Annotated in this window: 100 protein-coding genes, 2 tRNA genes and 1 pseudogene (2 of these 103 cut by a window edge); 36 read left to right on the top strand and 67 right to left on the bottom strand. The window is 53.8% G+C overall.

Annotated elements, in window-relative coordinates; all coding sequences use genetic code 11:
- Positions 1-576, top strand: the 3' portion of a protein-coding gene (locus AWR26_RS04970) for a LysR family transcriptional regulator (RefSeq protein ID WP_064568957.1). It extends 303 nt beyond the left edge of the window; only the last 576 of its 879 coding nucleotides appear in the window; the start codon falls outside the window, past its left edge; it ends in the stop codon at positions 574-576.
- Between the two features lie 354 nt (positions 577-930).
- Here the strand turns inward: AWR26_RS04970 and AWR26_RS04965 are convergent, their stop codons facing one another.
- From AWR26_RS04965 to AWR26_RS04955, 3 genes are all read right to left on the bottom strand, one after another.
- On the bottom strand, positions 931-1380 hold the full coding sequence (locus AWR26_RS04965; RefSeq protein WP_064564027.1) for a carboxymuconolactone decarboxylase family protein: 450 nt from the start codon (positions 1378-1380) through the stop codon (positions 931-933).
- 358 nt (positions 1381-1738) lie between these two features.
- Complete coding sequence (gene hemB / locus AWR26_RS04960) at positions 1739-2761, bottom strand: porphobilinogen synthase (RefSeq protein ID WP_064564025.1); 1023 nt, start codon at positions 2759-2761, stop codon at positions 1739-1741.
- Between the two features lie 425 nt (positions 2762-3186).
- Positions 3187-4230 (bottom strand): DUF4238 domain-containing protein, encoded by a 1044-nt coding sequence (locus tag AWR26_RS04955; protein ID WP_064564023.1) that lies wholly within the window; start codon positions 4228-4230, stop codon positions 3187-3189.
- A 335-nt stretch (positions 4231-4565) separates the two neighbouring features.
- Here AWR26_RS04955 and AWR26_RS04950 point away from each other — a divergent pair, with 335 nt between their 5' ends.
- Entirely contained in the window at positions 4566-5168 is a 603-nt protein-coding gene (locus AWR26_RS04950; RefSeq protein ID WP_017460042.1) for a site-specific integrase, read from the top strand.
- A 136-nt stretch (positions 5169-5304) separates the two neighbouring features.
- Here the strand turns inward: AWR26_RS04950 and AWR26_RS04945 are convergent, their stop codons facing one another.
- From AWR26_RS04945 to AWR26_RS04920, 6 genes are all read right to left on the bottom strand, one after another.
- A complete protein-coding gene (locus AWR26_RS04945) occupies positions 5305-6261 on the bottom strand; it encodes an aminoimidazole riboside kinase (protein WP_017460043.1) in 957 nt (318 codons plus the stop codon).
- 120 nt (positions 6262-6381) lie between these two features.
- The gene (locus tag AWR26_RS04940) at positions 6382-7395 is read right to left on the bottom strand and encodes an OmpG porin family protein (RefSeq protein ID WP_017460044.1); all 1014 of its coding nucleotides are present in this window, start codon (positions 7393-7395) and stop codon (positions 6382-6384) included.
- A gap of 12 nt (positions 7396-7407) precedes the next feature.
- Positions 7408-8901, bottom strand: a complete 1494-nt coding sequence (locus AWR26_RS04935) for a glycoside hydrolase family 32 protein (protein ID WP_025263859.1) — start codon at positions 8899-8901, stop codon at positions 7408-7410.
- Between the two features lie 15 nt (positions 8902-8916).
- The gene (locus tag AWR26_RS04930; RefSeq protein WP_017460046.1) at positions 8917-10104 is read right to left on the bottom strand and encodes an OmpG porin family protein; all 1188 of its coding nucleotides are present in this window, start codon (positions 10102-10104) and stop codon (positions 8917-8919) included.
- A 178-nt stretch (positions 10105-10282) separates the two neighbouring features.
- Positions 10283-11719: a glycoside hydrolase family 32 protein gene (locus AWR26_RS04925; RefSeq protein ID WP_017460047.1), complete on the bottom strand. Its 1437-nt coding sequence runs from the start codon at positions 11717-11719 to the stop codon at positions 10283-10285.
- Between the two features lie 19 nt (positions 11720-11738).
- Entirely contained in the window at positions 11739-12977 is a 1239-nt protein-coding gene (locus tag AWR26_RS04920) for an MFS transporter (protein ID WP_017460048.1), read from the bottom strand.
- A 265-nt stretch (positions 12978-13242) separates the two neighbouring features.
- On the opposite strand from AWR26_RS04920, the gene AWR26_RS04915 reads away from it, so the two are divergent.
- Together AWR26_RS04915 and AWR26_RS04910 are read left to right on the top strand one after the other, a co-directional pair.
- The gene (locus AWR26_RS04915) at positions 13243-14238 is read left to right on the top strand and encodes a LacI family DNA-binding transcriptional regulator (protein WP_017460049.1); all 996 of its coding nucleotides are present in this window, start codon (positions 13243-13245) and stop codon (positions 14236-14238) included.
- Between the two features lie 518 nt (positions 14239-14756).
- The gene (locus AWR26_RS04910; RefSeq protein ID WP_035888153.1) at positions 14757-15332 is read left to right on the top strand and encodes a hypothetical protein; all 576 of its coding nucleotides are present in this window, start codon (positions 14757-14759) and stop codon (positions 15330-15332) included.
- A gap of 205 nt (positions 15333-15537) precedes the next feature.
- On the opposite strand, the gene AWR26_RS04905 is transcribed toward AWR26_RS04910, so the two are convergent.
- The gene (locus tag AWR26_RS04905; RefSeq protein ID WP_064564021.1) at positions 15538-16449 is read right to left on the bottom strand and encodes a LysR family transcriptional regulator; all 912 of its coding nucleotides are present in this window, start codon (positions 16447-16449) and stop codon (positions 15538-15540) included.
- A gap of 99 nt (positions 16450-16548) precedes the next feature.
- Between AWR26_RS04905 and AWR26_RS04900 the strand changes: the two genes are divergently transcribed.
- Both AWR26_RS04900 and AWR26_RS04895 read left to right on the top strand, forming a co-directional pair.
- Entirely contained in the window at positions 16549-17658 is a 1110-nt protein-coding gene (locus AWR26_RS04900; RefSeq protein ID WP_064564018.1) for an alkene reductase, read from the top strand.
- A gap of 87 nt (positions 17659-17745) precedes the next feature.
- Positions 17746-18285, top strand: a complete 540-nt coding sequence (locus tag AWR26_RS04895; protein WP_064564016.1) for an ester cyclase — start codon at positions 17746-17748, stop codon at positions 18283-18285.
- A gap of 140 nt (positions 18286-18425) precedes the next feature.
- On the opposite strand, the gene AWR26_RS04890 is transcribed toward AWR26_RS04895, so the two are convergent.
- Entirely contained in the window at positions 18426-19232 is an 807-nt protein-coding gene (locus tag AWR26_RS04890) for an SDR family NAD(P)-dependent oxidoreductase (protein ID WP_064564014.1), read from the bottom strand.
- A 172-nt stretch (positions 19233-19404) separates the two neighbouring features.
- On the opposite strand from AWR26_RS04890, the gene AWR26_RS04885 reads away from it, so the two are divergent.
- Positions 19405-20592, top strand: coding sequence for an MFS transporter (locus AWR26_RS04885; RefSeq protein WP_064564012.1), 1188 nt, complete (start codon positions 19405-19407; stop codon positions 20590-20592).
- Here AWR26_RS04885 and AWR26_RS04880 read toward each other — a convergent pair.
- A complete protein-coding gene (locus AWR26_RS04880) occupies positions 20569-23343 on the bottom strand; it encodes an ATP-binding protein (protein WP_064564010.1) in 2775 nt (924 codons plus the stop codon). The genes AWR26_RS04885 and AWR26_RS04880 overlap by 24 nt on opposite strands.
- A 337-nt stretch (positions 23344-23680) precedes the next feature.
- Between AWR26_RS04880 and mutS the strand changes: the two genes are divergently transcribed.
- Positions 23681-26242 (top strand): DNA mismatch repair protein MutS, encoded by a 2562-nt coding sequence (mutS, locus tag AWR26_RS04875; protein WP_064564006.1) that lies wholly within the window; start codon positions 23681-23683, stop codon positions 26240-26242.
- Between the two features lie 93 nt (positions 26243-26335).
- On the opposite strand, the gene AWR26_RS04870 is transcribed toward mutS, so the two are convergent.
- Genes AWR26_RS04870 through AWR26_RS04860 form a run of 3 tightly spaced genes read right to left on the bottom strand, consistent with a single transcriptional unit; the run spans position 26336 to position 28606 of the window.
- Positions 26336-26572, bottom strand: coding sequence for a non-oxidative hydroxyarylic acid decarboxylases subunit D (locus AWR26_RS04870; RefSeq protein WP_064564005.1), 237 nt, complete (start codon positions 26570-26572; stop codon positions 26336-26338).
- Between the two features lie 10 nt (positions 26573-26582).
- The gene (locus tag AWR26_RS04865) at positions 26583-28013 is read right to left on the bottom strand and encodes a non-oxidative hydroxyarylic acid decarboxylases subunit C (RefSeq protein ID WP_064564003.1); all 1431 of its coding nucleotides are present in this window, start codon (positions 28011-28013) and stop codon (positions 26583-26585) included.
- The gene (locus AWR26_RS04860) at positions 28013-28606 is read right to left on the bottom strand and encodes a non-oxidative hydroxyarylic acid decarboxylases subunit B (RefSeq protein ID WP_064564001.1); all 594 of its coding nucleotides are present in this window, start codon (positions 28604-28606) and stop codon (positions 28013-28015) included. The genes AWR26_RS04865 and AWR26_RS04860 overlap by 1 nt, the downstream gene beginning before the upstream one ends.
- A gap of 170 nt (positions 28607-28776) precedes the next feature.
- Here AWR26_RS04860 and AWR26_RS04855 point away from each other — a divergent pair, with 170 nt between their 5' ends.
- Entirely contained in the window at positions 28777-29187 is a 411-nt protein-coding gene (locus tag AWR26_RS04855; RefSeq protein WP_007370394.1) for a MarR family winged helix-turn-helix transcriptional regulator, read from the top strand.
- Positions 29188-29246: 59 nt separating this feature from the next.
- Here the strand turns inward: AWR26_RS04855 and rpoS are convergent, their stop codons facing one another.
- From rpoS to cysG, 13 genes are all read right to left on the bottom strand, one after another.
- On the bottom strand, positions 29247-30239 hold the full coding sequence (gene rpoS / locus AWR26_RS04850; RefSeq protein WP_007370393.1) for an RNA polymerase sigma factor RpoS: 993 nt from the start codon (positions 30237-30239) through the stop codon (positions 29247-29249).
- A 124-nt stretch (positions 30240-30363) separates the two neighbouring features.
- Entirely contained in the window at positions 30364-31425 is a 1062-nt protein-coding gene (nlpD, locus tag AWR26_RS04845; RefSeq protein WP_244256247.1) for a murein hydrolase activator NlpD, read from the bottom strand.
- 176 nt (positions 31426-31601) lie between these two features.
- Complete coding sequence (locus tag AWR26_RS04840; protein ID WP_043956771.1) at positions 31602-32228, bottom strand: protein-L-isoaspartate(D-aspartate) O-methyltransferase; 627 nt, start codon at positions 32226-32228, stop codon at positions 31602-31604.
- Complete coding sequence (surE, locus tag AWR26_RS04835; RefSeq protein ID WP_064563997.1) at positions 32222-32983, bottom strand: 5'/3'-nucleotidase SurE; 762 nt, start codon at positions 32981-32983, stop codon at positions 32222-32224. The genes AWR26_RS04840 and surE overlap by 7 nt, the downstream gene beginning before the upstream one ends.
- Positions 32964-34013 carry a tRNA pseudouridine(13) synthase TruD gene (gene truD / locus AWR26_RS04830; protein ID WP_064563995.1) on the bottom strand — a complete coding sequence of 350 codons (1050 nt, stop codon included), beginning with the start codon at positions 34011-34013 and terminating at the stop codon, positions 32964-32966. Before truD ends, surE begins: the two co-directional genes overlap by 20 nt.
- Positions 34010-34489: a 2-C-methyl-D-erythritol 2,4-cyclodiphosphate synthase gene (gene ispF, locus AWR26_RS04825; protein ID WP_043956768.1), complete on the bottom strand. Its 480-nt coding sequence runs from the start codon at positions 34487-34489 to the stop codon at positions 34010-34012. The genes truD and ispF overlap by 4 nt, the downstream gene beginning before the upstream one ends.
- Positions 34489-35199, bottom strand: a complete 711-nt coding sequence (ispD, locus tag AWR26_RS04820; RefSeq protein WP_064563994.1) for a 2-C-methyl-D-erythritol 4-phosphate cytidylyltransferase — start codon at positions 35197-35199, stop codon at positions 34489-34491. The genes ispF and ispD overlap by 1 nt, the downstream gene beginning before the upstream one ends.
- Before the next feature lie 19 nt (positions 35200-35218).
- Complete coding sequence (gene ftsB, locus AWR26_RS04815; RefSeq protein ID WP_007370386.1) at positions 35219-35557, bottom strand: cell division protein FtsB; 339 nt, start codon at positions 35555-35557, stop codon at positions 35219-35221.
- 160 nt (positions 35558-35717) lie between these two features.
- Entirely contained in the window at positions 35718-36044 is a 327-nt protein-coding gene (locus AWR26_RS04810) for a DUF3561 family protein (protein WP_064563992.1), read from the bottom strand.
- A gap of 111 nt (positions 36045-36155) precedes the next feature.
- Positions 36156-36761, bottom strand: a complete 606-nt coding sequence (cysC, locus tag AWR26_RS04805) for an adenylyl-sulfate kinase (RefSeq protein ID WP_043956764.1) — start codon at positions 36759-36761, stop codon at positions 36156-36158.
- Positions 36761-38188: a sulfate adenylyltransferase subunit CysN gene (gene cysN / locus AWR26_RS04800; protein ID WP_064563990.1), complete on the bottom strand. Its 1428-nt coding sequence runs from the start codon at positions 38186-38188 to the stop codon at positions 36761-36763. Before cysN ends, cysC begins: the two co-directional genes overlap by 1 nt.
- A 9-nt stretch (positions 38189-38197) precedes the next feature.
- On the bottom strand, positions 38198-39106 hold the full coding sequence (gene cysD / locus AWR26_RS04795; protein WP_007370382.1) for a sulfate adenylyltransferase subunit CysD: 909 nt from the start codon (positions 39104-39106) through the stop codon (positions 38198-38200).
- Positions 39107-39115: 9 nt separating this feature from the next.
- Complete coding sequence (gene cysG / locus AWR26_RS04790) at positions 39116-40522, bottom strand: siroheme synthase CysG (RefSeq protein WP_167351164.1); 1407 nt, start codon at positions 40520-40522, stop codon at positions 39116-39118.
- 242 nt (positions 40523-40764) lie between these two features.
- Here cysG and AWR26_RS04785 point away from each other — a divergent pair, with 242 nt between their 5' ends.
- The 3 genes and pseudogenes from AWR26_RS04785 to fucR all read left to right on the top strand — a co-directional run bounded on the left by AWR26_RS04785 (position 40765) and on the right by fucR (position 42725).
- A complete protein-coding gene (locus tag AWR26_RS04785) occupies positions 40765-41808 on the top strand; it encodes an aminopeptidase (RefSeq protein ID WP_064563986.1) in 1044 nt (347 codons plus the stop codon).
- Positions 41809-41876: 68 nt separating this feature from the next.
- Positions 41877-41954 (top strand): annotated as a pseudogene (locus AWR26_RS25680) (RbsD/FucU domain-containing protein); the annotation flags it as partial.
- Positions 41955-42014: 60 nt separating this feature from the next.
- A complete protein-coding gene (fucR, locus tag AWR26_RS04780) occupies positions 42015-42725 on the top strand; it encodes an L-fucose operon activator (RefSeq protein ID WP_064568956.1) in 711 nt (236 codons plus the stop codon).
- Positions 42726-42752: 27 nt separating this feature from the next.
- Here the strand turns inward: fucR and rlmM are convergent, their stop codons facing one another.
- The 4 genes from rlmM to AWR26_RS04760 form a co-directional block, all read right to left on the bottom strand.
- Positions 42753-43853 carry a 23S rRNA (cytidine(2498)-2'-O)-methyltransferase RlmM gene (rlmM, locus tag AWR26_RS04775; RefSeq protein WP_064563984.1) on the bottom strand — a complete coding sequence of 367 codons (1101 nt, stop codon included), beginning with the start codon at positions 43851-43853 and terminating at the stop codon, positions 42753-42755.
- Positions 43846-44241 carry a DUF423 domain-containing protein gene (locus AWR26_RS04770; RefSeq protein WP_007370377.1) on the bottom strand — a complete coding sequence of 132 codons (396 nt, stop codon included), beginning with the start codon at positions 44239-44241 and terminating at the stop codon, positions 43846-43848. Before AWR26_RS04770 ends, rlmM begins: the two co-directional genes overlap by 8 nt.
- A gap of 39 nt (positions 44242-44280) precedes the next feature.
- Positions 44281-45195, bottom strand: a complete 915-nt coding sequence (gcvA, locus tag AWR26_RS04765; RefSeq protein ID WP_043956760.1) for a glycine cleavage system transcriptional regulator GcvA — start codon at positions 45193-45195, stop codon at positions 44281-44283.
- A gap of 352 nt (positions 45196-45547) precedes the next feature.
- Positions 45548-45775: a YgdI/YgdR family lipoprotein gene (locus tag AWR26_RS04760; protein ID WP_043956759.1), complete on the bottom strand. Its 228-nt coding sequence runs from the start codon at positions 45773-45775 to the stop codon at positions 45548-45550.
- A gap of 192 nt (positions 45776-45967) precedes the next feature.
- Between AWR26_RS04760 and csdA the strand changes: the two genes are divergently transcribed.
- Both csdA and csdE read left to right on the top strand, forming a co-directional pair.
- Positions 45968-47173: a cysteine desulfurase CsdA gene (csdA, locus tag AWR26_RS04755; RefSeq protein WP_064563982.1), complete on the top strand. Its 1206-nt coding sequence runs from the start codon at positions 45968-45970 to the stop codon at positions 47171-47173.
- The gene (csdE, locus tag AWR26_RS04750) at positions 47173-47622 is read left to right on the top strand and encodes a cysteine desulfurase sulfur acceptor subunit CsdE (protein WP_064563980.1); all 450 of its coding nucleotides are present in this window, start codon (positions 47173-47175) and stop codon (positions 47620-47622) included. The genes csdA and csdE overlap by 1 nt, the downstream gene beginning before the upstream one ends.
- On the opposite strand, the gene tcdA is transcribed toward csdE, so the two are convergent.
- Complete coding sequence (tcdA, locus tag AWR26_RS04745) at positions 47607-48419, bottom strand: tRNA cyclic N6-threonylcarbamoyladenosine(37) synthase TcdA (protein WP_064563978.1); 813 nt, start codon at positions 48417-48419, stop codon at positions 47607-47609. The genes csdE and tcdA overlap by 16 nt on opposite strands.
- A 69-nt stretch (positions 48420-48488) precedes the next feature.
- Complete coding sequence (gene mltA / locus AWR26_RS04740) at positions 48489-49595, bottom strand: murein transglycosylase A (RefSeq protein WP_064563976.1); 1107 nt, start codon at positions 49593-49595, stop codon at positions 48489-48491.
- Between the two features lie 206 nt (positions 49596-49801).
- Here mltA and AWR26_RS04735 point away from each other — a divergent pair.
- Positions 49802-49878, top strand: a tRNA-Met gene (locus AWR26_RS04735).
- A gap of 50 nt (positions 49879-49928) precedes the next feature.
- Positions 49929-50005: transfer RNA gene (locus AWR26_RS04730), tRNA-Met, on the top strand.
- Positions 50006-50081: 76 nt separating this feature from the next.
- On the opposite strand, the gene amiC is transcribed toward AWR26_RS04730, so the two are convergent.
- A complete protein-coding gene (gene amiC, locus AWR26_RS04725) occupies positions 50082-51335 on the bottom strand; it encodes an N-acetylmuramoyl-L-alanine amidase AmiC (protein WP_043956754.1) in 1254 nt (417 codons plus the stop codon).
- A gap of 226 nt (positions 51336-51561) precedes the next feature.
- On the opposite strand from amiC, the gene argA reads away from it, so the two are divergent.
- Positions 51562-52893: an amino-acid N-acetyltransferase gene (argA, locus tag AWR26_RS04720; RefSeq protein WP_043956753.1), complete on the top strand. Its 1332-nt coding sequence runs from the start codon at positions 51562-51564 to the stop codon at positions 52891-52893.
- A 28-nt stretch (positions 52894-52921) separates the two neighbouring features.
- Here argA and recD read toward each other — a convergent pair whose 3' ends face one another.
- From recD to AWR26_RS04680, 8 genes are all read right to left on the bottom strand, one after another.
- Positions 52922-54754, bottom strand: coding sequence for an exodeoxyribonuclease V subunit alpha (gene recD, locus AWR26_RS04715; RefSeq protein ID WP_064563974.1), 1833 nt, complete (start codon positions 54752-54754; stop codon positions 52922-52924).
- Positions 54751-58311 carry an exodeoxyribonuclease V subunit beta gene (gene recB / locus AWR26_RS04710; RefSeq protein WP_064563973.1) on the bottom strand — a complete coding sequence of 1187 codons (3561 nt, stop codon included), beginning with the start codon at positions 58309-58311 and terminating at the stop codon, positions 54751-54753. The genes recD and recB overlap by 4 nt, the downstream gene beginning before the upstream one ends.
- Complete coding sequence (gene ptrA, locus AWR26_RS04705) at positions 58304-61192, bottom strand: pitrilysin (protein WP_064563971.1); 2889 nt, start codon at positions 61190-61192, stop codon at positions 58304-58306. The genes recB and ptrA overlap by 8 nt, the downstream gene beginning before the upstream one ends.
- Before the next feature lie 152 nt (positions 61193-61344).
- Positions 61345-64716, bottom strand: a complete 3372-nt coding sequence (gene recC, locus AWR26_RS04700; protein WP_064563969.1) for an exodeoxyribonuclease V subunit gamma — start codon at positions 64714-64716, stop codon at positions 61345-61347.
- A 12-nt stretch (positions 64717-64728) separates the two neighbouring features.
- Entirely contained in the window at positions 64729-65052 is a 324-nt protein-coding gene (locus AWR26_RS04695; protein ID WP_043956748.1) for a prepilin-type N-terminal cleavage/methylation domain-containing protein, read from the bottom strand.
- Positions 65037-65444, bottom strand: coding sequence for a DUF2509 family protein (locus AWR26_RS04690; RefSeq protein WP_064563967.1), 408 nt, complete (start codon positions 65442-65444; stop codon positions 65037-65039). Before AWR26_RS04690 ends, AWR26_RS04695 begins: the two co-directional genes overlap by 16 nt.
- Complete coding sequence (locus AWR26_RS04685) at positions 65441-66004, bottom strand: prepilin peptidase-dependent protein (RefSeq protein ID WP_064563965.1); 564 nt, start codon at positions 66002-66004, stop codon at positions 65441-65443. Before AWR26_RS04685 ends, AWR26_RS04690 begins: the two co-directional genes overlap by 4 nt.
- Positions 65998-66459 carry a prepilin peptidase-dependent protein gene (locus AWR26_RS04680; RefSeq protein WP_064563963.1) on the bottom strand — a complete coding sequence of 154 codons (462 nt, stop codon included), beginning with the start codon at positions 66457-66459 and terminating at the stop codon, positions 65998-66000. The genes AWR26_RS04685 and AWR26_RS04680 overlap by 7 nt, the downstream gene beginning before the upstream one ends.
- Positions 66460-66468: 9 nt before the next feature.
- On the opposite strand from AWR26_RS04680, the gene AWR26_RS04675 reads away from it, so the two are divergent.
- On the top strand, positions 66469-66666 hold the full coding sequence (locus AWR26_RS04675; protein WP_074922545.1) for a hypothetical protein: 198 nt from the start codon (positions 66469-66471) through the stop codon (positions 66664-66666).
- On the opposite strand, the gene thyA is transcribed toward AWR26_RS04675, so the two are convergent.
- From thyA to rppH, 4 genes are all read right to left on the bottom strand, one after another.
- Complete coding sequence (thyA, locus tag AWR26_RS04670; protein WP_064563961.1) at positions 66644-67438, bottom strand: thymidylate synthase; 795 nt, start codon at positions 67436-67438, stop codon at positions 66644-66646. The genes AWR26_RS04675 and thyA overlap by 23 nt on opposite strands.
- 6 nt (positions 67439-67444) lie before the next feature.
- Positions 67445-68320 (bottom strand): prolipoprotein diacylglyceryl transferase, encoded by an 876-nt coding sequence (lgt, locus tag AWR26_RS04665; RefSeq protein WP_064563959.1) that lies wholly within the window; start codon positions 68318-68320, stop codon positions 67445-67447.
- 186 nt (positions 68321-68506) lie between these two features.
- Positions 68507-70753, bottom strand: a complete 2247-nt coding sequence (gene ptsP / locus AWR26_RS04660) for a phosphoenolpyruvate--protein phosphotransferase (protein ID WP_043956742.1) — start codon at positions 70751-70753, stop codon at positions 68507-68509.
- A 12-nt stretch (positions 70754-70765) separates the two neighbouring features.
- Positions 70766-71296 carry an RNA pyrophosphohydrolase gene (gene rppH, locus AWR26_RS04655; protein ID WP_035887639.1) on the bottom strand — a complete coding sequence of 177 codons (531 nt, stop codon included), beginning with the start codon at positions 71294-71296 and terminating at the stop codon, positions 70766-70768.
- A 681-nt stretch (positions 71297-71977) separates the two neighbouring features.
- On the opposite strand from rppH, the gene mutH reads away from it, so the two are divergent.
- The 4 genes from mutH to AWR26_RS04635 all read left to right on the top strand — a co-directional run bounded on the left by mutH (position 71978) and on the right by AWR26_RS04635 (position 74983).
- Complete coding sequence (gene mutH / locus AWR26_RS04650) at positions 71978-72673, top strand: DNA mismatch repair endonuclease MutH (RefSeq protein ID WP_064563951.1); 696 nt, start codon at positions 71978-71980, stop codon at positions 72671-72673.
- A gap of 63 nt (positions 72674-72736) precedes the next feature.
- Positions 72737-73450: a TerC family protein gene (locus AWR26_RS04645; protein ID WP_064563950.1), complete on the top strand. Its 714-nt coding sequence runs from the start codon at positions 72737-72739 to the stop codon at positions 73448-73450.
- Between the two features lie 144 nt (positions 73451-73594).
- The gene (gene ygdR, locus AWR26_RS04640; protein ID WP_007370351.1) at positions 73595-73813 is read left to right on the top strand and encodes a lipoprotein YgdR; all 219 of its coding nucleotides are present in this window, start codon (positions 73595-73597) and stop codon (positions 73811-73813) included.
- Positions 73814-73942: 129 nt separating this feature from the next.
- The gene (locus AWR26_RS04635) at positions 73943-74983 is read left to right on the top strand and encodes an NADP(H)-dependent aldo-keto reductase (protein WP_064563946.1); all 1041 of its coding nucleotides are present in this window, start codon (positions 73943-73945) and stop codon (positions 74981-74983) included.
- A gap of 2 nt (positions 74984-74985) precedes the next feature.
- Here the strand turns inward: AWR26_RS04635 and lplT are convergent, their stop codons facing one another.
- The 3 genes from lplT to AWR26_RS04620 all read right to left on the bottom strand — a co-directional run bounded on the left by lplT (position 74986) and on the right by AWR26_RS04620 (position 78875).
- A complete protein-coding gene (lplT, locus tag AWR26_RS04630; RefSeq protein ID WP_064563944.1) occupies positions 74986-76176 on the bottom strand; it encodes a lysophospholipid transporter LplT in 1191 nt (396 codons plus the stop codon).
- Complete coding sequence (gene aas / locus AWR26_RS04625; RefSeq protein ID WP_064563941.1) at positions 76169-78328, bottom strand: bifunctional acyl-ACP--phospholipid O-acyltransferase/long-chain-fatty-acid--ACP ligase; 2160 nt, start codon at positions 78326-78328, stop codon at positions 76169-76171. The genes lplT and aas overlap by 8 nt, the downstream gene beginning before the upstream one ends.
- A gap of 265 nt (positions 78329-78593) precedes the next feature.
- Positions 78594-78875, bottom strand: coding sequence for a hypothetical protein (locus AWR26_RS04620; protein ID WP_064563939.1), 282 nt, complete (start codon positions 78873-78875; stop codon positions 78594-78596).
- A 56-nt stretch (positions 78876-78931) separates the two neighbouring features.
- Between AWR26_RS04620 and galR the strand changes: the two genes are divergently transcribed.
- Positions 78932-79939, top strand: coding sequence for an HTH-type transcriptional regulator GalR (gene galR / locus AWR26_RS04615; RefSeq protein WP_064563937.1), 1008 nt, complete (start codon positions 78932-78934; stop codon positions 79937-79939).
- 79 nt (positions 79940-80018) lie between these two features.
- Here galR and AWR26_RS04610 read toward each other — a convergent pair whose 3' ends face one another.
- The 4 genes from AWR26_RS04610 to AWR26_RS04595 are packed head-to-tail and all read right to left on the bottom strand — an operon-like array spanning position 80019 to position 84033.
- Positions 80019-80468: a GNAT family N-acetyltransferase gene (locus AWR26_RS04610; RefSeq protein WP_064563935.1), complete on the bottom strand. Its 450-nt coding sequence runs from the start codon at positions 80466-80468 to the stop codon at positions 80019-80021.
- Positions 80465-81238 carry a GntR family transcriptional regulator gene (locus AWR26_RS04605; RefSeq protein ID WP_007370345.1) on the bottom strand — a complete coding sequence of 258 codons (774 nt, stop codon included), beginning with the start codon at positions 81236-81238 and terminating at the stop codon, positions 80465-80467. The genes AWR26_RS04610 and AWR26_RS04605 overlap by 4 nt, the downstream gene beginning before the upstream one ends.
- Before the next feature lie 31 nt (positions 81239-81269).
- Positions 81270-82697, bottom strand: coding sequence for a glycoside hydrolase family 1 protein (locus AWR26_RS04600; RefSeq protein WP_064568955.1), 1428 nt, complete (start codon positions 82695-82697; stop codon positions 81270-81272).
- A 7-nt stretch (positions 82698-82704) separates the two neighbouring features.
- The gene (locus AWR26_RS04595) at positions 82705-84033 is read right to left on the bottom strand and encodes a PTS sugar transporter subunit IIC (RefSeq protein ID WP_043956735.1); all 1329 of its coding nucleotides are present in this window, start codon (positions 84031-84033) and stop codon (positions 82705-82707) included.
- Between the two features lie 276 nt (positions 84034-84309).
- On the opposite strand from AWR26_RS04595, the gene AWR26_RS04590 reads away from it, so the two are divergent.
- The gene (locus AWR26_RS04590; RefSeq protein ID WP_064563933.1) at positions 84310-85320 is read left to right on the top strand and encodes a LacI family DNA-binding transcriptional regulator; all 1011 of its coding nucleotides are present in this window, start codon (positions 84310-84312) and stop codon (positions 85318-85320) included.
- Here the strand turns inward: AWR26_RS04590 and lysA are convergent.
- Entirely contained in the window at positions 85317-86579 is a 1263-nt protein-coding gene (lysA, locus tag AWR26_RS04585) for a diaminopimelate decarboxylase (RefSeq protein WP_064563929.1), read from the bottom strand. The two genes, AWR26_RS04590 and lysA, sit on opposite strands and share 4 nt — an antisense overlap.
- A gap of 120 nt (positions 86580-86699) precedes the next feature.
- Between lysA and AWR26_RS04580 the strand changes: the two genes are divergently transcribed.
- The gene (locus tag AWR26_RS04580) at positions 86700-87626 is read left to right on the top strand and encodes a LysR family transcriptional regulator (RefSeq protein WP_043956732.1); all 927 of its coding nucleotides are present in this window, start codon (positions 86700-86702) and stop codon (positions 87624-87626) included.
- Here AWR26_RS04580 and AWR26_RS04575 read toward each other — a convergent pair.
- A complete protein-coding gene (locus AWR26_RS04575) occupies positions 87623-88315 on the bottom strand; it encodes an aspartate/glutamate racemase (protein WP_043956731.1) in 693 nt (230 codons plus the stop codon). The two genes, AWR26_RS04580 and AWR26_RS04575, sit on opposite strands and share 4 nt — an antisense overlap.
- 151 nt (positions 88316-88466) lie before the next feature.
- Between AWR26_RS04575 and AWR26_RS04570 the strand changes: the two genes are divergently transcribed.
- The 6 genes from AWR26_RS04570 to AWR26_RS04545 all read left to right on the top strand — a co-directional run bounded on the left by AWR26_RS04570 (position 88467) and on the right by AWR26_RS04545 (position 94824).
- Positions 88467-88790, top strand: coding sequence for a cupin domain-containing protein (locus AWR26_RS04570; protein WP_064563927.1), 324 nt, complete (start codon positions 88467-88469; stop codon positions 88788-88790).
- Positions 88791-89293: 503 nt separating this feature from the next.
- On the top strand, positions 89294-90184 hold the full coding sequence (locus AWR26_RS04565; RefSeq protein ID WP_064563925.1) for a carbohydrate ABC transporter permease: 891 nt from the start codon (positions 89294-89296) through the stop codon (positions 90182-90184).
- Positions 90177-91079 carry a carbohydrate ABC transporter permease gene (locus tag AWR26_RS04560; RefSeq protein WP_007370335.1) on the top strand — a complete coding sequence of 301 codons (903 nt, stop codon included), beginning with the start codon at positions 90177-90179 and terminating at the stop codon, positions 91077-91079. The genes AWR26_RS04565 and AWR26_RS04560 overlap by 8 nt, the downstream gene beginning before the upstream one ends.
- A 9-nt stretch (positions 91080-91088) precedes the next feature.
- Positions 91089-92216 (top strand): ABC transporter ATP-binding protein, encoded by a 1128-nt coding sequence (locus AWR26_RS04555; protein WP_064563923.1) that lies wholly within the window; start codon positions 91089-91091, stop codon positions 92214-92216.
- Positions 92217-92337: 121 nt separating this feature from the next.
- The gene (locus tag AWR26_RS04550) at positions 92338-93627 is read left to right on the top strand and encodes an ABC transporter substrate-binding protein (RefSeq protein WP_043956727.1); all 1290 of its coding nucleotides are present in this window, start codon (positions 92338-92340) and stop codon (positions 93625-93627) included.
- A 66-nt stretch (positions 93628-93693) separates the two neighbouring features.
- Positions 93694-94824, top strand: coding sequence for an oligogalacturonate lyase family protein (locus tag AWR26_RS04545; RefSeq protein ID WP_064563921.1), 1131 nt, complete (start codon positions 93694-93696; stop codon positions 94822-94824).
- Between the two features lie 64 nt (positions 94825-94888).
- Here the strand turns inward: AWR26_RS04545 and araE are convergent, their stop codons facing one another.
- The 4 genes from araE to AWR26_RS04525 all read right to left on the bottom strand — a co-directional run bounded on the left by araE (position 94889) and on the right by AWR26_RS04525 (position 98735).
- Entirely contained in the window at positions 94889-96307 is a 1419-nt protein-coding gene (araE, locus tag AWR26_RS04540; RefSeq protein ID WP_064563919.1) for an arabinose-proton symporter AraE, read from the bottom strand.
- Positions 96308-96622: 315 nt separating this feature from the next.
- Positions 96623-97384, bottom strand: coding sequence for a 2-dehydro-3-deoxy-D-gluconate 5-dehydrogenase KduD (gene kduD, locus AWR26_RS04535; protein ID WP_043956724.1), 762 nt, complete (start codon positions 97382-97384; stop codon positions 96623-96625).
- A gap of 60 nt (positions 97385-97444) precedes the next feature.
- The gene (kduI, locus tag AWR26_RS04530) at positions 97445-98281 is read right to left on the bottom strand and encodes a 5-dehydro-4-deoxy-D-glucuronate isomerase (protein WP_064568954.1); all 837 of its coding nucleotides are present in this window, start codon (positions 98279-98281) and stop codon (positions 97445-97447) included.
- 277 nt (positions 98282-98558) lie between these two features.
- Complete coding sequence (locus AWR26_RS04525) at positions 98559-98735, bottom strand: hypothetical protein (RefSeq protein ID WP_156525206.1); 177 nt, start codon at positions 98733-98735, stop codon at positions 98559-98561.
- A gap of 43 nt (positions 98736-98778) precedes the next feature.
- Here AWR26_RS04525 and AWR26_RS04520 point away from each other — a divergent pair, with 43 nt between their 5' ends.
- Positions 98779-99954: an oligogalacturonate lyase family protein gene (locus tag AWR26_RS04520; protein WP_064563913.1), complete on the top strand. Its 1176-nt coding sequence runs from the start codon at positions 98779-98781 to the stop codon at positions 99952-99954.
- A gap of 352 nt (positions 99955-100306) precedes the next feature.
- On the opposite strand, the gene AWR26_RS04515 is transcribed toward AWR26_RS04520, so the two are convergent.
- From AWR26_RS04515 to AWR26_RS04495, 5 genes are all read right to left on the bottom strand, one after another.
- Positions 100307-100987, bottom strand: coding sequence for an oligogalacturonate-specific porin KdgM family protein (locus AWR26_RS04515; protein WP_007370326.1), 681 nt, complete (start codon positions 100985-100987; stop codon positions 100307-100309).
- 475 nt (positions 100988-101462) lie between these two features.
- Positions 101463-102644: an acetyl-CoA C-acetyltransferase gene (locus AWR26_RS04510; protein ID WP_064563912.1), complete on the bottom strand. Its 1182-nt coding sequence runs from the start codon at positions 102642-102644 to the stop codon at positions 101463-101465.
- A gap of 154 nt (positions 102645-102798) precedes the next feature.
- Entirely contained in the window at positions 102799-103611 is an 813-nt protein-coding gene (locus AWR26_RS04505; protein ID WP_043956721.1) for a MetQ/NlpA family ABC transporter substrate-binding protein, read from the bottom strand.
- A gap of 18 nt (positions 103612-103629) precedes the next feature.
- Entirely contained in the window at positions 103630-104298 is a 669-nt protein-coding gene (locus AWR26_RS04500) for a methionine ABC transporter permease (protein WP_064563911.1), read from the bottom strand.
- Positions 104291-105313, bottom strand: coding sequence for a methionine ABC transporter ATP-binding protein (locus tag AWR26_RS04495; RefSeq protein ID WP_007370322.1), 1023 nt, complete (start codon positions 105311-105313; stop codon positions 104291-104293). Before AWR26_RS04495 ends, AWR26_RS04500 begins: the two co-directional genes overlap by 8 nt.
- A 394-nt stretch (positions 105314-105707) precedes the next feature.
- Here AWR26_RS04495 and AWR26_RS04490 point away from each other — a divergent pair, with 394 nt between their 5' ends.
- Both AWR26_RS04490 and AWR26_RS04485 read left to right on the top strand, forming a co-directional pair.
- The gene (locus AWR26_RS04490; protein ID WP_064563909.1) at positions 105708-107078 is read left to right on the top strand and encodes a pyridoxal-phosphate dependent enzyme; all 1371 of its coding nucleotides are present in this window, start codon (positions 105708-105710) and stop codon (positions 107076-107078) included.
- A 10-nt stretch (positions 107079-107088) separates the two neighbouring features.
- On the top strand, positions 107089-108231 hold the full coding sequence (locus AWR26_RS04485; protein WP_043956718.1) for a trans-sulfuration enzyme family protein: 1143 nt from the start codon (positions 107089-107091) through the stop codon (positions 108229-108231).
- Between the two features lie 30 nt (positions 108232-108261).
- Here AWR26_RS04485 and AWR26_RS04480 read toward each other — a convergent pair whose 3' ends face one another.
- Together AWR26_RS04480 and AWR26_RS04475 are read right to left on the bottom strand one after the other, a co-directional pair.
- Positions 108262-109581: a sensor domain-containing diguanylate cyclase gene (locus AWR26_RS04480; RefSeq protein WP_064563904.1), complete on the bottom strand. Its 1320-nt coding sequence runs from the start codon at positions 109579-109581 to the stop codon at positions 108262-108264.
- A 906-nt stretch (positions 109582-110487) separates the two neighbouring features.
- Positions 110488-112143, bottom strand: a complete 1656-nt coding sequence (locus tag AWR26_RS04475; RefSeq protein WP_064563902.1) for a sensor domain-containing protein — start codon at positions 112141-112143, stop codon at positions 110488-110490.
- Between the two features lie 562 nt (positions 112144-112705).
- Between AWR26_RS04475 and AWR26_RS04470 the strand changes: the two genes are divergently transcribed.
- Both AWR26_RS04470 and bcsA read left to right on the top strand, forming a co-directional pair.
- Complete coding sequence (locus AWR26_RS04470; RefSeq protein ID WP_064563898.1) at positions 112706-113098, top strand: hypothetical protein; 393 nt, start codon at positions 112706-112708, stop codon at positions 113096-113098.
- A gap of 182 nt (positions 113099-113280) precedes the next feature.
- Positions 113281-115343: the 5' portion of a UDP-forming cellulose synthase catalytic subunit gene (bcsA, locus tag AWR26_RS04465; RefSeq protein WP_074922547.1), read on the top strand. Its footprint extends 55 nt past the window's final position; only the first 2063 of its 2118 coding nucleotides appear in the window; its start codon is at positions 113281-113283; its stop codon lies beyond the right edge, outside the window.

Below are 115343 nucleotides of genomic sequence, written 5' to 3'. Positions count from 1 at the left end.
TCCTACAAGATCCCGCAGGTGCTGAAGAGTTTTAAGAAAAGAGCACCGAATGTGTTGCTGTCTCTGCAATCCCAGAACTGTTATACAATCCGTGACAGCTTGCTGGCCAATGAAATTGATTTGGGGATTTTCTATCGTGTGGGCAATGATGCTTCTCTCATTATGGAAAACTATGGCGAACATCCTCTCGTGCTCGTTGCCTCTCCCGAATTAGCACTGGTTGATTTCACTCGGGGAAATCAGCATATCCCCGTTAGTTTCATTATTAATGAAAAACAATGTGTATTCCGTCTGATGTTTGAATCTGTCCTCAGACAAAGAAAAATAACGATTGACTCCACCATTGAACTCATCAGCATTGAAAGCATTAAGCAGTGCGTGATGGCTAATACAGGCGTGACGTACTTACCGCGATTCACGGTGGAGAAAGAGCTGCGTGCCGGACTGTTGCAAGAACTTCCTCTGTCACCACGCGCTGAAACCCTTTCTGCAGTGTGTGCTCATCACTCAGGTAAGGTCATTACGCCAGCAATGGAGCTGTTTATTCAGTCCTTACGGGAGAGTCTGGATGCCTGATCGCTGCCCTCGTATTGCTTTGCAGGATTGCCCTGTCGGTTTTAGCAGTAGACAGGGCTGACAATGATTAACGGCCAAAGGATGTCACGTTGGGCCGGCTCCCCGGAAGTCCAGGTACGGCTGATGACACTAGGTCAATTTTGCCTTTCATTTTCAGGTATGCGCGGCGTGCTCTGACCTGCTTCCGGTTGATTATCAGATGCCAATTTTAGTCATGGATCCCGGCTGTTATGACAAATGCGAACTTCCGCTGTTCGCTCAAAGCAGACTTAGCAGCCTCGCAATCGACTATTTTGTGCCAAAAGCGGACTTTAATACGGCTCCAGAGTCTATTTTAGGAGTAGCTTACATCTGTCAGGCTTTAGCTAGCGGCTTCATTCGAAAACTAATACCCATACGATTAATGGCATTCATGGTGGCAATAACAATAGTAAGTTCAACCAAATCTTTTTCACCGAATACAGAAAGCGCTGCGGAATAGGCTTCATCAGAAGCATGCGTTTCACTTACAAGGGTAACTTCTTCCGCCCATGAGAGCGCAGCTTGCTCTATATCCGAGAATAAATAGGTAGCTTCTCGCCAGACAGGCACCAATACAATCTTCTCGACGGACATGCCACTCTTTATAAGATCGCGAGTGTGTATATCTATACAGTGTGCACAACCATTGATCTGTGAAACTCTTAAGAAAATTAAATGAATCAGATCAACTGGCAAACTTGTCCCGGTAATGGCGTAATGATGGAGCGCTCCTATAGCCTTGCCACCTTCAGCGGAAACTTGAAACCAGTTTGGACGCTTCATCCTTATATCCTCTTTTTGAGATGTTTAAGTAAGTCTTTGTTAATCATTAAGGTCTCTCACAGAACCGCTACGACTGAATTTCAATTAGTACGTCTGCTCAGACATTGTGATATTAGCCATTAACGTCGTAGATAAAAGAGGCAAAAAATGAGTAAAACGGTAGGACAATCATAGGAGGGGCTCGTCAAGTAAAAGAGGGAAACAATTTTTTGAGAGCAATCACTTTAGTGCTGAAAAACCCACGATAATGCCCGCTCCACGCTCACATCAGACATGATGGTCACGCAGCCTGTCTGCTGCGTGACAGGAGCGTACATTGTTATAATCGTGCTATTTCAGTTTATCTGAGCACGCAAGATCAGTATTCTCCATGCCCGCTATTAAGCAACGTGGCTACTCGCGCGGCAAAATACGTGAGAATGCCATCTGCTCCGGCGCGTTTGAAACACACCAGAGATTCAATAATCGTTTTTTCTTCTTCCAGCCAGCCGTTCTGAAATGCGGCCATATGCATGGCATACTCGCCAGAAACCTGATAAGCGAAGACCGGCACGGCAAAATTTCGTTTAGCTTCCCTGATGATATCCAGATAAGGTAGTCCGGGCTTCACCATCACCATATCGGCCCCTTCCTGTAAATCCTGCGCAATCTCATGGATTGCTTCCATCGCATTCGCCGGATCCATTTGATAGTTTTTCTTGTTCGCTTTACCCAGTGCAGTTGCAGATTTTGTGGCTTCACGGAAAGGACCGTAATAATTTGAAGCGTACTTCGCCGAATAAGCCATTATCTGGACGTTATGTAACGACTGTGATTCAAAAGCACATCTGATTTGACCAATGCGCCCGTCCATCATGTCACTTGGCGCAACAATATCTGCCCCCGCAAAGGCATGAGCCATTGCCTGTTTCACCAGTATTTCATTCGTCTTATCGTTAAGGACATACCCGTTTTCATCAATGATACCGTCCTGCCCATGTGTGGTGTAGGCATCAAGGGCAATATCAGTGATGACACCCAGTTCAGGAAAGGCACCTTTAAGGGCTCGAACAGCACGGGGTACCAGACCTGCTGGATCCCATGAAGCGTCTGCGTAAAGTGACTTATCGGAAGGTTCAAGGGAAGGGAATAGCGCAACCGCAGGAATGCCTGACTTCACAAGCATCTCAGCTTCAAGAAGCAGGTTATCCAGAGACAATCGGAAGACTCCCGGCATCGAAGCGATTTCCTGACGTTGATTTTTTCCCTCAACAATGAAAACAGGCAGGATCAGGTCATCCACGGTCAGATGGTTTTCCGCAACCAGTCGGCGACTGAAAGCATGGGTACGGGAACGACGTAAACGGCGGGCAGGAAATGAATCCGGGATAATTATAGACACTGAATGTACCTTTCATTTGTTGGGTGTCGGAACATAAGGCATTTAAAGAATTTGCTCATAACTTCTTCATTCTACGCCTTAAAATCATTCTACATAAAGACTCAGGCAGTTATTTCACCCTACATTAAAATTACGGACTTATCACAACAAACAGGTAGAACCTGAACAAGTGACCTTCTCCCAGTTGATTATCAGATGCCAATGTTAGTCCTCCATCCCAGTTGTTATGACAAACGCGAATTTCCGCTGTTCGCTCAAAGCAGACTTAGCAGCCTCGCAATCGACTATTTTGTGCCAAAAGCGGACACCTTTACCAGGGGCGATATAGAAACATCGGTTTAACTATACTAATCATAAAGATAATTAAAATGAGAGTCAGAAAACGTGAATTTCAGCGTCGCTCATTACCGGCCCGGACCTTGTAGTCATGATACTGTCATCCTGGGGCCGGATTTCAACTCTGGACTCTCAGTGAGGATCTTGCGTACAAGATCGAAATTATCTGTCTGACAGTATATATACTGCTCTGCCCGTCCTATCTGTAACCAGTTGAGCTGCTCAACCCGGGCAGCGTCCACATGGATCACATCCCCGTCAAGAAGCTCATTCACGCGCTCAAGCTCCTCAAAAAGATTATACCCGTTAACCCTGATGTTATTGACAATACAGTGCTGAATAATGGCGCGCTCTTGCCTGACTTTTTCTCCTAGCGACGGACAGATCATGGCCAGCGTAATCGTGGAGGATAGAGGCAGGTAAATCTCAATGCCCTCAAGAGCCAGTCCGAGATTGCCCCATCCGGGATGGGATATTCCGTTGAACAGAGACACCGGGTTATCTGAAATGTAAAAAGGGGCGTCAAGGGTGGTTTCTAGCAAGTGCCAGTCCTTCTGCATAAGCAACTCAGCTTCAGTATGCTGATCGCTGAGCATTTCCAGAAATATCCCTTTAGCTTCTGACGCGTCCCCTGCAATTATCTGAAGAACGTCTTCTAACTCAGTATCAGGTGACAGCGAAAATTCATCGACCCATTGATTAAACAGCCCCATCTCCAGAAGTTTTTTCTTGAATGAATGCGATATATGTTTGATCTGCTCATGCTGATTGTGTGTACGCATCTGCTGAATAGCGGTAAACATCGCCAAGTCATGCCTCTCTACCTGACTGAGAATACTGAGGCTTTTTTTCTGCAGGATCTTGGTAATAACTGATGCGGCGCGCCCTTCATACTCACACAGCATCGGTTCGAGGCTGAGATGTTCCGAATGATTATCAAAGTTGTAGAAGGTGTTCCGGACAGTGGCATCGTTGACGTTAGTTGCAAAAACTCGCCCGCTCTCTTTGTCGAAAGCGAACAGCTGCTTTCTGTGTTTTTTCTTTTTCCCCGATGATCCAAAGTGCTCCAGCAGAAAGCGGGGAACGGTGTGCTGCCGCACAACGTCAGTTTGCATGCTCGATGGCTCGGCCATGTACAGGGTCCTTTTTCTGGTTGGTCGAAAAGCGACAGGTTTTAGTTCGGACGCATCGTAAACAGCCACTCTCCGGATGGTTACCTTCGGCAAGGTAATATTCACAATTATTAGCATGCTAATCCAACTGTACACGTAGAACAGCTCACTTGGTCATTATTTCATGATGAAAGCAATTTTCCATCCGGACGGACCGTTGTATAAAACATCATTAAACTGACCTGCTCCCCATTTATTAACACGCGTCATCAACTATGGGATAAATTACGAACTTCCGCAGTTCGCTCATAAGGGACAACCATACTCAAATCTCCCACATTGCAGGAGATTTGAGTATGAACACGTCACCGTGGAACAAAGACTGTATCATCGGCCAAAAAAGACCACTTCAGATATCTCATATCTGGGGGATCCGAATCCGGCTTGAACTGGAAGGTAAAACGCGCGATTTAGCTCTGTTCAATATGGCCCTGGACAGTAAGCTTCGAGGCTGTGATCTGGTCAAACTCAAAGTATCGGATGTGGCATATGGTAGCTCAGTTTCAAGCAGAGCAACGGTGTTGCAACAGAAAACCGGTAGCCCTGTGCAATTCGAGATAACCAAAGGGACAAGAGAAGCTGTTGCTGCATTGATAAAGCTTGGCAATTTGCACAGTAAAGACTTCTTGTTTCGGTCTCGGGTCGGAACTAACCAGCACATTTCAACCCGGCAATACAACCGAATCTTTCATGGGTGGGTAGAAAAGCTTGGTCTCGAAGATTCGCTTTACAGCACGCATTCCATGAGAAGAACAAAACCTTACCTGATCTACAAGAAAACCAAGAATCTCCGGGTGATCCAACTTCTGTTGGGTCATAAGAAACTGGAAAGCACAGTCCGTTATCTGGGCATTGAAGTCGATGATGCGTTAGAGATCTCTGAATCGATTGAAGTCTAAGGTTGTCAGGGCTGCAACAGCAGCCCTGTGCCAGGAACGGACATAACAATCACTATGTCATTTCAAAGTATGAGGACAGGACAAACAGTCCCGGTGGCTGACACCGGAACGTTACATGCAGGGACGTGGCTGGCGCTCAATTAGACAACTCTTTTATCTCATACTCCGGCAAAGGAAATTGTCTAATAAATGTTTTCAGCGTTTGGCTATCCGGGAGCGCGGTCAAGGCACCTTTCTGGGTTGTCGCCAGTGCGCCACAGGCGCTGGCCTGCGTCATTGCGTCTTTGATTTGGTCAAGGTTCTGCGGCATACCAGTGCGTGCCACATATGCAAGCAAGCCCGTCAGAAACGCATCTCCCGCTCCCGTTGTATCGACGCTATCGACGAGGTAGCCATTGAAATGAATGACCATGTCGTCACGGAGGATCATGGCACCCTGCGCGCCATAGGTTACAACTTTCAGATGTGCTGGCAGCGTCTGAAGAAAATCCAGTGCGAGGCTAAAATCATGCGTGTCTGCCAGCCAATACCACTCTTCTTCAGATAATTTCAGGATATCAACCTGTCGCGCGAAATGGTGTACAACATCGCGCATTTTCTGCTTATCACTCCACATTTGCTCACGTAAATTCACATCAAAACTCAGCAAGCCGCCACTCTGCTTTATTTTCCTGATCGCCGTAACTAACGTATTGCGACAGGCTTCAGCGACCAGCGCCAGAGAGCAGAAATGCAATATTCCTGCACTTAAATCGGGGAGTGCTTCAGGCGTTAAAAACTGATCTGCAGAAGGATTTGTAAGAAATGTAAATCCACGTTCACCATGATTATTCAGGGAAACTAGTACACTACTGGTTCTGTGGTGGGGGTCCATCTGCATACTCTGGACAGACACTCCCGCTGAGCACAGGGTTTTCTTCAGAAAATGACCGAAATCGTCGTCACCGACCCGGCCGATAAATCCACTCTGACAGTTCAGACGAGCAGTTCCAATCGCTACATTGAAGGGGGCTCCTCCGGCACAGGCCTGATACTGCATATCTGAAAGCGGTAAGAGATCAACAACCGCATCACCAAGAGTCCAAATGTTCATGATATTACCTCAAAAGTATTTAGTTATTCTTACCCTGGAATGAACAGCGATGGGGAAACGTATATCCTGGCAAGGCTATATACGATTCCTTTACTGCACTGGAATTAAATAAAAATGATTTTAAAAATTGTAATCCAGCATGAGTTTATAGTCGGTGGTGATGGCATCACCGTTAGTTACCCAGCTTCCACTCTGATTAATTAATGAGCCAGTTATTTCTCCAGAAACAGTAAACCGGGAAGTCAGAGGGTAATTTGCCGAAACTTTAAGAAAACGGGATCTCGTATTTTGGAAGACTTCGCCATTTTCACGCCGGGCATTGTTTTTCTTATAATGTCCATATCCCCCGCTGAATGTCGTTGATAATTTCCCCCAGTTGTGCCAAATACCCATTGAGGTCGTCCAGGTTTTATCATCGATATCACCCCACTGCGCTCTGTCTAATACAGAGGAGGCAAATTTCTGACGTAACCAGATACCGGTAGTGTTATTGATAATATATTGAATCCCGGGCTCAGCCTGAAATGAACGGACGTCACGGTCATTTTGTGAACCTCCGCTACGACGATGATCAATCTGTTGGTAAAGATAATTGAAGACCGAAAAATTGTCTGTTACACGCAGATCGGTAAAGAATTTGACGCGTGCCTGCCAGCGATCCTCAATTGAGGCACTTCCTCCCATAACGTCCCAGCCATAGCGCAGACGTTTGTAGAAATATTCATGGCCGACGATGAGTTGTGTCCACTGGTTCTGGCTGAGATAGGTCTGGTTTTCCCATGTTCCATTATAATTTGTGGTTCTGCCTTCTGAAAATGCCAGATACCAGCCGGGTAAAGCGTCATTACGCATAACTCCCTGAACGAAAGTGAGAGAATCATTTCCGCTGTGGAAATGACTGTTTCGCCAGTTATTATCTTCGATTGCATATTTCATTTTAAGCTGACCATGAACGCGTCCGCCTGCAGGATTAGAGGAGCGTGTTGATGTCCACATGACGTCTTCATCCAGATAGGACCACGGATCAACGGCAATGACCTTGCCCGATAAATCCTTCATGATGCTCATGCTTGCATTTGCCAGCGTCGGGAGCATAAGTGAAAAAATAACAGCCAGGGCATGATGATTTTTCATAATAATATCCCTTTAGATCATTTCTTTAAATTGCAATTTTGCGTGGAGACTATCTTGTTGAGGCAGACTGATGCTCCAGGGTTTGTCCGGCATGGAATACATCCGGGTGCTAAATGCCGCTTTGTCGTTAATATAAAAAACGGCAATTGAGTTCTGTATAAGCACGCGGAAATTAATTTTTTCACCGAGCGGAATATCAACCCAGGATTCAGCGTTACTTTGGTTAATCGATGCCAAAGGAGAATTAAAGAAATAGACTTTACCTTTACTCCTGTTGAACACAACATTCAGCGTCGCGTCACTCACCTGGTCATCTGTCAGCCCAAAGCTCATGACCATTCCCGAAGAGGGAATATCCACCGTTGCGGACAACTCTCCACGCCTCGGTAAAGAGGGATAAATAGATGAATGTAATGGGCCAAATTGCGTTGACGTTTTGAGCGTTTTAACAGGCAGTATCGTCTGAACCTGCCCACGGTTATCTTTTATCGCTTTCTGAAGCTCTCGTGGCATAATGCTGTTGAGCTGACCTTTTGTGTCAGCAGTCAATTCATGTACGACCAGGTTTCCTGCCCAGTCGATATTCCCCCTGTCATTGTTTCCCGCTTTAGTTGGGATCCAGCCGAAAACAAATAAACGACCATCCTTAATAGCCAGTTTACCGGCATAAAAACCGGAGCCATCGACAACATAATTATCCAGCTTATGCCACGGTCCTTCCGGATTATCTGCAACGCGATACTGCGTCAGACGCAGTGGCCACTGATCGCTGAAGCTCAGATACCAGCGCCCGTTAAAGAAGACAAGTGTCGGGCATTCAAGATTTGAATTACTGGTAATGGTGTCATTGTCAAAAAATACACCACGGTCTTGCCAGTTTTTTAAATCCGTTGAGCTATAACGCGCGATAATGCCGCGACCGTTGCTGCGGGTCGTGATCAGCATCCAGTACTCTTTCTTCTCTTCAACCCAGACAACGTGAGGATCGCGAAAGTCATTACCGCGATAGTTATCGCCCGGGAGGATAGTGTCCTGTGGATGTTTCACCCAGTGAAGACGATCTTTACTGGTGGCATGCATGACGGATTCAACCGGAAAGACGTTTTCATTATGGGCGGTATACCAGGCGTGCCAGGTATCGCCCACTTTGATAATGGAGCCGGTACCCAGGAGCAGCTCTGGATTATTGACGTTATTAACGTAAGGAATGACTTCAGAATGGTTCTGATAATTATATAAGTTGGCGCTGGTGAGCAGGTGAATCGCATGGACCCCTAAATCGCTGCCGCCGCGCACGTCATTAAGGTAAAAAATATTAAATACACCTTCGTTATAAACAGGCATTGGATCACCAACAAATGACCCCTCGACACGAGGGAAAAAGCCATTAACCTGGGTGATACTTTTGTTCTGTAATGTTTCTTTAGACATCTGTGAATATACGGGTGTATTTCCACCAGAAAGTACCAGCAAAGCAACGACAGTCGCTGAAATAAAAGTTCTCATGCTATCCCCTGAGTATCAGAAGTTATAAGTAACACCAACTACGGTGAACGGATTCCAGGAGTGCCCTGTATACGTCCAGAGCCCTGCTTCTTTAGTAAATGACGCTTTGAATTCGCCATAAAGGCGAACCTCACCAAAGACGGGATAGCTGATGGTGCCGCCAATAAATTTGTAGCGGCCATCGTAAAAGAGCTCCTGGGCATTACTGGCGTTCTCAATTTTGTCCTGTCCGAAGCCGATATACATTGACGTTAACAATGGATACCAGTTTCGCCAGAACCCGGCAGTCATTTTCCACTCCTGCTCAACAATATCGCCCCAGCTTTCACGCACCTGCCGGTTATAGTAATAGTAAGGACGTAAATACAAACCGAGATCCGGATTCACTCGGTACTGGATTGCAGGTTCAGTCTCAAAAATATACTGCTCAAGGTCGCTATTACCCGGTTGATTACCCTGCGGCTGATATTCGCCATAAGCATATCCGGCAATGCTCCATTTATTGGACAAGCGTAAGTCCTGCCAGATCTTAAAACGGTTTTTCCAGCGTTTGGTTGCCGTTTCGGATCCGACCATGACTTCTGTACCAATATTCCCTCGCCATGTTTCAAAAATATGCCCGACAAAGAACTCATTAATGGTATTGGTGCCGCTATAATCCTGATTGCTGAACTGCCCTTTATAGTCATCTTCCCTGGCATTCCAGAAACCGAAATACCAGTTTGGTAATTCATCATGCCTTAAAAAGGCCTGAATGGTGGCAAGCTTAAATTTCCCGCTATTTTTCTTTGAATTACTCCAGCGAACATCATCAATTTCAATCTGGCTGCCGACGTTTCCGTGCAGACCGCCTGCCTCCATATTCCGTCCGATACTGTTCCAGTGAACCGGCGGGGCTTCCTGCCTTAAGCGTAACAGGCTTACATCTTCAGAATCATCCACCGCATTGTTCTGGTAAGTGTTTTTGCTCTCTGAAGGCTGCGCCACAGTGGAGGTAGTGAGGCTCTGTACGGCTGCTGTGTCTCCAGCTACAGCAGAGGAAGGTTCGCGCACAGTTACATCCTGAGATCCGTTTTTAGCGGCGGAATTACTGTGCTGCTGGTTTTCAGTCTCATCCTGAAAATAGCTTTGATAGTTCCCCGTATAATCATCCGGTATCTCAGCTTTTTTTTCAGCAATGGCGGGAAAAGTGGCAAAAGACAAAAGGAGTGCCAGGGTTGTTTCCCTGTAAGACGAGTTTGTCCTGCTGTTAATTATGTCTTGAGGTTGTTCTGCTCTTTCATCCATTTTTCTATCTCGTTATTCAGAAAATATAATGCCAGCCAGAGACTGGCAGAAATAAAGACAGACAATATAAAAAGTGAGATGATATCTGGCGGAATTATTTTTCCAGAGACCAGTATCCGGCTTCTTTTAATGCAGCGGTTCCACTATTTGCAAACAGCATTATATCACGCACTCCCGGCTGCGGATAAATTCGGCTGCTTAAACAGGCTTCGCCTTCATTAACAAATACTTCCACGGATGAGCGGTCAATGAAAATTCGCAGTGAAAGAATATTGCCCTCGGGCAGGGGAATGCTGCGCGTTCCTACAAGCGAAAAATCAGGGTAGTTACGCTCCAACACTAAGCGCTGAGCCTGATTATCAACGTAAATACGCAGCCCATCTCCCAACACCATGCCATATTGTTCCGCCAGAGACGTGCTACGTTCCCATTCGAGTAATAACTCCACGGCTTCGGCCTCTGCAGCGACAAATACCTGCTGATTGTTCAGGCAATGGGCAGGGACAGGAAAATAGCTGCCTCGCAAGGCGGCCACTTCGGCGATGGGTTTCATCATCAGGCGATTATTCTCACCTAAGCTCACTTCGCGCGGCAGGGAGAGCATTCCGGCCCAACCATCCTGTTGCTCCGGCATCGGCGATTCCCACATATCAAGCCACCCAATAACAATTCTGCGTCCGTCGGGGCTCAGGAAACTTTGCGGGGCATAAAAATCGTGACCGCTGTCCATCTCAATGAATTGCCCGTCATGGCCGAACGGCTGGTCTGGCTGCCATTCTCCGAGTAAATATCCGCTCTGGAAAAGGTTACGATTTTGATAACCTTCAGCCACCAGTCCCTGTGGTGAGAACATCAGCACACGACTGCCGTTAAGGCTAAAGAAATCAGGGCATTCCCACATATAACCCATACCTTCTTCAGCCTCGGCAAGAATACCTTCGTCATGCCATTGGCGAAGGTCCGCTGAACGGTAAAGGCGTACCTGGCCGGTTTCGCCTACGCGTGAACCCACAACCATGTACCAGAATTCCCCCTCGCGCCATACTTTTGGATCGCGGAAATGATGCAGTCCTGGAGGGGTATCAAGCACCATACCATGACGCTCAAAATGAATGCCGTCACGGCTGGTTGCCAGACATTGCACCTGATAGAGATTGTCATCAGTGTCCGCCGAACCGTGGAATTTATGTCCGGTATAAATCAGTGCCAGCGTATCACCATCCACCACTGCGGAACCGGAAAAGCAGCCGTCTTTGTCTGCCGGACCTTCCGGTGCCAGTGCCACAGGCAGATGCTCCCAGTGAACCAGGTCTTTACTCCGGGCATGCCCCCAGTGCATTGGTCCCCATTTCGTTGAATACGGATGATGTTGATAAAACGCATGATACCAGCCGTCAAACCATACCAGTCCGTTAGGATCGTTCATCCAGCCTGCTCGTGCGGCAAGGTGATAGCGCGGATACCAGCGAAGGTTAATCCTGGCATGTGCTTTTTCAAGCGTCTCTTCGGCCTGTTTTAATAAGGATGTCATTGTGTTTTCTCCCGATAATTTACACAGCACCTGGCTGTAAAAAGGATTGCTCAGTTGAGGGCTTATTGGGGCGCAAAAGGAAGATGGAAATAAACGTGGTGCAGAACACCATAATGCCCATAATTAGATAGGACTGGGCGAAGCCAAATTTTTCGTAGCTGAAACCCGCCAATGGTGATAACACAGTGCCAATAACCGAACTCGTGCAGGCAAATCCCACCAGATAAATCGTGGAAGACAAACGCTTGTCGAAATTCAGGCTGTTGTATTTAAAAATAGCCACCAACAATACCGGCAGCTCTAAGGCGTGCAGCAGTTTTGTGATCGAAATAAGCAGAGGCCCTTCAACCAGGCCGGAGGCGATCATACGCAACGCCATTACCATGCCTGCGAATATCAGGCCATTTTTGGCGCCAATTTTGTTAACCAGCCACGGTGCGCAGAACATGCCTGCCGCTTCCAGAAATACCTGAAAGGAATTTAAATAACCAAACATGGCATTTCCTTCCCGTAAGGTCGGAAACTGTGAGGAAAAATAAACCGGGAATTGCTGATCGTAGACGCCGTAAATACAGGTTCCCACCACGAAGAAAATAAGTGCCCAGAAACGCGGTAACGTTAGCAGACGGAGGGCATCTTCCAGAGAAACCTTTTTCGCGCCAATCTCCAGCTTCTCCATGCTCGCCGGTGCGGCAACTTTTAATCGGGCCAGCAGGCAGAAGAAGACCAGTCCAGAGCATGATGCCACCAGAAAGTTGAGATCTGGATTAATATTAAACAGCAGCCCGGCAAAAAACGTGGCTACGGCCCACCCCAAAGAGCCCCACATGCGGACTCGTCCAAATTCAAAGGTACTCTGACGCGCAACGCGCTCGGTATAAGACTCCAGCACGCCAATACCGCCATTAAACGTCATCCCAATAAACAGGCCGCCAAAAACACTACCCAGCAGGATATTCAGGCTGAGCAGATAGCTAAAAAATAGATAAGCAGGGCCGGAGAGGATCAGCAATGCTGTAATAAACCACAGCAAATTTTTGCGCAGACCAAGACGATCCTGAATAAAACCGTAGAAGACCTGAGCAAAAAGGGCAGATACCGATAAAACAGAAAAGATAATGCCTGTTTCCGATGCTTTTAATCCCACTTCCTGGTGGAGCCAGATAGAAAGAAGTGAGCTGGACGAAGACCAGGTGACAAAGAAAAAGAACAGCAAAGCACTGAGCAGCAAATAGCTGCGGGAAGGCCTTTTTTTCATCTGAACAATCTCATAGCGGATTATATGTGTTTATGGTAACGTTAACATCTATTGCTCACATCGCTTTTTGACGCGATATTCGATGTTAATCACAAAAGTTAACGTTAACATTTCTCATGTGAGATCTGCGTCAAATTTCTGTTCCAAATTCCCAAAATGACGGGCTCAATGCTTAGAATAATGAGTTCATTTTACGGATAATCTTTACTGCAGCGGTTCGCTTGCGCAACGAGGATGTAGCCGTGTTTTCGCAAAATGGAAGGTTATGGCGTCTTTAAAAGATGTGGCCAGAATGGCCAATGTTTCGTTAATGACAGTTTCGCGGGCACTGAATAGCCCTGAACGCGTGAAGCCTGAGACGCTTGCACGGGTGCAGGAGGCTATTCTGCATCTGAACTACGTACCCGATTTGTCAGCAAAACAGATCCGGAGTGTCGGTACTAAAAATAAAACGATTGGCGTACTGGCACTGGATACGGTAACGACACCTTTTTCGGTAGAAATCACGCTGTCAATTGAGGAGACTGCACGCGCGCACGGCTGGAATAGTTTCGTGGTTAACATGTTCTCTGATGATAACCCTGACGACATTGTCGATCTCCTTCTCGCTCACCGGCCGGGGGGCATTATTTTCACCACCATGGGATTACGTGAAGTGCACGTTCCGCCTAAGTTGCTGATGTATCCTTGTGTTCTGGCAAACTGTGAAAATAAAGGGGAGCCGGTTGCCTGTTACATCCCTGACGATGAACAGGGACAGTACACTGCGGTTCAGGCATTACTGGCGGCAGGATATCGTCGCCCCATCTGTTTGCATTTACCGATCAACCATCTGGCAACTTCCCGTCGTCGAAAAGGGCTGGAACGCGCCTGCCGCGAGGCAAGCATTGATCCAGATAAGCTGGAGCATTGCTATATGCAATTTGGCGATGAACATTACCGTGATATTCCTGACATCCTGCTAGCGCATATTCATCAGGGGATACCTCAGTTTGATTCGGTTATTTGCGGGAATGACCGTATTGCATTCATGGTGTATCAGACCCTTTTGGCTAAAGGAATATCTATCCCGCAGGATATCGGGGTTATTGGGTACGACAACCTTGTAGGCATCGGCAACCTGTTTTTACCCCCGTTATCCACGGTTCAGTTACCACATTACGAAATTGGCCGGCTGAGTACGTTGCATATTATTAAAGACGATGACAGAAAGGAGAGAGTACTGGTCGATAGCCCCTGGCTGTCCCGCGAGTCATTTTGAAAGCAATAACCGCCATGTTGCTGTAGCCAGAGGCTTTGCTTTTAGCCAAAAGGTTAGTTTTCCATGTTTTGAAAAAACTGATGTCAGCTTTGCGCCATAACTTTCTCGATATCCGCTGTGGGAACCATCCAGATGAAAAGCGCATGATCAAATCTGATGAGTTATTGTCGCTGCTGATTGCAGAGGCTGACAGAGTTCAACAGGCTGGGAGGTGGAAACATGTACAGCTTCTTGATTTGCGCCCTGGGTGACCTGCTTCCGGTTGATTATCAGATGCCAATGTTAGTCCTACACTTGTCTGCTATTCGCTCAAAGAAGACCTACCTGTATCCGGATTTGCAGCTTCGTGCCAGGAGCGGAAGTTGGAGTACCGGAGACTCTCTGATAGTGGAGCGGTAGTTTTGTAGGGATGATAACGCTGACATTAAGATGGTAATGGGGTACGCTCAATTTGCACCGGGTCGTCTCAACGAAGCCATCCACTTTACCCCTCTTAACAACATGGATTGAATGACGTTATGGAAAATAAATACAAACATGACCTTCACGAAATTCTTTGTTTGAAAACGGTTGGTGAATCTTTCGAGGCTTATCGCGTAGATGATTATGACAAGATGATCATTGAGTGGGCAGAAAGAGAGCTACTCTCGGGCAATAGTTCTGAATTATTGTTAATTTTAGCCTCTCTCAATTTAGATAAACGTCCTGATTCAGATGAAATTGAGCGCTACCTTTATGCATATATGCTTGAGCAAAACATCGTTATGCCCAGCATCAACGCTAGTGCAATGACGTGGCTAAGGATCAAAGCTTGGTATCTTATGCATGCCGAGACTTCCAAAGAATTAGAGTTACGGCTGCATCAAATACCTGCATTTCACTCATCTCCGGGTTCTCGTATCCTCAGCAACATCTGCTGGCAGTTTTACCGCATATACGATGATCTCTATGATGATTGGGGGCCTGGATATCCCTCTAAGGCTTCAGCGATGAACGAGGCAGACATTATTGATTTTGTGAAATGCCGCGTGAAGCCCTTCTATCGCATTCTCTGCAGTTCTGATTGGGCATGGGTTTTGGCCCATGCCGCATAGACAATCTAGTGGCAGCAGACTGGCCTGCTGCCACTAGTCTAGCGCACGACTATGTTTGAAAAGTGCCCCAGAGGCCAGAATAATTTTGTACTTCCGCTTTTCGCTCTTAGCAGACCTTTTTCTCCAAGAGCCTTTCCGCTATATGCCAGCAGCGGACGTTACTGACGCAACGATGAGTTCAAAAACGGTGAGTCAGTCCTGATTTTTACTCCTTTTCCAACCAGTCAATGAAGAACTGGGTGAAGGCGGTAACCGCCAGCGGCTGCAACCGTCGCTGCGGATAGACAAATTGCAGCCCGACATTTTTTTTATCAAAGCGGCTAAACCCAATAAAACTTTCAGCAAACAGCAGGTGCAGCCTCCCCTGTTCCACATCACGCTTTACATCCCACCATGACTTACTGGCAATACCCGCATCAGCCAGTACCCACTGGCGGAGCAGTGCACCATCGTCGCACACCATGGCTGGGGTAAAGCGTAATGCGATCTGTTTACCGTCGTGCTCAAAACGCCATTCGTTCATGACCATTCCGCGCAGTTCCAGCGCCAGGCATCGGTGGTTGTGCAAATCCTCAATGGTACCAGGTGTACCTGCTGCCCGGAGATAGTTGGCTGAGGCGACCAGTACCCGATGATTCGGACGGATATTTCTCACCACCAGGCTGCTGTCTGGCAAGTTGCCAAAGCGAATGCTCATGTCCAGGCGGTTGGCGACCAGATCTTCAACATTTTCGCCCAGGTATACCGAGCTTTTCACTGCCGGATGCAGCCGGGAAAAATCGAGCAACGCCGGGCTGAGATACTGTCGGCCAAAATCGGAGGGGGCCGAGATGCGGATATTACCGCTGAGCACTCCTTCTTTTTGCACAAGCAGCGACTCAGCGTGGTTCATTTCATCCAGTACGCGCAGCGCAGCATGATAAAACTCTTCACCGGCACGCGTCAGGGTAATGGCGCGGGTGGAGCGGTGGAATAGCCGGGTCTGATACCGCTCTTCAATCGCCTTCAGCCTCGCGGTCATAGTGGCCGGCGAGAGACCCATACGGCGACCGGCGGCTGAAAGCCCGCCCGCCTCCACCACTGCGACCAGCAGTGCCATATCTTCAAACTTTCCCATTATTCAGTAATCCTGAAAAGAGAATCATATTTCCCTGCCATTATCAAAATATATAACGCCACGTAAAGTACTTTCAAAGGTTCATTACGGGGACAGAAAATGGAAAATCGTACACTTTTTGATAGCTACCACCTGAAGGCTCTCAGCCTGAAAAACCGGATCGTGATGGCACCAATGACCCGGGCGCGGGCGTTACAGCCGGGCAACGTTCCTTCCGCACTCATGGCGGCGTACTACCAGCAGCGCGCCAGCGCGGGTTTGATCATTACCGAAGCCACGCAGATTTCACCTCAGGGACAGGGGTACTCCTGGACACCAGGCCTGCACTCCGCTGAACAGGTTGAAGGATGGCGGCTGACCACAGAAGCCGTTCACCGTGCAGGAGGGATTATCTTTTCCCAGCTCTGGCACGTTGGCCGCATGTCATATGCGGGTTTCCATGAAGATGGCAAACCTGTCGCGCCGTCTGCGCTGGCGCCGGATGCCCAGGTATGGGTTGTTGATGAGCAGGGAGAAGGTCATATGGTCGACTGTCCGGAGCCGCGCGCGCTAGAGCATGCCGATATTCAGCAAATTATTGCGGATTACCGGCAGGCCGCATTAAACGCCATTAACGCTGGTTTTGATGGTATTGAGGTGCACGGCGGTAATGGTTATCTGATCGATCAGTTTCTTCGCCGGACATCGAACAAACGTACCGATCAGTATGGTGGCAGCCTGGCTAACCGGATCCGTTTTGCGCAGGAGGTGCTGGAAGCCATCAGCGACGCCATCGGCAATACGCGCACGGGCATACGCCTTTCCCCGTTCATCACCCAGCGCGGAATGAACGACCCGCAGGTCATTGAAGCGATCCTCGCGCTGGCTGCATGGTGTGAAAAGAAAGGTATCGCCTATATCCACCTGGCAGAGGCAGACTGGGACGACGCCCCACAAGTCCCTGCTGATTTTCGTGAAACATTACGCGCCACCTTTAGCGGCACCCTTATTGTCGCCGGCAATTATACCCAGGACAAAGTAGACAAACTCCTTAAGGCGGGGCTGGCCGACCTGTTTGCCTTTGGCCGCCCGTTTATTGCCAACCCTGACTTGCCGTACCGGCTCAGGAATAACCTTCCATTAGCGACCGTAAGCAATCCCGCCACGCTCTTTGGCGGAAGCAGCGCAGGCTATACCGATTATCCGTTCTACAAAACCAACGAGGCGTAACGTGAAGGCGAAAAAAACATTCATCGGCGGGCGGCTGAAATGCACCCGGCTCACCTGTTTCTCTGAGGCAACACAAAGGAACTTTTTATGAAAAAGTTAACGTCTTATTCTCCCCGGCTGGCGGCGCTTATGCTGCTTCCCGTGGCCAGCGCTGTGTTTTCTGCACCGCTTGAGCTGGTGAAACCCCATGAATTGATCGCGGAAAACCACTTATCATCAGCCCGCGAGGCCGCGCTTGAAACCGTCGCCAGACGTTACGCAACATTCTGGAATACGGGTGATGAAGCCCTGGCCCGTGAGGCGCTGGCCGATAATTTTATCGACAAGACACCGCCTGAAGGCCGCAAACAGGGACCGGAAGGCGCGCTTCTGGCTTCCCGCGCCTTCCGTACCGCCGTCCCGGATCTGAGTTGCGAGGTTGAGCAGATGATCGTTGCAGGCGATCGAGTGGTATCACACCTTCATTTCCGCGGACATTTCACGGGAACCTTCGGCAAACTGAAAGGAAAAGGCCAGCAGGTTGATTTTATCGCGACGGATATCTATCAGATCAGAAACAACAAAATCATCGCCAACTGGCATCTTGAAGATAACCTGACCCTGATGAAACAACTGGGTGCGTTATAAAACAACGGCCTGGCGATGCGTCCGCAGCTCATGGCGTGCGCAGGTGTTTCCTGCGCAGATTCATGCACCTCAATACGACGCGTTTTTGGTCGTGCAATCAGACATGATTCCCGCACTCACCTTTTGAAGGAGTTGAAAAATCACATAAACCGCTCTGCTCCACCTGAAGCTTCAATTGTCTGCCCGGTAACAAACTGATTTCTATCAGAAAGCAGGAAAGCAGTAATCGATGCAATGTCTTCAGGAAGCCCAAAGCGGCCTACCGGCGTTTTCTCTTTACCCAGTAATGCCATAACCTCGTCGTCCGTTTTGTCAGCCAGTTCAGGACGGCGATTGCGGACATTCGGTAGCATATTCTGCGCCCAGTTATCCGTCGCGACAGCGCCTACACCAATCGCATTCACCAGAATGCCATCCGCAGCCACACTCAGCGCTACGCTACGGGTCAGGTTGTTGATAGCGGCGCTCAGTGCATGTGAGACGGTAAGTTGTGGGTTAGGATAGATGCCGCCAATAGATGAAATATTGACAATACGTCCCCAGTGTCGTCTCTGCATTCCGGGTATCACAGCCTTGCAAAAGCGTCGCATGGCGGAGAATTTGGTCTCCGTCATTAACTGCCACTCCTCTTCCGAGGTGGTTAACAGCGTGCCCGCATGTGCTCTTCCGGCATTATTCACCAGCAAATCAATGTGCTGAAAAACCTTTTCTGCTTGTTCAACCACCCGCGAAGGCAGATCCGGATTCGTTACATCCCCGGCGACAGGCAGCGCCGAAACAGCATATTTATCGGTGATTTTTTTCGCCGCCAGGATCAAATCAGGTTCTCGTCTGGAAACCATCACTAAATGCACACCATTGGCGGCCAGCTCTTCACAAATACTGAAACCAATCCCGGTTCGTGCTCCGGTTACCAGAGCCACTTTTCCTGTCAGTTTTAAATCCATGGGTTGCTCCTCAAATTAAGCACTGTTAACAACATAAGAAGAATTAGTAACCGATCTTAATTTCAGAAGCTTGGGCAACAGAATTCAGACGTCTGAAAAAAACGGCCAAAGCGTTGAGAGCCGCCTCTGCTTATTCTGCAGAAAATAGTGAGTTTAGAGCGAGGAGTGGCCAGTGCGTACGAACAACCACGAGCTTTCTTCTGCCAGGGTTCTGATGCTGGCGATGATTTGCTGCATTGTTGTGGCAAATATTTATTTTAACCAATCTGTTCTTAATCTGATCGCGGGTGCCTTTCCCAATGAATGGGAAGCGGTTTCTTTAATCCCCATGGTCACCCAGTTAGGCTATGCGGCGGGTTTATTATTTCTGATCCCACTGGGCGATTATATTGAACGTCAATGGCTTATCCTGCGACAGGCTCAGGTGCTTTTGCTGGCGCTGATCGGCATGATGCTATCCCCAACGGCGACAGTGCTGGTGTTCTTCTCGTTCCTTACGGGTATGGCTGCAACCGTCGCCCAACAAATAGTGCCGCTCGCTGCCTCTCTCTCCAGGCCGTCTTCACGGGGCAAAACAGTAGGTACCGTGATGAGCGGCGTCCTCGCAGGTATTCTTGCTGGCCGGGCTATCGGAGGCCTCATCGGTCAGTATTTCGGCTGGCGTGGCGTCTTTTTGTCCGGCGCGATCATGACATTGCTGGCGCTATTTTTCATCGCCCGCCTTTTGCCTTCTCAGTGGTTGCCCACGCCAACGTTTCACTATCTGGCAGTATTACGTTCACTGGGCGATCTGTGGAAAAGCGAGCCGCAAGTACGTAATGCGACGCTGACACAAGCCATGCTGTTTGCCTCCTTCAGTGTGCTGTGGACCGTGCTCCCTTTCTGGTTAGCCCATCGCTACCATTACGGTGCAGGCGTAACCGGAACCCTGGCGGTTTTGGGACTCATCGGTATTCTGTGTGCGCCTCTGGCGGGAAGTCTCAGTGACCGCCAGGGATCATTTCGAATGGTTGTTTTTGGTGTGTCACTGATGCTGTTAGCCTGGATGGTTTTTTGGGGCTGGAACAGTATGGCGGGTATGATGGTGGGCATTTTACTCCTGGATGCGGGTGAACAATGTGTACTGATAGCTAACCAGCACACGATTTATTCTTTGCGTCCGGATGCCAGAAATCGGCTTAATACCCTCTTTATGAGTGTTATGTTTATTGGCGGGGCATGCGGTTCATTGGCGGCCACCGGTTTATGGGAGGCAACGCATAGCTGGACGCTGATCTCCTCAGTGGGAGCCGGGCTGGCGATGATGGGATTATTAACAGCCGTGAGACGTCAACCTTCAGGTCGCCATTCGGCCACATAGCGCCAGAGCATGTCTGACATCCGTTGCGCTGTCTGAACCATCGACATCATGTAAAACGTTTTCTATTAATTGCTTAGCCGCCAATTGTTCCCCGGCTTCCGCCTGCAACATTGCCAGTGAATAAGCAATACGCAAGGCCCAACCGTGTGCCTGTTGCTGACGCGCCTTAGCCAGTGCCTGCTCTAACAACGGGCGTTGCTCCTGCGGGGATAACTGCGTGGCGGAAAGACGCATCAACTCGGGCGCACACCAGTTTTCATGATCCAGCCTGGCAGCTTGCTGCGATATCCCGGTATCAATTTCTGACAACAAGGGGGAGTATTGCCAGTCTAATCCCATCGCACGCAACGAACTAAACAGTGTGCTTTGGCTTACGTCGGTATGGCTAAACCGTTGTGCCCAGACAAGAAACAGCTCGCCATAGGTCTTCCAGAAATACAAATCATGCTTCTCTGCCAGAGAAATAAGCCAGTTTGCGGCCTTCACAACCCAACGCGGATTGCGATCCAGTGCGGCTGTCATACAGGCACCTTCAGCCAGCGCGCAGCAAAGCGAGCAGGCATGCTGTAAACGAGCGGCTTTTTTAACACCGCGCCACGCCATCTGTTTCGCGGCCCGATACTCACCCTGAACCCAGAGCAAACGAGACAGAAAAGCCATACCGGCACTCTGTTGATCAAGACCGAAACGAAAAGAGTGGCTTACGCTCTCCCGATCGTACCAGGCCAGCGATTGCAGCAGGTAATTGCGCCCGACGGCATGCTGCCCTAAAAAATGCAGTGAAACGCCGAGCAGACGTAGCCCGGTAGCCTGCGCCTCCGCGTCTTTGATGACGAGCGCGAGATCATGCAGCGACTGCGCATGCAGAAGCGATGTATTCAGCTCGCCCGTGCGCAAGCAATACAGCCATAACCCGTAATGCGCCTGCAAACGTATCTCTTTGTCGTCGAGCTTTTCTGCCAGCGTCAGTGCGGTTTGCCAGGCTGAATGGGTTTCAGATGTTGGGCCTTTTGCCCAGGTGGATGCCTTACCCGCTGCGGCGCAGAGATGCATTCGCTGGCGTAACGTTAAAACAACCCGCGAACTATTTTCATATAACAGAGGCGAGATATGACGCTGACATTCATCATAGAGGGAATATTCAATCCAGAAAGGCGTCATCGCCTGTAATATCGCCAGCCCTGTAGAGGGATCGCGCCCCTCAGTGAATGTTTGCTGTAAAACACTGCGCAAATCATTAAGGATGTGACGATAGCGCTCCCGCCACTGTTCCGTTGGCAGCACCAGCCAGTCAGCCTGGGCCTGCTCCACCAGGGTTTTATAATAATCGGCAAACCGGAGCGAAAGTTCTTCATATTCATCCTGTTGCCGGAGTTTATTGCAGGCGAACTGGCGCATGGTTTCCAGCAGACGAAAACGGGTTACAGGCACCTGGCTACTAACCTGAATCAGCGAGAGGGAGAGTAACCGCTGCACATCGTCAATCACCTGCCAGTGATGCTTGTCCCTGGTCACCAGCAAATCAGTGACGGATTGCATACTGAACGTGTCGGTGAAGATGCCCAGCGTTCTGAATAACCGCTGTTCGCGCGCGTTGAGTAACTGATAAGTCCATTCCAGCGTGGTCACTATTTTCTGGTGTCTGGGAACCAATGCGCTGTGCGTATTGCTCAATAGCTGGAAACGGTCCTCCAGTCGGCTATAGATCTCGCTGACGCTCATTACTGGCAGACGGGAGGCGGCAAGTTCAATGGCCAACGGCAAGCCATCAAGATGACGGCATAATTTGCCAATCAGCGACAATTCGCTGTCTGAAGGATGAAAATCATGTCGGTTGGCTTGTACGCGCCCGATAAAGAGACGGACGCTGGCAAAAGAGAGTAGCGTTTGCTTATCGCTGTCTGTCCGTTCAGGAATTTGTAATGGCGGTAATAAATATTGTTGCTCGCCGGCAATCTGTAATGCCGCCTGGCTGGTCAATAACAGCCTGCTATGTGGAGCCGCGTGCAACAGCGAGGTTATCACGGGCTCCAGTTCATTAATTAAATGTTCGCAGTTATCAACCAGCAGTAAACAGCGGCGTTGTGCAAGCTGTTGCCGTAAATCGGCATCATGATGCAGGCTAGCTAATGGAAAATGTAGCGCCTGAGAAAACACAGATAACAAGCTGGAGGCTTCGGTGATATGCGCCAGTTCAACCACGCCTGTTCCATCCGGAAAATGCGTGCGCACACGATTGACAACTTCCCATGCCAGACGCGTTTTCCCGACGCCCCCGGAACCTGTAATCGTGACCAGATGGTGGTGATTTAATAACGTACAAATGTCCTGCAAGGCCTGGTCACGCCCTAAAATCGACGTCAGAAAAGGGGTAACAACAGGCTCGGGTAGCTCTGGTTTCGCAGGCGTTTGCAGCGGTGCACTATTGATATTTAAGCGGTAACCGCAACCAAATTCAGTGACAAGTAAATGCCGATCGTGGCCCAGAATGCTGCGAATAGCGGAGATTTGCGCCTGAAGATTATTTTCTTCGACAATTTCATTTCCCCACACCTGAACAAGTAAAGCCTCTTTACTTACCGCCTTACCTTCAGCCCGCAGCAGCACAACCAGAACATCAAACGCTCTGGCAGAAATTCTTACAGGCTTACCCCGGTGCAACAAAATCCTCAGTTGGGGCCAGATTTGCCATTCGGCAAAGTGCATCTCATCGGTTGTTATCATGGTGTTGAGATCTTCTGTTTTGACCATCACGAATCACTGTGCGCAGAGAAAGTCATCTTTAACGGAAGTCATTATCAGCATCGGATGATGTGCTGCGTGTGCTGTCCGGCCTGCATTTCGCCAGCGCCATCCGCAACCGCGCCTAAAAAGAGCCACGGCCTCACTGTAACATAGCCTTGTCTACTGCTTTAAACCTCAGTAGCTTTGCCTGTTGTTTTCCTGCCATAAAGACTCCGTTATCATGCTTACTCCGCATTCCTGGGAAAACCTTCAGAATGCTTGTGAATGAGGCAAGGCGATACGCCACAAGAATGATAAAAATCGCCGGCTCGTTAAATTTTAAGCACATGGACATCATAAACTGATGAGTACACTAGAGAATTTCGACGCGCATACGCCAATGATGCAGCAGTACCTGAAGCTGAAAGCACAGCATCCGGACATTCTGCTGTTCTACCGGATGGGCGACTTTTACGAACTGTTTTATGACGATGCGAAACGCGCTTCGCAGCTTATGGATATTTCGCTGACCAAACGCGGCGCATCGGCAGGCGAGCCGATCCCGATGGCCGGCGTTCCGCATCATGCGGTGGAAAACTATCTGGCGAAGCTGGTGAGTCTTGGCGAATCCGTGGCGATTTGTGAGCAAATCGGCGATCCGGCAACCAGCAAAGGTCCGGTCGAGCGCAAAGTGGTGCGCATCGTTACGCCAGGCACCATTAGCGATGAAGCGCTGTTGCAGGAGCGTCAGGACAATCTGCTGGCCGCCATCTGGCAGGACAGCAAAGGTTTTGGCTACGCCACGCTGGATATCAGCTCCGGGCGTTTTCGCGTCAGCGAACCGGCCGATCGCGACACCATGGCCGCCGAGTTGCAGCGCACCAATCCCGCCGAGTTGCTCTATGCCGAAGACTTTGCCGAAACAGCGCTGATTGAAGGCCGCCGCGGCCTGCGCCGCCGTCCGCTGTGGGAGTTCGAAATTGATACTGCCCGTCAGCAACTGAACCTGCAATTTGGCACCCGCGATCTGGTCGGTTTTGGAGTGGAAAACGCGCCGCGCGGCCTGTGCGCAGCCGGTTGCCTGCTGCAGTATGTCAAAGACACGCAGCGCACTGCCCTGCCGCATATTCGCTCCATCACCATGGAGCGCCAGCAGGACACGATCATTATGGACGCCGCGACGCGCCGGAATCTGGAGATCACGCAGAACCTGGCGGGCGGTGTCGAAAATACGCTGGCCTCGGTACTTGATTGCACCGTAACGCCAATGGGCAGCCGCATGCTGAAGCGCTGGCTGCATATGCCGGTTCGCGATACAAAAGTGCTGACGGAACGCCAGCAAACCATTGGCGCACTGCAGGGTCACTGCGGCGAACTGCAACCGGTGCTGCGTCAGGTGGGCGATCTGGAGCGTATTCTGGCACGTCTGGCGCTGCGCACTGCGCGTCCGCGCGACCTGGCGCGTATGCGTCACGCGTTCCAGCAACTGCCGGAACTGCGCGCGCAACTGGCGGAAGTGAAAAGCGCGCCGGTGCAGGCGCTGCGCGAAAAGATGGGCGAGTTCAGCGAACTGCGCGAGCTGCTGGAGCGCGCGATTATCGATGCGCCACCGGTGCTGGTGCGCGATGGCGGCGTGATTGCGCCGGGTTATAACGCCGAACTGGACGAATGGCGCGGTCTGGCGGATGGCGCGACCGACTATCTTGACCGTCTGGAACTCCGCGAGCGCGAGCGCCTCGGGCTGGATACGCTGAAAGTGGGTTATAACGCGGTACACGGTTACTACATCCAGATTAGCCGCGGGCAAAGCCATCTGGCGCCGATCCATTACGTGCGTCGCCAGACACTGAAAAATGCCGAACGCTACATTATTCCGGAACTGAAAGAGTACGAAGACAAAGTTCTGACCTCGAAAGGCAAAGCGCTGGCGCTGGAAAAACAGCTTTATGAGGAGCTGTTCGATCTGCTGATGCCGCATCTGGCCGACCTGCAACAGAGCGCCTCTGCGCTGGCGGAACTGGATGTGCTGGTGAACCTGGCGGAACGCGCTTATACCCTGAATTACAGCTGCCCGACCTTTACTGATAAACCAGGCATCCGCATTACCGAAGGGCGTCATCCAGTGGTCGAGCAGGTGTTGAAAGAGCCGTTTATTGCTAACCCGCTGAATTTATCGCCGCAGCGCCGGATGTTGATCATCACCGGGCCGAACATGGGCGGTAAAAGTACCTATATGCGGCAGACTGCGCTGATTGCGCTGCTGGCCTATATCGGCAGCTATGTGCCCGCGCAAAAAGTCGAGATCGGCCCAATCGACCGCATCTTTACTCGCGTCGGCGCGGCAGACGATCTGGCCAGCGGCCGTTCGACCTTTATGGTAGAGATGACCGAAACCGCCAACATCCTGCATAACGCCACGGAAAACAGCCTGGTGCTGATGGACGAAATTGGTCGTGGGACATCGACCTATGATGGTCTGTCGCTGGCATGGGCATGTGCGGAAAATCTGGCGAATAAAATCAAGGCATTGACGCTGTTCGCGACCCACTACTTTGAGCTGACGCAACTGCCGGAAAAAATGGAAGGCGTGGCAAACGTGCATCTCGACGCGCTGGAGCATGGCGATACCATCGCCTTTATGCATAGCGTGCAGGACGGCGCGGCCAGTAAGAGTTACGGCCTGGCGGTCGCGGCGCTGGCGGGCGTGCCGAAAGAGGTGATTAAACGCGCGCGCGGCAAATTGCGCGAGCTGGAAAGCCTGTCGCCGAATGCGGCGGCTACGCAAATAGACGGCACGCAGATGTCGCTGTTGGCTCCGACAGAAGAGACCAGCCCGGCGGTGGAAGCGCTGGAAAACCTCGATCCGGACAGCTTAACGCCGCGTCAGGCGCTGGAATGGATTTACCGCCTGAAAAGCCTGGTGTAAGGCGCTGATTGCCAAATGGCACGCAGCCTGGAAGTTTTCCGCGCTGTGATCGAATCCGGCCTGTCATTCTGTGCAGGCCGGACTTTCAGGCGATTACCGTTGTTTTTCTGCCAGCAGCGGCGGAATCGTCGGCACCTGCGGCGCGTCATCAATATCTTTCTGCGTTATACGAAACGCTTGTGGATAGTGCTCACGGCTGGTACGGCGCAGCGGTTCGGTATCACGCCAGGTATATAAACAGTGCTGGCACTGGTACACCGTCCAGACCCCTTTGACCGGCGACGTCGCCATGATTTCAATGTGCTCATCGGCACAACGTGGACAGATCATTTTTCGCTCCTTATTTTTGGCGGCTCGCCAGCATGGCGGTCAGTTTTTCAGCCCACTCTTTGGTTTCCGGCAAATCGCGTACCGGCTGGCTGTAGTGGCCACGGTTATCCGGCGCAACCGGCGTGGTGGCGTCGATAATCAGTTTGTCGGTGATCCCGGCCGGGCTTGAACCCGGATCGAGTTCCAGTACCGACATATTCGGCAACTGCACCAAATCACCTGCCGGGTTTACTTTCGACGACAGCGCCCACATCACCTGCGGCAAGTTAAACGGATCGACGTCTTCATCAACCATGATCACCATCTTCACGTAACCAAGGCCGTGCGGCGTGGTCATGGCGCGCAAACCCACTGCGCGGGCAAAGCCGCCGTAACGTTTTCTGGTGGAGATAATTGCCAGCAGACCGTGGGTATACATGGCGTTTACCGCCTGCACTTCCGGGAACTCGGCTTTCAACTGCTGATACAGCGGCACACAGGTTGCTGGCCCGATCAGATAATCGATTTCCGTCCATGGCATGCCAAGGTAAAGGGATTCAAAAATCGGTTTCGTGCGATAAGAGACTTTATCGATGCGCACTACCGTCATGTTACGCCCACCGGAATAGTGGCCGGTGAACTCACCGAACGGCCCTTCGATCTCGCGCTTACGCCCTTCGATCACCCCTTCAAGGATCACTTCCGATCCCCACGGCACATCGAAACCGGTCAGCGGCGCAGTGGCAATCGGGTACGGGCTTTCGCGCAATGCGCCCGCCATCTCATATTCCGACTGATCGTATTTCAGCGGCGTGGCGCCCATCAGAGTAATAATCGGATCGTTACCGAGCGTAATCGCGATGGGCAGATCTTCGCCACGCTCTTCTGCTTTATGCAGATGCAGCGCAATATCGTGCATTGGCACCGGCTGCAGGCCGAGTTTGCGTTTGCCTTTCACTTCCATGCGGTAGATGCCGACGTTCTGTTTGCCAAAATGTTCGGGATCGAGCGGATCGCGGGAAACAACGCAGGCTTTATCAAGGTAGAAACCGCCATCGCCGTCGTTCAGGCGGAACAGCGGCAAAATATCGAACAGATTGATGTCATCGCCATCAACGCTGTTCTCCGCCCACGGCGGATTGTCTCGACGTTCCGGGGCGACCGGAAACTTATCCCAGCGACGGATAAATTCGTCAATCTGCTGCTTAACCGGCGTGTTCGGCGGTAATCCCAGCGAAATCGCGTGGTTCTGCCACGAACCGATGGTGTTCATCGTGACGCGGGCATCGACAAAGCCGCGGATATTATCGAACCACAGTGCGGGGGCACCTTCGCCAATGCGGCCGGTCGCATTCGCGGCAGCGGCCAGATCCGGCTCGGCATTGACCTCTTCACTGATTTTCAGCAACTGTCCTTGCTCGTCCAGCGCCTGTAAAAAACTGCGTAAATCATCAAAAGCCATTATGCATTCTCCTGTGAATAATTTTGCGCCGCCTGCAAACCACCCCAGCGCTTCGCCTGCGGCAGCGAAAGACCGAACTGATCCAGCACGCGGGCGACAATATGCAGCGTGACGTCGTCAATCGTTTGTGGATGGTTGTAATAAGCGGGCATCGGCGGAACCATGGCGACGCCGAGGCGGGATAATGCGAGCATATTTTCCAGATGGATGGCGCTCAGCGGCGTTTCTCGCGGAACCAGCACCAGCTTGCGCCCCTCTTTCAGCACCACATCGGCAGCGCGTCCAACAAGCCCTTCGGCATAACCTGCGCGAATACCTGCGAGCGTTTTCATACTGCATGGAATGATGATCATGCCGTCGGTATGAAACGATCCGGAGGAGATTGTCGCCGCTTGATCCGCCGGGTTATGGCAATGATCCGCCAGCGCAGCAACCTCACGCGGGCTAAAAGGGGTTTCCAGTTCAATGGTCGTTTTTGCCCATTTCGACATCACCAGATGCGTTTCTACCTGCGGCATCTGCTGCAATGCCTGCAACAGCGCAACCGCCAATGGCGCGCCCGTCGCACCGGTCATTCCGACAATCAGCTTCATTCACCACCTCAATATTGTTCGCATACGAACATTATGGAATACACTACGCCTGCAACACGATCCTGACAAGGCATCCCAAAACGTTGCGGCACGAAACGTGAAATTGACGATCGTTATAAAGCAACGTATAAGCCGCTATGATAAGAAGAGGATCACAATGGAGAGCGCAAATGAAATTAAGGAATGAAGCATTTCACCTGCTGCGCCAGCTTTTTCAACAGCATACCTCGCAGTGGCAGCAGGCGCTGCCCGAGTTGACTAAGCCGCAATACGCGGTGATGCGCTCAATTGCAGAAAACCCAGGCATTGAGCAGGTTGCGTTAACGGAGGTCGCTGTCAGCACCAAAGCGACGTTGGCGGAGATGCTGAGCCGGATGGAGAGTCGGGGATTAGTGCGGCGGGAAAACGATCCTGCGGATAAGCGTCGGCGGTTTATCTATCTGACGCCGGAAGGGGAAAGGCTGCTGGCAAGCAGTATTCCTGTCGGTAATGGTGTGGATCAGGCATTTCTTGGCCGCCTGAGCGCCGAAGAGCAAACGGCTTTTTCAGCGCTTATCAGAAAGATGATGGATAAAGCGTAACCGCAGAAAAGAAAAAGGCCGCGTCATCTGCGACCGGCCTTTTTGACTTGAAAAGATGTTTATTCGCGGAACAGCGCTTCGATATTCAGCCCTTGCGTTTGCAGGATTTCACGCAAACGACGCAGACCTTCAACCTGAATCTGACGAACACGTTCACGGGTGAGACCAATTTCACGGCCCACATCTTCCAGTGTCGCAGCTTCATAACCCAGCAGACCAAAACGACGCGCCAGCACTTCACGCTGTTTGGCGTTCAGTTCGAACAGCCATTTGACGATGCTTTGTTTCATATCATCATCTTGCGTGGTGTCTTCCGGACCGTTGTCTTTCTCATCGGCCAGGATATCCAGCAGCGCTTTTTCAGAATCGCCGCCTAACGGCGTATCAACTGAGGTAATGCGCTCGTTGAGACGCAGCATACGGCTTACGTCGTCAACCGGTTTGTCCAGCCGTTCAGCTATCTCTTCCGCACTCGGTTCGTGGTCCAGCTTATGGGACAACTCACGCGCGGTACGCAGATAGACGTTCAGCTCTTTAACAATGTGAATTGGCAGACGAATGGTGCGGGTTTGGTTCATAATCGCCCGCTCAATGGTCTGACGAATCCACCAGGTTGCATACGTTGAAAAACGGAACCCACGTTCAGGGTCAAATTTCTCAACGGCACGGATCAGCCCCAGGTTACCCTCTTCAATCAGATCCAGCAGCGCCAGACCACGATTACTGTAACGACGGGCAATCTTAACCACCAGACGCAGGTTACTTTCGATCATGCGACGGCGGGAAGCAACGTCACCGCGTAGTGCGCGGCGTGCAAAATAGACCTCTTCTTCGGCCGTTAATAGTGGGGAATACCCAATTTCCCCAAGGTACAGCTGAGTAGCATCTAATACACGCTGGGTGGCACCCTGCGATAACAGCTCCTCTTCAGCCAGGTCGTTATCACTGGGTTCCTCTTCTACTAAGGCTTTTTCGTCAAAAACCTCTGCTCCGTTTTCATCAAATTCCGCGTCTTCATTTAAATCATGAACTTTCAGCGTATTCTGATTCATAAGGTGGCTCCTACCCGTGATCCCTGGGCAACGCTCCTGAAAACACCTCATTGCGCCCGTTGCAGCGGCATCTGCGCGCACTGCAACGGCTCAAATGGGGAGTCTTCAACAACCTTGCACCGATTTATCGCTGCGGCAAATAGCGCAGCGGGTTTACGGATTTCCCCTTGTAACGAATTTCAAAATGCAAGCGTGTAGAACTGGTTCCGGTGCTACCCATGGTAGCTATTTTTTGCCCCGCCTTAACTTCTTGTTGTTCCCGGACCAGCATTGTGTCGTTATGGGCGTAGGCACTCAGGTAATCATCGTTATGTTTTATGATGATCAGATTACCGTAACCACGCAGCGCGTTACCGGCATATACAACGCGCCCATCTGCGGTCGCGACAATAGCCTGTCCTTTGCTGCCGGAGATATCGACGCCTTTATTGCCACCTTCGGTAGCAGAGAAGTTGTCGATAACTTTGCCATCAGTCGGCCAGCGCCATGAAGCAATAGGCGCACTGGTAGATGTACTGCTGGCAGTCGGTTCGGTTGAGCTTACAGAAGGTGCCGTAACAGGCGCTGTGATGGTTGTCGCAGGCTTGTTGTTTGGCAACATTTTGTTAGCACTTTGTTCACCTGAATCCTCAGAATACGTAATTGTCGGTTTCGAAGCAACCACTACGCTGGAATTTTGTGCAGGTTTTGAGACTATTCCTTGTGCTGAATCATCAGCCCGAGTAATGGCATTTCCACCCGTAATTGGCGTGCCGGATGCATTACCTACCTGCAATGTTTGCCCGACTTCAAGGTTATAGGGCGCGGCAACATGATTACGCTGCGCCAGATCACGGAAATCGTTCCCGGTGATCCACGCGATATAAAAGAGTGTATCGCCACGTTTTACCATATAGGTACTACCGCCGGTATAGCTGCCTTTGGGAATATTGCCGTACTGGCGGTTATAGACAATGCGCCCGTTAACGGTTTCAACAGGCGTCTGCGCCATCGGCTGAATCTGCGTTGGCTGCGCGCTCTGGCGCTGCACAGGCTGAATTTGCTGCTGCGATGATGTGCCAAGTTTTGGCGGCGGTGTAATCAACATTCCGGAACTGCCGGAACTGGAATTTGAACTGGCGTTGCCGCCAACGGAACTGACCGGGGCCGGAGCATTAGTGGAATTTGAACACCCTGCCAGCCACAGCGAAACCAGTGACAATGCCGCAATACGGCTTACGGTGAATTTCGGGCTTCCCGCGCTCATTTATCCCCCAACAATATATAGATAACCAATGACTTAAAGATAACCGCGACGCCTGGCGGCAAATGTGCCCACCATACGCTGTTACGGCCTGAAAATCCCAGGGAAAACTCTGTAACTCAGGCCAGTTCGCCTCTTATCAGCGGAACAAAGCGCACCGCTTCCACAGTATCAATAATAAATTCGCTTCCCCGCCGACGAACGCGCTTCAACTGCTGCATTTCGTCGCCTACGGGTAAGACAAGAAGGCCGCCATCATCCAGCTGCGACATCAATGCGGCAGGGATCTCCGGCGGTGCGGCGGTCACAATAATGGCGTCAAACGGAGCGCGAGCCTGCCACCCCTGCCAGCCATCACCGTGACGAGTAGAAACATTGTGTAGATCGAGCTGTTTCAGGCGGCGGCGCGCCTGCCATTGCAGGCTTTTAATGCGTTCAACAGAACAAACATGGTGTACCAGACGCGCCAGAATCGCCGTTTGATAGCCAGAGCCGGTGCCGATTTCCAACACCCGTGAGGCGGGTGTCAGCTCCAGAAGTTCGGTCATTCGCGCTACCATATAAGGCTGCGAAATGGTTTGCCCCTGACCAATAGGCAACGCGACGTTATCCCACGCTTTGTGTTCAAACGCCTCATCGATAAATTTCTCGCGCGGCACTTGCGATAACGCCTCAAGTACCCGCTCATTTTTAATGCCCTGCGCGCGTAATTGATTGAGAAGATCCTGTACGCGTTTACTCACCATTGCGAATTCACCCCGACACGATCCAGCCAGCCCGACACCACATCATGCGCGCTGTATGCTGTTAAATCTACATGCAACGGCGTGACAGAGACGTAGCCTTCGTCCACGGCTGCAAAATCCGTATCCGGCCCGGCATCGCATTTTTCCCCGGGCGGACCAATCCAGTACAGTGTGTTGCCGCGCGGATCCTGCTGCGGAATAACCTGATCGGCCGGGTGACGGCTACCGCAACGGGTAACGCGAATACCTTTGATCTGATCGAGCGGCAGATCCGGCACGTTGATATTGAGGATCCGCCCGGTACGCAGCGGTTCGCGGCTGAGAGCGCGCAGCAGAGAGCAGGTGACGGCGGCCGCCGTTTCATAATGGGTATGGCCATTAAGCGAGACGGCCAGCGCCGGAAAACCAAGATGACGCCCTTCCATCGCGGCCGCAACGGTACCGGAGTAGATCACATCGTCACCGAGATTCGGCCCGTCATTAATGCCGGAAACCACCACATCCGGGCGCGGACGCATCAGCGCGTTCACCCCAAGGAAAACGCAGTCGGTCGGCGTGCCCATCTGTACGGCGATGTCGCCGTTTTCAAAGGTAAAAGTACGGAGCGAGGATTCGAGCGTCAGTGAATTAGACGCACCGCTGCGGTTACGATCGGGCGCGACCACCTGAACATCGGCAAACTCGCGCAGCGCTTTTGCCAGCGTCTGGATTCCCGGCGCGTGGATCCCGTCATCGTTACTCAGCAATATTCGCATAATCACCCGATGTGTTAATAAGTTCCCTGACCACGCTGGTGGCAAAACTTCCCGCCGGGAGCCAGAAACGTAACTCGACGGTGACATCATCCCACCAGTTCCAGCAAAGCTTCTGCGGATAGAGCAGCATCGCGCGGCGCGCGGCTTCTACTTTTTCCCGCACCAGCAGCGCCTGTAACTCCGGCGCATCGGCAACCGCCTGTTGCTCAAACATCAGCGCTGCGCGCTGCGTGCCCCAATCGCCGCTGCCCGGCAGCGCGGCGGTAATTATTAAGGTTTTCGCATCGACGCGCGCCTGCAATTCCACGCGCTCTTCCTCGCTGGCGACAAACCAGCTACCGCGCCCCGCTAATTGTAGCGCATCGCCGTCAACAACTTGATTAAAGTCTGTTTTTTTCAATCGTTCGTTGACGATTTGATTAAACAACGCACTGCGCGCCGCCGACAGCCAGAAACTGCGTTTATTACGATCGCGCACTGGTGCAGCGCTCTGCGCCCAGCGTAACGCGCCCTGCAAATTGCTGCCGCCAATACCAAAACGCTGCGCACCGAAATAATTCGGCACACCTTGTTCACTGATGGCCTGCAAACGGGCCTCCACATCCGCCCGATCGCTCACTTCACGCAGCACCAGCGTAAATGCGTTGCCCTGCAATGCGCCCAGCCGCAGCTTGCGCTTGTGACGGGCATACTCCAGCACTTTACAGCCTTCAAGCTCAAACGCGCTGAGATCCGGCATCGTATTGCCCGGCACGCGGGCGCACAGCCATTGCTCGGTCACCGCATGTTTATCTTTTTGCCCGGCGAAGCTCACTTCGCGTGCATGAATTTTTAGGAATTTTGCCAGCGCATCTGCCACAAAACGGGTGTTGCAGCCATTTTTCAGTATACGCACCAGAATATGTTCGCCTTCGCCGTCCGGTTCAAAGCCGAGATCTTCCACAACGACGAAATCTTCCGGGTTGGCTTTGAGGATCCCGCTGCCTGCCGGTTTGCCATGCAGCCAGGTCAGGTTTTCGAATTCTGTCATTTTGCTGCCTTCACCAGCAGCGCAACCGCTTCACAGGCAATGCCTTCGCCACGCCCGGTAAAACCGAGTTTCTCTGTGGTGGTGGCTTTGACGTTGACATCATCCATATGGCAGCCGAGATCTTCGGCGATGAAGACGCGCATCTGCGGAATGTGCGGCAGCATTTTCGGCGCCTGGGCAATGATAGTTACATCAACGTTACCCAGCGTATAGCCCTTCGCCTGAATGCGTCGCCAGGCCTCACGCAGCAGCGCGCGGCTATCGGCGCCCTTAAATGCCGGATCGGTATCCGGGAACAGTTTACCGATATCGCCCAGCGCCGCCGCGCCCAGCAGCGCATCGGTCAGCGCGTGCAGCGCCACATCGCCATCAGAGTGCGCCAGCAGCCCCTTCTCGTAAGGAATGCGTACGCCGCCGATAATAATCGGGCCTTCACCGCCAAAGGCGTGTACGTCAAAACCGTGTCCAATACGCATTATGCTTTCTCCTGAAGGTCTGAAAGGGTCAGATAGAATTCTGCCAGCCGTAAATCTTCCGGTCGGGTCACTTTAATATTGTCCGCGCGTCCGGCAACCAGTTCCGGGTGGAATCCACAATACTCCAGCGCTGACGCTTCGTCGGTGATCGTCGCGCCTTCATTCAGGGCGCGGGTCAGGCAATCGTTCAACAGTTGTAGCGGGAAAAATTGCGGCGTCAGCGCATGCCATAAATCATTGCGCTCAACGGTATGGGCAATCGCCGTTTTGCCCGGCTCCGCGCGTTTCATGGTGTCGCGCACCGGCGCGGCGAGGATGCCGCCGACACGGCTGGTTTCGCTGAGCTGTAACAGCCGGTTTAAATCATCCTGATGCAGACAAGGACGCGCAGCATCATGCACCAGCACCCACTGTGCGTCGCCAGCGGCTTTTAAGCCCGCCAGCACCGAATCGGCGCGTTCTGCGCCGCCGTTCACCACGGTAATCTGCGGATGTTGCGCCAGCGGCAGGCGGGCAAAGCGCTCGTCGCCCGGACTGACGGCAATAATCACCCTGCTGACGCGCGGGTGAGCAAGCAGCGCGTCTACGGCGTGCTCAAGAATCGTTTTTTGGCCAATGGAGAGATACTGCTTAGGACATTCCGTTTGCATGCGGCGGCCGAATCCGGCGGCCGGCACGACGGCACAGACGTCCGGAATTAGTGCTGACATGTCGTAAACCCGGGACTGTTTATCGATTATTTTGTGTGTTTTGATTCTGATTCTGGTTTTGCGCTGACCCCGGCGTACGCTTTGACGAATCCGGCACCAGACGATAAAACGTTTCGCCCGGCTTAGTCATGGTTAATTCGTTGCGTGCGCGTTCCTCAATCGCTTCCTGACCGCCATTGAGGTCATCAATTTCGGCGAAAAGCTGATCGTTGCGCGATTTTAATTTGGCGTTCGTCGCCTGCTGTGTCGCCACATCTTCGCTGACGCGGCCGTAGTCATGCAGACCATTCTTGCCGAACCACAGCGAATACTGTAGCCAGACCAGTAAAGCCAGCAATAGCAGCGTTAGTTTACCCATCCTGCCCCCTGAAAAACGGCACCATCATCCCATAACTTTTCGTCAGACTCCACTCCGGGGCCGGGCGATGCCGCGCAAGCGCCAGACTTTATCATAAATGTCTTCCGAACCGTAGCCGGACACATTGCCTTAATGAGGGTTACGCTTTGACGTAAGGCCGTTAGCCCAGCAACCACATAAACAGCACGCCAAACATGGCGACGACCGTCAGCAGCGTCGCCACGCTGCTGTAGAGCAACCGGCCACCGAGCAGCGAATGCAATGCAATGCCGACTACCACGGAGACGGGCATCAGCGCGAGGAAAAAAGGCCAGGTGTAGAGAAAGAAAAATAGCGTGTTGGAACCGTAAATCATAAATGGGATCGCCAGCGCCAGCAGCCATGCAACGAACCCCACCACGGCCCCGGGAAAAGACCATGTGGTTTCGTCGGCGGTCGCGGGGAGTGACGGCGACCGTGTGAGGGTGATGTTCTGACTGTTACGCATATCGGATCCTGTTGCCTGTACGACCGGTAAACAGGAGATACGCGCGCAGATTCAGGAAGCGCAAAATCCGCGCCGGGATGCCTGAAGTGAGCGCGTACCGCCAGTACCGTCTCAGGATCTGATAATATCGCTCTCCCGGAGGAGGTCTAATAATTGGCTGACCAAATTTGTTACCAATTGTTCACCCTGCAGATGAACTTCCGGCGATTCGGGCGCTTCGTAAACCGAATCAATACCGGTGAAATTACGCAGTTCACCGGCGCGCGCTTTTTTGTACAACCCTTTAGGATCGCGCGCTTCGCAAATCGCCAGCGGCGTATCGACAAAGACTTCGATAAACCGCCCTTCTCCCAGGCGTTCGCGCACCATCTGACGCTCAGCGCGGTGCGGCGAAATAAAGGCCGTCAGTACCACCAGCCCGGATTCCACCATCAGTTTGGCCACTTCGCCGACGCGGCGGATATTCTCTTTGCGATCATCATCGCTAAAGCCAAGATCGCTGCACAAGCCGTGGCGCACATTGTCACCATCCAGCAGATAAGTGCTGACACCCGCCTTATGCAGCGCCTCTTCCAGTGCGCCAGCGACCGTCGATTTGCCGGAGCCGGAGAGCCCGGTAAACCACAGCACAACCCCACGGTGACCGTGGAGTTGTTCGCGCTGCTCAGGCGTTACCGGATGGGCATGCCAGACGACATTTTCGTCATGCAGAGCCATTATTTGCCTCCCAGCAGATCGCGAGCGCCCCAGTGCGGGAAGTGCTTACGGATAAGCTGGTTCAGCTCCAGTTCAAACGCGCTGAACTCTGAAGCGCTGGTGGTCTGTTCAATATGAACGTCACGCACCATACCCGCGCCCACGGTCACGTTGCTCAGCCGATCGATAAAGATAATGCCGCCGGTGACCGGATTTTGCTGATACGCGTCCAGCATCAGCGGTTCATCAAAGGTCAAATCAACCAGGCCAATGCCGTTCAGCGGCAGGCTCTCGACCTGGCGCTGCGTCAGATTGTTGATGTCTACCTGATACTGAATGGCATCGACGCGTGCGCGCGTCTTTTTGCCCGCCACTTTGATGTCAAAGCTCTGGCCCGGCAGCAACGGCTGTTCCGCCATCCATACCACGTCAAGCGACGCGCGCTGCACGGCTGGCAGGGTTTCCTGCGCATCAAGAATCAGGTCGCCGCGGCTGATGTCGATCTCATCTTTCAGCACCAGCGTAATGGCTTCGCCCGCGGCCGCTTCCTGTAAATCACCATCAAACGTGACGATGCGGGTAATGGTCGATTCCACGCCCGACGGCAGCACTTTGATGCGCTGACCAACGCTCACTACGCCGGAGGCCAGCGTACCGGAAAAACCACGGAAATCGAGGTTCGGACGGTTAACATACTGCACCGGGAAACGCATCGGCTGGGTATCGACTACGCGCTGGATCTCGACGGTTTCCAGCACTTCCAGCAGCGTCGGGCCGCTGTACCACGGCATTTTTTCGCTCTGGCTGGCAACGTTATCGCCTTCCAGCGCCGACAGCGGCACAAAGCGGATATCCAGGTTGCCTGGCAGTTGTTCTGCAAAGGTCAGGTAGTCCTGGCGGATGTTTTCGAAGATCTCTTCACTAAATTCCACCAGATCCATTTTATTCACCGCTACCACCAGGTGCTTGATACCCAGCAGCGTGGAGATAAAGCTGTGGCGACGGGTTTGATCCAGCACGCCTTTACGCGCATCGATCAACAAAATCGCCAGATCGCAGGTGGACGCGCCGGTGGCCATATTGCGAGTGTACTGCTCGTGCCCGGGGGTATCGGCGATGATAAATTTGCGCTTCTCGGTGGAGAAATAGCGATAGGCCACATCGATGGTGATGCCCTGCTCACGCTCCGCTTGCAGGCCGTCCACCAGCAACGCCAGGTCGAGTTTTTCGCCCTGCGTGCCGTGGCGTTTGCTGTCGTTATGCAGCGTAGAGAGCTGATCTTCATAGATCTGGCGGGTATCGTGCAGCAGACGGCCGATCAGGGTACTTTTCCCGTCATCGACGCTGCCGCAGGTCAGAAAGCGCAGCAGGCTTTTGTGCTGCTGAGCGTGCAGATACGCTTCAACGCCGCCTTCGTTGGCAATTTGTTGGGCAATAGTGGTATTCATGGCGGCTCCTTAGAAGTATCCCTGACGTTTTTTCAGCTCCATCGAGCCGGCCTGGTCGCGGTCAATCACGCGGCCCTGACGTTCGCTGGTGGTGGAAACCAGCATCTCTTCGATGATCTCCGGCAGCGTCTGCGCGGAAGATTCCACCGCGCCGGTCAGCGGCCAGCAGCCGAGCGTACGGAAACGCACCATCCGCTGCTCGATCACTTCGCCAGGTTGCAGATCGATACGGTCGTCATCGATCATCATCAGCATGCCGTCGCGCTCCAGTACCGGGCGCTCTGCCGCCAGGTACAGCGGAACGATTTCAATATTTTCCAGGAAGATGTACTGCCAGATATCCAGCTCGGTCCAGTTCGAGAGCGGGAAAACGCGAATGCTTTCACCCTTGTTGATCTGGCCGTTGTAGTTGTGCCACAGCTCCGGACGCTGGTTCTTCGGATCCCAGCGGTGGAAACGGTCGCGGAAGGAGTAAATACGCTCTTTAGCGCGTGATTTCTCTTCGTCGCGGCGCGCGCCGCCGAAAGCCGCGTCAAAACCATATTTGTTCAGCGCCTGCTTCAGCCCTTCGGTTTTCATAATGTCGGTGTGTTTCGCGCTGCCGTGCACGAACGGGTTAATCCCCATCGCCACCCCTTCCGGGTTTTTGTGCACCAGCAGTTCACAGCCATATGCTTTAGCGGTACGGTCGCGGAATTCATACATCTCACGGAATTTCCAGCCGGTATCGACGTGCAGCAGCGGGAACGGCAGCGTGCCCGGATAGAAGGCTTTACGCGCCAGATGCAGCATCACGCTGGAATCTTTGCCGATGGAGTACATCATCACCGGGTTGGAAAATTCGGCGGCCACTTCGCGGATGATATGGATGCTTTCCGCCTCCAGTTGTCGCAGGTGAGTGAGTCGTTTTTGATCCATAACCATTCCTTAAGCCAGTTTAATCACGGAGGCGTCAAAGGCGTCCGTTGCTGTCGTATGCCGGAACCAGGCGAGCTCGCGATGAAGCTGCACCACTTCGCCCACCACCAGCAGGGCGGGCATCGGCGCAGCATGCGCCAGTTCCTCGAGTTGTTCTAGTGTGCCGGTAGCAACCTGTTGCTCCGCGCGCGTACCGCGAGAGATCACCGCCACCGGCGTGGTTTTATCACGCCCGTGAGCAATCAGTTGTTCGCTGATCTCCGCCGCTTTCATGGTGCCCATATAAATCGCCAGCGTCTGGCGGCTTTGCGCCAGTTGCGCCCAGTCGAACGGGACGCTGTCGGCTTTATAGTGGCCGGTGACAAATGTTACCGACTGCGCAAAATCCCTGTGCGTCAGGGGAATACCGGCATAAGCCGTCGCGCCGGATGCCGCCGTGACGCCCGGCACCACCTGAAAAGGAATGCCGGCTTCCGCCGCCGCCTGTAACTCTTCGCCGCCGCGGCCAAAAATAAACGGATCGCCGCCTTTCAGCCGCACCACCGTTTTACCTTCGCGCGCGGCATCCACCAGCATGCGGTTGGTCTCATGCTGCGCCACCGAATGGCAACCGGCGCGTTTACCGACGCAGATTTTCTCTGCATCGCGTCGGGTCAGCTCCAGCACGTCATCGCTGACCAGATGATCGTAAAACACCACGTCCGCCTGCTGGATCACCTGCAAACCACGCAGCGTCAGCAATCCCGCGTCGCCCGGCCCGGCACCCACAAGGATAATTTCTCCGCTCCCCGAACCCGGCTGTGCCAGTTCGGCTTCGAGCGCTTTTTCGGCAGCAGGTTCATCTCCGGCGGCCATCAGGCTGGCAAAACGCCCGCGAAAAGCGCTTTCCCAGAAGCGGCGACGTTCATCCGTGGTACGGCGAAAGGTTTTAATCCGCGAACGCCAGCGCCCGGCCACTTCCGCCATGCGGCCCAGATTGCCCGGCAGCAGCGCTTCAATCTTTTCACGCAGCAGACGCGCCAGCACCGGCGCGGTTCCGCCAGAGGAAATCGCCACCAGCAGCGGCGAGCGATCGACAATCGACGGGAAAATAAAGGAGCACAGCGGCTGGTTATCCACCACGTTGACCAGCTTGTGGCGCGCATTTGCTGCCGCAAAGACGCGCTGATTCAGCGCTGTGTCATCGGTTGCCGCAATCACCAGGAAAACGGCATCCAGCTGCGCCTCGTCAAATTCGTGAGCCAGCCAGTGAATCGCCTGGCTGTCGGCAAGCTGTTGCAGTTGCGGTTCCAGCCGTTGCGCGACAACCTGCACGCGTGCGCCAGCGCGACGCAAAAAGGTGATCTTGCGCGCGGCGATTTCGCCGCCGCCAATCACCAATACGGGGCGGTCTTTTACTTCAGCAAATATCGGCAGGTAATCCACAAAGCAACTCACTTACAGCCAGCAATAGTGCGACTATAGGTGGCGGTTCCGGGCGAATGAAATTACGAATTGGAATGAGTAGTTCCGCAAAGGAATAACGCAGTGGCAATACAAATATCAAAAAGTGCTTAAGGCGAGCATTTTCGGCAGGTTAAGAACAAATGAAATTGTGTAAAGCCGGTCACAGTTTCATACTAAGCGCGTCAAAAAAATTGCTGCATAAAGGACTTTCTATGTTTTCCGCATTGCGCCTCCGTACCGCTGCCCTGGCGCTCGGCGTATGCTTTATCCTTCCGGCTCATGCCCGTACGTCCCAACCCGGTGAATTTGCCTACGAGCAGGCTCGCCACATTGCCACCTTGTTTCCTGGACGCATGACCGGCACACCGGCTGAAATGCTCTCCGCAGACTATTTGCAGCAGCAGTTTGAGCAGATGGGATACCAGAGCGATATCCGCAAGTTCAAAACCCGCTACCGCTATACCACCAAAGATAATCGGCAGAACTGGCAAAATGTCACCGGCAGTACGGTGATCGCCGCCCATGAAGGCACGCTGCCGCAGCAGATCATGATTATGGCGCATCTTGATACGTATGCGCCGCTCAGCGATGCCGATGTTGATAACAATCTGGGCGGCCTGACGCTTCAGGGCCTGGATGACAACGCGGCCGCACTGGGCGTGATGCTGGAACTGGCGCAGGTGCTGAAATCCGTACCGACGCAGTACAGCATCCGCTTTGTCGCCACCAGCGGTGATGAAGAGGGCCACCTTGGCGCAGCAAACGTGCTCGCGCGAATGAGCGAGCAGGAGAAGAAAAATACCCTGCTGGTGATCAACCTTAATAATCTGATTGTCGGCGATAAGCTCTACTTTAATAGCGGCAAAAATACGCCAGCCTCGGTGCGTAAGCTGACGCGGGATCGCGCGCTGGCTATCGCCCGCGCCCACGGTATCAACGCGATGATAAACCCCGGTCTTAACCCGGATTATCCGAAAGGTACCAGCTGCTGTAACGACGCCGAGGTATTTGATAAAGCGGGGATCCCGGTGCTGTCGGTGGAAGCCACTAACTGGTCGCTCGGTAAGAAAGACGGTATGCAACAACGGGCGAAATCAAAAAGTTTCCCTGATGGCGTTAGCTACCACAACGCGCGCATCGATAACCAGCAGTTCCTCGATCAAGCCCTGCCCGGCCGTATTGCGCACCGTAGCCGCGACGTGATGCGGATTATGTTGCCGTTAACCAAAGAGCTGGCCAAAGCCAGTAACCCGTAAGCGCTCAGGCGTCCTGAAATCAGGGCGCCTTTTCTTCTGCGGCATAATCGCGCCCGTTTCTTTCATAAAAGACCTTTGCGACCGTTATCACAGGAGAGCGCGCGAAGTACGGGAATACTCTTTTAAAAAAAGGGGTAACGCCGTAATCTTTTTGTCCGGAACGCCCGTATGATGCGGGCCTTCATCGGATGACGGAAGAAGAGCAGATGAAAGCGGTACGCCAACAAACCATCATCGATCTGTTGCAGCATTATCAGAGCCTGACAACCGAAGCATTGTCAGTGCAGCTCAACGTCAGTAAAGAGACGATTCGCCGCGATCTCAGTGAATTGCAGGCGCAGGGAAAAGTACTGCGCAATCACGGGCGCGCCAGGACGCTCCACCGGGAAAACCAGGACAGCGGCGATCCTTTTCATATCCGCCTGAAAAGCCATTATGCCCACAAGGCCGATATTGCCCTCAAAGCACTAAGCTGGATAGAGGAAGGCATGGTGATCGCGCTGGACGCCAGCACCACCTGCTGGTATCTCGCCCGCCAGTTGCCGGACTGCAATCTCCACGTCTTTACCAATAGCCACCCAATTTGTCAGGAGCTGAGCAAGCGTCAATATCTGCAACTGATCAGTTCCGGCGGCACGCTGGAGCGCAAATATGGCTGCTACGTCAATCCGTCGCTCATCTCCCAGCTCAAATCGCTCGATATTGACCTGTTTATTTTTTCCTGCGAAGGGATAGACAGCAGCGGCGTGCTCTGGGATTCAAACACCTACAATGCCGGGTTCAAATCCATTCTGCTGAAACGCGCGGCGCAGTCGTTACTGCTGATCGATAAAAGTAAATTCAATCGTGCGGGAGAGGCGCGGATTGGGCACCTGGATGATGTGACGCATATTATCTCTGACAGCAAACTCGCCTGAGCCGGACATTGCCCGGCTCCGTTGCTTTTAACGCTCGTCGCGACGACCGCCGACGGCCGCCCACATACGGCGCACATGTACCGTGACTTCTTCACGATCGTGGTACAACTGGCGGGCCTGAATTTGCGCCGCGATATTATGCTCATCCAACTGCTGCTGAATATAAGCGAGGTTATTTGACACCTCTTCGTAGCGCTTTTTCATCGGCAACTTCAGGTTGAAAATGGTTTCACGGCACCAGCCCTGAACTAACCACTGCGCCATCAGCGCGGCGACTTTCGCCGGTTTTTCCACCATATCGCACACCATCCATGAGATGTTATTGCGGTTCGGTCGGTAGCGGAAACCATCTTCCCGCAGCCAGGTGACCTGCCCGGTATCCATCAGGCTTTGCGCCATCGGGCCGTTATCCACAGAAGCGACCCACATATTGCGTTTCACCAGTTGATACGTCCAGCCGCCCGGACAGGCGCCGAGATCTACCGCGTACATACCATTGGCCAGGCGCTCATCCCATTCGTCCGCCGGAATAAAGACATGGAACGCCTCTTCCAGTTTGAGGGTTGAACGGCTCGGCGCATCCGAGGGGAATTTCAGACGCGGGATGCCCATATAGAACGGCGAATTGTTATATGAATACGAATAACCGGTATAGCAGCAGCCCGGCGCAATAAAGAAGACATGCACTACCGGGCGTTTTGGCGAATCATTGCGCGCCAGCACGCCCGCTTCACGCAGCGCGCCGCGCAGCGGCACGGTAAACTTGCGGCAGAACTTCATTAGCTCTTTGCTTTCGTTGGTATCGGCTACCTCGACGCGCAAATCCCCGGCTTTCTCCACGACTCCCTGCAACATACCGACGATCGGCGTAATGCGATCTTCCGGCGGCAGATCGCGCAGCAGTTCGCCCACGACAAACATCTGACGGGCGAAAATCAGCGAACTGAACGGCAGCTCGCGCGCCACTTTGTCCGCGTCGTTTTCCTGATAGCACTCGAACACGACATAGCCCGAATTCTCTTTCACCCGGGCAAAACCAAACACCTCAAGGCGGCCAGCTTTATCGGTAATTTCGGCTGCGCACTCTTTCTCAAAACCCGGGCGGCACAGCAATACCACTTTATTCATGAACAACGCCCCTACGTTTCAGACGAATTGCGCCAATCAACATCAATGCCCAGCCGATTAAGAAACAAACCCCACCGACTGGCGTAACAAACGCCCACAGGCGTAAATGCGAAAGCGCCAGGCAATAGAGGCTGCCGCTAAACAGCACGGTGCCCAGCGCAAGAAAAACACTGCTCCAGTAAAACCAGATGCTGATGCGACGCTGCATCGCCACCGCCAGGCCCAGCACGGCCAGCGTGTGGAATGCCTGATATTCAAGGCCGGTCTGGATCCAGCTCATCTCCGGCACACCTAAAGTTTTACGTAAAACATGCGCGCCAAATGCGCCGAGCGCGACAAACACAAAACCGCTCACCGCGGCGAAAATCAACATAAAACGGCTGGTCATGTGAGTACCCTAAAAAGTCATACGCGCCACGCGCGCGTATTAATGTTCATAACGGAAACGGAATTTTTCCTGTTCGCTTGCCGCTTTGGCCAGGATCCACTGACGAAAGGCGGCTATTTTACCCAGTTCTGCCTGACTGTCATGACAAACCAGATAAAACGCATTCTTACTGACCAGAACATCATTAAACGGGCAGACCAGTCGGCCTGCTTCGATTTCGGACTGCGCCATTACGTTGTTGGCCAGTGCGATTCCCTGTCCGTGGATGGCCGCCTGAAGCACCATAGAGCTGTGGCTGAAGATGGGTCCCTGTTGAACGTTAAGGTTAAGACCTAATTGCCGCGTATAAGTTTGCCAGTCGCGACGCGATGCGTCGTGCAATAAAGTGTGGTGCGCTAAATCTTGCGGCGTTTTCAGCGCTTTATCGCCCGTCAACAGTAGCGGCGAGCAGACCGGCAGCAAATATTCGGCGTACAATTTTTCGACGCGCATTCCCGGCCAGTTACCGCGCCCGTAAAAAATCGCCACGTCGACATCGTCCGCCAGTTTATCTTCCTGACGGTCAACGGCCTGGATACGAACGTCAATTCCCGGATAAGTTGAGTTAAAGTCGGAGAGCCTTGGCACCATCCACTGGATGGCAAAACTGGGGAGCAAACTGACGGTGAGCGCGCCTTTCGCACTGCGCGCCTGCAACTTACGGGTGGCTTCCGTCAGTTGGGAAAATATCTCTTTAATATCCTGAAAATAGCTCTGGCCTTCTTCGGTCAGCAGCAGCGAACGGTTGCGTCGGCGAAAGAGTTTGAGCCCGAGGAAATCCTCAAGAGACTTGATTTGGTGGCTTACTGCGGCCTGCGTCACAAAAAGCTCATCTGCTGCGCGCGTGAAACTTAAATGGCGTGCGGCGGCATCAAAAACGCGTAATGCATTCAGTGGTGGTAATCGCTTGGACATGGTTTTCAGGCTTAGATGTAAAGGCAATTTAACAAACAGGAAACAGTGATTAACCTATTAGTTTTTTTTATCTGAGCCATTATAAATTGTCCGTTGAGCTTATACCAGCAAATACCTATAGTGGCGGCACTTCCTGAGCCGGAACGAAGAGCTTTTTTTGGAATGCGTGTTCTGAAGGGCTTTTGGCTTACGGTTGTGATGTTGTGTTGTTGTGTTTGCAATTGGTCTGCGATTCAGACCACGGTAGCGACGCTACCCCTTTTTCACTTCCTGTACATTTACCCTGTCTGTCCATAGTGATTAATGTAGCACCGCAAGATTGCGGTGCTTTTTTTTACCCAACGTTTAGCGCTTACTTATCCAGCGCGACCATCTCTTTCACGTCGGTACGGTTGATCTGCTGTTCGTTGCCGTTAGCGTCTTTATACGAAATCAGGCCGGTCTGATCGTCAGTTTTCGGTTTCCCTTCCGAAACGATTGTGCGTCCATCATTGGTATGTAATGCGTAATTCGGACCGGAACAGGCGCTCAGGGCAAAAGTAAACATACATGCAGAAATAATTGCGGCAGTCTTCTTCATCTTCTTCTCCTTCTGGCAATTAATGCTGTGAAACACTCTTAGTAGAAGAGTCTTAAACATTTACCTAACACTATTTAGCATAACCTGCTTACATCTCCCTGCCAGGACAAACAGACAATTCCGATGGAGCGCAACGTTCTTGCTCCGACAGAAAAATTGCGCGACGATCGCGTTATTGATACGAGGAATCGCATGAACGCATTTAACCCATCGCAATTTCGCGCGCAGTTCCCGGCGCTGGCCGACGCGGGCATCTATCTGGATAGCGCCGCCACCGCCCTGAAACCACAGGCGGTAATCGATGCCACACAACAGTTTTACAGCCTCAGTGCCGGTAATGTGCACCGCAGCCAGTTTGCCCAGGCGCAGCAGCTAACCGCACGCTACGAAGCTGCGCGCGATCAGGTCGCCGCGCTGCTCAATGCACCTTCCGGTAAAAACATCGTCTGGACACGCGGCACCACCGAAGCCATCAATATGGTTGCGCAATGCTACGCACGTCCGCGCCTGCAAGTGGGCGATGAAATCATTGTCAGCGAGGCGGAACATCACGCCAACCTGGTGCCGTGGCTGATGGTGGCGCAACAAACCGGCGCGCGGGTGGTGAAACTGCCGCTCGGCGCCGATCACCTGCCGGATATCAATCAACTACCGTCGCTTATCACCGCACGCAGCCGCATTCTGGCGCTGGGGCAGATGTCCAACGTCACCGGCGGTTGCCCGGATCTGGCACAGGCGATTACGCTGGCGCATGCGGCAGGCATGGTGGTGATGGTCGATGGTGCGCAGGGCGTAGTGCATTTCCCGGCCAACGTACAGCGGCTGGATATCGATTTCTATGCATTTTCCGGCCATAAACTCTACGGGCCCAATGGTATTGGCGCGCTGTATGGTAAAGCGGAATTGCTGGATGAGATGACGCCGTGGCTGGGCGGCGGCAAGATGATCAGCGAAGTGACATTTGATGGCTTCACCACTCAGCCAGTGCCGTACAAGCTGGAAGCCGGTACGCCAAACGTGGCGGGCGTGATTGGCCTCAGCGCGGCGCTGGAGTGGCTGAAAACGCTGGATATCGCCCAGGCGGAGAGCTACAGCCGCGGGCTGGCGACGCTGGCGGAAGATCAACTGGCTAAGCGCCCGGGTTTCCGCTCCTTTCGCTGCCAGGACTCAAGCCTGCTGGCCTTCGATTTTGACGGCGTACACCACGGCGATATGGTGACACTGCTTGCAGGCTACGGTATTGCGCTGCGCGCCGGTCAGCACTGCGCCCAGCCGCTGCTGGCCGCACTTGGCGTCAGCGGCACCCTGCGCGCCTCATTTGCACCCTATAATACACAACATGATGTAGACGCGCTGGTGCAGGCAGTGGATCGCGCTCTGGAAATATTGGTGGATTAATGACAAGCCCGACTTTCGCCGGACACCCGTTCGGCACGACCGTTACCGAAGAGACGCTGCGCCAGACATTTGGCGCACTGAACCAATGGGAAGATAAATACCGTCAGTTGATCATGCTCGGTAAACAACTGCCTGCCGCGTCGGAAGCGCTGAAAGCGCAGGCGCGGGAAATTCCCGGCTGCGAAAATCGCGTCTGGCTCGGTTCAACGCTGAGCGCGGGGGGAACGATGCATTTCTTCGGCGAGAGCGAAGGGCGAATTGTACGCGGACTGCTGGCCGTACTGTTGACGGCGGTAGAAGGCAAGCGCCCGGAGGATCTCATTCAGCACGATCCGCTGGCGCTGTTCGATGAACTGGGGTTACGCGCCCAGTTGAGCGCGTCGCGTAGCCAGGGGCTGGCGGCGCTGGCCGCCGCCGTGCAGGATGCGGCCCGTCAGGCGCTGGCCTGACGGGCCGCTTTTGCCATCAGTTTTTTCAGCGCATGGGAGACCGCGATAAAACCAAAGGTTGCGGTCACCATTGTTGCAGCACCAAAACCGGCTGCGCAATCCATACGTTTCGGCCCCTCCGCCGTGCTTTTCATCGCACAAACTGAACCGTCCGCCTGCGGGTAAACCAGCGCTTCGGTGGAGAATACGCAGTCGACGCCGAGCTTCCCTTTGCTGTTCTTCACTACGCCAAAATCACTTTTCAAGCGCTCGCGCAATTTTGCCGCCAGCGGATCCTGAATGGTTTTCGCCAGATCGCTGACCTGGATCTGCGTCGGATCGATCTGCCCTCCGGCACCGCCCGTGGTCACCAGCGGGATCTTATTGCGACGGCAATATGCGATGAGCGCTGCTTTCGGGCGTACGCTGTCGATCGCATCGATCACATAGCTGTAGCCCTGGCTCATCAGTTGCGCAACGTTGTCGGCCGTCACAAAGTCATCCACCACCGTCACCCGGCACTCCGGGTTGATCTGGCGAATACGATCCGCCATCACCTCGGCTTTCGCCAGGCCAACATTATCGCGCAGGGCGTGGATTTGCCGGTTGGTGTTGGTGACACAAACGTCGTCCATATCGATCAGCGTGATCGCGCCGATGCCCGTTCGCGCCAGCGCTTCAGCCGCCCAGGAACCCACGCCGCCGATGCCGACCACGCAGATATGCGCATCGGCAAACCACTGCAACGCTTTTTCGCCATATAAACGCGCCGTGCCGCCAAAACGCTGACGCCAGGCATCGCTGATTACTGCTGACATAAAACAGACCTCAAAGAAAACAGAAAACCCTCTTCCGCAGGCGAAAGAGGGTTGCAGAGTGTATCACACTCAGCCGCTGAACACGCCGCCGCTGGTACCCGTGCCAGGGGCGTTTTTCAGCACCCAGACCCTGCCATAGTGGTTATACCAGCCTGCGCGGTGACCAGCATCCGGGCCAATGCCCTGATAAATATCGAAGTGCTGGCCTTTGATGGCACCGCCAACATCCAGCGCTACCATCAGACGTAGCTCATATTGACCGTTAAATTTGCCTTTATTGTCGAGTTGCGGCACTTCCGCCAGCAGCGTGGTGCCCGGTGGAATAATGCTGCGATCGGAAGCGACAGAAGCGCGTCCAATCAGCGGCACCGCGCTGGCACCTTTCACCGGCGCCCAGGATTGCGGTTTAAAGAAGACAAACGATGCATTCTCTTCCAGCAGCGCACGGACTTCCGCCTCACTGTGTTTTTCACCCCATTCGCGGATGGCCTGCATCGACATATCTTCTTTCTTCACTTCGCCGCGATCGATCAGCACTTTGCCGATACTACGGTAAGCATGGCCATTTTTTCCGGCGTAACTGAAGAAGTTAAGCGGGCTGCCATCGCCAAAATCGATATAGCCACTGCCCTGCACATCCATAATAAAGTTGTCCATCAGCGAGTTGCTGTACGCCAGCACATAGTTGTCGCTGAGCGCGCCAGCATAGATTTCCGCGCGCGTTGGCAAGCGGCCGCGTTTGGGCGGCATGCGATAAATGGGGTACTGGAACTCACCCTGGCGCGTATGCCGCGCCTGCACTACCGGCGTGTAGTAGCCGGTAAATTGCACGTTTCCGTAGTTATCCGTTCCTTCCATCTGCCACGCATCAAGGCCGTACTGCCGCAGAGTGCGCGTATCGCCACCCGACATCAGCCAGGACTGAATCGCATTGTAAAGGCCGCTCTGACTGCTATAGAGGCGCGGAGAAGCGGAACGAATTTGATTAACCTGCTCGGAGAAGTCTCCGGCGTTGATTGGCGCACCGACGGCGTCAGGTTGATTGACCAGGGAAAAAGGCTGGGAAAACTTTCCGTCTTTATACTGTTGACCGCGATCGGTCGGTTTGGAGGAACAAGCGGCAAGGATTGCGACCATGGCGCCTGTGAGTACGAACTTAGCCCAACGTCCTTTCATTATATCTCGTCTTCTGATTAACCTGCAGCGGGGTGAAGATAACAAACCCTATTCACTAAAGAAATGCGTCAGCACAACCCATCGCCAATTTTGCATAAAAAATAAGCTAATTGTATTGTTTTTACACATAATCTCGGCAATTCGTCGAATTAGTCAAAAAAAAGGTTGCATCAATAAGTTTGCAGAGTATAGTGCGCATCCACGGACGCGGGGTGGAGCAGCCTGGTAGCTCGTCGGGCTCATAACCCGAAGGTCGTCGGTTCAAATCCGGCCCCCGCAACCAATTAAAATGTGAAGAAAAAAGTTTACATGATGGAAGTGTAAACAGACGGACGCGGGGTGGAGCAGCCTGGTAGCTCGTCGGGCTCATAACCCGAAGGTCGTCGGTTCAAATCCGGCCCCCGCAACCAACACAATAAGCACCTTAACGGGTGTTTTTTTGTTTCTGCGGTCCGTAAAAAAATGGCGCCTTTCAGCGCCATTCTGTTATCCCCTTCTCGCCAGCGTCGCGCCATCCGCGAAGTAGGCTTTAATCCCCGCCAGAATCGACTCCGCCACTTCCTGCTGGAATTTGGCCGTCTTCAGCTTACGTTCCTCTTCCACATTACTGATAAACGCGGTCTCGACCAGAATCGACGGGATATCCGGTGCCTTCAACACCGCAAAACCGGCCTGTTCCACCTGATTTTTATGCAGATTGTTAACGTTACCGAGTTTGTTGAGCACGGCTTTGCCGAACTTCAGGCTGTCATTGATGGTCAGCGACTGCACCATATCGAACATGGTGTGATCGAGATAACGGTCGCCGCTTTTACTGACGCCGCCAATAAGGTCGGAAGCGTTCTGCGTCTCCGCCAGATACTTCGCCGCCGTACTGGTCGCCCCTTTGGTCGAAAGAGCAAATACCGAAGAACCGCTCGGCTGACGGCTGGTGAAAGCGTCGGCGTGAATCGACACAAACAGGTCCGCACGCTGTTTTTGTGCCTTGGCAACACGCACTTTCAGCGGGATAAAGACATCCTCGTTACGCGTCATGTAGGCCTTCATATTGCCTTCTTTCTCGATCAGCGCATACAGACGGCGGGCGATTTGCAGTACCACGTCTTTCTCGCGAGTACGGTATTTCCCCGTCGCCCCGGGATCTTCGCCGCCATGACCGGGATCCAGCATAATAACGATCGGCCGATCGCGCCCCGCTTTTCCCGGCTGCGGGCCGCTATCCTGCTTCGGCATCTGCTGTTCAAGATCGCCTTTGTTGTACTCTTCCAGCAGCGCCAACAGCGGATCCTGCACATCTTTTGCATTCACCGGATAGAGATCCATCACCAGCCGCTCTTTGAAACCGGCGACTGGCGCCAGCGCGAACAGTTGCGGCGCAACATCCTGTTTCAGCTCAAACACCATACGCACAGTCCAGGGATCAAACTGACCAACGCGCGCAGATTTGATAAAGGGATCGTCGCTACGAATCTGCATCCCCATGCCTTTCAGCACGGAGTTAAGGTGCACGCCTTCGAGATCCACCACCAGCCGATCAGGGTTACTCAACGTGAACTGCTTATATTTGATGACCTGGTTAGATTCCACCGTCACGCGCGTATAGGTAGATGCCGGCCAGACGCGTACCGCCACCACCTGGCTTACCGCTGCCAGGCCAATCTGGCTTACGCTTAATAACCACATGGCCCCCGCCCCTTTTAATAACCTGCGGCGGCTCACCGATGATTGACTTCCCGACATGCTTCTCCCGAGCCATTTTTCGCTAAATAATGCTATTCGTCAGAATTGACCGAAAACTTTAACGAATGATGCATAAACTGTCATCTATTAAAGGGTAAACATATGTCTGCTCAATGGCTTTACCGGGGCAACTTTATTGAATGACGACAAAATTTGCACTTGCACCGGGCGGCAGAAAAGAATAAAAATACACAATTTACGAATAAACATGCATTGAGGACAGGCCGTGGTAAGAGAGCGCAGAACCGAACTGGTACAAGGATTCCGCCATTCTGTTCCCTATATTAATGCCCATCGGGGAAAGACATTTGTCATTATGCTCGGCGGCGAAGCCATTGAGCACGAGAATTTTTCCAGTATTGTCAATGATATCGGCCTGTTACACAGCCTCGGCATCCGGCTGGTGGTGGTGTATGGCGCGCGTCCGCAAATCGACGCCAACCTTGCCGAACATCATCATGAACCGATTTACCACAAACACACCCGCGTGACCGATGCAAAAACCCTTGAACTGGTTAAGCAAGCGGCAGGCCTGTTGCAGCTCGACATCACGGCGCGGCTGTCGATGAGCCTCAACAATACGCCATTGCAGGGCGCGCACATTAACGTGGTTAGCGGCAACTTTATTATTTCACAGCCTCTGGGCGTCGATGACGGCGTGGATTATTGCCACAGCGGACGTATTCGCCGTATTGATGAAGAAGCGATCCATCGCCAGCTCGACAGCGGTGCGATTGTGCTGATGGGGCCGGTCGCGGTGTCGGTCACTGGCGAAAGTTTTAACCTCACTTCCGAAGAGATCGCCACCCAGCTTGCCATCAAGCTGAAAGCCGAAAAAATGATCGGTTTTTGCTCGTCGCAAGGGGTCATGAACGACGAGGGCGATATTGTTTCCGAGCTGTTCCCGAACGAAGCGCAGGCACGCGTCGAAGCGCTGGAAGCAAAAGGAGATTACCACTCCGGCACGGTGCGTTTCCTGCGTGGCGCGGTCAAAGCCTGTCGCAGCGGCGTGCGGCGCAGCCACTTGATCAGCTATCAGGAAGACGGCGCGCTGTTGCAGGAGCTGTTCTCCCGCGACGGTATCGGTACGCAGATTGTGATGGAGAGCGCCGAGCAGATCCGTCGCGCCACCATCAACGACATTGGCGGCATTCTCGAACTTATCCGCCCGCTTGAACAACAGGGCATTCTGGTGCGCCGCTCCCGCGAGCAGCTGGAGATGGAGATCGACAAATTCACCATTATCGAACGCGATAATCTGACCATCGCCTGTGCAGCGCTTTATCCCTTCCCGGAAGAGAAAATCGGCGAGATGGCCTGCGTGGCGGTACACCCGGACTATCGCAGCTCATCGCGCGGTGAAGTTCTGCTGGAGCGTATTGCCGCGCAAGCAAGGCAGATGGGTCTGAGCAAACTGTTTGTGCTGACCACGCGCAGCATTCACTGGTTCCAGGAACGCGGCTTTACCCCGGTGGATATTGATTCGCTGCCGGAGACCAAAAAGCAGATGTACAACTATCAGCGCCGTTCCAAAGTGCTGATGGCCGACCTTACCTGAAAGCTTGCCCCCGCGCGCTGCGGGGGCGTTACTCTGCTTCGCTGAAAAACGCATCCAGCCCGCTGCGCCGCTCGGTGCGGGTGGCAATGGCCTGCGCCAGAATGCGCTCGTCCGCATAGAGCGACAGCCGCCTGCGTGCACGGGTGATGGCGGTATAAACCAACTCACGCGTGACTACCGGTACAAACTGCCCCGGCAGGATCAGCGCCGTATGATCGAACTCCGAACCCTGCGATTTATGCACGGTCATGGCCCACGCCGTTTCATGCTCCGGCAGGCGGCTGGGCTGTACAGATTTGATGCTGCCATCCGGCAGCGGGAACCAAACGCGGATCCCCTGTCCCTGCTCCAGCGCAATACCGATATCGCCGTTAAATAAGCCCAGCGCCGAATCATTACGAGAGATCATGATCGGACGACCGTGATACCAGCGCGAATGCGCCGGGCGTGAAATCTGCCGTTTACGCAGCAGCGCCAGTTCCAGACGCTCATTCAGCCCGCTCACCCCAAACGGCCCCTCGCGTAATGCGCACAGCAACTGGTATTCGCTAAACGCCGCGATAATCTCCTCCGGCGCGGCGTTGTCATGCACCCGCGACAGATAATGGCCATAGCCAGCGAGTGCGTCGTCGATCATCGCCTGATACTCTTCTGCGCTCTGCAGCGGTTTGCACTCGATATCGCCAAAGCCCTGACTGAACACTGCTCTGGTGGCATTTTTATCGCCCCGGTTGACCGCTGCCGCCAGTTGGCCAATGCCGGAATCACTGCCAAAACGATAGCTTTTTTGCAGCAAACACAGGCTGTCACGCAGCGTGCTGGCGCAGTGCCCTTCTCCGGCAGGAACCGTTGAGCCGGTTAAACGCGAGAGCTGCGCCGCGCGCTCCGGGGTATAGCCAGCATTCACCCACGCACAGATATCACCCAACACCGCACCGGCCTCTACCGAGGCCAGCTGATCGCGATCGCCAAGAAAGATCACCCGGGCCTGCGGCGGCAGCGCATCGATCAGGCGCGACATCATTGGTAAATCGATCATTGAGGCTTCATCGACCACCAGCACATCAAGATGCAGCGGGTTATCGGCATGATGCCGCAGGCGCTGGCTGCCCGGCTGCGCGCCAAGCAGACGGTGTAGCGTGCTGGCTTCGTCCGGCAGCATCGCTTTCTGTTGTTCCGTCAGATCCAGCTGACGCAGCGCATTGCCCAGCGATTCGGTCAACCGCGCGGCAGCTTTGCCGGTCGGCGCGGCCAGACAAATGCGGCATTTGCCGCTGTCCACCATCTGTACCAGTGCCGCAAGCAGTTTTGCCACAGTAGTGGTTTTTCCGGTTCCCGGCCCGCCGGAAATCACCGAAATGCGCCGGGTCAGCGCCACGGCTGCCGCCACTTTCTGCCAGTTCACTTCACCCGTTGTCGGGAAAAATGTCTCCAGTACCTGTGCCAGCCGGGCTTCATCCACGTCGGGTTGGCTCTGCCGTTCGGCAAAAAATGCCGCCACCTGTCGTTCATTTTGCCACATGCGGTTCAGGTAGAGGCGATCCCCCCTCAGTACCAGTGGCGCTGGCGTTTCGCCATCGCTGACTACATGCGATGCCAGCAGTATTTGCCGCCAGTCTTCAGGGTTTCCGGCCTGCTCAAAAAGCTGGCTAAAGATCGTTCCTGCGCTGGCATAGGCTTCGGGCGTCAGGCGTGAAAGCGGCAAACAGACGTGTCCTTCACCGGCGTCGTGGCTGAGCAGCGCCGCTGCCAGCATCACCGCCGGTTCCTCTTCCGTTGCCACCGTCAGAGCGAACTGCACATCCAGCGGGCGCAATAGTTTCAGCTCCGCCGCTTCACGTAATCGTGTTGTCATACTCATGGCGTCGCCTCCTGCGTCTCTCCGGCAAATAACGCATCCATCTGTTCGATCAGTGCCGCATCAGGACGCGTGGTGAAGATACCCTGCTGCGGGTTTTGCGCCTCAACGCCGCGTAAAAAGAGGTAGATTACGCCGCCGAAATGCTGTTCATAGCGGTAATCCGCGATGCGGTGGCGCAAGTAACGATGCAGCGCCAGGCTATATAATTGATACTGCAAGTCGTAGCGGTGCGACTGCATTGCCGTCGCCATCGCCGCCTGCGTATAGGCCTCCGCGCTTTCGCCCAGCCAGTTGGATTTGTAATCCAGCAAGTAGTAGCGGCCATCGTGACGAAAGACGAGATCGATAAAGCCTTTCAGCATGCCGCGCACATCGCGGAAATCGAGGGGCGGACACCCTGCCGACAGCGGATCGTAGCGCCGAATTAGCGCATCCAGCGCCTGGGCACTCATCGTCTGCGCCACAGGCAAGTAGAACTCCATCTCGACCTGTTTCTCCTTCGCCGTAAGCTGGCTCAGCGAAATGCCGGTCCCAGCCAGCGGCGCATGCAACACGCTCTCCAGCCAGCGGCTCAATACCGGTTCCCAGTGTTCTTCATACCCCCCCGCCAGCACTCTTTCCGCCACCCATTGCGGCGAGATTGGCTGGGTAAAATCCAGATCTTCAAACAGGCTATGTAAAAAGGTTCCCGGCGCGGCACCACGCGGAAACTGGTGCGGCGTCAGCATCGGTTCAGCTACAACCTCACGCTCACCGGCCGCATCGATATCCAGACGCGGCAACAGATCCTGGGCGATGCCGTGAGCACGCTGCTGTAAGCCTGAATAGCTGGTCACGCGCCAGTCGTCGGCAATTTTCCGCGTCACTTCCCGCGCGCTAAGGGCGGGCAACGCCGTTTGCGGCAACTGCCAGCGGGCATTATCGGCAACGGGCGGCGTGCAAAGGGCGATATCGTCATTGCACAGCGCCTGCAATGCGCGCTGCAAACCGGCAGCATCGAGCGCTTCACCTTTCTGAATCAGCCGCCCAAGCGCGCTCTGATGGAAATCAGTTTCACCCGTTTTGCCGCCGCGGCGGCGAATCAGCGGCGCAATCCCCAGGCTGCAATGCCAGACCGAACGCGTTAATGCCACATAAAGCAGCCGCAAATCTTCCGCGAGGCGCTCGGTTTCCGCCAGTTCTACGCTCTCGTCGCCATGGCTTAAATCGAGCATCGCCGCGAACGATTCACGGTCATGATAGAAACCCTGATCCTGGACGCGGAAATTCGCAATAAACGGCAGCCAGACCAGCGGGTATTCCAGGCCTTTCGATTTATGGATGGTGACAATCTGCACCAGATGTTTGTCACTCTCCAGACGCAACTGCTCGCTGGAGGCATTGGCATTCGGTTCGGCGATGCGCTGCGCCAGCCAGCGTGTAAGTGCATGCTCACTTTCAAGCTGCGTTCCGGCTTCCTGCAACAGTTCGCTGATATGCAGAATATCGGTTAACCGCCGCTCACCACCAGGCGTCGCCAGTAAATTCTCTGCCACATTGCGCGCGCTCATCAACGTACGCAGCATCGGCATCACGCCGCGTTTTTGCCACAGCTCGCGGTAGTAAGAGAACTCTTCAACTTTCTCATCCCACGCCTGTTCGTCGAGATTCAGCGCTTCAATATCCTGCGCGGTCAGCCCCAACATGGAGGTGGCTAACGCGCTACGCAACGTGCTCTCCCGCTCCGGTGCCAGCACGGCATGCAACAGCCACAACAGCTCCTGCGCTTCCGGCGTATCAAACACGCTGTCGCGGTTAGAGAGATAGACGGAGGGAATATCCAGCAGCATCAGGGCATCGCGAATAAGCGACGCTTCGTGGCGGCTGCGCACCAGCACGGTGATATCCGAGGCTCTGACCGGGCGCACTTTCTCATGCTCGCCCTCACCTTCGTACAGCAGCGCCTCGCCCTGCTGGCCAGCGCTCAGCCAGTCGCGAATTTGCGAAGCGCAGAGCTGGGCCATAAAACCCTGGTAATCGCCGACGCTAACACCTTCGCCCTCCATCAGCCACATTTTCATGGCTGGCTGCATTTCCCCACGGAAAGTAAAGCTCAGGCCCGCGTTTTTAGCAGCGGCTTTAACCGGCAGGAAGGGGATCTGGCGAAACATAAAGGCGTCTTCCATCTGCATAAACAGGCGGTTAACGCTGGCGATCATGCCCGGCGACGAGCGCCAGTTAGTATCAAGGGTATAGCGAGCACTCACTTCATCGCGCGCTTTCATATAGGTAAAAATATCAGCGCCGCGAAACGCGTAGATGGCCTGCTTCGGGTCGCCAATCAACAACAGGCCGCACTCTGGCTGCCCGTGCCAGATACGGCTGAAAATACGGTACTGCTGCGGATCGGTATCCTGAAACTCATCGATCATCGCCACCGGGAAACGTCCGCGGATCGCAGCGGCCAGCGCCTCGCCGTTCGGGCTGCGCAATGCGCTATCCAGGCGGCTGAGCATATCGTCAAATCCCAGCTCGCCGCGACGACGTTTCTCTTTCGCCACCGCCTCGCGGATTTCACGCATTGCGCTGGTCAGCACCAGATCGTCAAGCGTTAGCGGCTGAGCCAGCAATTCCTCGATAGCGACAAAAAGCGGATGTTCCGGCACCACGCCATCCGCTTTGGTACGCTCGGCGAGGAAAGACTGAGCAAACTTCTCCAGTGCCTCCGGCAGCAGGTAACTGCGCGTCTCCTCCTGCGCCCAGGCGGACACGCGCTCAATATACTTTGCCTGGTTGCCACGGTTGAATTTGCGCCGGTCGATGCCGGACGCTTCAATCACTGGCTCCACTTCGGCAACTGCAGCGTTCCATTGCTGCTTGATAGCGTCAATCCGGGCGATAATGCGCTGATGGCGGGAAACCAGCGTTTCATCCGCCGACGGCGGGGATTTGATTTGCGGCGCTTCGCCCTGCAGGTAGCGGTCGATCGCCTTCAGCAGTTCCTGCGGCCCCTTCCACGAAGCATGAATCGCCTGGGCAATCTCTCGCGGCAGCGGGTAGCAGTGACGCCGCCAGAAATCCGCGCAGGCCTGATAGAGCAGCAGAGATTCATCTTCCACCAGTTGCTGTTCAAACAGCATGCCGGATTCGAACGCGTTCAGGCTGAGCATGCGCTGGCAGAAGCCATGAATGGTAAAAACTGCCGCCTCATCCATTTGCCGCTCGGCCAGCATCAGCCAGTACGCGGCCTGCTGCTTATCGGCAATCTCCTCCAGCAAACGGGCATAGAGAGGGTCGCTGCTGCTTTCCCGCAGGCAGGCAATGCGTAACTCATGGATATTACTGCGGATACGGCCACGCAGCTCTTCGGTTGCGGCCTCGGTGAAGGTCACCACCAGTAGCTCTTCAACGCTGAGTGGTCGCGGGAAGGCGGCATTGCCGCCCAACCCTAATAGCAGCCGCAAATAGAGTGCGGCGATGGTGAATGTCTTGCCGGTGCCCGCCGAGGCTTCAATCAGGCGCTCGCCGGTAAGCGGCAAGCGCAGGGGATCAAGGGTCTCAGCAGTGTTTTCACTCATCTTTCTCGGTCATCTTCGGTAAGGATTGCTGCAGGGCGCTGACGCTGTCCCAGACCTTCCAGCCTTGCGGTTGAGCATATTCCGCTTTCCCGCTCTGGCTACCGGAGATCTGCGACAAAATCGCCATACCTTGCGGCTCTACCACCGCCTGATGGAAGAAGTCGGCAAGTTTCTGCGGCGTCAGCAGTTTTATCTGAGCGACTACTTTATCACGTGAATCGAAGCGCATATTGCCGCGATCGAAATCTTTGCTGAGTTTAGAAGCCTCTTCACCTAACGTTTGCGGCGCTTGCACGATTTGCGCAATCACCCCCTGCTGGATTTGAGCAAACTCTTCCGGTTTCATCGCCCGCAGCTTCGCTTCCGCAGTCGGGAAGAAGGCCTTGTAGCGCTCCCAGAGATACGCCGGTTGCTTATCATTGCTCTGTAACAGGAAACCCAAGCCCCACTGGCGGCCTACGCTCATCGGGAAAGCAAACACGGCGTAACCAAGCTGCTCCTCGGTACGTAACTGGTTATAGAACCACGGCTGTACAATTTGTCCCAGCATCGCGCTGTAGGCCGAGCTGCTGTACTCATCAAAACCCGGCGGTACGAACACTGCGGCCAGCGCGGAATCCGTACTGTTGCCCGCTTTTTCAAAGCTCACATTCTGCTGTTTATCAACCACGACGTCCTGGTTACGGCACCACACGGTGCCATTGGCACCCAGCTGTTTTTGTACCGCATGAGCGAGGTCTTTGGCCTGCTGCTCGCCAAGATTACCAATCACGAGGAATTCCGGACGCGCATTGCTCTTCAGCGCATCGCGATAGTGCAAAATGTCCTGCAGGGAGATTGATGGCAGCAGCGCACGACGATCTTCACGCAGGAAGTACGGCACCTGCGACAGCATCTGCACCGGCATGATCGCCTGATCGAAGGCTTTCCCCTTCTCTGCCGAATCCATCATTTGCGCGTACCAGGATTTGGCCTGTGCAAGCTGTTCTTCCGTCGGCGTATAGCTGAAATATCCGCTCAGCAGCGCCTGGAAAAGCTGCGGCAGACGTTGGGTATAACCATTGGCGTTAAGCATCAAGCCATTGTTGGCATTGGTGGAGAAGGTAATCCCACCGACAGCCGCCTGGTTGCTCAGTTGATCAAGCGCCAGCCCTGCCAGATAGTCATTCAGCGCAAACATCACCTGGCTCTTTGCTGTATCCATCGCCTGTGGATTACGCAGCACCACGCTGACATCCGCCTTCGGTTCGCTGGCAAAATAGCGGCTCGGCATATACACCACGCGCAGCGTCGGCTCATCGACAATCAGTTCGGGATGCTCGTACTGCTTCTGCGGTTTGATCAGAGTGAAATCGTCCGGAATATAGGGGTTCAGCTCGGGGAATTTCAGCGTGATGCTGCTCTCCCGCTTCTGCCAGTCGGCAAAGGTTTCCGGGGAAATTTTATCGACCTGATAAGGCGCATCGACAAAATAGGCAGTTTTATTGTGCGGTTCATCCGGGCTGATATACCAGATGCGGGCATTTTGCGGCGTCATTTCGTTAAGACGCGCCTGCACCGCTTTGGCATCAAACTGGTCAGCGATATTTACCGAATCCAGCGTATGCGCAACAGGTACGCGGATCATGGTATCCGCCAGCCACTCAACATAATCCATATCGCGGGTAATGGAAGGGTAGCGAAAATCAAGGTCAAGGATATGGGAAAGCTCGTCGAAGTAGCGCTTATCGATGCCTTTTTCACGCAGTAGTTGCAGGTAGCTGAAAATCGCCGCCACCACCTGATCGCGATTCGCCTGCCCTTTGTCTGTCAAAGTAGCGGAAATGGCCAACACACCGCTGTTGCCATTGACCACGGGATCGGAGTCGCCACGGATCCCTTCAACCAGCCCCTGGCTTTGTAGCCAGTCAGAGAGTGTGCCCGGACTACGATTGCCAATCAGGTAAGTGATCAATTCATCCGTTTTACTGCGAAACGCAGCAGTGTTGTTGTCGATACGGAACTCAACGCGCAGCACTTTGCGCGGCACCGCAGGAACATAGTGAATGATGACACCTTTCTGCGCCTCGGTGACGACGGGCACGGTGATTTCCGGCTTCGTGATATTTTTATTCGGCACGCGGCCATAGGTCTGTACCGCAAGCGTCGCCAGTTCGTTCAACGGACGGTTGCTGTAGATGACCGCTTTCATCAGGTTCGCAGAGTAGAATTTATCGCGAAACGCCAGCAGCGCCTGGTGTACCGGGCTGCCCGGTTTATCGCTCAACGTTTCGAGGTTGCCACCGGAGAAACGTGCGCCCGGGTGCGCCGGGTTAATGGTCTCCGCGCTAACCTGCGCCATCCGCATCCCGTCGCGGGTACGCGCCATGGTCAGCTCGGCGTTGACCGCGTTGCGTTCGCGTTCGCCATATTTTTTATCCAGCTTCGGCGCGGCAATCGCATCCGCCAGACGATCAACGGCGCCGTCCAGCGCATTATTTTCCACTTCCAGGTAATAAGCGGTGCGGTAAGGTGCAGTACTGGCGTTATGGCTGCCACCATGCAGCTTGAGGTATTCGGCAAGGCTGTCCGGCTGCGGGTATTTTTTGGAACCCATCAGGGTCATGTGTTCCAGGTAATGTGCAAGGCCAGGATGGGAATCAGGATCCTCCAACGAACCGATCGGCACGACCAGCGCGGAGAGAGATTTCACCGCCTGCGGGTCGGATACCAACAGCACAACCATGCCATTATCCAGACGAATCGCCTGATACTGACGGGTATCTTTATCGCTCTTGCGGATAGTTTCCTGAACCGGTTGCCAACCATTGTCGGCCTGACTGAATGGCGCCCAGAGGGCAAAAAACAGGACGAAAACTTTTAACCAGGTGCTGCGGGGCATTCACGAACCTCATCATTAACGTTTCTGGCGGCTCCAGTCGCTGTGAAACTGCCAGATATACTCGCGCTGGCTTTGCCAGCACTCTTGTTATATCAGTCCGTGACCGTCGCGCATAATAATGGATGCTTACGGCTTGCGCAATTTTTATACAGTCAGTCGGACTGATTATGTCGATAAAGCGGTAACAGGAAACGGCGCGCCTGTTCGGTGATTTCAGCGTAACACTCTGGCTCAAGGGTACGCCACAACCGCTGATACCATATATCTTCACCTTCACCGCGAACCATCATATTGCCCTCCCAGGCTTGCAAAAATTTGCTTTGCGCTTTCTGTAGCGTTTCCTCGTCCATTAACATGGCATCATTTGCGGCGTCATAACAGGCTTTTATCCACGCGCCGCCGCTTTCCGGCACCAGCAACAGTGGTTTCGTCATCCCTTCCCGGTAACCTTCGATCATCAGCGCCAGAGAGTCCATTGCCTGCTCTGGCTCCAGCGGTGGGAATCGCCACTCGCCGTCTTTACGCACAAACAACCGGCTTTCGCCGGCACCGCCGCTGGCACAGTAGACAAGATGCTCAAGCCAAAGTTGCAGCCCCTGAGAAACGCTCAATAAAGAGGGACGCCAGCGTAGCAGGCCATCCGGCTGCACACGTGACAACCAGCCCGTCAAATGAACACCCGCACAGTGAAGATCGATCTCCTGGCTTACGGCCGGTTGACGATGCTCGATGACGCGACCAGCAAGTTCCTGCATCTCCTGGCACTGTGTTTCCCAGATGATTTCTCCAAATGCGCCATAAGGCAGCAAGCCAGCAGCGCGATAACGGCGGAATAATTTATCTTCATCCTGCTGCTCCACTAATGCGTTGAGCAGCTCAAGATTCAACTGGTACCGATCTAAACCATCAAGGATAAATGGCTCAGCATCAGGGATCTCATGCTCTTCCGGACGGAAATTGACCCGTAAACGCATCTGGAAAAAAGCCCTGACCGGATGCGCCCAGAAGCGCTGAAGCTGATCGAAGGAGAGCGTCTCCAGCGGCTGACTTTCCAGCGTCTGGATAAACGGTGAATGCGCTTCACCCTGCGAACTCGCCGCAGGCAGCCATTCGCGGGCATAACTCTGCCACTCGTCAGCAGTAAAGTTCGCCGGATCGAACGGCATACGGGTATGTAAATGCGTGATATGTGCTTTCACCCGACGCTCGCTGTCATCGCAGTTCAGCGCTTCATCTCCCGCCAGACAGTGGCTTTGGCCAATATAATCAACCAGTTCCTGCACCAGCACGGAAGGGAAACGCTCTTTGTTATCCTGGATAGAACGGCCGATATAGCTGATATAGAGCTGCTGCTGCGCCGAAATCAGCGCCTCCAGGAAGAGATAGCGGTCATCGTCGCGTCGGCTGCGATCGCCGCGCTGTGGTTTCTGACTCATCAGATCAAACCCCAGCGGCGGGAGCGTGCGCGGGTAAACGCCGTCATTCATGCCTAACAGGCAAACTACCTTAAAGGGAATGGAACGCATCGGCATCAGGGTACAGATATTGACCGGACCGGCGAGAAAGCGCTGGCTAATACGCTCCTGATCCAGGCGCTGGGCCAGCTCGTCACGGAGTAAAGAAAGTGGGATCGCTTCGCCATACTTCGCGCCAACGCCCTGAGCGATGATCGCCTGCCACTCCTGCTCGATCAGCGCCAGCGCCGCTTCGGTATCCGGATCGGGCAGGAAAAAGTCGTTGAGCATATCGCGGCAAACCGGAAGCCACTCTTCCAGCGGACGCGCTTCAGAAAGCCCGCGACGCCAGATATTCAATTGCATCAGCAGCGTTGCCAGATGCCCCACCAGTTCAGCAATCAGTCCACTCGATTCATCATACGGCAGAACGGATTGCCATTCGCCGTGGCGGCTCTCCATGGCATAACCGATGAGCATACGCGTGAGGCCAAACTGCCAGGTGTGTTGCCCGGTCGGCGGTAGCTCAAGCTCGCGCACGTTGTCATCGTCCATGCCCCAGCGAATACCTGACTCATTAACCCACAGCCGCAGGTAACGCAGCCCCTCTTCATCGATGTTAAAACGCGCAGCCAGCACCGGAACATCCAGCAGCGCCAGCACATCTTCTGAAACAAAGCGGCTGTCCGGCAGCGACAGCAGACTAATAAAAGCCTGTAGCGCCGGATGCGCCTGCCGGGCGCGGCGGTCAGAAATGGCATAGGGAAGATAACGCTCGCCGCTGGCGCTGCCGAAAACGGCCTGGATGTAGGGGCTATAGCTGTCAATGTCCGCCACCATTACCACAATATCGCGCGGCGTCAGTTCCGGATCGGCTTCCAGCATTGCCAGTAAACGATCGTGCAGGATCTCCACTTCACGCTGCGGGCTATGGCAGACATGTACCGTCACGCTGCGATCGCCGGGCGCGAGCGTTCGCTTTTTGTCGCTGCTGGCAAACTCTTCCGCAGTCACGCCCGCCACGGCGCTGTTTTGCAACTCAAGGATGTCGTACTTCAGGTTTTGCAGCAGGGAACCGGGCGTGATATCGACAAAAGCATCCAGTTCCTCATAACGATCCATACCTGCCAGCAGAAAAATGTTATCGCGCCCCAGTTTTCCCCACGAGGCCAGCAGCGGGTTTCCGACATCCTGTTCACCGTCGTCATTAAAGAGACTTCCTGCATTTTGCGTATCGCGAAACAGCGGAAATTGCCGATCTTCCCGGTGATGGCGGCGCTGGCGGGTAACCAGCCTTGCCAAAAAGGCGGGATCTTTAATATCTCCCCAGTAGTAGCGGCAGGGATTGGTAAACAGCAGATGAACATCGATGTGCTTACCCAGCGCCTGTAGAGCCTGTAAATAGACTGGCGGCAGCGCAGAAATACCGCAGATGAAAACGCGGGAGGGCAAACCTGCGGGCGGCGTCTGTGCTGATTCGAGGGTATTGATAAAACGTTGATAGAGATTGGCGCGGTGCCAGTGAGGCTGGCCGAGTGCAGCGGTATGCTCCACCAGAGCACGCCAGAGCGGAGCCTGCCACTGTTGCGCCTCGCCCAGCCCATCAACGGTTTCGCCCGTTTCCCAGCGTGTCAGCCATTCCGGACGATAGACAAGGTACTGGTCGTAGAGGTCCGCTACGCGCGACGAAAGCTGGAACAGCTTGCGCTTGTCGTCATCATCATTCAGGTAGTGACGCAGCATGGCGAACTCTTCGCGCGCCAGCATGTCCGGCAGCAGCGACATAAGCTTCCAACTCATGCTTTGCTTGCTAAAAGCGCTCTCTTTGGGAATGTCATCGAGCACGCTGACAAACATGTCCCAGATGAAACTTGCCGGGAGCGGAAAGGTGATATTGGCGGCGATGCCAAACTTTTGTGCCAGCGTCATCTGAAGCCATTGCGCCATGCCGGTGCTTTGCACCAGAACCACTTCCGGTTCAAAGGGATCGTCGAGCCTGTCTCGCTCAACGATAAACTCCATCAATGCTTCCAGCACATCCAGGCGATTGGAGTGGTAAACCCTTAACATAAGCGCTCCTGACTACTGACTGTTCGGACAAAATAATCGCGTCATCTGCCCCTGCCTGCCCGCTGGCGAGGTAACGGTGACGTTGATGCTGACACATCCCTCTGCCGTTGTCTGCCCCCGGTTTACCTGCCAGCCGGGCGGCAAAGGCGGAGCGTCAGGTTGCGCCTGTTGCCATGCATATCGCCATAGCTGACGCCACTGGCTGGCGGACCAGAACCCTGACGCCAACGCCCGATGATAACCGCCCAGAGCGGTAACCACCATCACCATCAGCAGCATCGCCAGCAGTACCTCCGTCAGGCTGAAACCTCGTTGCTTGTTCAGGGGAGCAGACATAGCGCCACCTCGTTTAGCGGACAAAAATCACTCCAGCCATGCGGCAAAAAGCGGATACTACCACCGCTTACAGCCCCCAGATGCCAGAGTGCATCCTCTTCGTTCGCAACGATCAGCAACGCGGAATCATCGCTGAAAATGCGCAGGCAACTGCGCCAACCTGCGCCAGCAGGCTGCCGACACTGCAACAAGGGTTGCGATGGCCATACTTGATGTTGCGCCCACTCCATCGCCGAGTGAATTTCAGCAATATTGCGTAATCCGTGGATCTCGCGATTTACGCGCCACAAATGGCAGGAAAGCTGCTGATTCAGGCCATTCAGCATCAAGCTTCCGAGCAGCAGTAGCAGCAATACCAGCGCCAGCGATGACATTCCTCGTTGTCGATTCATAAGTTATATCCGGTGACGTCCAGCACAGCGTTCACCGTTGTTCCGGCATCGCCAGGAAGAGAGGCGGTGAGCGCGACAGTAAGCTGCGGGGCATGTCCTGTCGTCTGGCGCAGGGTCACGTTAAAACGCGAGACAGACATCTGGGCGGGATCGGTCGTTTTTTCCCAGCCCCGTCCGGTACAGGACGTTGCGCCACGCAATGTCTCCAGTGCGCCATTTTGCAGGCGAAAACCCGTTTGCTCCGGTTCACTGCTCGCAGAAGATTCCCAGCGTCCGTTACTGTTGGCATCCCACTGCATTATCACACACTCTCCGCTATTGCTGATGATCAGCGGTTGGCCAGTGCAACTGCCGTTACAGTAGCCCGCCCGCTGTAACTGCTTTGCTACCGCCCAGAGCCGTTGCCAGAGATCGTCCTCCAGCGTCTGGACACGAGTCTGTTGCAAAACGGCGGCTTGCAGTGCCGGTAAAAAGCGGGCCGAAGCCAGCAGCAATATGCTACCGATAGCCATTGCCAGTATGGTTTCCAGCAGTGAAAAACCCCGTTGACTGTTCAACATTGATCGTCCTTCGCGTTCTGACACATTCTGATGCGCCCCCAGGCTGAAACCACGATCCGCCACTCTCCGGCGCTGCTGCGCACGCGAATATGTCCCGGCCATGCAGTGTTGCGCAAACCAAAGAAACCGAGCGATGGCGTCACATCCAGGAGCATCACCTCAGGCCAGGCAGGCATAACGGAGAGCGAGCCAGACGTGGCGCAGCCCGTTGAGGGCGAATTGAGCAGGCACCAGCCATCGCCTTCCCGTGCCGAATAAACCCGTTGCGCCTGGTTATGCCAGTTAGCCTCTTCGCGTAACCGTTCCAAAAAGTGGCGAACTTGTAGCGCGGTCTGCCATAACCGCTGTTGCGCCTGCCAGTACTGCCAGCCCGAAAGCCCCATACCGCTCAGGATTGCGATCAGCGCAACGGCGATAAGCGTTTCAATAAGGGTAAAACCCGCTTCGTTTTTCATGGCGGCAGTGTGCAAGCGGTAGATGTTCAGATCGAGGCAGAAAAGGGAAAATTACGAGGCATTACGAGAGAAAAAAGTGCATTTGCAGTGGCTTGCACAGCGGTTGCGAGCAGCGCCGAAAAACCGTTTTTTGATGAAAAAAAACCGGCGCATTACTGCACCGGTTGTGTCATGTTCAGCCTGGTCAGACAGCGACCGGCGCTTTAATTGCCGGGTGCGGATCGTAACCTTCAATGTCGAAATCTTCGAAGCGGTAATCAAACAGCGACTCAGGCTTACGTTTGATCACCAGTTTCGGCAGCGCGCGGGGTTCGCGGCTGAGTTGCAGATGCGCCTGCTCAAGATGGTTACTGTAGAGGTGCGTATCGCCTCCCGTCCAGACAAAATCACCCGGCTCCAGATCGCACTGCTGCGCCATCATATGCACCAGCAGCGCATAGCTGGCGATATTGAACGGTAGCCCAAGGAACACATCGCAGGAACGTTGATAGAGCTGGCAAGAGAGCTTGCCGTCCGCCACATAGAACTGGAAGAACGCATGGCAAGGTGCCAGCGCCATTTTATCCAGTTCGCCGACGTTCCAGGCCGAAACGATAATGCGGCGAGAGTCCGGATCGTTTTTCAACTGGTTGATAACCGTTGAAATCTGATCGATATGGCGACCATCCGGCGTTGGCCATGCGCGCCACTGTTTACCGTAAACCGGGCCGAGATCGCCCTGCTCGTTGGCCCATTCATCCCAGATGGTGACGTTGTTTTCGCGCAAATAAGCGATATTGGTATCGCCCTGCAGGAACCACAGCAGCTCATGGATAATTGAACGCAAATGGCAGCGCTTGGTGGTCACCAGCGGGAAGCCGTCCTGCAGATTAAAACGCATCTGATGGCCAAAAATAGACAACGTGCCTGTCCCGGTGCGGTCGTTTTTCGGGGTGCCTTCGGTCAGCACCTTTTGCATCAATTCTAAATACTGTTTCATGGTTCCTCAGGAAACGTGTTGCGGCGAACGATGGCGGTACGCCCAAATCATCATAATAGCGCCTGCGACAATCATTGGAATGGAGAGGATCTGCCCCATGCTGATGTACTGCACCCATTCGCCGGTAAACTGCGCGTCGGGCTGGCGGAAAAATTCAACAATGATACGGAACGCGCCGTAGCCAATCAGGAACAAGCCGGAGACCGCGCCGGTCGGGCGTGGTTTGCGGATAAACAGGTTAAGGATGATAAACAGGACAACGCCTTCCAGCGCCAGCTCATAGAGCTGTGACATATGGCGCGGCAGCACGCCGTAGGTATCAAAAATCGACTGCCATTCCGGATGCGCTGGCAGCAACGCGGCATCTTCCGCACGCGAGCCGGGGAACAGCATAGTAAACGGGAATGAGGGATCGACGCGGCCCCATAATTCACCATTAATAAAGTTACCCAGACGTCCGGCACCCAGACCAAAGGGGATCAACGGCGCAATAAAATCAGAGACCTGGAAGAAGCTGCGTTTAGTACGACGCGCGAAAATCACCATCACAACGATGACGCCAATCAGGCCACCGTGGAAGGACATACCGCCATCCCACACGCGGAACAGATAGAGCGGATCGGCAAGGAACACCGGGAAATTATAGAACAACACGTAGCCGAGGCGGCCACCCAGAAATACCCCCAGGAAACCTGCATAGAGCAGATTTTCCACTTCGTTTTTCGTCCAGCCGCTGCCCGGACGGTTAGCCCGACGCGTAGCCAGCCACATGGCAAAAACGAATCCTACAAGGTACATCAACCCGTACCAGTGCAGGGAGACGGGCCCAATGGAAAAAATCACCGGATCAAAATCGGGAAAACGCAGATAGCCACTGTTCATCTGTCACCACAACTTGTTGTTCTTCCGCCGAAAGTGGACAGCGGTTTACATACGCGGCCGCAACCGGCAGCCGCTCCAAAGGGGCGAATCATAGCATAAGGGGGATGCATGAGTTGCGCCGAAGTTGTAAAAGATATGTATAGTCCGACAGCTACGCACTTATTTTACGGCTGAATAAGCAGACACTTAAATCCCGCCGCGGATCAGACCGCCCAGCCCACGACGCTCCATAAAAGCGGCAATCTGGTGGCGAACTTCGGCGGCTAACTGCGCCTCAAGCGTGCGGTTTGCCAGCACCCGCGCCTCTTCAGCATCAATGCGCCGCAGCAAATATTTGATGCGCGCGACCGAACGCCCGTTCATCGACAGATGGCGATAACCAAGGCCTATCAGCACGGCGACACACATCGGATCTCCGGCCATTTCACCACACAGGCAAAGGTCGATACCTAACCGTTCCGCCTCGGTTGCCACCATCGACAACGCACGCAGCACGGCCGGATGCAGGCTGTCATACATTGTCGCTACGCGGGTATTGTTGCGATCCACCGCCAGAATATACTGCGTCAGATCGTTGGTGCCGATGGAGATAAAATCAACGCGGCTTGCCAGATGCGACAACATAAACACCATTGAGGGCACTTCCAGCATCACGCCAATACGCGGGCGTGGAATGGCGTAGCCGATCATCTCCTCGACTTCACGTCCGGCGCGTTCAATGAGCCGTTTGGCTTCATCCACCTCGTCAATACTGGTGATCATCGGCAAGAGAATACTGAGGTTGCCGGTGGCCGCATTAGCGCGCAGCATGGCGCGCACCTGCACGAGGAAAATTTCCGGCTGATCGAGCGTAATACGAATGCCTCGCCAGCCAAGACAGGGGTTTTCCTCGCTGATGGGCATATAGGGCAATTGTTTATCAGCGCCAACATCCAGCGTACGCAGCGTCACCGGCTTGTCGTTGAACATTTGCAGCATGCCCTGATATTGCGCCACCTGCTCCTCTTCCGACGGAAAGCCGTTTTGCAGCATAAAGGGAATTTCAGTGCGGTATAGCCCGATACCGTCGATGCGGCTGCCGAGTTTCTCTTCGTGCTCCGGGCTTAAGCCAGCATTCAGCATCACTTTCACCCGCTCGCCGCTTTTAAGTTGCGCCGCCAGATTGACGTCATCTTCGGCGAGACGGCTGAGCTCATTCTCCTCAGTGATAAGACGCTGGTATTCCTGTAGCAGAACCGGTTCTGGATCCACCAGTAATTCGCCACGGTAACCATCGACAATCAGCGTACGGCGATGCAGCGCAGAAGGCTGAATATCCGCCCCCATCACCGTCGGAATGCCAAGCGCGCGCACCATGATCGCGGCATGAGAGTTGGCGGCACCGTCGCGCACCACCACGCCAACCAGCCGATCGTGCGGCAACTCAGCCAGCGTTGTCGCCGAAAGCTCATCGGCGACCAGCACAAAGCGCTCCGGCCAGGTATTCGGCCCCTGAATATTGTCATCAAGGTGGAACAGCAGACGCTGACCAAGGGTCCGGAGATCGCCAGCGCGTTCTTTCAGATAACCATCGCTGAGCGCGGCAAACTGTTCGGCGAAGCTTTCGATCACCGTTTTCACCGCCCATTCGGCCACCGCACCTCTATCCACTTCTTCGAACAGCTCACGGCGCAAACGCGCATCGGAGAGCAGGTGGGAATAGAGATCGAAAATCGCCGCCGTCTCTTTTTGCGCGCCGGCGGAAAAACGCTTGCTGTAACGGCGAAATTCGTTGGCAGCCTCTTCCAGCGCGCTGGTCAGCCTTTCGCGCTCAAGCGAGGTATCCAGCGTCGATGCCGGATAAACCTGCTCCATCAGCGGCAGGGTTTGATCCATCCAGCCTTCGGCAATGGCAACCCCCGGCGAAGCCGGCAGCGCACGAATACGTGTCTGCCGATACTGACCAAACAAGGCGTTTAATTGTGACTGGGAAAGGATCGCAGCGACCTGGGTGGCCAGTGTGACCAAAAAGGACTCTTCGCTTTCATTGTACTGGCGCAGCTCACGCTGCTGCACAACCAGTACGCCAAGCAACTGGCGGCGCTGGATAATCGGTACGCCGAGAAACGCGCGAAAACGCTCCTCTTTTACCGCAGGAATATATTTAAAGCTGGGATGTTTCTGCGCATCGGCAAGGTTGATGGGTTCCGCCAGTCGGCCAATCAGGCCCACGATCCCCTGATCGAATGCGAGTGTGACAGTACGGCCGCGCGGCTTTTTTAAGCCGCGCGTCGCCATCAGATAAAAACAGCGCCTGTCGTGATCTGCAAGATAGACCGAGCATACTTCGGTTTCCATCGCCAGACACACGTCGGTAACCAGTATCTCCAGCGCTTCGTTAAGACGCGGCGCGCTGGCAACTTTCTCAACTATTTCTCGCAGTCGGGTGAGCATAATGTGGGTGGCTTAACCTCGTTTACGTCGCCAGGCAGGTGCGTTTTGTGGCTTAGGAGGCGTTTCCTGAAGCGATAACACCGCACTTGCAAACTCTTTCATCACCCGCCGGTAGACGTCGCGTTTAAACGAGACTACCTGACGAACAGGATACCAGTAGCTTACCCAACGCCAGCCATCAAACTCAGGGGTGCTACTGGTTTGCATATTGATTTCTGCATCATTACCAATCAACTGCAAAAGAAACCATTTTTGTTTCTGGCCGATACAAACCGGCTTTGTGTCCCAACGCACCAAACGTTTCGGTAACTTGTAACGCAACCAGTTACGGGTAGAAGCAAGGATACGAACATCTTTACGACTTAAGCCCACTTCCTCGAACAGTTCCCGGTACATCGCCTGCTCCGGGGTCTCGCCTGGGTTGATTCCCCCCTGGGGAAATTGCCAGGAGTGCTGCCCGAAGCGTCTGGCCCACATCACCTGGCCCTGTCGATTGCAGATTACGATTCCCACATTTGGGCGGTAGCCATCGTCATCAATCACCGGACTACCTCAAAATAAACCTGAATGACGAGATTGTTTCACACTCCCGGAAAACGGTAAACCACTCTATGACAGGGATACGAACGGATAACGATTGAATAACTCACAGTTTGCATAAGAGTTATAAACACCATCCCCTGCCTCCGACGGGTTTTATTCACCTTTTCTGTGGATAGAGTTGTGAAAAAGTATGGAATTACCCAGGGAAAACCCAGAACAGTCTGAATAAGCCATTTATCGGGTAAAGAAATAAAATTCATGGATTCATTTAGTTAAGTGACTTATCACCGGATTTTTGCAGCATAATGTGACGATCATCACTCTCAGGATCCTTCCGCTGATGAAAGATCGAACAGAGCCGTTTTTATCCACAGATTATGCCAATAAGTTAGGCGTATTTTGTGCAGAAATTCGATTTTCATCGCACGTCAAGGCTGTAAATGGAAACAGTAGTGAGGGTTTTCACCAGTTATCCCATTTTTCTGTGGATAACATGGTGTAAGATCCTGTTCATTGTCAGTGACCAGATTTGGAAAACCTGACGGGCTGTTGCGCAACACATTGCACACATAAATAAATTATCTTTTAAATCATTGCGTTGCCAATATTCCGCGGAAAACGGTAAACTGGCAGAACACGGTGGAAAACTCCTGCCTGTTTTTTAATCAAAAGGTTAGTGACATGTTCGCGTTATCTCCTTTCACTTCGCCACCCGAATCCGAGGCTCAGTTACTCGCTCAGGCCCAGCGTCTGGCAGGCTATTCGCTTGGTGAGCTGGCGGCGTTAGCGGGATTGCCGGTGCCGCACGATCTGAAACGGGATAAAGGCTGGATCGGTGTGTTGCTCGAGTTATGGCTGGGCGCCAGCGCCGGAAGCAAACCCGAGCAGGACTTCGCCGCGCTGGGCGTCGAGTTAAAAACCATTCCGGTGGATAACCAGGGCCGCCCGCTGGAAACCACCTTTGTCTGCGTCGCTCCGCTCACCGGGAATAGCGGCGTGGTGTGGGAAACCAGCCATGTCCGGCACAAGCTGAAACGCGTGTTATGGATCCCGATTGAGGGTTCGCGCGAGATCCCGGTAGCCGATCGCCGCGTCGGATCGCCGCTGCTCTGGAGCCCCAATGAGGAAGAAGAGCAGCAGTTACGCCAGGACTGGGAAGAGTTGATGGATCTGATTGTGTTGGGCCAGGTCACGCGTATTACCGCCCGTCACGGCGAAGTGCTGCAATTACGTCCCAAGGCCGCCAACAGCAAAGCGCTGACGGAAGCAATTGGCGAACACGGCGAGCCTATTCTCACGCTGCCACGCGGTTTCTACCTGAAAAAGAACTTCACCAGCGCGTTGCTGGCTCGCCACTTTTTGCTCTCCGGATATTAATTTTTTGCCACAGCCTCACTGACGCTTATAATTAGCGCTTCTTTTTTTGCAGGACTTTTATTGATGTTATTTGCATGGATCACCGATCCTAACGCCTGGCTTGCGCTCGGTACGCTGACGCTGCTGGAGATCGTGTTAGGGATCGATAATATTATTTTCCTCTCTCTGGTTGTTGCAAAGTTACCTGGTGCGCAACGTAATCACGCCCGTCGGCTTGGGCTGGCAGCAGCAATGGTAATGCGGCTGCTGCTTCTGGCTTCTATTGCCTGGGTAACAAGGCTGACGCATCCGTTATTCACCCTTTTTGATCACAGCGTTTCGGCGCGTGACATGATCCTTTTTCTCGGCGGATTGTTCCTGATCTGGAAAGCGAGCAAAGAGATCCACGAGTCGATCGAAGGTGAAGAAGAAGGGCTGAAAACTAATGTTCACTCCTTCCTCGGCGCTATCGTGCAGATCATGCTGCTGGATATCATTTTCAGTCTTGATTCGGTGATTACCGCGGTGGGTCTCTCCGATCATCTGTTTATCATGATGGCCGCCGTCGTGATCGCTGTTGGCGTGATGATGTTTGCCGCGCGTCCGATTGGCGAATTTGTCGATCGCCATCCGTCGGTCAAAATGCTGGCGCTGTCGTTTTTGATTCTGGTTGGCTTTACGCTGATCCTCGAAAGCGTTTCGATTCATGTGCCGAAAGGTTACATCTACTTCGCGATGTTCTTCTCGATCGCCGTCGAGTGGCTTAACCTGTTGCGTAACAAGAAAAATCCGCTGTAAGCAAAGCGCTTCTCCGGCCGGGGAAGCGCTTTTCATTTCTTTACCTGCTCTCACCGCTATTTTCAGAAAATCTCCCTTTTCCAACGCGAAACAGCGGGTTATTACTAGACTGTGTGTGACGCATGCCATGAGAGGGTCTGAGCGATGAAAAAATGGGCGGTGATTATTTCTGCAGTAGGTTTAGCTTTTGCGGTTTCCGGATGCAGCAGCGATTACGTAATGGCAACAAAAGACGGCAGAATGATCCTGACGGATGGTAAGCCGGAAATTGATGATGATACCGGGCTGGTCAGCTATCGCGATCAGCAGGGCAACAAAATGCAGATTAACCGTGATGATGTCTCCCAGATTATCGAACGCTAAGAAATACCTTTAAAGGTCAGTGACCTGCTGACCTTTTTGTGAATTTTCCCTTTCCCTTTTGCTTCCCCTCTGCCATGTTTATAGTCCTTTGTCAGGACTACTGACGTTGTATTTTTGAGGAAGCCGGCTATGCAGTATCACCGTATCCCCCACAGTTCGCTGGAAATTAGCACCCTGGGGCTGGGCACAATGACGTTTGGTGAACAAAACAGCGAAGCCGACGCCCATGCACAGCTCGATTACGCCGTCAGCCAGGGAATCAACCTGATTGATGTCGCAGAGATGTACCCTGTTCCGCCACGCCCGGAAACGCAGGGTTTAACCGAAACCTATGTCGGCAACTGGCTGGCAAAACGCGGCAACCGCGAAAAGCTGGTTATCGCCTCCAAAGTCAGCGGCCCAAGCCGCAACAATGACAGCGGGATCCGTCCGGATCAGGCGCTCGATCGTAAAAACATCCGCAGCGCGCTGGATGGAAGTTTAAAACGTCTGCAAACCGATTATCTCGATCTCTACCAGGTTCACTGGCCGCAGCGCGCCACTAACTGCTTCGGCAAGCTGGGTTATAGCTGGGTAGAGAGCGCGCCGGTTGTGACGCTGCTGGAGACGCTGGAAGCGCTGACTGAGTTTCAGCGCGCGGGCAAAATTCGTTATATCGGCGTTTCGAACGAAACCGCCTTTGGCGTGATGCGCTATCTGCATCTGGCGGAAAAGCATGAACTGCCGCGCATTGTCACCATCCAGAACCCGTACAGCCTGTTAAACCGCAGCTTTGAAGTGGGCCTTGCGGAAGTGAGCCAATATGAAGGTGTCGAGCTGCTGGCCTACTCCTGCCTCGCCTTCGGCACGCTGACCGGGAAATATCTCAACGGGGCAAAACCCGCAGGCGCGCGCAACACGCTATTCAGCCGCTTTACGCGTTACAGCGGTGAGCAGGCGCAAAAGGCGGTGGCGGCTTATGTGGATATTGCGAAGCGACACAATCTCGATCCGGCACAGATGGCGCTGGCGTTTGTCCGTCGCCAGCCCTTCGTCGCCAGCACCCTGCTGGGCGCGACGACGATGGAACAGTTGAAAACCAATGTGGAAAGCCTGCATCTGGATCTGAGCCAGGATGTGCTGGCGGAGATTGAAGCGGCGCACCAGGTATATACCTACCCGGCGCCGTAAACTTACCGGCGGCGCTGCCAGAACCACAGCGCCGCTATCGCCAGCGCAAAGATCACGCCAAAGCCGACGCCCGTTCCCACGACGGGTGCGCCGGCTTTTACCGCCAGCGAGTACAGCCCCAGCATTACCAGCATTGCCATGTTTTCGCCGAGATTCTGCACGGCAATCGCATTACCCGCCCCGACCGACGCTTTACCTATCGCCTGTAGCAACGCATTCAGCGGCACGACAAAAAAACCGCCCAGCATGCCGATCAGCATCAGAACGCCGTAAGCAGGCAGCAAAGCATGTTGTAACGAAAACAGTACCACGGCGACGCCAATCAAAACCCCTGCAGGCATACAGCGCGCGACAGTTTCCAGTGTGACCAGCTTTGCCGCCACCCCGGCACCGACCACAATCCCGACCGCCACCATCGCGTTCAGCCAGGTCGGCGTGGCGTTGTCAGTAATACCCAGCGCTACCGGCACCCACAGCACCAGCAGGAAGCGCAGCGTCACCCCCGCGCCCCAGAACAGGCTGGTACCCACCAGCGAAAAGCGGGTTTCACCGTTGCGCCACAAACTTTTGCAGGCGCTAAAGAAGCTGTGTGTCATCGGCGTAAAACGCCATGACTGCCCCGGCCGCGCAGCGGGCAGCTTCGGGATCAGCAAATTAGCGACGACCGCACCCGCATAAACCAGCGCACAAACGCCCAGCGCAGCAAGCACATGCCAGTCGGCCAGCACACCGCCCGCCACCGAACCGAGCAGAATGGCGGCAATGGTTGATGACTCCATCAGCCCATTGGCTTTAACCAGCTTATCCCCGGAAGTGATCTCGCCGAGGATGCCGTATTTCGCCGGAGAGTAAGCCGCCGCGCCAATGCCCACCAGCAGATAGCCAACAAACGGATTCACGCCAAAGCAAATGCTCGCGGCACCCAGCAGCTTTAAGCCATTCGCCATCATCATTACCCGGCCTTTGGCGAAACTGTCCGCCACCTGGCCGACAAAAGGGGCAAACAGGATGTAAGCACCCACAAACACCATTTGCAGGATCGGCTGGCTCCAGTCCGGGTAAAACTCGGCCTTCAGCAGCGCCAGCGTGGCAAACAGCAGCGCATTGTCGCCAAATGCCGAAAGGAACTGGGCGGCGATCACTGCCATCATTCCGCGCGACCACAGCGAGGCGCTGATCTCAGGTTTAAGCATGTTGGTTTTCCGCCTCGTCAACCATCGTTTTGAGCGTGACAAAATCAGGCTTGCCGCTGCCCAGCACCGGCAATTGCTTGAGATAACGAATGTCGCGCGGCACCGCCAGCTCAGGGATGCCCTGCGCACGTGCATATTGCAGAAGTTTGTCGCGCGTCAGCGATTCATCGCTCGTAAACATCACCAGCGCTTCACCTTTGCTGGCATCACTTTTAATCACCGTGGCATGCATTTTCTCCGGCGACACCGCCAGCGCAAGCTGTTCCACCGTCTCCAGCGAGATCATCTCACCGGCAATTTTGGCAAAACGCTTCGCGCGCCCCTGAATCTGCACAAACCCCTGCTCATCAAAGCGCACAATATCGCCGGTGTCATACCAGCCAGCTTCCTGCTCGCCGTGAATATTCTCCGCCGACGGCGCTTCCAGCACGCCGGGGTTTTCTACCCGCAGATAGCCGGTCATCACGTTCGGCCCTTTCAGTTGCAGGCGTCCGCCCTCTTCAATACCCGGCACCGCCATCAGACGCGCATCCATTCCCGGCAGAATACGGCCAACCGTGCCCGGTTTCGCCGCCATCGGCACGTTAATCGAAACCACCGGCGCACATTCGGTCACGCCATAACCTTCCAGAATGCGCAGGCCGAATTTGTCCTGCCACAACTGGCGCGTGCTCTCCTGGAGCTTTTCGGCTCCAGCCACGACATAACGCAGGCGGAAAAAGTCGTAAGGATTGGCGAAACGCGCATAGTTGCCGAGAAAGGTCGAGGTGCCAAACAGCACGGTACAGTTGCGGTCATAGACCAGTTCCGGCACCACGCGATAGTGCAGCGGGCTGGGATAGAGAAACACTTCCGCCCCGGTCAAAAGCGGCGTAAACAAGCCTACCGTCAGGCCAAACGAGTGGAACAGCGGCAGCGCCGACATAAAGCGGTCGTTGGCGGTAAAGTCAGCGATGGTTTTGATCTGCTCAACGTTAGCCAGAATACTCTTGTGGCTATGCACCACGCCTTTCGGGTTGCCTTCAGAACCGGAGGTAAAGAGCACCAGCGCCGGATCCTCCGGTTTCTGCGCCACTTGTGCTTTTAGCGGCGTCAGCAAATGGCGGAAAATCCATACCTTATCTTGCAGCGTAACATCGCCCTTCAGATCTTCCAGATAGACCCAGCGCACCTGGGTAAGCTGCTCCGGCAGATGCCAGAGCTTGCCTTTATCCATAAAGGTTCGCGTGGTGAAGATGGTTTTGATTTGCGCTGCCGTGATGGCGCTGCCAAGCCCTTTCACCCCGGCAGTGTAGTTCATCATCGCCGGGATTCGGCCACGGGCAATCGCCCCGAAAATGACCGCCGCGCTGATGCTTGCGTTGGGCAGCATCAAGCCAATTTTCTCCCCCTGCGTACTGTATTTTTCCAGGATGCGCGCAACGAACAGCGTCTTGGTCAGCAGCTTGCGGTAGCTGTCGGGAGTAAAGTTAATGTCTTCGACGCAGGGCTTGTTGGCGCCGAAACGGTACTGCGCGGCGAGAAACGCTTCAAACAGCGTCTCGCGCGGGCGCACGGCCATGCGCGCTTCCATCATGATTTGGTGCAGCATCTCGCCAGCGAGTTTGCGGCGATCGCGGGCGCGTGGTGCTTCCGGCATCGGTAAAGATGTCGGCGGCAGAATATGCAGCGTAATGCGTGGGAACAGGCGCTGTTTAACCAGCCCTTTCAGGCGGCTGAAATAAGTCAGCTCGGCGCCATCAATACGCAGCGGTATTACCGTTGCGCCCGATTTGGCAGCGACAAAACCTGCGCCATCATAGATTTTCATCAGAGAACCCGAGAGCGAAATGCGCCCTTCCGGGAAAATCACCACCGGGCGGCCCTGCTCGATCAGACGCACCAGATATTTAATCGACATCGGTTTGGTGGGGTCGAGAGGGACAAAGTCAACGATGGGGCGGATCCAGCGCATATACCACTGGCTGCTGATCGAGGAATAAACCGCAAAAACCGGGCGTACAGGCAGGAACAGCGCCAGCAGAATGCCATCAATAAAGGAGACATGGTTAGGGGTAATCAACACACGTTCACCGTGTAGTGCTTCAGTGCTGCCGGTCAACTGCACCCGGAACAAAACGCGAAACAGTTCGCGAAAAAAGCCCAGTAGCATCTCAACTCCTTTTGCCAGAGAAATAAGTAAGTTTGCAAATTGTGGCAGATTACACGAGAAGTGCCGGAGGAGAAATTCAGGGCAAAAAAAAACCTGCGCGTCCGCGCAGGTTGGTGCAAGAAATGAGTACGAAGAGCATACCGAATAAATCACCAATCAATACCTCTGGGATCTTGATTGTGGCGTTGGCGCGGGCGTACTGCCAGCGGGAAAAAGCAAGGGAATGAGCCGAAGTGAAACGAGGTGTGTCGATTCGCTTTGCTTGTTACAAGGCGGGCAAAAAAAAACCTGCGCATCTGCGCAGGTTGGTGTAATTCGAGTATGCAACCCGGGGGCTGCGCTCACCTATCAATACCTCTGGGATAACCACTCTGTCATGGGGGAGAACGCGCCACCAGCAGACAATCGAAACAGCTTTGCGCAAAGTGTAACTAAAGGTTTTACCTGTATTAATCGGCAAAACTTTTTTGTGTAACGGTTCCACGGCTTTCCGCCGCGTCACTTCACGTTTGCGCACTACCAGCAGGTAACTGCCTTGATTAGCCATCCCTTTTCCGTAACACTACACAGTGTGTAAACGCTTACCCCTAAGGAAGGTGCGCCATGGCGACCATTAAAGATGTAGCACGGCTGGCAGGCGTCTCCGTTGCTACGGTTTCCCGTGTGATTAACGACTCGCCAAAAGCGAGCGAATCTTCACGGCTGGCGGTGCAAAGTGCAATGGATGCGCTGAATTATCACCCGAACGCCAATGCCCGCGCGCTGGCGCAGCAATCGACGGAAACCGTCGGTCTGGTGGTCGGCGATGTTTCAGATCCCTTTTTTGGCGCGATGGTGAAAGCCGTTGAGCAAGTTGCTTCCGCCACCGGTAATTTTCTGCTGATTGGCAACGGCTACCACAACGAAGAGAAAGAGCGCAAAGCCATCGAGCAGTTGATCCGCCACCGCTGCGGCGCGCTGGTGGTACACGCCAAAACCATCCCCGATGAAGAACTGGCTTCGCTGATGAAGCAAATTCCTGGCATGGTACTGATCAACCGCATCCTGCCGGGTTTTGAACAGCGCTGCGTGGCGCTCGACGACCGCTACGGCGCATGGCTGGCAACCCGCCACCTGATCCAGCAAGGCCATACGCGCATTGGCTACCTCTGCTCTAACCACGCCATTTCCGACGCGGAAGATCGTTTGCAGGGTTATTACGATGCGCTGAAAGAGAATGGTCTGCCGTGCAATGATCGGCTGGTGACCTTTGCCGAGCCGGATGAAAGCGGCGGCGAACAGGCGATGACGGAACTGTTAGGTCGCGGCAGAAACTTTACCGCCGTTGCCTGTTACAACGATTCGATGGCGGCGGGCGCAATGGGCGTACTGAATGATAATGGCATCGATGTGCCGAGCGAGATTTCGCTGATTGGCTTCGATGATGTGCTGGTGTCGCGCTACGTGCGTCCCCGGCTGACCACCGTCCGTTATCCGATTGTTACCATGGCGACACAGGCCGCCGAGCTGGCGCTGGCGCTGGCGGAAAACCGTCCGCTGCCGGAGATAACGCATCTGTTTAACCCGACGCTGGTGCGCCGCCATTCGGTGATTGCGCCGCAGGAGAGTTAACGCGGGTTGCTCTTATTGCTTGCCGGAAGGCGTTAATGCTTATCCGGCCTGCATATTCTTCTGCGTTGAGCCGAAAAACTCATAGCGCAATGCGATACAAATGCACATGCGTGTTCGGATAATCCAGCCCGTCGCCAATATACTCCCAGCCGTAGCGCTCATAAAAATCGCGGCAGGCGGAATAGAGATGTAACTGACTAAATCCCATTGCTTTTGCCTGCGCCATTACATGCCGCTGTAGCTGCCCGGCCAGCCCCTGCCCGCGCGCGCTTTCTTTTACATACAGCGCGGCCAGCCACGGGAAGAGATCCTGACGGCTGATCAAATCGCAGCGCCACAGCCCGACAGTCGCCAGCAGTTCATCGCCGTCAACCAGCACAAATGTCAGCGGTAATGCGCCCGGCGTCTGGCTGTGATCAATAATGCTGGCGAAAAAGTCGCGCGGCAGAGCGTCGCCAAACTCATGCCATAGCCATTCGATAACCTGCGGCGCAAAGCGCGGCACTTCGTAGAGAGGAAGGATTTTCACATCAGTTTTCCCTGGAAGATGGGGACGGATTCAAACAGATAGCCGTCGAAGTCCGGCGCATCTTCATCAGATAGCTCCAGCAGGCTTTTTTTGACATTTTCCAGATGCTGCCACATCGCCTGCCAGGCGCCCATCACATCGCGGCGACGCACCGCTGCCAGCAGCGTTTGCCGATCGCCCAGCCATTTCAGGCGATACGGACGGCTGGCGATATGCACATTAAACTGTTGCCACAGCGGGCTACTGTCCATCTGGTGCCAGATGCTTTCTACCGTTGCCAGCAGCATCTGGTTTTGCGAAGCCCCGGCCAGCACCAGATGAAACATCTTGCTGTTGTCCTGGGTGGTGTCATTCAGGGCGATGGCGCGCTGCTCCTGTTCGAGAATGCGCCGCAGATTGTCAACATCCGCCCGCGTCGCCATGGTCGCCGCAAAGGCAGCAATATTGCTCTCCAGCAACTGACGCGCTTGCAGGATCTCAAACGGGCCAACATCGCTACTGAGAAAGCGCTCTTCCTCGTTTTCATGGGCCTGCGGAATACGCATCACATAGACGCCCGACCCCTGACGAATATCAACCGTGCCCTGCAATTCCAGCATCAGCAGCGCTTCGCGCACAATGGTGCGGCTGACGCCATATTTTTCGGCGATATTGCGCTCCGGCGGCAGGCGGGAGCCAACGGGATAATGCCCCTGGATGATTTGCTCGCGTAAATCCTCGCCAATCTCCTGGTACTGTTTTTTTTCCGGCGGAACGACGGCCTTCTCCACAATATCACCTGCACTTATCAGTTATTGCGCGCTATCTTACTTCATCATCAAGGGTAAGGGTCAACCGGCGCTCATCGCTCAGCGCGCGGAACCAGCGCAGCGACTTTTTCGCCCGCCGATCGCGGTTGTGTTGCAGATCGATCTCCACCAGCCCATAGCGGTTTTTAAAGGCGTTCATCGGCGAAACGTTGTCGGTAAACGCCCACAGCATATAGCCGTGGCAGTTCGCGCCTTGTTCCCGCGCCCGCAGCGTCTGATACAGATGCGCGGCGATAAACTCAATGCGGTAATCATCCTCAATGGTTCCCTCGGCATTGCGGAACTGCCCTTCGTTCTCCACGCCCATACCGCTTTCCGCAACAAACCACGGAATGTTGCCGTACTCGTTTTTGATGCGCATCGCCATGTCATAGATGATCTCCGGCAGGATCTCCCAGCCGCGCGATTTGTTCATCTTTCTGCCAGGCAGCTCAAACGGCTCATAGTAATACGCCGGATGGAATGGTGTCTCCGGGTGCCAGGCGCGCGACGGCGCTTTCACACGGTGCGGATAATAAAGATTGATGCCCAGTTCATCGACGGTGTTGTCGCGGATGATCGCCAGTTCCTCTGCGCTGTAATCCCATTTAACGTTGTGTTTTTCCAGCAGATCCATCAGCTCCTGCGGATAGTGGCCTTTCACCAGCGGATCGAGGAACACGCGGTTATAGAACAGATCGTAACGCTGTGCCGCCAGTACATCGTGCGGGGCGCTGGAACGCGGGTAAGTCACTTCCGGGTTGAGAATGCAACCGACAGTTCCGGCGTAGCCCTTCTCGCGAAACAGCTTCACCACTTTTGCCGTCGCCAGGTTTTTGTGGTGATTCCACTGCATCCAGGTGCCGGTGTTCTGCTCATACGGCCAGCGCAGCGCATCAAGATAGACGCGGGTTTGCACCACAATCGGCTCATTAAAGGTAAACCAGCGCGTCACTTTATGGTGGAAGCGCGCAAACACTTTCTCAACGTACAGCAGATAGAGTTCAACCACTCTCTTCGACGCCCAGCCGCCGTAGGTTTCCAGCAGATAACCCGGCAGCTCGTAGTGCTCCAGGCAGATCATCGGCGTAATACCGTGGCGCTGCATCTCATCAAAAAGCTGGTCGTAATAGCTGGCGTAAGTCTCATCCACCACGCCCTGCTCGTAATCGGTAAGAAAGCGCGACCAGTTGATCGAGGTGCGGTAGTGGGTTAACCCCGCCTGCTTCATCAGTTGCACATCTTCGCGAAAACGCTGGTAGAAATTCGTGGCCACCGCCGGGCCATAACCTTCATGCCAGACGTGGCGATCGTTTTTGTACCAGAGATCGGGCCACGAATCCTGGCCCGCTTTTTTCCCTTCCCAGCCTTCGGTTTGCCAGGCCGATGCCGCCGCGCCCAGAATAAACGACGGCGGGATGGCAATGGTTTTTGTACTCATAACATCCTCAGGCATTGTTGGCGGCTTGCGCCTGTAATTGCGCCTGTTCCGCACGGCGGGAGGCGATCTTCACAAACGGCAGGTAGATAACGACGGCGGTAACAATGCAGATTAACTGGGTCACCACCGCGCCCATCGAACCGGCGGTAGAGAGCCAGGCATTGATCAACGGCGGCGTCGTCCAGGGCACCATCACCACCGCTTTCCCGGCAAAACCGGTGACCGTCGCGAAGTAGCCGATCGAGCCGGTCACCAGCGGGGTGATAATGAACGGAATGGCGAGGATCGGGTTCAGCATGATCGGCATACCGAAGATCACCGGCTCGTTAATATTGAAGATCCCAGGCCCTATCGACAGCTTGGCGATCTCTTTCATCTCTTTGCGTTTCGTGGCGATCATTACCGCAATCAGCAGGCCGATGGTCAGGCCGGAACCGCCGATACTCATGTACACATCCCAGAACGGCATGGTGATGATGTTCGGCACCTCTTTCCCCTGCTCAAAGGCGCTCATATTGACGGTGATCGCCCCCAGCAGCAGCGGTTCGCGGATCGGTTTGATCATCTGGTTGCCGTGAATACCGATCACCCAGAACAATTGCGCGACAAACATCAGCAGCAGAATACCGGGCAGGCTTTGTACCACGCGCTCCAGCGGTTGCTGCACCACCTGATACACGGCGTCATACAGATACATGCCGGTCACCTGATGGAAGACGAAGCCGAAAGTGGCGATCAGCGTGGTGGTAATGATCGCCGGGATCAGCGCCGAGAACGAGGCGGAAACGTTCGGCGGCACGGTATCCGGCATTTTGATCTTCAGACTCTCGCGGTTTTCCAGCCAGCAGTAGACTTCCACCGACAAAATGGCGATAAACATGCCGAGGAACAGGCTGCGGGTATCGGAGAACTGGCGCAGCAGCACATCTTTCACCACATGCATCTGGCCATCCACCAGCATCTCAACGGTGGTGGGCGTCACGCAGATAAAGCAGATCACCGCCAGCAACCCGGGAAACAGCGACTTGATGCCGTTAATGCGCCCCAGTTCAATACCTATTAAGAACACCGCGCCAATGTTGAGGAAGTTCAGCGTGGCATAGTTAATGGCGCTGGTAATTGGTTTTAGCGCGGCAAGAAACGACAACGCCTGGAAGCTGGCGAGACCGTTTTTCGGGTCCAGCACCATATTGGAAATCAGCACTGAAAACGCGCCGACAATAATGACCGGCATCAGCGTAATAAACGAAGATTTGATCGCCATGATATAGCGATAGCTATTGAACTTCGTGGCGAAACTACCCAGAGAATCGATGAGCTTTTCTTGTAGGGCCATAGGGTCACACCTCAGTTAAGGGGGGCTTTTTTTATCGGTACAGGTATACAGCCGGATTCCATTTGGCATACCAAAAATAGCGACAGCGTTAGAAAAGTTCTGTGACCCGGCTCGCAAGCCCTCTACTGGTATTCCAAAACGAAGCGATTACTGACATTGGCATACCACCTTAGCATTTTCAGGGATATTTCTGCACTTAAGCCAAACCCACCCGCCGCGCCTTAACCCGTTAAATGAGTGTGTTAAACTGCCTCTCATTAATGCGGAGAGCTTGTCATGGTCACAATGCTGGATGTTTCACTGCGCGCAGGCGTGTCGAAAGCAACGGTTTCCCGGGTGCTCAACAAGACGGGGCAAGTCAAAGAGAGCACCCGTGCTCAGGTTTTTAAAGCGATGGAAGAGTTGGGGTATCGCCCCAATTTTCTGGCGCAATCGCTGGCGAATCGCACCAGTAATAGCATTGGCCTGGTGGTCTCCAGCTTTGACGGTTTCTATTTTGGCCGCCTGCTACAGCAGGCTTCCCGCCGGACGGAATTTCACGGTAAGCAACTGATTGTCACCGACGGTCACGACACGCCGGAGCGGGAAACGCTGGCAGTGCAGATGCTGGCGGACCGGCGCTGCGACGCCATCATTCTCTATACCCGTTTTATGAGTGAAAAGAGCATCCTGCGTTTGATCGATGAAACGCCAATGCCGCTGATCGTAATCAACCGCGAATTATCCCAGGCGCATGATAAATGTGTCTTCTTTGAGCAGCAGGACGCCGCCTTCCAGGTGGTGGATTATCTGGCGAGCCTTGGCCACCGCGAGATTGCCTGCATCACCGTGCCGATTCATACCCCCACCGGCAAAGCGCGACTAATGGGGTATCGCAAGGCGCTGGAAAAACACGGAATTAACTGGGATGCGGGAAGAGTGAAATACGGCGACGCTACCATGACGCGCGGCTATGAATTGTGCCGTGAGATGCTGCAGGAAGGGGCGCATTTCAGTGCCTTGTTCGCCTGTAACGATGATATGGCGCTCGGTGCGTCGAAGGCGCTCTACCAGGCGGGCTTGCGCATTCCGCAGGATATTTCGCTGTTTGGTTTTGATGATGCGCCCAGCGCCCGCTGGCTGGAGCCGGGGCTGTCAACGGTCTATCTGCCGATCGATACCATGATCGCCACGGCTATCGATCAGGCGATCAAACTGGCGAATGCCGACGAGATTGAACCGATCCCCCCATTCACCGGCACGCTGGTATTGCGCGATTCAGTGGCGGCGGGACCGTATCAGGATTAGAACTGCTCCAGCGCCAGCAGCTCGTCGATGGTCTGACGGCGGCGGATCAGGCGCGCAACGCCATGATCAAACAGCACTTCCGGCAGCAGCGGGCGGCTGTTGTAGTTTGACGACATTGATGCGCCGTACGCGCCGGTATCATGCAGCACCAGATAATCCCCCGCTTTTACCGCAGGCAGCGCGCGGGTTTCCACTTTCCCGCCCTCTTGTTGGGTAAAGACATCGCCGGATTCACACAGCGGCCCCGCAACCACAGTGTCGATAAGTTCAGCCTGACGCAAATCGCGGCCATCGCCAGCCAGCGCGGTAATGTGGTGATAGCTGCCATACATCGCCGGGCGCATCAGATCGTTAAAACCGGCGTCGATCAGCACAAAGTGGCGGCTGCCCATATTTTTCACGCTGCGCACCTGCGATACCAGTACGCCGGATTCCGCCACCAGGAAGCGTCCCGGCTCGATCTCCAGTTTCACCGCATGGCCGAGATGTTTGGCAATTTGCTCGCGCGCGGCATTCCACAAACCAAAATAGTGAGCCGTATCAACCTGATCTTCCCCTTCATGGTAGGGAATAGAAAGCCCGCCACCCGCGGAGATAGCCGGCAGATCCTGGCCGAACTCCACGACCTGGCGCACCATCGCACCGCACACCTGCTCAAGATGGCCGTAATCAACGCCGGAACCGATGTGCATGTGAATGCCCGCCAGTTTTAGCTGATAGCGCTGCATCACCGCCAGCGCCGCATTCAGATCGCTGTACCAGATACCGTGTTTGCTGTTTTCCCCGCCGGTATTGGTTTTCTGGCTGTGACCGTGGCCAAAGCCCGGATTGACGCGCAGCCAGACGCGATGGCCCGGCGACACGGCGCCGAGCTGTTCCAGCATATCGACGGAACCGGCGTTCACCGCAATGCCCAGCTCGCTGACGCGCGCCAGCGTGGCGTCATCAATCACATCGGCAGTAAAAACAATATCGTCCGGATGCGTTTGCGGATCGTAACCCGCCGCTAATGCCCGCTCGATCTCACCCAGCGACACCGAATCGACTTTCACGCCCTGCTCGCGCATCAGGCGCAGAATATGAATGTTTGAGCACGCCTTTTGCGCAAAACGCACCACATCAAACGCGCTGAGTTTGGCGATTTGCGCGCGAATAATTTGCGCATCATAAACCCACACCGGGCAGCCAAATTCAGCAGGCAGCCGCAGCAGGTTTTCGGCATTCAGGTCGGTATCGGTCTGGTGTAGTGAGCGTGGCATGGTGAACTCCGTCAGCAATTTTTACTGATTACGCCACAGCACGAAGGGAATAAAAAATATCGTTTTATCGCGACTCTATGCAAAAATGATATGGATAACCCACAGCAACGGAATTCCGCGATGCCAGCCGTTAACTTGCGCCATATCGAAATTTTTCACGCGGTGATGACCACCGGCAATCTGACTGAAGCCGCAGCCTTGCTGCATACCTCGCAGCCGACGGTCAGCCGCGAACTGGCGCGCTGTGAAAAGGTGCTGGGGCTGAAGCTGTTTGAACGTTCGCGCGGGCGTTTGCATCCCACGGTACAAGGGCTGCGGCTGTTTGAAGAGGTGCAGCGCTCGTGGTACGGGCTGGATCGCATTGTCAGCGTCGCCGAGAGCCTGCGCGAGTTTCGCCAGGGGGAGCTCTCCGTCGCCTGTCTTCCCGTCTTCTCGCAGTCTTTTTTACCGCTGCTGTTACAACCTTTTCTCGCCCGCTATCCGGATGTCAGCCTGAACATTGTGCCGCAGGAGTCGCCATTGCTGGAGGAGTGGCTGTCGGCGCAGCGCCATGATTTAGGCCTGACCGAAACGCTGAGCACGCCAGCAGGCACCGAACGCACGCCGCTGCTGACCTGTAATGAAGTGTGCGTCATGCCGCAGGATCACCCGCTGGCCAGCAAAACGGTGCTGACGCCAGCCGATTTTCAGGGGGAGAATTACATCAGCCTGTCGCGTACCGACAGCTACCGGCAACTGCTGGATGCGCTGTTTACGGAACATCAAGTGAAGCGGCGAATGGTGCTGGAAACCCACAGCGCCGCCTCGGTTTGTGCGATGGTGCGCGCGGGCGTTGGGCTTTCGGTGGTTAACCCGCTGACGGCGCTGGATTACGCCGCCAGCGGTGTCGCCGTGCGTCGTTTCAGTATTGACGTCCCCTTTACCGTCAGCCTGATTCGCCCGCTGCATCGCCCGGCGTCAGCGCTGGTGGATGCTTTCGCACGCCATTTACAGGCAGCCATGCCGCTGATTGCCCAGCCGCTGGCCGCCATGCTGGGCGAGTCTTAAGAGAGCATAAAATTCACCGCATCAGCCGCATGCAGCGTAGCGGTATCAAAAACCTTAATCGGGCTGCTCTTTTCCGGTATCAGCAGGCCAATCTCGGTGCAGCCAAAAATCACCCCTTCGGCGCCTTCACTCGCCATTTGTTTGATCAGATTAATAAAATAGTAACGCGACTCATCGCTGAATGTGCCAAGGCACAGCTCTTCAAAGATGATTTCATTCACGCGTTCGCGATCTTCCGGGCCGGGTACGCAGGTTTCGATACCAAACTGTCTTTCCAGCCGCCCGCGATAAAAATCCTGCTCCATGGTGTAACGCGTGCCCAGCAGCGCAACGTTGCGCATGCCCGCGCTTTCAATGGCGCGCCCGGTGGCGTCGGCAATATGCAGGAACGGAATATGGCAACGCTCTTCAATTTGCCCGGCCACTTTGTGCATGGTGTTAGTACAAAGCACAATGGCCTGCGCCCCAGCCTGCTCCAGACCCGCAGCGGCCTGCGCGAGGATTTCGCCCGCTTTATGCCACTGTGCCGTTGCCTGGCAGGCTTCGATTTCGTGAAAATCCAGGCTGTGCAGCAACAAACTGGCGGAGTGCAGACCTCCCATCCGGGCTTTTACACCCTCGTTAATCAGGCGATAGTAAGGGATGGTCGATTCCCAGCTCATCCCACCCAGCAGCCCTATCGTTTTCATAGCGTTTCTCCGTCAGGTTTTGCAATCAGTCAATCAAAGTTGTGATCGACTTTCAACTTCTCTGGTCTCGCGTTTATTTTTGTGGAACGCTGAGATAAATTATTTTGAAACAATGTTTCACTAACTCTTTTCTTCACTACAGGACGGCCCGATGTTTACCTTCCATAAAGAGACTCAGCTTGACGATCTGGGCAACGGCGTAACGCGTCGTATCCTCGCCCATGGCGGCAAAATGATGGCGGTCGAAGTCATGTTCGAACAAGGCGCCATCGGCCCGATGCACAACCATCCTCATGAACAGCTCACGTATGTCTTATCCGGTGAGTTCGAATTTACCATCGGTGATAAGAAACATATCGTCACCGCAGGCGATACTCTTTATAAGCAACCGCACATTATGCACGGCTGCGTCTGCCTGAAGGCAGGAACACTGCTCGATACCTTCACCCCGGTGCGCGAAGATTTCTTAAAATAATGATAGTAAGCACCCTAATTAACGCTCCCATTATTGGGGGCGTTTTTTATTTCCCACAGACAGTAAAATAATTCGCCAGATAATCGTTTTCATTTTGAATGGTTTCATTCTGCGATACTTAATCCGCGACAACATTACGTGTTTATTTCCCCGGGATGATTCTGTAAACCCCGTGTTTTCGGGCGAAAAACGCTACCACCTCACTTTATTGAAACATCGTTTCGACTTTGATCACATTTCGCGAATTAATCGAATGACGCGAATTTAAAACCCAATAAAATATTTTAAAACGATGTTTTACAAATCAAGAATGGATGTTCAGACGTTTTTAAAATTAATGGTTTTACCAATAATTTCTGGGAGTTAGACCTCCATAGCGCCAGCCACGGCAAATATTGTGAGCGAGCGCACATACAGATGCTGTTTTTATCCCCGCGGCTACGGCGGCGGGAGAAAGTAACTCTCCGAATCCGTATTACACATTGTTCGCCAGGTAGGTATGTATGAATGAAAACAAACTACTGGGATTGGCCTGGATATCGCCCTACATTATTGGGTTGATAGTCTTTACGGCTTTCCCATTCGTTTCATCATTCTTTCTCAGTTTTACTGAGTACGATTTGATGAGCCCGCCGGTATTTAACGGCATCGAAAACTATCGCTACATGTTTACGGAAGATACCCTCTTCTGGAAATCGATGGGCGTGACTTTTGCTTATGTCTTTTTGACCATCCCGCTGAAGCTGGCCTTTGCGCTGGGCATTGCCTTTGTGCTGAATTTTAAACTTCGCGGCATCGGCTTTTTCCGTACGGCTTACTACATTCCGTCCATTCTCGGCAGCTCTGTCGCGATTGCCGTGCTGTGGCGCGCGCTGTTCGCCATTGATGGCCTGCTGAACAGTTTTATCGGCGTGTTCGGCCTGGATCCGGTGAACTGGCTGGGCGAACCGTCGCTGGCGCTGATGTCGGTGACGCTGCTGCGCGTGTGGCAATTTGGCTCTGCAATGGTGATCTTCCTTGCCGCGCTGCAAAACGTCCCGCAATCCCAGTACGAAGCAGCAATGATCGACGGTGCCAGCAAGTGGCAGATGTTCATGAAAGTGACCGTACCGCTGATTACGCCGGTGATTTTCTTCAACTTTATTATGCAGACCACGCAGGCGTTCCAGGAGTTTACCGGCCCGTATGTCATCACTGGCGGCGGCCCGACCTATTACACCTATCTGTTCTCGCTCTACATCTACGATACCGCCTTCAAATATTTCGATATGGGTTACGGCGCGGCGCTGGCCTGGGTTCTGTTCCTGGTTGTGGCGGTCTTTGCCTCCATCGCCTTTAAGTCCTCGAAATATTGGGTGTTCTACTCTGCCGATAAGGGAGGCAAAAATGGCTGATATCCAACATCTCACGCCGGGCATGAAGGAAGCCGAACGTGAAGTGGCGCGCACCCTGCGCCGCGAGAAAATCAGCGCCTGGATCCGCTATACGATCCTGCTCTTTGTCGGCCTGTTAATGCTTTACCCGCTGGCGTGGATGTTCTCGGCATCGTTCAAACCGAACCACGAAATCTTCACCACGCTGGGGCTGTGGCCGACGCACGCAACGTGGGACGGTTTTATCAACGGCTGGAAAACCGGGACGGAGTACACCTTCGGCCATTACATGCTGAACACCTTCAAGTATGTGATCCCGAAAGTGATCCTGACGATCATCTCTTCAACGGTGGTGGCTTACGGTTTCGCCCGCTTTGAGATCCCGTGGAAGAATTTCTGGTTCGGTACGCTGATCGCCACCATGCTGCTGCCAAGCACCGTGCTGCTGATCCCGCAGTACCTGATGTTCCGTGAAATGGGCATGCTCAACAGCTATATGCCGCTCTATCTGCCGCTGGCGTTCGCCACGCAAGGTTTCTTCGTCTTTATGTTGATTCAGTTCTTACGCGGCGTGCCGCGCGACATGGAAGAAGCAGCGCAGATCGACGGCTGTAACTCCTGGCAGGTGCTGTGGTACGTAGTGGTGCCGATCCTGAAACCGGCCATTATCTCCGTCGCGCTGTTCCAGTTCATGTGGTCAATGAACGACTTTATCGGGCCGCTGATTTACGTCTACAGCGTGGATAAATACCCGATCGCACTGGCGCTGAAAATGTCCATCGACGTGACCGAAGGTGCGCCGTGGAACGAAATTCTGGCAATGGCGAGTATCTCCATTCTGCCGTCCATCATTGTCTTCTTCCTGGCACAACGCTACTTCGTACAGGGCGTAACCAGCAGCGGAATTAAAGGTTAAGGGGTTATCATGGCTGAAGTGATTTTCAACAAACTGGAAAAGGTCTACTCCAACGGCTTCAAAGCGGTACATGGTATCGACCTGAAAATTGCCGACGGTGAATTTATGGTGATTGTCGGCCCAAGCGGCTGCGCCAAATCCACCACTCTGCGTATGCTGGCAGGCCTGGAAACCATCAGTGGCGGCGAAGTGCGCATCGGCGAGAAGATCGTTAATAACCTCGCACCGAAGGCGCGCGGCATTGCCATGGTGTTCCAGAACTACGCGCTCTACCCACATATGACCGTGCGGGAAAACCTCGCCTTCGGCCTGAAACTGAGCAAGCTGCCGAAAGATGAGATCACCAAACAGGTGGATGAAGCGGCGAAAATCCTCGAACTGGAAGAGCTGATGGACCGGCTGCCGCGCCAGCTTTCCGGCGGCCAGGCGCAGCGTGTGGCGGTCGGCCGCGCGATTGTGAAAAAGCCGGATGTGTTCCTGTTCGACGAACCGCTGTCGAACCTCGACGCCAAACTGCGCGCTTCCATGCGCATCCGTATTTCCGATCTGCACAAGCAGTTGAAAAAATCCGGTAAACCGGCAACCACCGTGTATGTCACCCACGATCAGACCGAAGCGATGACCATGGGCGATCGCATCTGCGTGATGAAGCTCGGCCATATCATGCAGGTCGATACCCCGGACAACCTCTATCACTACCCGAAAAACATGTTCGTGGCGGGCTTTATCGGCGCGCCGGAAATGAACATCAAACCGGCAAAAATTGTGAAAAAGGGAGATCAACTGCATCTCACTCTTGGCCACGAAACACTGGCGCTGAGTGCGCGTCAGCAGGAGAAAGTAGCGGGCTATGCCGACAAAGAGGTGTTCTTCGGCGTGCGTCCGGAATTTGTCTCCGTTGCCGATGAACCGTTCGATGAAGACTGCGGCAGCGGCGATCTGGTGCGTGTCGAAAACATGGGGCACGAGTTCTTTATTTACCTGAAAGTCGCTGACTACGAGTTAACGGCACGAATTCCTTCCGATGAAGCTAAGCCAATGATTGCAAAGGGACTTCATCGTAAGGTGTATTTTAAGTTTGATATGAATAAGTGTCATATTTTTGACGCAAAAACAGAACAGAACATTTCCCTATAAAAACGAAATCCTCGGGACGCGTCGCGGCGGCAAGTCGGTGCATCCTCACCGGGGTGCGCAGGCACCGTCAACAACGCGGCAGCCCGAAAAATAACGTTTAAACAAACTCTGGAGTATAAAAATGAAAAAAGTGCTTATAGGCGCCGTTATCTCCGCAACTCTGGGCATGTGCGCTGTACCCGCAACTGCTGCTGATAATGTTGACCTGCGTATGTCCTGGTGGGGGGGCAACGGCCGTCATCAGGTCACATTAAAAGCGCTGGAAGAGTTTCACAAACAGCATCCGAACATTAACGTTAAATCCGAATACACCGGCTGGGACGGCCACCTCTCCCGTCTGACCACGCAAATCGCTGGCGGCACCGAACCGGATGTGATGCAAACCAACTGGAACTGGCTGCCGATTTTCTCGAAAAACGGCGAAGGTTTTTACGATCTGAATCAGGTGAAAGAGATCATCGATTTGAGCCAGTTCGACGCCAAAGAGCTGCAATCCACCACCGTTGACGGCAAGCTGAATGGCATTCCGATCTCCGTTACCGCGCGCGTCTTCTACTTTAACGACGAGCAGTGGAAAAAAGCGGGCGTCGCCTTCCCGAAAACCTGGGATGAGCTGTTAGCCGCAGGCAAAACGTTCGAAAGCAAACTTGGCAAACAGTATTACCCGGTAGTACTGGAGCACCAGGATACGCTGGCGCTGCTGAACTCTTACATGGTGCAGAAGTACAACATTCCGGCCGTTGACGAAAAAGCGAAGAAATTCAGCTACAGCAGCGAGCAGTGGGTGGAATTCTTCCAGATGTATAAAAAACTGGTCGATAGCCATGTGATGCCGGATGCCAAATATTATGCGTCGTTCGGTAAAAGCAACATGTATGAGATGAAGCCGTGGATCGAAGGTGAATGGGCCGGTACTTATATGTGGAACTCCACCATCACCAAATATTCCGACAACCTGAAGCCACCAGCCAAACTGGTGCTGGGTGATTACCCGATGCTGCCGGGCGCAACGGACGCGGGTCTGTTCTTCAAACCGGCGCAGATGCTGTCGATTGGTAAATCCACCAAACATCCGAAAGAAGCGGCAGAAGTGATCAATTTCCTGCTCAACAGCAAAGAGGGTGTGGAAACGCTGGGTCTGGAGCGTGGCGTGCCGCTGAGCAAAGCCGCAGTGCAAACGCTGACCGCCAACGGTGCGATCAAAGAGAACGATCCCTCGGTGGCCGGTCTGCGCCTGGCGCAGTCTCTGCCGACCAAACTCTCTGTGTCGCCGTACTTTGACGATCCGCAAATTGTTGCCCAGTTCGGCACGGCGATTCAGTACATCGATTATGGCCAGAAATCCGTGGAAGAAACGGCCGCTGATTTCCAGCGCCAGGCTGAACGTATCCTGAAACGCGCAATGCGCTAACGTTTTTCCGTCACGACATACCCTGCCCGCCCGCGGCAGGGTATTTTTTTATCTAAGGAGCCGCAGATGGCAAAGGGGAAAATTGTTCAACTCACTTTCCGTCACCAGCACGATGAAAAAACGGGGCACGAAGTTATCCGTCTGACGCCGCCGCACATTATTTGTCACCGTAATTACTTCTACCAAAAATGTTTTACCCGCGACGGCGGGAAACTCCTTTTCGGCGGCGCGTTTGAAGGCCACTGGAATTACTATTTACTGGATCTCGCCCGTCAAGAAGCAACACAGTTAACCGAAGGCGCCGGGGATAATACTTTCGGCGGCTTTTTATCGGCGGATGATCGTTCGCTGTGGTATGTGAAAAACACCCGCGAATTGCGGCGCGTTGATCTGCAGACGCTGGAAGAGCATATCGTTTATCAGGTCGATGATGACTGGGTGGCTTACGGCACCTGGGTGGCGAATTCCGCCTGCACAAAACTGGTGGGTATCGAAATCAAGAAAAGCGACTGGCAACCGCTGACCAACTGGCAAAAATTCCGCGACTTCTACTTTACGCAGCCGGAATGCCGATTGATCCGCATCGATTTACACAGCGGCGAACGCGACACGTTGGTGCAGGAAAAACGCTGGCTGGGGCACCCGATTTACCGTCCGTTTGATGATTCCACCGTGGCATTTTGTCATGAAGGGCCGCGCGATGTGATTGATGCGCGTATGTGGCTGATTAATGAAGATGGCAGCAACCTGCGCAAAGTCCGCCAGCACCAGCCGGGAGAGAGCTTTACCCATGAATTTTGGGTACCGGACGGCTCCGCGCTCTATTACGTGGCGCATCAGGAGAACGATCCGCAGCGCTACCTGTTCAGCGCCGATCCACAGACGCTGGAAAACCGCCAGTTAATGGCGATCCCGCCCTGCTCGCATTTGATGAGTAACGAGGATGGCAGCTTAGTGGTGGGCGATGGCGCGCCGCACCATACCGGCGATATTCATCTTAACGATCCGTTTATCTGGGTTTTCAATATCATCAGCGGCGAGCAGACCGCGATTTGCCAGCATAACAGTAGCTGGAAAGTACTGGACGGCGACCGCCAGGTGACGCATCCGCATCCGTCGTTTACGCCGGATAATCAATGGGTGCTCTACACCTCGGATGCCGAAGGAATGCCCGCGCTCTATCTGGCGCGGGTGTAATGGTTATTGCGGGAGCGATCGTTATTGCCCGGTGGCGCTGCGCTTACCGGGCAATTTCACACCGTTAAACCCCAATATTCCGCAGCTTCTCGCCGGACATCAGACGGCGCTCGATATGCTCCAGCGTGACGTTTTTGGTTTCCGGCACCAGCCAGAACGTAACGCCAACAAACACCAGATTCAGCGCCGTATAGAGCCAGAACGTCCCGGCCGCGCCAATTGCATCCAGCAATGTCAGGAAAGTCGCGCCAATAATCATGTTCGACACCCAGTTCGTGGTGGTGGAACAGGTAATACCAAAGTCGCGGCATTTCAGCGGCTGGATCTCAGAGCAGAGGATCCACACGACCGGCGCGGCGCTCATCGCATACCCGGCAATGCACATCATCGTCATGCCGACCGACAGCCAGGACAAGCCGCTGGATGCCGTGCCGTTATCAAACTGCATCAGGCAGTAACCGAGGATCAGCGTACCAAGCGCCATCACGCTGAAACCAATTTTCAGCGCCGGTTTACGCCCTGCTTTATCCACCGTAAATACCGCGATAAAGGTGGCGAACATAAAGGTCAGCCCGACTACCAGCGTGGCGATCATCTGCTCCTCAGTGGTCGTAAAACCGGCCATTTTAAAGATGCGCGGCGCGTAATACATGATGATGTTCATCCCGGTAAACTGCTGCATCGCCTGCAACAACATGCCAAGGAACACCGCGCGGCGCACATTGCGGTTGGTTTTAAACAACTGAAAACCGCCCTGTTTCAGTTTCAGGCTTTCGCGGATCTCGTTCAGCTCCTCGCGGGCTTTTTCCGAGGTATCGCGCAGCATCCGCAGCACCTCTTCCGCTTCGATATGACGCCCTTTTTGCGCCAGCCAGCGCGGGCTATTGGGGAGGAAAATCACCAGAATAATCAAAAGCACCGCTGGCAACGCCAGCACGCCGAGCATCGCCCGCCAGTTGCCGCTGTAGCTGAACGCCGTATCGGAGAGGAACGCCAGCACAATCCCCAGCGTTACCATCAACTGGTACATGCTGATCATCTTGCCACGCACGTTTTCGCTCGCCATTTCAGAGAGATAGAGCGGCGCAGTGTAAGAGGCAATCCCTACAGCAATGCCCAACAGCACGCGAGAAAGGAGCAGCACTTCCACACTACCGGCAAACGCCGAACCGAGTGAACCAGCAACAAACAGCACCGCACCGACCATCAGGCTGTATTTACGCCCCAGGCGGAACGAGAGCCAGCCGTTAAACAGCGCGCCCAGCGCCGCGCCGAGCATCATGCTGCTTACCACCCACTCTTGCAGGCGGCTGCTCAACGTAAAATGATCGGTAATAAACGGCAGCGCACCGGCGATTACGCCGATATCAAGGCCAAACAACAGTCCGGCGACTGCTGCCGAAACAGAAACAAACAGGTTCATCCGCCGGGTATCACGCAACGCGCGCGGAAGTATTACAGAGTCATTACTGATAGAAGCCATTTTTTCCCTGCCTGCACAAAGTAAGGTGTTCTATGAAAGTAAGCCAGCAATCGCCGGAAGCGTCAGTGAGGAACTCGCGAAGATATGGATAAAACCGCTGTGGCACTGCGTTTTGTGATGGAGTTTACAATTTTGAAAATATAGTTTAAGCACTAAACTAATTTTAACAATATGATTTATATGATATTTATAAACAAGGGTGTGACTTCAGTAGAAATGAATATGGATTTTTCAATTAGACACATATGGACAAACTTTATGCAGAAATAAAAAAACCTGCCCGCAGGCAGGTTTTATCAGGCTCCGGCAGACGAATTATCGTGCCAGCCAGCCGCCATCAACAGCCACGGTGTAACCGTTGATGTAGTCAGATGCTTTCGATGCGAGGAACACCACCGGCCCTTTCAGATCGCTCGGCAAACCCCAACGCGCAGCCGGGATACGATCGAGGATCTCAGCGCTGCGCTGTTCGTCGGCGCGCAGTTGCTGGGTGTTATTGGTCGCCATGTAGCCCGGCGCAATCGCGTTGACGTTGATATTGTGCTTCGCCCATTCGTTAGCCAGCAGACGGGTGATGCCCATCACGCCGCTTTTTGACGCGGTGTAAGACGGAACGCGGATGCCGCCCTGGAAGGAGAGCATGGAAGCGATGTTGATGATCTTGCCGCCGTTACCCTGAGCGATAAAGTGTTTCGCCGCCGCCTGAGACATAAAGAATACGCTCTTGATGTTCAAGTTCATGACGTCGTCCCAGTCCTGCTCGCTAAAGTTGATCGCGTCTTCACGGCGGATCAAACCGGCGTTATTCACCAGAATGTCGATCTTGCCGAACTCTGCGACCGCACGTTCCAGCAGCGCCGGAATGCCGTCGATCTTACGCAGATCGGCAGTCAGGCTGAGAAAACGACGGCCCAGCGCGGTCACGCGCTCGATGGTTTCTGTCGGTTCAACGATGTTGATGCCAACGATGTCGCAACCTGCTTCCGCCAGACCCAGCGCCATCCCCTGACCGAGACCGGTATCGCAACCGCTCACTACCGCAACCTTACCTTGAAGAGAAAATGCATCCAGAATCATGTTAGTTCCTTAATCTATCAGCGCCTGTACCGGACAGGCATGGTTTTATGCTGCCCGCACTTAGCGCAGATCTTTTACAGCGACGTGATCCATGTCATCAAAGACCTGGTTCTCACCCACCATTCCCCAGATGAAGGTGTACGCACGCGTGCCAACACCCGAGTGAATGGACCAGCTTGGAGAAATGACGGCTTGCTCGTTGTGCATCACGATATGACGCGTTTGCTGCGGTTCTCCCATCATGTGGAAGACGCAGGCATCTTCTTCCATGTTGAAGTAGAAATAGACTTCCATACGGCGTTCATGGGTATGGCACGGCATGGTGTTCCACAGGTTGCCCGGCGCCAGCTCGGTCAGCCCCATGCTTAACTGGCAGGTTTCCAGCACATCCGGCACGAAATATTTATTGATGGTGCGGCGGTTACTGGTGAGCGGATCGCCAAGGGTGACCGGCGCGACATCCGCAGGGGTCACTTTTTTCGTTGGGAAGGTCATGTGCGCCGGCGCGCAGTTGTAGTAGAACTTGGCCGGTTTTGCGCTATCGACGCTGGCAAACACCACTTCTTTCGCGCCCTTGCCAACGTATAGCGCATCGCGGTGACCAATTTCATAGCACTGGCCGTCAACGGTAATCGTCCCCGGACCGCCAATGTTGATGACGCCCAGCTCGCGGCGTTCAAGGAAATAGGTCACGCCGAGTTGCTTACCCACTTCGCCGCCGACAGAAACGTTTTTCTGTACCGGCTTAATGCCGCCAACAATGATGCGGTCGATGTGGCTGTAGACCATGGTGTATTCGTCATCAACGAACACTTTTTCAATTAAAAACTCATTGCGCAGACCCTGGGTATCCAGCGTTTTGGCGTGCGCACTGTGGATGCTTTGTCTGACTTCCACAATAACCTCCGACGTAAATTTTGACCGAAACGGCACCAAACGGAACCGGAAACATCGTTCCGTTTCTTCTTTAGATGCATCTTATCCCGGCTAAAACATGTTTTCAATTGTGAATAAAACAACGTTTCAATTTTTCTGTCAGTTATTATGAAATCTGTAAGTGCGATCACGATTGCTTGGTGGTGACAACGCCAGCGGAGGAATTTCTTTACGTTTTAAGCTGAAAATTAATAATATCAACAAGGAGTTAAGTTGACCTTTGAATTCCGACAGCCGATTAGCGCTTTTCCTGTTTAAAATCAAAGTCCGCCTTCGCCTGGCTTTTTCTTCCCTTCAGATCCTGCGTAACAGCTGGAATTTTCTTATAAAGTGCGTCAGCAATCACACATATTGAAACAATGTTTTGATAATTTAACACCCTGTTTTTAAACTTATGAGAATCAGTGGTCATCATTGGGACGCACGCTTTCCCAGCAGACCCGAAAAGGAGCGAAAAAATGGCGAAAGGCATGCGGGTTAAACTCAATTATGCAGTCAGCCGCGATCCGGATACCGGCGCGGAAGTCACCCGTTTAACCCCACCGGAAGTGACCTGTCACCGGAATTACTTTTATCAAAAGTGCTTCTTTAATAATGGCAGTCATCTGTTATTCGCCGGTGAATTTGACGGACACTGGAACTACTACCTGCTGGATATCGCCAAAGCCGAAGCCATTCAGTTAACGGAAGGCGCAGGCGACAACACTTTCGGCGGTTTTCTCTCCCCGGATGACAGCGCACTCTACTATGTGAAAAACGATCGCACCCTGCGCGAAGTGAATTTGCAGACGCTGGCAGAGCGTGAAGTTTATCGCGTGCCGGATGAGTGGGTAGGTTACGGCACCTGGGTTGCCAATAGCGATTGCAGCAAACTGGTGGGGATCGAGATTGCCGCCAGCGACTGGACGCCGCTGAATGACTGGAAACTGTTCCATGATTTCTTCCATAAAGGGCCGCACTGCCGCCTGCTGCGTGTCGATCTGAAGAGCGGCGAAAGCAGCGTGATCCACGAAGAGAAAATCTGGCTCGGCCACCCGATTTACCGTCCGTTCGACGACAATACCGTCGCGTTCTGCCATGAAGGCCCGCACGATCTGGTGGATGCACGGATGTGGCTGGTGAACGAAGACGGCAGCAACGTGCGCAAAGTGAAAGATCACGCGGAAGGCGAAAGCTGCACGCACGAATTCTGGGTGCCGAACGGTTCCGCGCTGGTCTATGTCTCGTATCTGAAGGGAGAACAGGGCCGCATGATTTACCGTTTCAATCCGGATACCGGCGTCAATGAAGCTGTCATGCCCATGCCTGCCTGTTCGCATCTGATGAGTAATTTCGACGGCACGCTGCTGGTTGGCGATGGTTCCGGTACGCCGGTGGATGTGAAAGATACCAGCGGTTACACCATCGACAACGATCCCTATTTGTACGTTTTCGACGTGGCGAAAAAAGCTTATTTCCGCGTGGCACGCCACGATACCTCATGGGCGACCTTTGCCAATAGCCGCCAGGTGACCCATCCACATCCGTCCTTCACACCGGACGACAGTGCGATTCTGTTTAGTTCGGATAAAGACGGCAAACCGGCGCTCTATATCGCGAAACTTCCCGAAGAACGCACTTTGTTGCAAGCATAGGTTTTGAGTAAGTGTTTCTGTAACTGGCCTTGCCCTCTTCGGAGGGCTTTTTTTTTGCCTCCCTATGCCCGTCATACTTCGCGTTGCAGATGCGTTGGCTTTCCTCGCGAACCCCAGTCACTTACTTCAGTAAGCTCCTGGGGATTCGCTGCGTCGCCGCCTTCCTGCAACGCGAATTATTTAGGGCATACATTCACAAGAGCATAAAAATACCGTCTTGTTGTAGGCCGGATACGCGTTCGCGCCATCCGGCATGCAACGCCCCTGCAGCGTGAAGTATGACGGGCATATGACGGGCATAAAAATCCCCGGCCAACTACTCCGGGGAATCTATTGAGGGTAATGCAGACAATCAGAAAGAGTACGCGACACCGACGCGGAAACGGGTCTGGCGTTCGTCAGTGGTTTTCACGCCGACGTTGCCGACTTCCACATACGGAGACCAGTTTTTATCCAGTTTATAGGCCACTTTAGCGTTGTATTCGTTGGAATAAGTTTTGTTGTTCTCGCGAATAACATCTTCGGTGCTCTTGGCGTAAACATAGTTCAGCTCAACGCGATAATCGCCCATCGCCCAACCGAGCCATGCATCGAATTTGTTGACCTTATTATCAACGGTGCTGGAATCCGGGTTACGTGTGTATTCATAACGGTAACGGCCAGCAATATAAACGCCATTATCGAAGCTGTACTGCGCGTGAATATAGGGTTTATAGATAGAGTTGGTATCTTTACTTTCGATATTAAAGCCTGGTGTTAACGCAATATTTTTAGTCGCTGCCCAGCGCCAGTTAATGGATTCTTCGTGGCCGTTACCGACGATTTCCGTTAGCGGTTTATCCGCATCGTCGCCGCCCGATTTCCATTTCGCTTCGACACCAAAACCGACGCCATTTTCAAAGCGGTGAGAGACCGCAACGCGATCGGCGTTTGAACCGCTATCGATGTATTCATGACGTAAGTCTACAGTGACCGCTTGTGAAGCGAAGGATGCGCCAAGGAGTGAAGCAAGAGCCAGAGATTTTTTAAACATGAGTTACCCCAAGAAATTAAAATTATGTTCCATTTTTATGGAATTCTATTTTATTTTTACGGGAACTTTATTTTAGTGATCACGATCGTAAATATTAACCTGAGACGGAACTCTGTATAACGGCGTGATGAATATCAATAAATTCCAGTTAAAAACAGCAACAAACAAGGTCAAGATCACACCCTTTTTCTATTAACTGTTCTCTTACATAGTTAAATACAAATAAAAAACACAATACAAAACATAGAGCTACAACCAAAATACAATAATAATAAGCTTGCTTATGTTGATCATTTCAAATTGTAACGCAGGGGATAATATAGATATAAAGATTTAAATAAACGATTTAATTAAATCGAGCGCGTTATTAGCGCGAGAAAGAGAGGTTTTATTTTAATTGAAACAACACTTGCGATGAGTATCACAAATAATAAAGCCTTCCGGGCGGAAGGCTTTATTCGCAATAAGGAAGAGATTAATCGCGTTCAACGGCCAACGCCACGCCTTGCCCGCCGCCGATACAGAGTGTCGCCAGCCCTTTGCGGGCATTGCGCTTTTGCATCTCATGCACTAACGACACCAGGATCCGGCAACCGGAAGCGCCAATCGGATGGCCCAGCGCAATAGCGCCGCCGTTGACATTAACGCGCTTCTCGTCCCATTCGAGGATTTTCCCTACCGACAGCGCCTGCGCGGCATACGCTTCGTTGGCTTCGATCAGATCGACATCGTCAAGCTGCCAGCCAGCGCGCTCCAGACAGCGACGCATGGCATAAACCGGCGCGATCCCCATTAGCGCCGGATCGACGCCAACGCTGGCAAAGGCGCGAATACGCGCCAGCACCGGTAAATTCAGTTCGGCCGCTTTGCCTTCGCTCATCATCAGCACAGCAGCGGCACCATCGTTCATCGGCGATGCATTTCCGGCAGTGACTGAACCCGTCTGTTCAAAGGCGGGCGTCAGTTTCGCCAGTGCTTCCGCAGTAGGATCGGTGCGCGGCTGTTCATCGGTCTCCACCAGCAGTGGCTGCCCGTCTGCGCTCTGCGTCTTCACCGGGACAATTTCGTCACGAAAACGCCCGGCATCAATCGCCGCACGCGCTTTATGCTGCGAGCTTAACGCCCACTCATCCTGCCGCTCGCGGCTGATGCCATACTCGCGCGCCAGGTTCTCGGCGGTAACGCCCATATGATAATCATTGAACGCATCCCACAGGCCGTCATGCACCAGACTGTCAATCAACTGGCTGTTACCCAGTCGCGCCCCGGTGCGGCTGTCGGTCAGAACATGCGGCGCGCGGCTCATATTTTCCTGACCACCCGCGATCACCACATCCGCCTCGCCGCACTGAATCGCTTGCGATGCCAGATGCAGCGCCTTCAGCCCGGAACCGCACACGTCATTAATGGTAATGGCAGAAACGGTGTTCGGCAGGCCGCCCTTGATGGCCGACTGGCGGGCAGGGTTTTGCCCGGCTCCGGCGGTCAGCACCTGGCCCAAAATCACTTCATCAATATCCTGTGGCTGTACGCCGCTGCGTTCCACCAGCGCCTGCACCACCAGGCTACCCAGTTCTACGGCAGAATGGCGCGACAGCGCTCCCTGAAAACAGCCGATCGGCGTACGCACCGCCGCCACAATCACGACATCTTTCATTGCTGGCTCCCGCAGTCACTGAACCCGGCAATAGTAGTGCATTGTTAATGAGTGTTAACGCAGATGTTTAAAATTGGTGAGATTAATCACAAGGAATAAGCGAAGGGGCCGCAGGAAATGGCGCGCGGCCAGGCAAGACCGCGCGCGAAGGGGATCAGTTGTTAACCGGGATCACCGCACCTTTATATTTGGTACGGATCCAGTCCTGAATCTCTTTGGAGTGCAGCACGTTCACCAGCGCCACGATATCTTTTTTCTTCTCGTCGCCGCGGTGTACGGTGATGATGTTGGCATACGGGTTGTTTTCACCGCTCTCAACGGCGATCGGATCGTGTACCGGATCCAGGCCCGCATCGATGGCGTAGTTGGCGTTGATCACCACCGCATCGCCTTCATTGTTGTTATACATCTGCGGCAGCAGCGCCGCTTCCACGTTCGGCAGGAACTTCAGTTTTTTCGGGTTCTCAACGATATCGTCGATACGCGCCGTCACTTTATCCACGCCCGGTTTCAGCTTGATCACGCCCGCTTTTTCGAAGATGGAGAGGATACGCCCCTCTTCAGAAACGGCATCACGCATGATCACTTTGCCGCCTTCCGGCAGATCTTTCAGCGATTTGTATTTTTTAGAGTAGATACCAATCGGCTCGATATGGATCGCACCGGCGCTGACGAAATCATAGGATTTGTCGCCCGCATGATCTTTGATAACGCTGTTCAGGTACGGAATGTGCTGGAAGTAGTTGGCATCCAGTTCGCGGCTGGCCAGCGCGGTGTTCGGCAGAATGTAATCCTGGAACGGTTTGATCTCGAGATCGATGCCCTGCTTCGCCAGAATCGGTTTCGCCTGCTCAAGGATTTCCGCGTGCGGCACGTTGGATGCGCCGACGGTCAGGGTATCCGCCCAGGAGGAGAAGCTCAGAACGCTAAGGGTTGCTGCGGCAATCAGTGTCAGTGTTTTTTTCATGATGGTGGTTTCCAATAATTATCGTTTATCTAACAGAGAAGTGATCACGTCGCCGCAGAACTGAATAATGAAGACGATGATAAGAATAGTCACCGTCGCCACCAGCGTGACGTCGTTGTGGTTGCGCTGGAATCCTTCCAGATAAGCAAGATTGCCCAACCCGCCCGCGCCAATAACCCCGGCCATGGCGCTGTAGCTCACCAGCGCAATCAGCGTCACGGTAATACCGGACACCAGCGCAGGTGATGATTCAGGCAGTAACACCCGAAAGACCAGTGTGCTCAGCCGCGCGCCCATTGAACGCGTCGCCTCGATCACCCCTTTATCCACCTCGCGCAGCGCAATCTCGACTAAGCGCGCGTAAAACGGTGCCGCACCGACAATCAGCGCGGGCAGCGCGGCATTCGCGCCGAGAATGGTCCCGACGATGGTTTTGGTAAAAGGAATCAACAGCACAATCAAAATGATGAACGGGATAGAGCGGAAAACGTTCACCAGAATCGAAATCACGCTATACAGCGTGCGGTTCTGGAACAGCCCGCCGCGCGCCGTCAGAAACAGCGCCAGCCCCAGCAAAATTCCCAGTACGAACGTTGCCGCGCCGGAGAGCGCCGTCATATATAACGTCTCTTGCGTCGCCGCCCAGAGTTGCTCCCATTTCAGATGCGGGAAGAAAGAGTCAGCCATGTGTTACGACCTCGCTTGCAATATCGGTGTTGCGCAAATCCGCAAGGATATTGTCCAGTTGTTCCGGGGTCGCCTTCACGTGCACCCATAATTGTCCAAAAACACCATGTGCCGTCTGCGACATCTTGCCGTGCAGAATATTGAACGGCAGACCGTAACGCAGCGTCAGTTCACCGACGATCGGCTGGTGCGTACTGTGGCCGGTAAACGTCAGCTTAATCACCGTACCGTCGAGATCGCTGTTCAACTCCGGGTTGAACGTCTCTTCTTCTTTATACTGGCTTACCTGGCGCACAAACTGGCGGGTAATCGGCTGCTGCGGATGGGTAAAGACGTTCAGCACGTCGCCCTCTTCCACCACTTTGCCGTTCTCCATCACCGCGACCCGATCGCAGATCTTGCGCACCACGTGCATTTCATGGGTGATCAGCACGATGGTCAGTTTGAAGCGGCGATTAATATCCAGCAGCAGATCGAGGATTTGATCGGTGGTCTGCGGATCCAGCGCCGAGGTCGCTTCATCGCACAGCAGGACGTCCGGGTTATTTGCCAGCGCACGCGCAATGCCAACGCGCTGTTTCTGCCCGCCGCTAAGCTGCGACGGATAGGCATTCTCGCGGCCTTTCAGCCCCACCAGCTCGATCAACTCCGCCACGCGGGCCTGAATTTTCGCTTTTGGTGCACCGGCAATCTGCATAGAAAAGGCGATGTTTTCGCTGACCGTGCGCGACCACAATAAATTGAAGTGCTGGAAGACCATGCTGATCTTCAGACGCGCCTGGCGCAGGGCTTCGCCCTTTGCTTGTGCAATATCCTGACCGTTAATCACCACGCTGCCGCTGGTCGGCTTTTCCAGCCCGTTCAGCAAACGGATCAGCGTACTTTTTCCGGCGCCGCTGTAGCCGATAATCCCGTAAATTTGCCCCTGCTCAACCGTCAGATTGACGCTGTCGACGGCGGTAATCGATGCCTTTCCCTGGTCGAAAATTTTGGAAATATTCCTTAGCACGATCATTCGTTGATGTTTCCGTTTGGCGGTTTAGCAGTATGGATGTCCAGATGATAATAATCAGCCACAGTTATATTTCAAATAACTAAATATCACTCACTTATAACCAAACGCGCTAAAAGCGGCGGAATGCGGAATTTGGCCATAAGGATTTTTTTCGCAATCTATTGCCGAAAAACGCATAACTCCGGCAAAGAAGCGACAAAAAGTGCATGAAATCAGCGCAAAACGACGTTTTTTAGCTGTTAACACGTCCGGACGACTATACGGCTCTCCTTCCCGATGGCTAAACAGAGCTTTATATTTCCATTTGTTCTAAACGCCGAATAAAGATTCTTTAAAAGCGAAAAATGACAGACCTATCATCCGTGCATCAGTTTTTTCCACGGGTGAATACACAATGTCTGTCTTCCATTCAGTAACCGAATTGATCGGCCAAACGCCGCTGTTGCAGTTGCATAAACTGGCAAGCGGCCCCTGCGAATTATTTCTCAAACTGGAAAACCAGAACCCCGGCGGTTCGATTAAAGACCGCGTGGCGCTGTCGATGATCAATGAAGCCGAACGGCTGGGTTTGCTCGCGCCTGGCGGCACGATTATTGAAGCCACCGCCGGAAATACCGGGCTGGGGCTGGCGCTGATCGCCGCGCAAAAAGGCTATTCGCTGATCCTGGTGGTGCCAGACAAAATGAGCCGCGAGAAGATTTTCCACCTGCGTGCGCTGGGGGCAAAAGTGGTGCTGACGCGCTCCGACGTCAACAAAGGTCATCCGGCCTATTACCAGGATTATGCCCGCCGTCTGGCGGAGGAAACGCCGGGAGCGTTTTACATCGATCAGTTCAACAACGAAGCCAACCCTCTGGCGCACGCGACCACGACCGCACCGGAAATTTTCGCCCAGCTCGACGGGCGAATTGACGCCATCGTTGTCGGCGTGGGTTCCGGCGGCACGCTTGGCGGTTTACAGGCTTGGTTCGCGCAACATTCGCCGCACACCGAGTTCGTGCTGGCGGATCCGGCAGGATCGATTCTCGCCGATCAGGTTGAAACCGGTCGTTATGGCGAGCCAGGCTCCTGGCTGGTTGAAGGTATCGGTGAGGATTTTATTCCGCCGCTGGCGCAGATCGACGGCGTGCATAAAGCCTTCCGCGTCACTGACCGTGAAGCCTTTGCCACCGCCCGCGAGTTGCTGCAACAGGAGGGTATTCTGGCAGGATCGTCCACCGGCACCCTGCTCAGCGCCGCACTGCGTTACTGTCAGGCGCAAACTTCGCCAAAACGGGTGGTCACTTTCGCCTGCGATAGCGGCAACAAATACCTGTCGAAAATGTTTAATGACGACTGGATGCGCCAGCAAGGTCTGCTGACGCGCCCGTCAAATGGCGATCTCACGGATTTTATCGCCCTGCGTCACGACGAAGGCGCCACCGTTACTGCCGCGCCGGAAGATAGCCTCGCCGCCGTGCTGGCACGCATGCGGCTGTATGACATTTCGCAACTGCCGGTACTGGAAAACGGCCAACTGGTCGGCATCGTCGATGAGTGGGATCTGATAAGCCACGTGCAGGGCGACAGCCAGCGCTTCTCCCTGCCGGTTCGCCAGGCGATGACGCGTAACGTAGAAATTCTCGATAAGCATGCGCCGGAAAGCGCACTGCGCAACATTTTCGATCGCGGCCTGGTGGCGGTGATCGCCGATAACGGCCGCTTTGTCGGCCTGATAACCCGCAGCGATGTGCTGACGACCTGGCGCAATCGTCTTGAACAATAAGGAAAACAAAATGAAAAACCTGGCAACGCAAAGCGTCCACAGCGGCGTCTTCAACGACCAACACGGCGCGGTCATGCCGCCGATTTATGCCACCTCCACCTTTGCACAGCCTGCGCCGGGCCAGCACACCGGCTATGAATATTCGCGCAGCGGCAACCCGACGCGCCACGCGCTGGAAACGGCTATCGCCGAACTGGAAGGCGGCACACGCGGTTATGCTTTTGCCTCCGGTCTCGCCAGTATCTCCACGGTACTGGAACTGCTGGATAAAGACAGCCATCTGGTGGCGATTGATGATGTCTATGGCGGCACGTATCGCCTGATTGAAAACGTGCGCCGCCGCAGCGCCGGGTTGCAGGTTAGCTGGGTGAAACCGGACGATCTGGCCGGGCTGGAAGCCGCCATTCGCCCGGAAACTAAAATGATCTGGGTGGAAACGCCCACCAACCCGCTGTTGAAGCTGGCGGATCTGGCCGCTATCGCCGCCATCGCCAAACGTCACAACGTGCTGAGCGTGGCGGATAACACCTTCGCATCGCCGGTGATCCATCGCCCGCTGGAGCTGGGTTTCGATATTGTGGTGCACTCCGCCACCAAATACCTGAACGGCCATTCGGATGTGGTTGCCGGTCTGGCGGTAGTGGGTGATAACCCGCAACTGGCGGAAAAACTCGGTTACCTGCAAAACGCCGTCGGCGGCGTGCTCGATCCCTTCAGCAGTTTCCTGACGCTGCGCGGTATCCGCACCCTTTCCCTGCGCGTGGAGCGCCACAGCAGCAACGCGCTGGCGCTTGCCCGCTGGCTGGAGCAGCAACCGCAGGTGGAAAAAGTGTGGTTTCCGTGGCTGGAATCCCACCCGCAGTATCAACTGGCCCGCACGCAGATGGCGCTGCCGGGCGGCATGATTTCCGTGGTGGTGAAAGGCGACGATGCGCGGGCAACGGAGATCATCAATAAATTAACCCTGTTTACACTGGCCGAGAGCCTCGGCGGCGTCGAAAGCCTGGTCAGCCAGCCATTCAGCATGACGCACGCCTCAATCCCGCTGGAACAGCGACTGGCGAACGGCATTACGCCACAACTGATTCGCCTGTCGGTGGGTATTGAAGATGAAAAGGATCTGATTGCCGACTGGAAACAGGCGTTGGCCTGAAACATTAAAAGGGAGCCTGATGGCTCCCTTTTAGCTGCAAGAAGTGTCCCGCGCGGAAACGACCTGGTTGCGTCCCTGCCTTTTCGCCGCATAGAGTGCGGTGTCAGCCCGATGGATCAGGCCGCTGGCAATCATATGCAGCGGTTTATCCTCACACTCCGGCTGCCCGGCCTGCAGTGTCGCCACGCCAATGCTGATGGTGATGAAGCCGATGGGGCTGGCGGCGTGCGGCATCTGTAGCGCGCTGACACTACTGCGCACGCCTTCAGCCATCCCCATCGCCTGCGCCAAATCGGTGCCGGGTAAGATAATCAGAAACTCTTCGCCGCCATAGCGGCTGACATTATCATTGCTGCGCAGTTGCGATGCGGTCAGGGTTTTGGCAACGATGCGCAGGCAGTCATCTCCGGCCTGATGTCCCTGGCTGTCGTTGTAATTTTTGAAGTAATCGATATCCGCCAGGCAAACCGACAGCGGAAAATCCTCCTGCAACGCGCGGGCGATCTCCGCCAGCAGGCACTCATCCATATAGCGGCGGTTAAACAAGCCGGTCAGATGGTCGAGCTGGGCGTACTGTTGCAGCACTTTATTCGCGCTGGCGAGCTTATGCTCCGCATGACGACGCTCGGTGATATCCACCCAGGTCACCGATAAACCGACGACCGCATCCATCGCATCGCGCACCGGCACCGACTGAATATCGTAGCAGCGATCGCGCCAGCCGAGTTCGCGTGAAGGCAACTCTTCTCCATTGTCAGCAAGGGCAAAATCGGTAAGGAAAAAGGGCCAGTAATCGGGCATCAACTGCTGAACATGGCTTTCAAAGCCTTGCGGCACAGTGTTCCCCAACAGCTTCGCCATCGCTTTGTTGGACATCACCATTCGCCCCTGGCGATCGATCATGCACAGCGCCACCGGCGTGGTTTCATAGATGGTTTCCAGTTGCAGAACCCGCTCGCCAAGGTTGGAGATATTGCGATCGATGCCGCGATAACCACGCAGCTCCCCCTGCTCATCAAACAGCGGAATGCCGCTGGTCTCCAGCACCACAATGCTGCCATCAGCACGCTGGTTACGGTTTACCAGGCCGGAAAAAGCCCGCTTTTCCATCACGATCGCGCCAAACGCGCCTGCCACGCGTTCGGCTTCACCCGGCGGCATAAAATCGAAGGGCGTTTTGCCAATGACCTCTTTCGGCGACACACCAAGCAGCTCCGTGACCACCTCGGAAGACCAGGTATAACGTCCCTGCGCATCCACTTCCCAAACCCAGTCTGAATTATTGTTCAGCAGCTCGAAGAGGTGCCGGGTATCTTCATCCTGGTGATCAACTTTTTTTTCATTATTCATGATCTTGTTCCGCATGACCCGCTATGCGCTTAACGACTCTTTAGTGAGCGAGATAGCGTTTCTCGCCGATCCCTGCGTCCTGATATTCACCCTGCCAGAATGCGCCCAGGTCGCAAGAGAACCACCATAATATAACTACCTGTAATACATAAACTGCCGACTATACATAAGAAAGTGAATCAGATTCGCACGTATTTGCCTGATGGCTGGCGGCGCTCCCCGATCCTGCGGGTCTATTGCGACCATACCTGCGCGGTCGTCCATCAAGAGAAGCCATCATAGCCTCGTTGCGCAACATTGCGTCAGGCTTTTTCGTTATCACCGCTCCGTATTCGCCGCTGGCGGTATTTATTTATGCAATCATGGTTATTAATACTGAATAATAGAAAGTAGCTATCGCTATAAATTAATTTCCCCAAAGCTAAATTTGCGCGTGGATTTTTTATTTTTTACAGGTAATATGATTTTTCTTCACTTATTAAGCGTCGTCAAAAAAATATCAGCGAACGGTATTTCTATATATATAAGTGAATTAATAAACATCATCTATAAAACAAAAAATGACGCCCATCCCGCTGGCGCGCCATCGTTCATCGCTTTTCATACATGCCCACCCGGCAAGGGCTGGCATCGGTTTATTATCGGCCTGGGTAATATTTCATTATGAACATCGACACGAGCAAAAATAAAACCACCAGCACTAATCCCGCACGGCAAGCGCATCGTCAAATGTCATGGGGAATGCTATTTTTCTGCTTATTTCTGGTGGCACTGAAATTCTTCAGTTAGGCGGCAAGGTAATATTATTAAAAAAGAAATAAAATAATCCCCCGGCACTGGACGCGCACCGGGGGTTATTCCGGCCTGATATTCCTTTCAGACCTGGGCCACTGCTACCTTGCAATTTCACTCATAACGCATTTCGGGCTGTAACCGGCTTTGCACCCATCCCGCCAGTGCAGATGCATTCAGGGCGCGGGAGTAGAGATAGCCCTGGGCAATGTCGCACTGTAAATCGCGCAGTTGATTACGCTGCTGCTCGGTTTCCACCCCTTCGGCAACCACGGTCTGATGCAGACTTTGGCCGATTTTCACTACCGTCGTGGCGATAGCTTTCATTTTGCTGCCTTCGCTGAGATCGCGCATAAAGCTCTGGTCGATTTTCAGCTCCGTCATCGGTAAATGCGCCAGACGCGACAGGCAGGAGAAGCCGGTGCCAAAATCGTCCATCGACAGCCCAACGCCCAGTTCGCGAACCGCGCAGATCACCTTCATCGTTTCCGGGCGTTTGTCCATCATCACCCCTTCGGTGATCTCTATGGTCAGGCAGCTTGACGGAATGCGGTATTGCCGCAGCAGATAAGAGATGTAATGCGGCAGACTGCTGTTATAAAAGTTGATCGGCGAAAGATTTACCGATACCACCGGCACATGAATACCGTTACTGCGCCATTCCGCCATCTGGCGGCAAGCTTCATGAAGTGTCCAGCGACCAATGGCTTCAATCTCGCCGGTCTCTTCGGCCAGGGTGATGAATTTTCCTGGGGGAACATCGCCCAGTACCGGATCGGTCCAGCGCGCCAGCGCTTCCACACCATAAAGCTCGCCATTCTTCAGCCATATTTGCGGTTGATAGTGCAAATGCAGCAAATTGCTGGCGATGGCGAGCTTCAGCGCCGCCGCCAGTTTTAAACGTTCCTGATCGACCTGATTCATCTCGGTGCTGAAGAAGAGATAACCGCCGGACGCCGCCGCCTTCGCCAGATGCGAAGCGTGGTTGGCATGTTTGAGCAAGCCATCGCGCGAAACGCCGTGATCCGGGTACAGGCTGATACCGGTGCTGACCGTCACATTCAGCGCCAGATCGGCAACATTAAACGGCATTCGGAACAGCGCCTGGATCTTCTGCGCAATGCTGGTCGCGCGGGTGTAATCGCAATCCGGGATCACCAGCACAAACGCATCGCTGTCGGCGTGGCTGACAAACCCCTGGCGGGAGAACTCTGTCATCAGACGCTGTGCAATCGCCACCAGCACGTTATCCCCTGCGGCGTAGCCCAGCGCATCATTGACGTCTTTAAAATGATCGAGATCGAGGAAGAAAAACGCCGCGCGATCGCACACGCTGCTGGCCAGCGTCTGATCAATATACTGATGCAGCGCGCCGCGATTCGGCAGCCCGGTAAGCCGGTCAAAGGTCGAGAGCTTGGTGACGCGCTCCTGATCGATGTGCACGACAATGCGGCAAGGAGAACCGATGCTGCCACAACCTTCATAACTAATGGTCGCGGCCAGCGATGTCTCTTCACCGGTAGCGGAGATCACCGTTAACGCACGCTCACTTTCGGTGCCTGTCGGCATCACATCGAGTGAGCCGAACAACGGAATAGCGGAGGCTTTACACCCCAGCACAGAAATTCGCGGATAGCCCCATAATTTCTCCGCCGCACGATTAAAGAAAAACACGGTTTCCATACTATCCAGTAGTACGACAGCATCGTGAACATTTTCGAGTGCGGCAAGCATATTATCAGAGCCGAAAATATCATTTTCAGAATGCATAATCTTTTTTTCTTAAAGAAGAGTTCGCCGACATCCTAATTGAAAAAATAACCAGGTTCAATATCAACCAACCGCAATATTAATAAAGGGTGTCATTTATAGACAAACTCAATATATACAATGCAATTTATCGTTAAAGAAACAACGGGCACGGACGATAAATAACAAATGATGCAAAAAAAGCGAATTATGGATAAATAATGAAGATTGCGACCTTTCGTAATTATTAATTAAAAGACTGACCCTCCGCGCAGCGATAATTTTTTCTTCTACGCTGGCTATAATGCCCATGCAGACTGGGTTTGCTTCACGATGCAGTGATAATTAAAGGCGTTATTTATAGATGCATTAAATAAGTTTATTACTATTTATCGATAACGTCACTTGACCTTGGCTGACCGCCGCCGACAGTATATAAGGAAATTCTCATTTAAAGCGAATGACGGGAATTTTTATTGATACCGTCTATTTAGCTTTAGCGCCCTGCACAGTCGCACGGTAATAGAGAAGGCGTATTGCTTATTATAGTTCGTATTCAACACATCGGGGTCAGGCAAACACTATGTACGATGATTTAGGTTCTTTGGCTGAAAAACTGAAAATGTCCGGTGTTTCTTTCCAGGAAATGACTGAAGATGGTGAAACAATGCAAGCAGTAACCACAACAGCAGCAGTACCCGACATCAGCAATGAAGTGCAGGAACCCACGGTTGCCGTCAGCCCGGCTGCAAACCGTAAGGATGCCAGCCATGTCAGCGCTCCGGCGGGCATTCCTGCCAACACCCTCTCCTGGCCGAAAAGCAAACCGGTACCCGTTGCCGCGCCAGAAGCCTTCGCGACACCGGCCGGCGGTATTCTGGACAGCGTTGCGGCCATCAGCCGCCCGGCTGAAGTTGAAATTCGCGAACGCAATCCGGTTCGTCTGGATATGTTATTTACGGTGATTGGTAAATAAATGCCAACGGGTGAAATCGCCGTGTGGCAATAATAAAGCACGATTTATCATATCCTGTCAGCCAATAATGTCGCGGTATTTCGCGCGACAAAGATGAGTCGGCCAGGTTATGAATTTTAACAGGTCACCGGAACAGTTTTGTGCCGGTCTGCCTTTATTCTATTCTGTGCAAGATTATAAACATGAAAAAAATCATCAGATTTATTTTCACGCTGGTACTACTTTTATTATCGCTCCTGGTGGTCATTACGCCGATGAACAGCGATAAACAATACCTCTTTGGCCTGAGCGTGATGGCTGCTGTATTAATTCTTGGCCGGGTGAAAAGCAAAAAAGCAGTGTTAGCGATGCTGACACTCTCGGTACTGATGTCCACGCGTTATATCTGGTGGCGCGCCACCACCACGTTGCATTTCGATTCAACGCTGGAAATGCTGCTCGGCAGCTTGCTGTTTGCGGCAGAAATATATTCGTGGACGATTCTGTTACTCGGTTATATTCAAATGGCCTGGCCATTAGAACGCCCTATTGCGCCATTACCACCAGATAAATCCACCTGGCCGACGGTCGATATTTATGTGCCGTCATATAATGAAAGTCTCGATGTCGTGCGCGATACCGTACTGGCGGCGCAGTGTATTGAATATCCGCAGGACAAAGTCAAAGTTTATATTCTTGACGATGGCAAACGCGATGAATTCCGCGATTTCGCCGCCGAAGCGGGCGTCCATTACATCATCCGCCCGGATAACAGCCACGCGAAGGCGGGCAACCTGAACCACGCCATGACCCTCACCCAGGGTGAGCTGATTTGCGTGTTCGATTGCGACCACGTTGCCACGCGCGTCTTTTTGCAGGCTACCGTCGGCGAGTTTTTCCGCGATGAAAAACTGGCGCTGATCCAGACACCGCACCACTTCTACTCGCTCGATCCGTTTGAACGCAACCTGACGGCAGCAAAACGCGTTCCGCACGAAGGCGCGCTGTTCTACGGCCCGGTACAACAAGGCAACGACAACTGGAATGCCACCTTCTTCTGCGGCTCCTGCGCGGTGATCCGTCGCAGCGCATTAAATGAAGTGGGCGGTTTCGCGGTAGAAACGGTGACCGAAGATGCCCACACCGCTCTGAAATTACAGCGTCGCGGCTGGAACACGGCATTCCTCGATATTCCGCTGGCGGCCGGGCTGGCAACCGAACGGCTGGCGCTGCACGTGAACCAGCGTATTCGCTGGGCGCGCGGCATGACGCAAATTTTCCGTATTGATAACCCGCTGCTCGGGCGCGGCCTGAAGCTGACCCAGCGCATCTGTTACCTCAATGCGATGCTGCACTTCCAGTATGGCCTGCCGCGCGTGGTGTTCCTCACCTCGCCGCTGGTGTTTATGTTGTTCAACCTCAACATTATCTCGTCATCTGCGACGCTGATTTTCGCCTACGTGCTGCCGCATCTGGTGCTCTCCACGATGGTGAACTCGCGCATTACCGGCCGTTACCGTTACGCGTTCTGGGGCGAAATCTACGAGACGGTGATGGCATACCACCTGATCCTGCCGACGCTGCTGAGCCTGATTTCACCGCGGCTGGGGAAATTCAACGTGACCGACAAAGGCGATCTGACGGACCGCGACTACTTCGACGCGCACACCGTGCGCCCGCTGATCATCACCACGCTGCTGATGGTCGGCAGCATGATCTGGGTGGGCGTGCGCTACTTTATGCACGACTACGCCGGGATCGACCCGCGCGTCATTCTGTTCAATATCGCGTGGGGCACTTTCAGTACCATCATTTTGCTGGCCTCGATTGCCGTGGCGAAAGAGACCAAACAGATCCGCAAAACTATCCGTATTTACGCCCGCCTGCCGGTGACCGTGCTCTTTTCCGACGGATCCAGAATGCAGACCCGTACCTTTGATATCTCGATGGGCGGCGCGCGCGTGGCGCTGGTGAAAGGGGAAGATCTGAGCAGCAAAACCCCGGTCCGTATCGAGCTGGGTCTGGGCGGTGAGATTGCTCATGTGCCCATTCTCTCTGCAGGCACCGGCGTCGGCGATATTCGTCTGGAGTTTGACACGCTGCCGCTGAGCGAGCGCCGCAAGCTGGTTCGCGTGGTGCTCTCCCGCGCGGATGCCTGGTATCGTCCGCCGCATGCGCCGGATCGCCCACTCGCTTCCTTTTTGGGGATTTTGCAGTGCGTGTATGAACTGTTTTTCGGCCGCAAAAAAATGGCGGGCGGTTTTAA

Origin of the sequence: Kosakonia oryzae (genome assembly GCF_001658025.2) — a bacterium.
Classification (GTDB): Bacteria; Pseudomonadota; Gammaproteobacteria; order Enterobacterales; family Enterobacteriaceae; genus Kosakonia; species Kosakonia oryzae.
The sequence above is the reverse complement of the archived record's forward strand: the minus strand, read 5'-3'. Positions and strand labels throughout refer to the sequence as shown.

Excerpts from the sequence above, each read along its gene's own strand:
- AWR26_RS04480 (WP_064563904.1), bottom strand. The coding sequence starts at position 109,581 with ATGAATAATGAAAAAAAAGTTGATCACCAGGATGAAGATACCCGGCAC.
- lplT (WP_064563944.1), bottom strand. The coding sequence starts at position 76,176 with ATGCTTAAACCTGAGATCAGCGCCTCGCTGTGGTCGCGCGGAATGATG.
- rlmM (WP_064563984.1), bottom strand. The coding sequence starts at position 43,853 with ATGAATAAAGTGGTATTGCTGTGCCGCCCGGGTTTTGAGAAAGAGTGC.
- lgt (WP_064563959.1), bottom strand. The coding sequence starts at position 68,320 with ATGAACAGTGGCTATCTGCGTTTTCCCGATTTTGATCCGGTGATTTTT.
- mutS (WP_064564006.1), top strand. The coding sequence starts at position 23,681 with ATGAGTACACTAGAGAATTTCGACGCGCATACGCCAATGATGCAGCAG.
- AWR26_RS04955 (WP_064564023.1), bottom strand. The coding sequence starts at position 4,230 with ATGGCCGAGCCATCGAGCATGCAAACTGACGTTGTGCGGCAGCACACC.
- AWR26_RS04895 (WP_064564016.1), top strand. The coding sequence starts at position 17,746 with ATGAAAAAGTTAACGTCTTATTCTCCCCGGCTGGCGGCGCTTATGCTG.
- AWR26_RS04510 (WP_064563912.1), bottom strand. The coding sequence starts at position 102,644 with ATGAAAGATGTCGTGATTGTGGCGGCGGTGCGTACGCCGATCGGCTGT.
- AWR26_RS04555 (WP_064563923.1), top strand. The coding sequence starts at position 91,089 with ATGGCTGAAGTGATTTTCAACAAACTGGAAAAGGTCTACTCCAACGGC.
- ptrA (WP_064563971.1), bottom strand. The coding sequence starts at position 61,192 with ATGCCCCGCAGCACCTGGTTAAAAGTTTTCGTCCTGTTTTTTGCCCTC.
- AWR26_RS04620 (WP_064563939.1), bottom strand. The coding sequence starts at position 78,875 with ATGGCTAATCAAGGCAGTTACCTGCTGGTAGTGCGCAAACGTGAAGTG.
- ftsB (WP_007370386.1), bottom strand. The coding sequence starts at position 35,557 with ATGGGTAAACTAACGCTGCTATTGCTGGCTTTACTGGTCTGGCTACAG.
- lysA (WP_064563929.1), bottom strand. The coding sequence starts at position 86,579 with ATGCCACGCTCACTACACCAGACCGATACCGACCTGAATGCCGAAAAC.
- amiC (WP_043956754.1), bottom strand. The coding sequence starts at position 51,335 with ATGTCGGGAAGTCAATCATCGGTGAGCCGCCGCAGGTTATTAAAAGGG.
- galR (WP_064563937.1), top strand. The coding sequence starts at position 78,932 with ATGGCGACCATTAAAGATGTAGCACGGCTGGCAGGCGTCTCCGTTGCT.
- AWR26_RS04950 (WP_017460042.1), top strand. The coding sequence starts at position 4,566 with ATGAACACGTCACCGTGGAACAAAGACTGTATCATCGGCCAAAAAAGA.
- recC (WP_064563969.1), bottom strand. The coding sequence starts at position 64,716 with ATGTTAAGGGTTTACCACTCCAATCGCCTGGATGTGCTGGAAGCATTG.
- AWR26_RS04485 (WP_043956718.1), top strand. The coding sequence starts at position 107,089 with ATGAAAAACCTGGCAACGCAAAGCGTCCACAGCGGCGTCTTCAACGAC.
- cysC (WP_043956764.1), bottom strand. The coding sequence starts at position 36,761 with ATGGCTCTGCATGACGAAAATGTCGTCTGGCATGCCCATCCGGTAACG.
- AWR26_RS04810 (WP_064563992.1), bottom strand. The coding sequence starts at position 36,044 with ATGCGTAACAGTCAGAACATCACCCTCACACGGTCGCCGTCACTCCCC.
- AWR26_RS04900 (WP_064564018.1), top strand. The coding sequence starts at position 16,549 with ATGGAAAATCGTACACTTTTTGATAGCTACCACCTGAAGGCTCTCAGC.
- AWR26_RS04580 (WP_043956732.1), top strand. The coding sequence starts at position 86,700 with ATGCCAGCCGTTAACTTGCGCCATATCGAAATTTTTCACGCGGTGATG.
- AWR26_RS04685 (WP_064563965.1), bottom strand. The coding sequence starts at position 66,004 with ATGTTGAACAGTCAACGGGGTTTTTCACTGCTGGAAACCATACTGGCA.
- AWR26_RS04925 (WP_017460047.1), bottom strand. The coding sequence starts at position 11,719 with ATGACATCCTTATTAAAACAGGCCGAAGAGACGCTTGAAAAAGCACAT.
- AWR26_RS04495 (WP_007370322.1), bottom strand. The coding sequence starts at position 105,313 with ATGATCGTGCTAAGGAATATTTCCAAAATTTTCGACCAGGGAAAGGCA.
- AWR26_RS04865 (WP_064564003.1), bottom strand. The coding sequence starts at position 28,013 with ATGGCTTTTGATGATTTACGCAGTTTTTTACAGGCGCTGGACGAGCAA.
- aas (WP_064563941.1), bottom strand. The coding sequence starts at position 78,328 with ATGCTACTGGGCTTTTTTCGCGAACTGTTTCGCGTTTTGTTCCGGGTG.
- AWR26_RS04515 (WP_007370326.1), bottom strand. The coding sequence starts at position 100,987 with ATGTTTAAAAAATCTCTGGCTCTTGCTTCACTCCTTGGCGCATCCTTC.
- fucR (WP_064568956.1), top strand. The coding sequence starts at position 42,015 with ATGAAAGCGGTACGCCAACAAACCATCATCGATCTGTTGCAGCATTAT.
- AWR26_RS04520 (WP_064563913.1), top strand. The coding sequence starts at position 98,779 with ATGGCGAAAGGCATGCGGGTTAAACTCAATTATGCAGTCAGCCGCGAT.
- csdE (WP_064563980.1), top strand. The coding sequence starts at position 47,173 with ATGACAAGCCCGACTTTCGCCGGACACCCGTTCGGCACGACCGTTACC.
- AWR26_RS04595 (WP_043956735.1), bottom strand. The coding sequence starts at position 84,033 with ATGGCCCTACAAGAAAAGCTCATCGATTCTCTGGGTAGTTTCGCCACG.
- AWR26_RS04965 (WP_064564027.1), bottom strand. The coding sequence starts at position 1,380 with ATGAAGCGTCCAAACTGGTTTCAAGTTTCCGCTGAAGGTGGCAAGGCT.
- surE (WP_064563997.1), bottom strand. The coding sequence starts at position 32,983 with ATGCGAATATTGCTGAGTAACGATGACGGGATCCACGCGCCGGGAATC.
- mutH (WP_064563951.1), top strand. The coding sequence starts at position 71,978 with ATGTTCGCGTTATCTCCTTTCACTTCGCCACCCGAATCCGAGGCTCAG.
- AWR26_RS04560 (WP_007370335.1), top strand. The coding sequence starts at position 90,177 with ATGGCTGATATCCAACATCTCACGCCGGGCATGAAGGAAGCCGAACGT.
- AWR26_RS04920 (WP_017460048.1), bottom strand. The coding sequence starts at position 12,977 with ATGAAAAAAAGGCCTTCCCGCAGCTATTTGCTGCTCAGTGCTTTGCTG.
- AWR26_RS04680 (WP_064563963.1), bottom strand. The coding sequence starts at position 66,459 with ATGAAAAACGAAGCGGGTTTTACCCTTATTGAAACGCTTATCGCCGTT.
- AWR26_RS04935 (WP_025263859.1), bottom strand. The coding sequence starts at position 8,901 with ATGAGAACTTTTATTTCAGCGACTGTCGTTGCTTTGCTGGTACTTTCT.
- AWR26_RS04880 (WP_064564010.1), bottom strand. The coding sequence starts at position 23,343 with ATGGTCAAAACAGAAGATCTCAACACCATGATAACAACCGATGAGATG.
- AWR26_RS04905 (WP_064564021.1), bottom strand. The coding sequence starts at position 16,449 with ATGGGAAAGTTTGAAGATATGGCACTGCTGGTCGCAGTGGTGGAGGCG.
- AWR26_RS04855 (WP_007370394.1), top strand. The coding sequence starts at position 28,777 with ATGAAATTAAGGAATGAAGCATTTCACCTGCTGCGCCAGCTTTTTCAA.
- gcvA (WP_043956760.1), bottom strand. The coding sequence starts at position 45,195 with ATGTCCAAGCGATTACCACCACTGAATGCATTACGCGTTTTTGATGCC.
- AWR26_RS04760 (WP_043956759.1), bottom strand. The coding sequence starts at position 45,775 with ATGAAGAAGACTGCCGCAATTATTTCTGCATGTATGTTTACTTTTGCC.
- AWR26_RS04570 (WP_064563927.1), top strand. The coding sequence starts at position 88,467 with ATGTTTACCTTCCATAAAGAGACTCAGCTTGACGATCTGGGCAACGGC.
- AWR26_RS04645 (WP_064563950.1), top strand. The coding sequence starts at position 72,737 with ATGTTATTTGCATGGATCACCGATCCTAACGCCTGGCTTGCGCTCGGT.
- AWR26_RS04635 (WP_064563946.1), top strand. The coding sequence starts at position 73,943 with ATGCAGTATCACCGTATCCCCCACAGTTCGCTGGAAATTAGCACCCTG.
- AWR26_RS04600 (WP_064568955.1), bottom strand. The coding sequence starts at position 82,697 with ATGAGTACAAAAACCATTGCCATCCCGCCGTCGTTTATTCTGGGCGCG.
- AWR26_RS04870 (WP_064564005.1), bottom strand. The coding sequence starts at position 26,572 with ATGATCTGTCCACGTTGTGCCGATGAGCACATTGAAATCATGGCGACG.
- AWR26_RS04940 (WP_017460044.1), bottom strand. The coding sequence starts at position 7,395 with ATGAAAAATCATCATGCCCTGGCTGTTATTTTTTCACTTATGCTCCCG.
- AWR26_RS04695 (WP_043956748.1), bottom strand. The coding sequence starts at position 65,052 with ATGTCTGCTCCCCTGAACAAGCAACGAGGTTTCAGCCTGACGGAGGTA.
- recD (WP_064563974.1), bottom strand. The coding sequence starts at position 54,754 with ATGAGTATGACAACACGATTACGTGAAGCGGCGGAGCTGAAACTATTG.
- AWR26_RS04770 (WP_007370377.1), bottom strand. The coding sequence starts at position 44,241 with ATGACCAGCCGTTTTATGTTGATTTTCGCCGCGGTGAGCGGTTTTGTG.
- AWR26_RS04945 (WP_017460043.1), bottom strand. The coding sequence starts at position 6,261 with ATGAACATTTGGACTCTTGGTGATGCGGTTGTTGATCTCTTACCGCTT.
- AWR26_RS04525 (WP_156525206.1), bottom strand. The coding sequence starts at position 98,735 with ATGATGACCACTGATTCTCATAAGTTTAAAAACAGGGTGTTAAATTAT.
- thyA (WP_064563961.1), bottom strand. The coding sequence starts at position 67,438 with ATGAAACAGTATTTAGAATTGATGCAAAAGGTGCTGACCGAAGGCACC.
- AWR26_RS04545 (WP_064563921.1), top strand. The coding sequence starts at position 93,694 with ATGGCAAAGGGGAAAATTGTTCAACTCACTTTCCGTCACCAGCACGAT.
- cysD (WP_007370382.1), bottom strand. The coding sequence starts at position 39,106 with ATGGATCAAAAACGACTCACTCACCTGCGACAACTGGAGGCGGAAAGC.
- AWR26_RS04565 (WP_064563925.1), top strand. The coding sequence starts at position 89,294 with ATGAATGAAAACAAACTACTGGGATTGGCCTGGATATCGCCCTACATT.
- AWR26_RS04690 (WP_064563967.1), bottom strand. The coding sequence starts at position 65,444 with ATGAATCGACAACGAGGAATGTCATCGCTGGCGCTGGTATTGCTGCTA.
- kduD (WP_043956724.1), bottom strand. The coding sequence starts at position 97,384 with ATGATTCTGGATGCATTTTCTCTTCAAGGTAAGGTTGCGGTAGTGAGC.
- AWR26_RS04840 (WP_043956771.1), bottom strand. The coding sequence starts at position 32,228 with ATGGTGAGTAAACGCGTACAGGATCTTCTCAATCAATTACGCGCGCAG.
- AWR26_RS04890 (WP_064564014.1), bottom strand. The coding sequence starts at position 19,232 with ATGGATTTAAAACTGACAGGAAAAGTGGCTCTGGTAACCGGAGCACGA.
- mltA (WP_064563976.1), bottom strand. The coding sequence starts at position 49,595 with ATGAAAGGACGTTGGGCTAAGTTCGTACTCACAGGCGCCATGGTCGCA.
- AWR26_RS04785 (WP_064563986.1), top strand. The coding sequence starts at position 40,765 with ATGTTTTCCGCATTGCGCCTCCGTACCGCTGCCCTGGCGCTCGGCGTA.
- araE (WP_064563919.1), bottom strand. The coding sequence starts at position 96,307 with ATGGCTTCTATCAGTAATGACTCTGTAATACTTCCGCGCGCGTTGCGT.
- ispF (WP_043956768.1), bottom strand. The coding sequence starts at position 34,489 with ATGCGTATTGGACACGGTTTTGACGTACACGCCTTTGGCGGTGAAGGC.
- recB (WP_064563973.1), bottom strand. The coding sequence starts at position 58,311 with ATGAGTGAAAACACTGCTGAGACCCTTGATCCCCTGCGCTTGCCGCTT.
- AWR26_RS04490 (WP_064563909.1), top strand. The coding sequence starts at position 105,708 with ATGTCTGTCTTCCATTCAGTAACCGAATTGATCGGCCAAACGCCGCTG.
- AWR26_RS04470 (WP_064563898.1), top strand. The coding sequence starts at position 112,706 with ATGTACGATGATTTAGGTTCTTTGGCTGAAAAACTGAAAATGTCCGGT.
- csdA (WP_064563982.1), top strand. The coding sequence starts at position 45,968 with ATGAACGCATTTAACCCATCGCAATTTCGCGCGCAGTTCCCGGCGCTG.
- AWR26_RS04575 (WP_043956731.1), bottom strand. The coding sequence starts at position 88,315 with ATGAAAACGATAGGGCTGCTGGGTGGGATGAGCTGGGAATCGACCATC.
- AWR26_RS04860 (WP_064564001.1), bottom strand. The coding sequence starts at position 28,606 with ATGAAGCTGATTGTCGGAATGACCGGTGCGACGGGCGCGCCATTGGCG.
- ptsP (WP_043956742.1), bottom strand. The coding sequence starts at position 70,753 with ATGCTCACCCGACTGCGAGAAATAGTTGAGAAAGTTGCCAGCGCGCCG.
- AWR26_RS04505 (WP_043956721.1), bottom strand. The coding sequence starts at position 103,611 with ATGAAAAAAACACTGACACTGATTGCCGCAGCAACCCTTAGCGTTCTG.
- AWR26_RS04910 (WP_035888153.1), top strand. The coding sequence starts at position 14,757 with ATGGAAAATAAATACAAACATGACCTTCACGAAATTCTTTGTTTGAAA.
- AWR26_RS04915 (WP_017460049.1), top strand. The coding sequence starts at position 13,243 with ATGGCGTCTTTAAAAGATGTGGCCAGAATGGCCAATGTTTCGTTAATG.
- cysN (WP_064563990.1), bottom strand. The coding sequence starts at position 38,188 with ATGAATACCACTATTGCCCAACAAATTGCCAACGAAGGCGGCGTTGAA.
- ygdR (WP_007370351.1), top strand. The coding sequence starts at position 73,595 with ATGAAAAAATGGGCGGTGATTATTTCTGCAGTAGGTTTAGCTTTTGCG.
- rpoS (WP_007370393.1), bottom strand. The coding sequence starts at position 30,239 with ATGAATCAGAATACGCTGAAAGTTCATGATTTAAATGAAGACGCGGAA.
- AWR26_RS04550 (WP_043956727.1), top strand. The coding sequence starts at position 92,338 with ATGAAAAAAGTGCTTATAGGCGCCGTTATCTCCGCAACTCTGGGCATG.
- tcdA (WP_064563978.1), bottom strand. The coding sequence starts at position 48,419 with ATGTCAGCAGTAATCAGCGATGCCTGGCGTCAGCGTTTTGGCGGCACG.
- ispD (WP_064563994.1), bottom strand. The coding sequence starts at position 35,199 with ATGTCAGCACTAATTCCGGACGTCTGTGCCGTCGTGCCGGCCGCCGGA.
- truD (WP_064563995.1), bottom strand. The coding sequence starts at position 34,013 with ATGACAGAATTCGAAAACCTGACCTGGCTGCATGGCAAACCGGCAGGC.
- AWR26_RS04500 (WP_064563911.1), bottom strand. The coding sequence starts at position 104,298 with ATGGCTGACTCTTTCTTCCCGCATCTGAAATGGGAGCAACTCTGGGCG.
- AWR26_RS04590 (WP_064563933.1), top strand. The coding sequence starts at position 84,310 with ATGGTCACAATGCTGGATGTTTCACTGCGCGCAGGCGTGTCGAAAGCA.
- AWR26_RS04475 (WP_064563902.1), bottom strand. The coding sequence starts at position 112,143 with ATGCATTCTGAAAATGATATTTTCGGCTCTGATAATATGCTTGCCGCA.